The sequence below is a fragment of the Streptomyces sp. TSRI0281 genome, assembly GCF_001905125.1.
GTDB lineage: Bacteria > Actinomycetota > Actinomycetes > Streptomycetales > Streptomycetaceae > Streptomyces.
Genome location: NZ_LWLE01000002.1, coordinates 167,261 through 281,941, shown reverse-complemented (window position 1 = coordinate 281,941; position 114,681 = coordinate 167,261). Strand labels below are relative to the sequence as shown.

General features: G+C 71.2%; 99 protein-coding genes and 2 pseudogenes (1 of these 101 running past the window's edge). 49 read left to right on the top strand and 52 right to left on the bottom strand.

The window, feature by feature from the left end:
- Positions 1-576, top strand: the 3' portion of a protein-coding gene (locus A6A29_RS07820) for a response regulator transcription factor (RefSeq protein ID WP_073719237.1). It extends 267 nt beyond the left edge of the window; 576 of the gene's 843 nt are visible here — the last part of the coding sequence; its start codon lies off the left edge, out of view; the stop codon is at positions 574-576.
- A gap of 30 nt (positions 577-606) precedes the next feature.
- Here A6A29_RS07820 and A6A29_RS07815 read toward each other — a convergent pair whose 3' ends face one another.
- From A6A29_RS07815 to A6A29_RS07805, 3 genes are all read right to left on the bottom strand, one after another.
- The gene (locus tag A6A29_RS07815; RefSeq protein ID WP_073719236.1) at positions 607-1,740 is read right to left on the bottom strand and encodes a winged helix DNA-binding domain-containing protein; all 1,134 of its coding nucleotides are present in this window, start codon (positions 1,738-1,740) and stop codon (positions 607-609) included.
- A gap of 160 nt (positions 1,741-1,900) precedes the next feature.
- Complete coding sequence (locus A6A29_RS07810; protein ID WP_073719235.1) at positions 1,901-2,932, bottom strand: glutathione S-transferase family protein; 1,032 nt, start codon at positions 2,930-2,932, stop codon at positions 1,901-1,903.
- Positions 2,929-4,437: an MFS transporter gene (locus tag A6A29_RS07805; protein ID WP_073719234.1), complete on the bottom strand. Its 1,509-nt coding sequence runs from the start codon at positions 4,435-4,437 to the stop codon at positions 2,929-2,931. Before A6A29_RS07805 ends, A6A29_RS07810 begins: the two co-directional genes overlap by 4 nt.
- A gap of 177 nt (positions 4,438-4,614) precedes the next feature.
- On the opposite strand from A6A29_RS07805, the gene A6A29_RS07800 reads away from it, so the two are divergent.
- The gene (locus A6A29_RS07800; RefSeq protein WP_073719233.1) at positions 4,615-5,700 is read left to right on the top strand and encodes a glycoside hydrolase family 5 protein; all 1,086 of its coding nucleotides are present in this window, start codon (positions 4,615-4,617) and stop codon (positions 5,698-5,700) included.
- 3 nt (positions 5,701-5,703) lie between these two features.
- On the opposite strand, the gene A6A29_RS07795 is transcribed toward A6A29_RS07800, so the two are convergent.
- The 3 genes from A6A29_RS07795 to A6A29_RS07785 form a co-directional block, all read right to left on the bottom strand.
- Positions 5,704-6,069, bottom strand: coding sequence for a DUF4180 domain-containing protein (locus A6A29_RS07795; RefSeq protein WP_073719232.1), 366 nt, complete (start codon positions 6,067-6,069; stop codon positions 5,704-5,706).
- Complete coding sequence (locus A6A29_RS07790) at positions 6,062-6,550, bottom strand: helix-turn-helix domain-containing protein (RefSeq protein WP_073719361.1); 489 nt, start codon at positions 6,548-6,550, stop codon at positions 6,062-6,064. The genes A6A29_RS07795 and A6A29_RS07790 overlap by 8 nt, the downstream gene beginning before the upstream one ends.
- A gap of 94 nt (positions 6,551-6,644) precedes the next feature.
- Positions 6,645-7,157 carry an SRPBCC family protein gene (locus A6A29_RS07785; RefSeq protein WP_073719231.1) on the bottom strand — a complete coding sequence of 171 codons (513 nt, stop codon included), beginning with the start codon at positions 7,155-7,157 and terminating at the stop codon, positions 6,645-6,647.
- 188 nt (positions 7,158-7,345) lie between these two features.
- Here A6A29_RS07785 and A6A29_RS07780 point away from each other — a divergent pair, with 188 nt between their 5' ends.
- Complete coding sequence (locus A6A29_RS07780; protein WP_073719230.1) at positions 7,346-9,784, top strand: endonuclease/exonuclease/phosphatase family protein; 2,439 nt, start codon at positions 7,346-7,348, stop codon at positions 9,782-9,784.
- 109 nt (positions 9,785-9,893) lie between these two features.
- On the opposite strand, the gene A6A29_RS07775 is transcribed toward A6A29_RS07780, so the two are convergent.
- Positions 9,894-11,123, bottom strand: coding sequence for a beta-ketoacyl-[acyl-carrier-protein] synthase family protein (locus A6A29_RS07775; protein WP_241838383.1), 1,230 nt, complete (start codon positions 11,121-11,123; stop codon positions 9,894-9,896).
- Between the two features lie 62 nt (positions 11,124-11,185).
- The gene (locus tag A6A29_RS07770; RefSeq protein WP_073719228.1) at positions 11,186-11,419 is read right to left on the bottom strand and encodes an acyl carrier protein; all 234 of its coding nucleotides are present in this window, start codon (positions 11,417-11,419) and stop codon (positions 11,186-11,188) included.
- A gap of 234 nt (positions 11,420-11,653) precedes the next feature.
- Here A6A29_RS07770 and A6A29_RS07765 point away from each other — a divergent pair, with 234 nt between their 5' ends.
- The 12 genes from A6A29_RS07765 to A6A29_RS07710 all read left to right on the top strand — a co-directional run bounded on the left by A6A29_RS07765 (position 11,654) and on the right by A6A29_RS07710 (position 25,493).
- Entirely contained in the window at positions 11,654-12,100 is a 447-nt protein-coding gene (locus tag A6A29_RS07765) for a nitroreductase family deazaflavin-dependent oxidoreductase (protein ID WP_073719227.1), read from the top strand.
- A gap of 45 nt (positions 12,101-12,145) precedes the next feature.
- Positions 12,146-12,877, top strand: coding sequence for a nitroreductase family protein (locus A6A29_RS07760; RefSeq protein WP_073719226.1), 732 nt, complete (start codon positions 12,146-12,148; stop codon positions 12,875-12,877).
- Between the two features lie 201 nt (positions 12,878-13,078).
- Positions 13,079-14,671: a peptidoglycan-binding protein gene (locus tag A6A29_RS07755; protein ID WP_073719225.1), complete on the top strand. Its 1,593-nt coding sequence runs from the start codon at positions 13,079-13,081 to the stop codon at positions 14,669-14,671.
- 364 nt (positions 14,672-15,035) lie between these two features.
- On the top strand, positions 15,036-16,490 hold the full coding sequence (locus A6A29_RS07750) for an MFS transporter (RefSeq protein WP_073719224.1): 1,455 nt from the start codon (positions 15,036-15,038) through the stop codon (positions 16,488-16,490).
- Between the two features lie 124 nt (positions 16,491-16,614).
- Positions 16,615-18,174, top strand: a complete 1,560-nt coding sequence (locus A6A29_RS07745; protein ID WP_073719223.1) for an FGGY family carbohydrate kinase — start codon at positions 16,615-16,617, stop codon at positions 18,172-18,174.
- Positions 18,175-18,266: 92 nt separating this feature from the next.
- Positions 18,267-19,940, top strand: coding sequence for a glycerol-3-phosphate dehydrogenase/oxidase (locus A6A29_RS07740; RefSeq protein WP_073719222.1), 1,674 nt, complete (start codon positions 18,267-18,269; stop codon positions 19,938-19,940).
- Positions 19,937-21,490 (top strand): FAD-binding oxidoreductase, encoded by a 1,554-nt coding sequence (locus A6A29_RS07735; RefSeq protein ID WP_073719221.1) that lies wholly within the window; start codon positions 19,937-19,939, stop codon positions 21,488-21,490. Before A6A29_RS07740 ends, A6A29_RS07735 begins: the two co-directional genes overlap by 4 nt.
- Before the next feature lie 72 nt (positions 21,491-21,562).
- Positions 21,563-22,222 carry a glycerol-3-phosphate responsive antiterminator gene (locus tag A6A29_RS07730; RefSeq protein ID WP_073719220.1) on the top strand — a complete coding sequence of 220 codons (660 nt, stop codon included), beginning with the start codon at positions 21,563-21,565 and terminating at the stop codon, positions 22,220-22,222.
- 5 nt (positions 22,223-22,227) lie between these two features.
- On the top strand, positions 22,228-22,530 hold the full coding sequence (locus A6A29_RS07725) for a putative quinol monooxygenase (protein WP_073719219.1): 303 nt from the start codon (positions 22,228-22,230) through the stop codon (positions 22,528-22,530).
- On the top strand, positions 22,527-23,666 hold the full coding sequence (locus tag A6A29_RS07720) for a zinc-binding dehydrogenase (RefSeq protein WP_073719218.1): 1,140 nt from the start codon (positions 22,527-22,529) through the stop codon (positions 23,664-23,666). The genes A6A29_RS07725 and A6A29_RS07720 overlap by 4 nt, the downstream gene beginning before the upstream one ends.
- Positions 23,667-23,890: 224 nt before the next feature.
- A complete protein-coding gene (locus tag A6A29_RS07715) occupies positions 23,891-24,034 on the top strand; it encodes a hypothetical protein (protein ID WP_241838371.1) in 144 nt (47 codons plus the stop codon).
- A gap of 229 nt (positions 24,035-24,263) precedes the next feature.
- Positions 24,264-25,493 (top strand): MFS transporter, encoded by a 1,230-nt coding sequence (locus tag A6A29_RS07710; RefSeq protein WP_073719217.1) that lies wholly within the window; start codon positions 24,264-24,266, stop codon positions 25,491-25,493.
- Here A6A29_RS07710 and A6A29_RS07705 read toward each other — a convergent pair.
- The 13 genes from A6A29_RS07705 to A6A29_RS07645 all read right to left on the bottom strand — a co-directional run bounded on the left by A6A29_RS07705 (position 25,460) and on the right by A6A29_RS07645 (position 41,745).
- A complete protein-coding gene (locus A6A29_RS07705) occupies positions 25,460-26,140 on the bottom strand; it encodes a hypothetical protein (protein WP_073719216.1) in 681 nt (226 codons plus the stop codon). The genes A6A29_RS07710 and A6A29_RS07705 overlap by 34 nt on opposite strands.
- Positions 26,141-26,276: 136 nt before the next feature.
- A complete protein-coding gene (locus A6A29_RS07700) occupies positions 26,277-27,029 on the bottom strand; it encodes an urease accessory protein UreD (protein ID WP_073719215.1) in 753 nt (250 codons plus the stop codon).
- Positions 27,026-27,790 (bottom strand): urease accessory protein UreG, encoded by a 765-nt coding sequence (ureG, locus tag A6A29_RS07695; protein ID WP_385729921.1) that lies wholly within the window; start codon positions 27,788-27,790, stop codon positions 27,026-27,028. Before ureG ends, A6A29_RS07700 begins: the two co-directional genes overlap by 4 nt.
- Positions 27,783-28,448, bottom strand: a complete 666-nt coding sequence (locus tag A6A29_RS07690) for an urease accessory protein UreF (protein WP_073719214.1) — start codon at positions 28,446-28,448, stop codon at positions 27,783-27,785. Before A6A29_RS07690 ends, ureG begins: the two co-directional genes overlap by 8 nt.
- Positions 28,448-30,151 (bottom strand): urease subunit alpha, encoded by a 1,704-nt coding sequence (locus A6A29_RS07685; RefSeq protein ID WP_073719213.1) that lies wholly within the window; start codon positions 30,149-30,151, stop codon positions 28,448-28,450. The genes A6A29_RS07690 and A6A29_RS07685 overlap by 1 nt, the downstream gene beginning before the upstream one ends.
- 1 nt (position 30,152) lies before the next feature.
- Entirely contained in the window at positions 30,153-30,488 is a 336-nt protein-coding gene (ureB, locus tag A6A29_RS07680; protein WP_073719212.1) for an urease subunit beta, read from the bottom strand.
- Positions 30,485-30,787, bottom strand: a complete 303-nt coding sequence (locus tag A6A29_RS07675) for an urease subunit gamma (RefSeq protein ID WP_073719211.1) — start codon at positions 30,785-30,787, stop codon at positions 30,485-30,487. Before A6A29_RS07675 ends, ureB begins: the two co-directional genes overlap by 4 nt.
- Positions 30,788-31,030: 243 nt before the next feature.
- Positions 31,031-34,786 (bottom strand): S8 family serine peptidase, encoded by a 3,756-nt coding sequence (locus A6A29_RS07670; RefSeq protein ID WP_079182626.1) that lies wholly within the window; start codon positions 34,784-34,786, stop codon positions 31,031-31,033.
- 174 nt (positions 34,787-34,960) lie between these two features.
- Positions 34,961-36,100, bottom strand: coding sequence for an XdhC family protein (locus A6A29_RS07665; protein ID WP_073719209.1), 1,140 nt, complete (start codon positions 36,098-36,100; stop codon positions 34,961-34,963).
- 37 nt (positions 36,101-36,137) lie between these two features.
- A complete protein-coding gene (locus A6A29_RS07660) occupies positions 36,138-37,583 on the bottom strand; it encodes an NCS2 family permease (protein ID WP_073719208.1) in 1,446 nt (481 codons plus the stop codon).
- Positions 37,584-37,835: 252 nt separating this feature from the next.
- Positions 37,836-40,253: a xanthine dehydrogenase family protein molybdopterin-binding subunit gene (locus A6A29_RS07655; protein ID WP_073719207.1), complete on the bottom strand. Its 2,418-nt coding sequence runs from the start codon at positions 40,251-40,253 to the stop codon at positions 37,836-37,838.
- Positions 40,254-40,255: 2 nt separating this feature from the next.
- Positions 40,256-40,852, bottom strand: a complete 597-nt coding sequence (locus tag A6A29_RS07650; RefSeq protein ID WP_073719206.1) for a (2Fe-2S)-binding protein — start codon at positions 40,850-40,852, stop codon at positions 40,256-40,258.
- A 2-nt stretch (positions 40,853-40,854) separates the two neighbouring features.
- Positions 40,855-41,745, bottom strand: a complete 891-nt coding sequence (locus A6A29_RS07645) for an FAD binding domain-containing protein (protein ID WP_073719205.1) — start codon at positions 41,743-41,745, stop codon at positions 40,855-40,857.
- Positions 41,746-42,151: 406 nt separating this feature from the next.
- Between A6A29_RS07645 and A6A29_RS07640 the strand changes: the two genes are divergently transcribed.
- Both A6A29_RS07640 and A6A29_RS07635 read left to right on the top strand, forming a co-directional pair.
- Complete coding sequence (locus tag A6A29_RS07640) at positions 42,152-43,936, top strand: PucR family transcriptional regulator ligand-binding domain-containing protein (RefSeq protein ID WP_073719204.1); 1,785 nt, start codon at positions 42,152-42,154, stop codon at positions 43,934-43,936.
- A 163-nt stretch (positions 43,937-44,099) separates the two neighbouring features.
- Positions 44,100-44,882 (top strand): hypothetical protein, encoded by a 783-nt coding sequence (locus A6A29_RS07635; protein ID WP_073719358.1) that lies wholly within the window; start codon positions 44,100-44,102, stop codon positions 44,880-44,882.
- Between the two features lie 159 nt (positions 44,883-45,041).
- Here A6A29_RS07635 and A6A29_RS07630 read toward each other — a convergent pair whose 3' ends face one another.
- Positions 45,042-45,800, bottom strand: coding sequence for a GntR family transcriptional regulator (locus A6A29_RS07630; protein WP_073719203.1), 759 nt, complete (start codon positions 45,798-45,800; stop codon positions 45,042-45,044).
- A gap of 146 nt (positions 45,801-45,946) precedes the next feature.
- Here A6A29_RS07630 and A6A29_RS07625 point away from each other — a divergent pair, with 146 nt between their 5' ends.
- Both A6A29_RS07625 and A6A29_RS07620 read left to right on the top strand, forming a co-directional pair.
- A complete protein-coding gene (locus A6A29_RS07625) occupies positions 45,947-46,795 on the top strand; it encodes a (2Fe-2S)-binding protein (protein ID WP_073719202.1) in 849 nt (282 codons plus the stop codon).
- 191 nt (positions 46,796-46,986) lie between these two features.
- Positions 46,987-48,090 (top strand): DUF2637 domain-containing protein, encoded by a 1,104-nt coding sequence (locus tag A6A29_RS07620; RefSeq protein ID WP_073719201.1) that lies wholly within the window; start codon positions 46,987-46,989, stop codon positions 48,088-48,090.
- Positions 48,091-48,224: 134 nt separating this feature from the next.
- Here the strand turns inward: A6A29_RS07620 and A6A29_RS07615 are convergent, their stop codons facing one another.
- Positions 48,225-48,587: an ATP-binding protein gene (locus A6A29_RS07615; protein WP_073719357.1), complete on the bottom strand. Its 363-nt coding sequence runs from the start codon at positions 48,585-48,587 to the stop codon at positions 48,225-48,227.
- Positions 48,588-48,971: 384 nt separating this feature from the next.
- On the opposite strand from A6A29_RS07615, the gene A6A29_RS07610 reads away from it, so the two are divergent.
- Entirely contained in the window at positions 48,972-49,439 is a 468-nt protein-coding gene (locus tag A6A29_RS07610) for a ribonuclease domain-containing protein (protein ID WP_073719356.1), read from the top strand.
- A gap of 284 nt (positions 49,440-49,723) precedes the next feature.
- Here the strand turns inward: A6A29_RS07610 and A6A29_RS07600 are convergent, their stop codons facing one another.
- The gene (locus A6A29_RS07600) at positions 49,724-52,048 is read right to left on the bottom strand and encodes a M9 family metallopeptidase (RefSeq protein WP_073719199.1); all 2,325 of its coding nucleotides are present in this window, start codon (positions 52,046-52,048) and stop codon (positions 49,724-49,726) included.
- A 761-nt stretch (positions 52,049-52,809) separates the two neighbouring features.
- On the opposite strand from A6A29_RS07600, the gene A6A29_RS07595 reads away from it, so the two are divergent.
- Entirely contained in the window at positions 52,810-53,190 is a 381-nt protein-coding gene (locus A6A29_RS07595) for a VOC family protein (RefSeq protein WP_073719198.1), read from the top strand.
- Positions 53,191-53,259: 69 nt separating this feature from the next.
- On the opposite strand, the gene A6A29_RS07590 is transcribed toward A6A29_RS07595, so the two are convergent.
- The 6 genes from A6A29_RS07590 to A6A29_RS07565 all read right to left on the bottom strand — a co-directional run bounded on the left by A6A29_RS07590 (position 53,260) and on the right by A6A29_RS07565 (position 59,340).
- Positions 53,260-53,994, bottom strand: coding sequence for a GntR family transcriptional regulator (locus tag A6A29_RS07590; protein ID WP_073719197.1), 735 nt, complete (start codon positions 53,992-53,994; stop codon positions 53,260-53,262).
- A 111-nt stretch (positions 53,995-54,105) separates the two neighbouring features.
- Positions 54,106-55,107: a proline racemase family protein gene (locus tag A6A29_RS07585; RefSeq protein WP_073719196.1), complete on the bottom strand. Its 1,002-nt coding sequence runs from the start codon at positions 55,105-55,107 to the stop codon at positions 54,106-54,108.
- 64 nt (positions 55,108-55,171) lie between these two features.
- The gene (locus A6A29_RS07580; RefSeq protein WP_073719195.1) at positions 55,172-56,089 is read right to left on the bottom strand and encodes a dihydrodipicolinate synthase family protein; all 918 of its coding nucleotides are present in this window, start codon (positions 56,087-56,089) and stop codon (positions 55,172-55,174) included.
- A gap of 98 nt (positions 56,090-56,187) precedes the next feature.
- Positions 56,188-57,837, bottom strand: coding sequence for an FAD/NAD(P)-dependent oxidoreductase (locus tag A6A29_RS07575; RefSeq protein ID WP_079182625.1), 1,650 nt, complete (start codon positions 57,835-57,837; stop codon positions 56,188-56,190).
- Positions 57,815-58,159 (bottom strand): (2Fe-2S)-binding protein, encoded by a 345-nt coding sequence (locus A6A29_RS07570; protein WP_073719194.1) that lies wholly within the window; start codon positions 58,157-58,159, stop codon positions 57,815-57,817. The genes A6A29_RS07575 and A6A29_RS07570 overlap by 23 nt, the downstream gene beginning before the upstream one ends.
- Positions 58,156-59,340: an NAD(P)/FAD-dependent oxidoreductase gene (locus A6A29_RS07565; RefSeq protein WP_073719193.1), complete on the bottom strand. Its 1,185-nt coding sequence runs from the start codon at positions 59,338-59,340 to the stop codon at positions 58,156-58,158. The genes A6A29_RS07570 and A6A29_RS07565 overlap by 4 nt, the downstream gene beginning before the upstream one ends.
- 136 nt (positions 59,341-59,476) lie before the next feature.
- Between A6A29_RS07565 and A6A29_RS07560 the strand changes: the two genes are divergently transcribed.
- Positions 59,477-62,680 carry an alpha-mannosidase gene (locus tag A6A29_RS07560; RefSeq protein ID WP_073719192.1) on the top strand — a complete coding sequence of 1,068 codons (3,204 nt, stop codon included), beginning with the start codon at positions 59,477-59,479 and terminating at the stop codon, positions 62,678-62,680.
- A gap of 88 nt (positions 62,681-62,768) precedes the next feature.
- Here the strand turns inward: A6A29_RS07560 and A6A29_RS07555 are convergent, their stop codons facing one another.
- The 3 genes from A6A29_RS07555 to A6A29_RS07545 form a co-directional block, all read right to left on the bottom strand.
- A complete protein-coding gene (locus A6A29_RS07555; RefSeq protein WP_073719191.1) occupies positions 62,769-64,511 on the bottom strand; it encodes a pyruvate dehydrogenase in 1,743 nt (580 codons plus the stop codon).
- 111 nt (positions 64,512-64,622) lie between these two features.
- The gene (locus A6A29_RS07550) at positions 64,623-66,341 is read right to left on the bottom strand and encodes a protein phosphatase 2C domain-containing protein (RefSeq protein WP_079182624.1); all 1,719 of its coding nucleotides are present in this window, start codon (positions 66,339-66,341) and stop codon (positions 64,623-64,625) included.
- 276 nt (positions 66,342-66,617) lie between these two features.
- Positions 66,618-70,382, bottom strand: coding sequence for a S8 family peptidase (locus A6A29_RS07545; RefSeq protein WP_073719189.1), 3,765 nt, complete (start codon positions 70,380-70,382; stop codon positions 66,618-66,620).
- Positions 70,383-70,591: 209 nt separating this feature from the next.
- On the opposite strand from A6A29_RS07545, the gene A6A29_RS07540 reads away from it, so the two are divergent.
- From A6A29_RS07540 to A6A29_RS07525, 4 genes and pseudogenes are all read left to right on the top strand, one after another.
- Positions 70,592-71,581, top strand: coding sequence for a helix-turn-helix transcriptional regulator (locus A6A29_RS07540; RefSeq protein WP_073719188.1), 990 nt, complete (start codon positions 70,592-70,594; stop codon positions 71,579-71,581).
- Between the two features lie 220 nt (positions 71,582-71,801).
- Positions 71,802-72,284 (top strand): DUF456 domain-containing protein, encoded by a 483-nt coding sequence (locus tag A6A29_RS07535; protein WP_073719187.1) that lies wholly within the window; start codon positions 71,802-71,804, stop codon positions 72,282-72,284.
- A 250-nt stretch (positions 72,285-72,534) separates the two neighbouring features.
- Positions 72,535-74,877 (top strand): glycosyl hydrolase family 95 catalytic domain-containing protein, encoded by a 2,343-nt coding sequence (locus tag A6A29_RS07530; RefSeq protein ID WP_073719186.1) that lies wholly within the window; start codon positions 72,535-72,537, stop codon positions 74,875-74,877.
- An 83-nt stretch (positions 74,878-74,960) separates the two neighbouring features.
- Positions 74,961-75,331: pseudogene (locus A6A29_RS07525) on the top strand (PPOX class F420-dependent oxidoreductase).
- 36 nt (positions 75,332-75,367) lie between these two features.
- Here the strand turns inward: A6A29_RS07525 and A6A29_RS07520 are convergent.
- Both A6A29_RS07520 and rsgA read right to left on the bottom strand, forming a co-directional pair.
- Positions 75,368-76,753 (bottom strand): DNA-3-methyladenine glycosylase 2 family protein, encoded by a 1,386-nt coding sequence (locus A6A29_RS07520; protein ID WP_073719185.1) that lies wholly within the window; start codon positions 76,751-76,753, stop codon positions 75,368-75,370.
- A gap of 72 nt (positions 76,754-76,825) precedes the next feature.
- The gene (gene rsgA / locus A6A29_RS07515) at positions 76,826-77,980 is read right to left on the bottom strand and encodes a ribosome small subunit-dependent GTPase A (protein WP_073719184.1); all 1,155 of its coding nucleotides are present in this window, start codon (positions 77,978-77,980) and stop codon (positions 76,826-76,828) included.
- A 361-nt stretch (positions 77,981-78,341) separates the two neighbouring features.
- On the opposite strand from rsgA, the gene A6A29_RS07510 reads away from it, so the two are divergent.
- On the top strand, positions 78,342-78,842 hold the full coding sequence (locus tag A6A29_RS07510) for a DUF5949 family protein (protein ID WP_073719183.1): 501 nt from the start codon (positions 78,342-78,344) through the stop codon (positions 78,840-78,842).
- A gap of 136 nt (positions 78,843-78,978) precedes the next feature.
- On the opposite strand, the gene A6A29_RS07505 is transcribed toward A6A29_RS07510, so the two are convergent.
- The 6 genes from A6A29_RS07505 to A6A29_RS07480 form a co-directional block, all read right to left on the bottom strand.
- Complete coding sequence (locus A6A29_RS07505) at positions 78,979-79,386, bottom strand: rodlin (RefSeq protein WP_073719182.1); 408 nt, start codon at positions 79,384-79,386, stop codon at positions 78,979-78,981.
- A gap of 119 nt (positions 79,387-79,505) precedes the next feature.
- Positions 79,506-79,706 carry a hypothetical protein gene (locus A6A29_RS07500; RefSeq protein ID WP_073719181.1) on the bottom strand — a complete coding sequence of 67 codons (201 nt, stop codon included), beginning with the start codon at positions 79,704-79,706 and terminating at the stop codon, positions 79,506-79,508.
- A 228-nt stretch (positions 79,707-79,934) separates the two neighbouring features.
- Positions 79,935-80,345 carry a rodlin gene (locus A6A29_RS07495; RefSeq protein WP_073719180.1) on the bottom strand — a complete coding sequence of 137 codons (411 nt, stop codon included), beginning with the start codon at positions 80,343-80,345 and terminating at the stop codon, positions 79,935-79,937.
- 185 nt (positions 80,346-80,530) lie between these two features.
- Entirely contained in the window at positions 80,531-80,818 is a 288-nt protein-coding gene (locus tag A6A29_RS07490; protein ID WP_073719179.1) for a hypothetical protein, read from the bottom strand.
- Between the two features lie 277 nt (positions 80,819-81,095).
- Entirely contained in the window at positions 81,096-81,329 is a 234-nt protein-coding gene (locus A6A29_RS07485; protein WP_073719178.1) for a chaplin, read from the bottom strand.
- Positions 81,330-81,621: 292 nt separating this feature from the next.
- Positions 81,622-82,023, bottom strand: coding sequence for a rodlin (locus tag A6A29_RS07480; protein WP_073719177.1), 402 nt, complete (start codon positions 82,021-82,023; stop codon positions 81,622-81,624).
- Positions 82,024-82,649: 626 nt separating this feature from the next.
- On the opposite strand from A6A29_RS07480, the gene A6A29_RS07475 reads away from it, so the two are divergent.
- The 3 genes from A6A29_RS07475 (at position 82,650) to A6A29_RS07465 (ending at position 84,898) form a co-directional block, all read left to right on the top strand.
- A complete protein-coding gene (locus A6A29_RS07475; RefSeq protein ID WP_073719176.1) occupies positions 82,650-83,369 on the top strand; it encodes a chaplin in 720 nt (239 codons plus the stop codon).
- Positions 83,370-83,549: 180 nt separating this feature from the next.
- Positions 83,550-84,281, top strand: coding sequence for a FadR/GntR family transcriptional regulator (locus A6A29_RS07470; RefSeq protein WP_073719175.1), 732 nt, complete (start codon positions 83,550-83,552; stop codon positions 84,279-84,281).
- Positions 84,282-84,403: 122 nt separating this feature from the next.
- Positions 84,404-84,898: a hypothetical protein gene (locus tag A6A29_RS07465; protein ID WP_241838370.1), complete on the top strand. Its 495-nt coding sequence runs from the start codon at positions 84,404-84,406 to the stop codon at positions 84,896-84,898.
- Positions 84,899-85,058: 160 nt separating this feature from the next.
- Here A6A29_RS07465 and A6A29_RS07460 read toward each other — a convergent pair whose 3' ends face one another.
- A complete protein-coding gene (locus A6A29_RS07460) occupies positions 85,059-86,285 on the bottom strand; it encodes an acetyl-CoA C-acetyltransferase (protein ID WP_073719174.1) in 1,227 nt (408 codons plus the stop codon).
- A 115-nt stretch (positions 86,286-86,400) separates the two neighbouring features.
- The gene (locus A6A29_RS07455) at positions 86,401-87,318 is read right to left on the bottom strand and encodes a LysR substrate-binding domain-containing protein (protein WP_073719173.1); all 918 of its coding nucleotides are present in this window, start codon (positions 87,316-87,318) and stop codon (positions 86,401-86,403) included.
- A 217-nt stretch (positions 87,319-87,535) separates the two neighbouring features.
- Between A6A29_RS07455 and A6A29_RS07450 the strand changes: the two genes are divergently transcribed.
- Genes A6A29_RS07450 through A6A29_RS07440 form a run of 3 tightly spaced genes read left to right on the top strand, consistent with a single transcriptional unit; the run spans position 87,536 to position 90,892 of the window.
- The gene (locus tag A6A29_RS07450; RefSeq protein WP_073719354.1) at positions 87,536-88,453 is read left to right on the top strand and encodes a CoA transferase subunit A; all 918 of its coding nucleotides are present in this window, start codon (positions 87,536-87,538) and stop codon (positions 88,451-88,453) included.
- 26 nt (positions 88,454-88,479) lie between these two features.
- A complete protein-coding gene (locus tag A6A29_RS07445; RefSeq protein WP_241838369.1) occupies positions 88,480-89,340 on the top strand; it encodes a CoA-transferase subunit beta in 861 nt (286 codons plus the stop codon).
- Between the two features lie 16 nt (positions 89,341-89,356).
- Positions 89,357-90,892 (top strand): 3-hydroxyacyl-CoA dehydrogenase, encoded by a 1,536-nt coding sequence (locus tag A6A29_RS07440; RefSeq protein ID WP_073719172.1) that lies wholly within the window; start codon positions 89,357-89,359, stop codon positions 90,890-90,892.
- A gap of 222 nt (positions 90,893-91,114) precedes the next feature.
- Here A6A29_RS07440 and A6A29_RS07435 read toward each other — a convergent pair whose 3' ends face one another.
- Positions 91,115-91,414 carry a hypothetical protein gene (locus A6A29_RS07435; protein WP_073719171.1) on the bottom strand — a complete coding sequence of 100 codons (300 nt, stop codon included), beginning with the start codon at positions 91,412-91,414 and terminating at the stop codon, positions 91,115-91,117.
- 172 nt (positions 91,415-91,586) lie between these two features.
- Here A6A29_RS07435 and A6A29_RS07430 point away from each other — a divergent pair, with 172 nt between their 5' ends.
- A complete protein-coding gene (locus A6A29_RS07430) occupies positions 91,587-91,979 on the top strand; it encodes a VOC family protein (protein WP_079182639.1) in 393 nt (130 codons plus the stop codon).
- Here A6A29_RS07430 and A6A29_RS07425 read toward each other — a convergent pair.
- Together A6A29_RS07425 and A6A29_RS07420 are read right to left on the bottom strand one after the other, a co-directional pair.
- On the bottom strand, positions 91,919-92,671 hold the full coding sequence (locus A6A29_RS07425) for a DUF6597 domain-containing transcriptional factor (RefSeq protein WP_198953019.1): 753 nt from the start codon (positions 92,669-92,671) through the stop codon (positions 91,919-91,921). The two genes, A6A29_RS07430 and A6A29_RS07425, sit on opposite strands and share 61 nt — an antisense overlap.
- Before the next feature lie 37 nt (positions 92,672-92,708).
- On the bottom strand, positions 92,709-93,947 hold the full coding sequence (locus A6A29_RS07420) for a YihY/virulence factor BrkB family protein (protein ID WP_198953018.1): 1,239 nt from the start codon (positions 93,945-93,947) through the stop codon (positions 92,709-92,711).
- Positions 93,948-93,964: 17 nt separating this feature from the next.
- On the opposite strand from A6A29_RS07420, the gene A6A29_RS07415 reads away from it, so the two are divergent.
- From A6A29_RS07415 to A6A29_RS07350, 15 genes are all read left to right on the top strand, one after another.
- Positions 93,965-95,602, top strand: a complete 1,638-nt coding sequence (locus A6A29_RS07415) for an acyl-CoA dehydrogenase family protein (RefSeq protein ID WP_073719167.1) — start codon at positions 93,965-93,967, stop codon at positions 95,600-95,602.
- Between the two features lie 249 nt (positions 95,603-95,851).
- Positions 95,852-97,150, top strand: coding sequence for a GAF domain-containing protein (locus A6A29_RS07410; protein ID WP_079182621.1), 1,299 nt, complete (start codon positions 95,852-95,854; stop codon positions 97,148-97,150).
- Between the two features lie 197 nt (positions 97,151-97,347).
- On the top strand, positions 97,348-97,944 hold the full coding sequence (locus A6A29_RS07405) for a GNAT family N-acetyltransferase (RefSeq protein ID WP_073719165.1): 597 nt from the start codon (positions 97,348-97,350) through the stop codon (positions 97,942-97,944).
- Positions 97,945-98,044: 100 nt separating this feature from the next.
- Positions 98,045-98,128: a putative leader peptide gene (locus A6A29_RS47765; RefSeq protein WP_323137987.1), complete on the top strand. Its 84-nt coding sequence runs from the start codon at positions 98,045-98,047 to the stop codon at positions 98,126-98,128.
- A gap of 115 nt (positions 98,129-98,243) precedes the next feature.
- The gene (locus A6A29_RS07400) at positions 98,244-99,941 is read left to right on the top strand and encodes a nitrite/sulfite reductase (protein ID WP_073719164.1); all 1,698 of its coding nucleotides are present in this window, start codon (positions 98,244-98,246) and stop codon (positions 99,939-99,941) included.
- Positions 99,938-100,117 (top strand): hypothetical protein, encoded by a 180-nt coding sequence (locus A6A29_RS07395; protein WP_073719163.1) that lies wholly within the window; start codon positions 99,938-99,940, stop codon positions 100,115-100,117. Before A6A29_RS07400 ends, A6A29_RS07395 begins: the two co-directional genes overlap by 4 nt.
- The gene (locus tag A6A29_RS07390) at positions 100,114-100,830 is read left to right on the top strand and encodes a phosphoadenylyl-sulfate reductase (protein WP_073719162.1); all 717 of its coding nucleotides are present in this window, start codon (positions 100,114-100,116) and stop codon (positions 100,828-100,830) included. Before A6A29_RS07395 ends, A6A29_RS07390 begins: the two co-directional genes overlap by 4 nt.
- Positions 100,830-101,399, top strand: coding sequence for an adenylyl-sulfate kinase (cysC, locus tag A6A29_RS07385; protein WP_073719161.1), 570 nt, complete (start codon positions 100,830-100,832; stop codon positions 101,397-101,399). Before A6A29_RS07390 ends, cysC begins: the two co-directional genes overlap by 1 nt.
- Positions 101,396-102,331, top strand: a complete 936-nt coding sequence (gene cysD / locus A6A29_RS07380) for a sulfate adenylyltransferase subunit CysD (RefSeq protein ID WP_073719160.1) — start codon at positions 101,396-101,398, stop codon at positions 102,329-102,331. The genes cysC and cysD overlap by 4 nt, the downstream gene beginning before the upstream one ends.
- A gap of 9 nt (positions 102,332-102,340) precedes the next feature.
- Positions 102,341-103,684, top strand: coding sequence for a sulfate adenylyltransferase subunit 1 (locus A6A29_RS07375; RefSeq protein ID WP_073719352.1), 1,344 nt, complete (start codon positions 102,341-102,343; stop codon positions 103,682-103,684).
- Positions 103,685-103,936: 252 nt separating this feature from the next.
- Positions 103,937-105,052 carry an aliphatic sulfonate ABC transporter substrate-binding protein gene (locus A6A29_RS07370; RefSeq protein WP_073719159.1) on the top strand — a complete coding sequence of 372 codons (1,116 nt, stop codon included), beginning with the start codon at positions 103,937-103,939 and terminating at the stop codon, positions 105,050-105,052.
- Between the two features lie 61 nt (positions 105,053-105,113).
- On the top strand, positions 105,114-105,905 hold the full coding sequence (locus tag A6A29_RS07365) for an ABC transporter ATP-binding protein (RefSeq protein WP_073719158.1): 792 nt from the start codon (positions 105,114-105,116) through the stop codon (positions 105,903-105,905).
- Complete coding sequence (locus A6A29_RS07360; RefSeq protein ID WP_073719157.1) at positions 105,892-106,818, top strand: ABC transporter permease; 927 nt, start codon at positions 105,892-105,894, stop codon at positions 106,816-106,818. The genes A6A29_RS07365 and A6A29_RS07360 overlap by 14 nt, the downstream gene beginning before the upstream one ends.
- A 45-nt stretch (positions 106,819-106,863) precedes the next feature.
- Positions 106,864-107,625 (top strand): sirohydrochlorin chelatase, encoded by a 762-nt coding sequence (locus tag A6A29_RS07355; protein WP_073719156.1) that lies wholly within the window; start codon positions 106,864-106,866, stop codon positions 107,623-107,625.
- Between the two features lie 361 nt (positions 107,626-107,986).
- A complete protein-coding gene (locus A6A29_RS07350; RefSeq protein ID WP_198953024.1) occupies positions 107,987-108,784 on the top strand; it encodes an ABC transporter ATP-binding protein in 798 nt (265 codons plus the stop codon).
- 4 nt (positions 108,785-108,788) lie between these two features.
- Here A6A29_RS07350 and A6A29_RS07345 read toward each other — a convergent pair whose 3' ends face one another.
- From A6A29_RS07345 to A6A29_RS46305, 6 genes and pseudogenes are all read right to left on the bottom strand, one after another.
- Positions 108,789-109,172 carry a nuclear transport factor 2 family protein gene (locus A6A29_RS07345; protein WP_073719155.1) on the bottom strand — a complete coding sequence of 128 codons (384 nt, stop codon included), beginning with the start codon at positions 109,170-109,172 and terminating at the stop codon, positions 108,789-108,791.
- The gene (locus A6A29_RS07340) at positions 109,165-109,713 is read right to left on the bottom strand and encodes a DUF1697 domain-containing protein (protein WP_073719154.1); all 549 of its coding nucleotides are present in this window, start codon (positions 109,711-109,713) and stop codon (positions 109,165-109,167) included. The genes A6A29_RS07345 and A6A29_RS07340 overlap by 8 nt, the downstream gene beginning before the upstream one ends.
- A 136-nt stretch (positions 109,714-109,849) precedes the next feature.
- On the bottom strand, positions 109,850-111,052 hold the full coding sequence (locus tag A6A29_RS07335) for a S8 family peptidase (RefSeq protein ID WP_073719153.1): 1,203 nt from the start codon (positions 111,050-111,052) through the stop codon (positions 109,850-109,852).
- A 622-nt stretch (positions 111,053-111,674) separates the two neighbouring features.
- Positions 111,675-112,917: pseudogene (gene mgt / locus A6A29_RS07330) on the bottom strand (macrolide-inactivating glycosyltransferase).
- A gap of 13 nt (positions 112,918-112,930) precedes the next feature.
- The gene (locus A6A29_RS07325) at positions 112,931-114,226 is read right to left on the bottom strand and encodes an ABC transporter substrate-binding protein (RefSeq protein ID WP_073719151.1); all 1,296 of its coding nucleotides are present in this window, start codon (positions 114,224-114,226) and stop codon (positions 112,931-112,933) included.
- Positions 114,226-114,681 (bottom strand): carbohydrate ABC transporter permease (locus A6A29_RS46305; protein WP_241838367.1); only part of this gene is annotated, 456 nt, incomplete at its 5' end. The genes A6A29_RS07325 and A6A29_RS46305, both read right to left, overlap by 1 nt.

The following is a 114,681-nucleotide window of genomic DNA, read 5'->3' as shown; positions in this document are numbered from 1 at the left end:
GCCGTCGCGGCGGAGGGCCTGCGCTCGGTGGTCGCGGTGCCCGTGGTCGTACGCCGGAAGGTGCGGGGCCTGCTGTACGGGGCGCTGCGGAATCCGATCACCCTCGGGGACCGTACGTTCGACGCCGCCGTCGCCGCGGCCCGCGATGTGGAACAGGCGCTCGCGGTACGGGACGAGGTGCAGCAGCTTCTGGCGGCCACCCTGGAGCAGGTGACCGATCCGCACACGGGTCCGGGCGCCTGGGAGGACGTGCGCGAGGCGCATCGCGAACTGCGGGCGCTCGCCCCGAAGATCGTCGACCCGGACCTCCGGGAGGAGCTGCTCACGGTGTGCGGGCGCCTCGCCTCGGCGTCCGGGGCGGCGGGACCCACGGCCGGGACGGTGCGGCTGGCGCCGCGCGAGGTGGATGTCATCGCCTGTGTGGCGGCGGGGGCGACGAACGCCACGGCGGCGGACCGGCTGGGGCTGCGGCCGGAGACCGTGAAGGGGTATCTGCGTTCCGCGATGCGCAAGCTGGGGGCGCACACCCGGCTCGAAGCGGTGGTGGCGGCGCGCAGGGCGGGTCTGCTGCCCTGACCGCCCCGCCCGCCCGGGTTCCGGTCTCTCTCAGTCCCCGAAGTCGATGAAGGCGGCGAACCGGATGTCGTACGCGGTCGCCTCCGACATCACCGACAGCATCCGTACGGCCTCCTCGGTGACCGCGTCGCGCTCGGCGCGGCCGAGCCGGCCGAGCGGCTGCACCGTGAGGTTCGCGGTGTCCCCGGTCCGGTCGGCCCGCCAGACGGCCGCGAAGAATCCGTCGACGAGGACGGTGCCGTAGGACTGGTTGCCCACCCCGTTGCGCCCCTTGTTCGCGGGCGGGATGACGCGGGAGCGGTCGGCGTGGCCGAGCAGGACGTTGTCGAACTCGGGCAGGAAGCGCGGCGGCGCCGGGGTGTCGGGGTCGGGGCGCGGGGCGTCGGGGAGGTCGAAGAGTTCGACCCCGTTCTCGTCGCGGAACGTGCGCAGTTGTGGCCGCAGCCGTTCGAAGACCTCCCGCAGCCGGGTCAGCCCCGCCCAGGTCTGCATGTCCTTCACGGACGCGGGTCCGAAGGCGCCGAGGTAGCGCAGGACGGTGCCGTCGGGTGCGGGGGCGGGGTGCGAGGGCCGGCCGAGCCAGTGCTCGACGGTGGTCAGTTCGACCTGGCCGCTCCGGTCCCAGAGTCCTCGCGGGGTGACCTGGACCAGGGGCAGGCCGCACCGGGCGGCCACCGAGAGGGCCTGCGGGTCGGCGTCCGGCCACTCGGCGAGGAGCTCCGCGCGCAGATCCTTGTTGGTGCGGGGCCGTTCCTCGACGAGCTTCCGGCTGATCGCCGAGAGCCGGTCGAGGTCCACGCCGACGAGGCCCCGGCGGAAGGTCTTCAGCTCCCGGTCGCGCGCCGCCTGGACCAGCGGGCGCAGGGTGAGGGCGTCCTGGGCGGTGTGGGTGTGGATGGTGGAGCGGAGGGTGACCATCCGGACCACCTCACGCGACTCCATCAGGGCGGAGAGCTCGGCGGGTTCGAAGCCTTCGAGCCGGGCGAAGAGCTGGAAGTACGGCGGCCTGGTGTTCTGCGCCTGGAGTCCGACGAGGTGCTCCACGGCGTCCTCGGCGGACATGTCCGCCCGGTGCAGCAGGAGTTGGCGCTCCAGGGTGGCGCGGTTGAGCGCGCGCGTGGAGAGCACCTGGGGGCGGTCGGGCGGATTCGTCTTCGCGGCCATGTGCGCACGTTACGCGGGCCACCGTCCGCGCCACGGCGGACGGCCGCCTTCCGCGCCGGGGCATCCGCGACGCACCGTACGGGCAACCTCCCTGCCGCCCACGACGCACCGTACGGTCTCTTCCCGGCCGCCCTCGACGCACCGTACGGCCGTCCTCCGCTCAGGGCCGTCCGCGCGCCGGGACTTCCTCGCCGGGCGGTACGGGTCCCGGGGGTGTTCCGTCGCCGAACGGACGGCCGCCCAGCTCGTCCCGGTGGTGCGGGGTCAGCCAGCCGGACAGGTCGGGGCCGAGCGGCACGATGCCGGTGGGGTTGATGCCGGTGTGCACCCGGTAGTAGTGCTGCTTGATGTGGTCGAAGTCGACCGTGTCGCCGAAGCCGGGCGTCTGGTAGAGGTCGCGGGAGTACGCCCACAGGACGGGGTCCTCGGTGATCTTCGTACGGTTGCACTTGAAGTGCCCGTGGTAGACGGCGTCGAAGCGCACCAGGGTGGTGAACAGCCGGATGTCCGCCTCCGTGATCGTGTCGCCGACCAGGTAGCGGCGGTCGGCCAGGCGCGCGGAGACGAGGTCGAGGCGGCGGAACACATCGGTGTACGCGGCGTCGTAGGCGTCCTGGCTGTCGGCGAAACCGGCCCGGTAGACGCCGTTGTTGACGTCGCGGTAGATCCCTTCCATCACCTCGTCGATCTCGTCGCGGAGGGGCTCCGGGTAGAGGTCGGGGGCGCCGGGGCGGTGCAGGGCGCTCCATTCGGTGGCGAGGTCCAGGGTGATCCGCTGGTAGTCGTTGGTGACGAGCTCGCCGCTCGGTACGTCCACGACGGCGGGCACGCTGACCCCGCCGGGGTAGCCGCGCTCACGTGCGTCGTACGCCTCGCTCAGATACCGGATGCCCAGCACCGGGTCCCGGCCGTCCTCGTCGAGGGTGAAGCGCCAGCTGCGGTCGTCCTGGATGGGGTCGGTGATGCCGAGCGAGAGGGCGCTCTCCAGGCCGAGGAGGCGTCGTGAGACGAGGGCCCTGCTCGCCCACGGGCAGGCGCGGCTGACGACGAGCCGGTAGCGGCCCGCCTCGACCGGCCAGCCGTCGCGGCCGTCGGCGGTGATGCGGTCGGCGAAGTGGCTGCGGGAGCGTTTGAAGGGCTTGTGGCCGTACGAGGTGTTCGAGTCCCCGTCCGTTTCGTGGCCGTCGTTCATACCGCACTCCTCGCTGGGTTCGTGGCTTTTTCCGTACGGCGCGCGTCCCGTCGTCCGGCCAGGACGTCGGCCAGCGCCACGATCAGGGCGGCGAGGACGAACGCGACCGAGACGACGAGCCCGTGGTCGTACGCGGTGGCCCAGCCCTTGGGGCTCACCTGGGCGAAGAAGACCGAGCCGACGGCGGCGATGCCGATCGCGGAGCCGACGCGCTGGCCCGTCTGGAGGCTGCCCCCGGCGCTTCCGGCGTTGGCCACCGGCACTTCGGACAGGGTCAGCGTCTGGTTCGGGGCGATGACCAGGCCGCTGCCGAGACCGGCGAACAGCAGCGGGGCCGCCATCGCCCAGCCCACGGACCGCCCCGGCACCAGATGGACGGCGAGCGCGGTGGCCGCGAGCCCCACCGCGACCATCACGAGGCCGACGACGATGAGGGGCCGGCCGAAGCGGCCGACCAGCCGGCCGCCGACCGAAGCGGCCACCGCCGCGCCGAGCGCGAACGGGGTGATGGCGAGCCCGGCCTGAAGGGCGGTGTAGTCCAGTCCGGACTGGAGGTAGAGGGTCGTGATGAAGAAGATCGAGGTGAATCCCGCGAAGTACAGCAGGATCATCAGGCAGCCCAGCCAGTAGGACCGCAGCCGGAACAGCGAGAGGTCCAGGACCGGTTGGACGGAGCGGCCCGCGCACCGTGACTCCCAGCCGATGAACGCCGCCAGCAGCACGGCGGCCAGGAGCACGAACAGCCATTTGGTGTTGCCGGGCCACTGCTGGGCCTGCACGAACGGCAGCAGCAGGGCCAGCACACCCGCGCCGAGGAGCACGACGCCCACCGGGTCGAGGTCGCGCGGCCGTACCCGGGTCGCCGACGGGGTGTCCGGGAGCAGCCGCCGGGCCAGCACGAAGCAGACGACACCGAGCGGGAGGTTGACGTAGAACACCCAGCGCCAGCCGTCGGCCGGCCCGGCCATCTGGATCAGCAGTCCGCCGAGCAGGGGGCCGACGGCGGTGGAGATCCCGACGACGGTGCCGAACATGCCGAAGGCCCGGCCCCGCTCCCGGCCGGAGAACATCTGCTGGATCAGCGCGGAGATCTGCGGGGAGATCAAACCGCCCGCCATGCCCTGGACCAGTCGGGCGATCACCAGCCAGAGGCTGGACTGGGCGGCGCCGCAGGCGGCCGACGCCAGGGTGAAGAGCGCGAGCCCGGCCAGGAACACCGCGCGGCGCCCGCGTGCGTCGCCCAGGCGTCCGGCGGGGATCAGCAGGAGCCCGAAGGCGAGGGCGTAACCGGAGAGCACCCATTGGAGGTCGGACTCGGGGGTGTGCAGCCCTTCCCTGATCGACGGCAGGGCGACATTGACGATGGACACGTCCAGCAGCGTCATGAAGCCCGCCACCAGGCAGACGGCGAGGGCTCGCCAGCGCCGTGGGTCGGGGCCGCCGGAATCGGGGACGGGGCCCGCACCGCGCCCCGTCGGCCCGGGGTGCGCCGCACTCTCTGCCATGGTTCGCACCCTAGGGCGCGGCTCGCTTTTCCTCCATACGGGGCGACCGGATCGATGCACTCCGGTTAATCGTTAGGAAAGTTTCCCAACACTGTTGACGAGAATCGGAAGGGACCTTTACTTTCAGTTTGCCGACATGGCGCCTCCCCTCCACCAACCCCCGACGGGAGCACCACCATGCACCAGCGCACCAATCTCCCCACCGAGCAGCCGACCGGGTCCCGACGCCGGGTCCGGGCCCGGACAGCCCTTCTCGCCTCGGCCGCCCTCGCACTCGGCGGCGCCCTGCTGTCGCCGGTCCAGGCGGGAGCCTCCCCGGCCCCCGCCGCCGCCACCCCGGCCGCCGCGACGCCGCTCGCCGCGAACGGCCAGCTCAAGGTCTGCGGCCTCCAGCTCTGCAACGCCTCGGGCCAGGCGGTCCAGCTCAACGGCATGAGCACGCACGGCACCCAGTGGTACGCCCAGTGCGTCACCAACGGCTCGCTCGACGCCCTGGCCACGGACTGGCGCGCCGATGTGCTGCGGGTCTCCACGTACGTACAGGAGGACGGGTACGAGACCGACCCTCAGGGCTTCACCGCCCGTGCGCAGAAGTTCGTCGACGCGGCCCACGCGCGGGGCATGTACGCGGTGATCGACTGGCACATGCTCGACCCCGGCGACCCCAACTTCAACCTCAGCCGGGCGAAGACCTTCTTCACGGCGATGGCGAAGAAGTACAAGGACAACCCGGGTGTGCTCTACGAGATCGCCAACGAGCCCTCCGGGGTGAGCTGGTCGACGATCAAGTCGTACGCCGAGAAGATCATCCCGGTCATCCGGGCGCAGGACCCCGACGCGGTGGTCCTGGTCGGCACGCGCGCCTGGTCCTCGTTCGGCGTCTCCGAAGGGGCGGACGAGCAGGAGGTCGTCAACAATCCGGTCAACGCCTCGAACATCATGTACACGTTCCACTTCTACGCGGCCTCGCACCGGGACGAGTACCTGAACACCCTGGACCGGGCATCGAACAAACTGCCTGTGTTCGTCACGGAGTTCGGCACGCAGAACTACGCGGGCGAGGGCGCGGACGACTTCACGATGTCGCAGCGCTACCTCGACCTGATGAAGCGCAAGAAGATCTCGTGGACCAACTGGAACTACTCCGACGACCACCGTTCCGGTGCGGTCTTCAAGACCGGTACCTGCGACGGCACCCAGTGGACCGGCACATCGGTGCTGAAGCCCGCCGGTGTCTGGATCCGTGAGCGCATCCGCCAGTGACGCCTACGGCCTGAGGCGGGCGGCGAGGTCATCGAGGTCGGCCACGAACCAGACGTGCCGGCCTCGATCGGCCTCCCGGATCAGGGCGGGCAGCGCCGAACCGCCCCTCAGATGGCGTGAGATGTCCCCGACGATCGCCAGGCGCAGCCGGTAGTTCGCGAACTTCTGGAAGATCTCACCGGCGAAGCCCGTACTGAGGTCGAAGAAGCGGTCGTCGAAGCGGTCCGCCGGAACGGCGACCACCTCCGCACCCTGGAAGGCGGCACCGACCAGGCGGTCCAGCGCGTCCTGCACCGTGGCGATCGGCGCACCGTCCGCGTCGTAGACGAGCACCGGTACGCCGTGGTGCTCCACGAAGAGGTCAGGCATGGTGCGCCGCCCCCTCGTCGCCGGACAGGAACATGTCGTTGCCGGGCCCCATCACCCCGTCGACCAGACGCAGCAGGTCGGCGGTGGCGGTGGCGTTGCCGAGGATCACGATCTTCATGCGGGCGCGCTCCTTGTCGTAGACCGTCTGGACGCGCAGCGGCTCCGGTGCGTCCCGCCCGGACTGCGCGGCGGCCGTGACCAGAGTGCTCAACCGGCTCGCCGCGTCCGCGCCGATCGAGTCGATCTGCACGATGCCCGACACCTCCACCTGCCCGCGCGGGGCGGCGGCCCGAGGGGGCGCCGGATCCGCCGGGAGGCTGGTCAGCGCCGCCAGGTCCGCCCGGCTGATCCGGTACTGCTTGCCGATCCGCACGGCCTTCAGCCGGCCCTCACGGACATAGCTCCGGACGGTCCGCACATGCAACCCCAGCAGCTCGGCGACCTCACCGACCGAATACAGCTCGCGCTCAACACTCTCCATGCGGTCGGACACTACCCTGAACAACCCTACTGAGGGTGCGATAGGGAAGAATACGGTAGGCCGAGGCGCCCCCCCGGCGCCGTTCGCGGTTCCCTTAACCCCGCTCAGATTTCCCCTCGGAGACGAGCCCGCCGCCCTCCACCTGGGTCTTGAGCGTCGAGAGGATCATGGCCCAGCCGTCGCGGACGCCCTCCAGCATCTTGCTGTCCGGGCTGTCGAAGCCGTCATGGGTGAGGGTCAGCCTGACGCCCATCGCGGGATCCTCGGCGGGCTCGATGTCGAAGGTGACCTTCGACCGCTCCCGGACCGCCTCCTCCCACTCCTCGTCCGACGCGAAGTCGAACATCTCCCGGTGCATGGGCTGGAGCCTGTGCCAGGTGTACGAGAGCCGCTTGCCGGGTTCCGCCCCCAGCACCCGCTGGCCGACCTCCTCGAACTCACCCTCCGGATCCATCTTCCAGCGGACCGGAGCGCCGGCCTCCCAGGTCGAATCGGGGCCGTGACCGCCCATGTGGACCTTGATGAGCTCCGGGTCGGTCAGCGCCCGGTAGAGCTGCTCGGGGGTGGTGCGGATGTACGTGACATAGACGAACTCGGGCTTGGTCATGGCCGGTCCTTCCAGGGGGTGCTCGTCGCCTCCCATTCAAGCAACCGTATGGTTGCCTGTCGCGTCGACGGACCCCTTCGCATCGGCTCCACATCGGCGCGATGCGTGGAATTAACCTCTGATGCCTTGTCATGCCCGATCTACGCGCATAGTTTTCAGCCCTCACTACACAGTTGGGGGCAGCTCACGTGCGTATATCCAGACCCGGTTCCGTCCTGCTGACCGGCGCCGTCGCCGTCGCTCTTTCGGTGACCGCCCTGCCCGCCGCCTTCGCGGCACCGTCCTCGTCCGCCGTGATCTCCGAGGTGTACGGCGGCGGCGGCAATGCGGGAGCGACGCTCACCCGGGACTTCATCGAGCTGGCCAATGCCGGTTCCGCGCCGTTCGGCCTCGGCGGCTTCAGCGTCCAGTACCTGCCGGGCAGCCCGTCCGCCGGTTCGCTGTGGCAGGTGTCCGCGCTGACCGGCGCGATCGCCCCCGGCGGCCGCTACCTCGTCGCCCAGGCCGCGGGGACCGGCGGCACGGTGGCCCTGCCCACCGCCGACGCCACCGGTGCGGTCCCGATGTCCGCGGCGAGCGGCACCGTCGCCCTGGTCTCCGGCACCACCCCGCTCACCTGCAGGACGGCGGCCGACTGCGCGGCCGACACCAGGATCGTGGACCTCGTCGGCTACGGCTCCGCGGTCGTGCGGGAGGGCGGCGGACCCGTGACCGGCGCCTCCGCCACCGCGTCCGTCGCCCGCGCCGCCTCGCTCGCCGACACCGACGACAACGCCGCCGACCTCGCCGCGGGCGCCCCGACCCCGGTGAACGCGGCCGGTGAGACCTCCGGCGGCACCGGCCCCGGGGACCCCGGCGGCCCGACCGAGCCCGGCACCGTGCGGGTGCACGACATCCAGGGCACCACACGGCTCTCGCCGCTCGCCGGCCGGTCGGTCGAGGGTGTCCCGGGCGTCGTCACCGGCGTACGGGCCACGGGCTCGCGCGGCTTCTGGATCCAGGACACCGCACCGGACGACGACGTCCGCACCGGCGAGGGCCTGTTCGTCTACACGGGCTCCGCCGCACCGGCCGTGGCCGTGGGCGACTCGGTCCTCGTCAGCGGCAAGGTCGCCGAGTACTACCCGTCCGCGACCGCCCAGTCGCTCACCCAGCTCACCGCGCCCAGGACCACCGTCCTGTCCTCCGGCAACGCCCTGCCGGCGCCGGTCGTGCTGGACGCCGCCTCGGTGCCCGGCGCCTACGCGCCCACCGCCGGTGGCGGTCCGATCGACGCGCTCACCCTCGACCCGGCGACGTACGCCCTCGACCTGTACGAGGCGCTCGAAGGCACCCGTGTCCGCATCGCCGACACCCGCGTCACCGGGGCCACGACCGCGTACGACGAGATCTGGGTCACCGTCAAACCGCGCGAGAAGCCGACCGCGCGGGGCGGCACGCTCTACGCCTCGTACAACGACCAGAACACCGGCCGCCTCAAGGTGATGTCGCTCGACGCCGCCTCCCCGGTCCCCGTGGCCGACGTGGGCGACGTGCTGTCCGGCACCACCACCGGCGTCCTGGACTACGCGTCCTTCGGCGGCTACAACCTCCAGGCCACCGAGCTGGGCACCCTCACCGGCAAGGGGCTCAAGCGCGAGGTCACCCGCAAGCAGAAGCGCAAGGAACTGGCCGTCGCCACGTACAACGTGGAGAACCTGGACGCGCTCGACGAGCAGGCCAAGTTCGACACGCTGGCCGAGGGGGTCGCGGTCAACCTCGCCTCGCCCGACGTCGTGTCGCTGGAGGAGATCCAGGACGACAACGGCGCGAAGAACGACGGCACGGTCGGCTCCGAGGCGACGCTGAAGCGGTTCACCGACGCGATCGTCGCCGCGGGCGGCCCGCGCTACGCCTGGCGCTACATCGCTCCCGAGAACAACAAGGACGGCGGCGAGCCCGGCGGCAACATCCGTAACGTCTTCCTCTTCAACCCCGGGCGCGTGACGTTCGTGGACCGCGCGGGCGGCGACGCCACCACCCCCGTGAGCGCCGTGGACACCCGCAAGGGCGTCAAGCTCTCCGTCTCCCCCGGCCGGATCAACCCGGCGAGCGCCGCCTGGGACGACAGCCGCAAGCCGCTGGTGGGCGAATTCCGCTTCCGCGGGAAGCCGGTCTTCGTCATCGGCAACCACTTCGCCTCCAAGGGCGGCGACCAGCCGCTGCACGGCCGCTACCAGGAGCCGGCGCGCGGTTCGGAGACGAAGCGGATACAGCAGGCGGCGGAGGTCAACACCTTCGTCACCTCGGTGCTGAAGGCGGACAAGTCGGCCCGGGTCATCACGCTCGGGGACCTCAACGACTTCGCGTTCTCACCGACGATGGACGCGCTGACCCGCGGCAGGGTCCTCAAGCCGCTGATCAGCACGCTGCCCGCGAAGGAGCGGTACAGCTACGTCTACGACGGCAACTCGCAGACGCTCGACCACATCCTGACGAGCCCCGGCATCCGTCGGTTCGACTACGACGTGGTGCACATCAACGCGGAGTTCGCCGACCAGGCGAGCGACCACGACCCGCAGGTGGTGCGCGTGGAGGTGAGCACCGGAGACAAGGGCCACGGGCACGGCCACGGGCACGGCCGCTGAGGTCCGCTCCCGGTCCGGGCGGGCCCGCTCGTTCGGGCCCGCCCGGCCGGGGTGGTGACCGTCGTCCGGCCGCTGCCCCCGGCGGCCGGACGGCGGACTCCTCCGCCGGTCAGGCCCTGGTGAGCACGAGCGCCGCGTTGTGGCCGCCGAAGCCGAGCGAGGTCTTGACCGCGCAGTCGAAGACGGCCGCCCTGGCCTCCTTGCTCACCACGTCGACGGGGATCGCGGGGTCGGGCGCGTCGAGATTGACGGTGGGCGGCACCCGTTGGTGCTGGAGGGCGAGGACGGTCAGCGCGGTCTCGATCCCGCCCGCGGCACCGAGGGTGTGGCCGGTCATCGCCTTGGTCGAGGTGACCAGCGGCCCCTCGCCGAGCACCCGGTGCAGCATGGTCGCCTCGATCAGGTCGTTGGCGACGGTCGAGGTGCCGTGGGCGTTGACGTGGCCCACGTCCGAGGGCGACAGCCCGGCGTCCGCGAGGGCGGCGCGCAGGGCACGTTCGATGCCGAGGCCGTCGGGGTCCGGGGCGACCGTGGAGTGGGCGTCGCTGGAGGCGCCGTAGCCGTCGACATGGGCGCGGACGGTGGCCCCGCGGGCGCGGGCGTGGTCCGGGTGCTCCAGGACGAGAAGGCCCGCGCCCTCGCCGACGACGAAGCCGTCGCGGTGGGTGTCGAAGGGCCGGCAGGCGGCCTCCGGGTCCTCGCGGCGGGTGGAGACGGCCTTCATCTGGCAGGCGCTGGCGAGCAGCAGCCGGGTGCAGGACGATTCGGCGCCGCCCGCGACGACGATGTCGCACGCTCCGGTGCGCAGCATCTGGTGGGCGGTGCCGATGGCGACGGTGCCCGAGGAGCAGGCGGTGGAGACCGCCTGGCTGGGCCCGTGGATACCGAGGTCGAGGGTGACGCTGCTGGCGGCGCCGTTGACCACGGTGAGCGGGGCGAGCTTCGGGGAGACGCGCCGGGCGCCGCGCCCGGCGAGGGCGAGGTGCTGCTCGTCGTAGAAGGGGAGCCCGCCGTGCGCCGAGCCGATGACGACGCCGACCCGGCCGCTGTCCCAGACCGAGGGGTCGAGCCCGGCGTCGGCGACGGCCTCCCGGGCGGCGATGACGGCGAGCTGTGCGAAGCGGTCCATCAGCCGCTGGGCGGCCACGCCGAGCACGGCCTTCGTGTCGAGGCCGGTGATCGTGTAGAAGAAGTCGCAGGGCAGATCGACGAGTTCGGGCCGCCGGACGACGGAGGGCGCGGAGGCGGCCCCGCAGACTCCGCTCCAGGCGGCCCCGGCACCGACTCCGGCCGCGGTGACCAGACCGATGCCGGTGACAGCGGCGCGGAACGGCTCGATGCGCGGACGGGAGAACGGCGTCGTGGACCGGCCGGGCGACGGTTCGGTGCGCGGGCGGGTGCTCACGCGGACGCCTTGTCGTGCACGGCCGCCACCAGGCGGCCCACGGTGTCCCGCGAGGTCAGCGTGATGTCTTCCATGTCGATGTCCAGCCGGTCCTCGATGAGCAGCCGCAGCTCCTCCAGCGCGAGGGAGTCCAGGCGCAGCTGATGGAGCGGCACCTCGGGACGAATGGCCAGGGGGTCGGTACCGAAGTTCGCGACCAGCAGGGCGCTGATCTCTTCCGAGGTGCTCATTGAGGCGCTCCTCCGCTCAGGGACGCGGTGACGCCTGCCGCGTGGGGGTTGAGGTGGCCATCGGGGGACGCCGGCTGCTCCGGAGGGACCCTTTATACGCCTTCGCGGCCCGCTCCCCGGCCCCCGTTCCCCCGTGCGGTGGGGAGGTCGTCCAGGTGTACGAATCCGCCGGTCCGGCCGGGTTGCTGCCAGGATGGGCGGGCAAACGCACCGCACGAGAGAGGGAGAGCCCATATGACGGCGGAGCAGGACGGCGACGCGGCGGTACGGATCAGCCCGGCCACCTGGGTGGCCCGGCAGGCCGAGCTGTACGAGTCCTCCGGCGGAACCAAGGGCACCACGCAACTCGGGGTGCCGTGTCTGCTGATGGACTATGTCGGGCGGCGCAGCGGGGCCGTGCGGCGCACGGTGCTGATGTACGGGCGGGACGGCGAGGACTATCTGATCGTGGCGTCCAACGGCGGCTCGGACCGCCCTCCGCTCTGGTACCTGAACCTCCTGGCCCATCCCGAGGTCGAACTCCGGGTGGGGACCGAGCGGTTCGGGGCGATCGCCGAGACGCTGCCGGACGAGGAGAAGGCCCGGGTGTGGCCGCGTCTGGTCGAGCTCTTCCCGCGGTACGCGCAGTACCGGGCGGGCACCGACCGTGACATCCCCGTCGTTCGGCTCACAAGGCGCTGACCGGGACCTTTTGGTGCGTCGGCCGGGACCGTACACTCCGCGATCATGACGATCGAAACGGTTCGAGCCGACGCGTCCGCCCTCGACGGACCCGCCCTCTTCTCGACGATGTCCACCATGCGCGCCATGCGCCGCCTCAAGCCGGACGCCGTCCCGGACGAGACGATGGAGCAGCTGATCCAGGCGGCCGTGTGGGGACCCAGCGGCGGCAACATGCAGTGCTACGAGTACGTCGTGGTCACCGACCGCGAGGTGATGGCACGGCTCGCCCCGCTGTGGAAGCGGTGTGTGGACGCCTATCTGGCGACGACCGGGAAGCACGCGCCGGCGGGCATGGACGACGCCGCGTACGGGCGGATGGTGGCCGCGATCGAGTACCAGCGCGATCACTTCGCCGAGACCCCGGTGCTGGTCGTCCCGTGCTACCGGTTCCCGGAGCCGCGTGTCGACGAGGAGGGGCTGCTGGCCTCCGCGCGGGCGCTCGGCCCGGCCGGGGCCGAGCAGCTGATGAACACCCAGACCCGCTTCCAGGCGCTCGCCGAGGGTTCCTGCGTCTACCCGGGGGTGCAGAACCTGCTGCTGGCCGCGCGGGCGCTGGGGCTCGCGGCGAACATCACCATCTGGCATCTGATGCTGGAGCAGGAGTGGAAGGAGGCGCTGGGCATCCCGGAGGACATGCGGACCTTCGCCGCCGTTCCGGTGGGGTGGCCGCAGGGCAACTTCGGCCCGGTGAGGCGCCGCCAAGTGGCCGATGTCATTCACCGTAACGGTTGGTAATTCTCCAGCAACTCCCTTGACATATAGAGGAGTTGAAAGCACCGGCGCGACACACCGGGATGTCATTGTCATGCTCTATTCATCTCGATAGCCTGTGCGGGCTCAACGGCCCTCGGCCCACCCCACCCGGGCCCGAGGGCCTTTTCTCTCCCCCACAGGCCCCACCGGGCACTTGAGACCCATAGAGCAGGGAGCACCCCCATGCCCCGACCCACCGCCGCGCGCACCAGAGGCCGCGCATCCGTTCTGGCGGCCCTCACCGTCACCGCTCTCGTCGCGACGGGCCACCCGGCCGTCGCGGCCGACCCCGACGCCGCCTCCGCCGACTCCCCCGCAGCGTCGGCCGTCGCCTCCGACCCGATGAACCGGGCCTTCGCGCGGGCCGCCGAGGAGTTCGGCGTACCGCGCGACCTGCTCGCCGCCGTCGGCTACGGCGAGACACATCTGGACGGACACGCCGGAGCACCCAGCCAGGCGAACGGCTACGGCGTGATGCACCTGGTGAGCAACCCCGCCAACCGCTCGCTGGAGAAGGCCGCGGCGCTGACCGGCGAGCCGTTCTCGCGGCTGCGCCGGGACACCGAGACCAACATCCGGGGCGGTGCGGCCGTGCTGCGCGCCCACGCCGACGCCCTGGGCCTCGACCGTGCCGAGCGCCGCGACCTCGACAGCTGGTACCCGGCCGTCGCCCGGTACAGCGGTGCCCGGGACACCGCCGCCACCCTCTACGCGGACGCGGTCTACACCTTCCTGGCCGAGGGGCTGCGGACGACGGTGCCCGGTGGCGAGGAGGTCACGGTCACCTCCCGTCCGGTCGCCCCGCGCAAGGGCGCCCTGTCCTCGGCGGACGTGACCACGCAGAGCCCGGACTACCCCTCGGCGCTGTGGGTGCCCGCCCACGCGAACAACTTCGCCTCCGGGCGGTCGGCGACGGTCGACAAGGTGGTCGTCCATGTCACCCAGGGTTCGTACGCGGGTTCCATCAGCTGGTTCCAGAACGCGACGTCCAAGGTCAGCTCCCACTACGTGATCCGCTCCTCGGACGGCCAGGTCACCCAGATGGTGCGCGACAGCGACACCGCGTACCACGCCAAGAGCGCCAACGCCTCGTCACTCGGTATCGAGCACGAGGGCTATGTCGACGACCCGTCGTGGTTCACCGACTCGATGTACCGCTCCTCGGCCGCGCTGACCGGTTACCTGTGCGACCGGTACGGAATCCCGAAGGACCGGTCGCACATCATCGGGCACAGCGAGGCCCCCGGCAACGACCACACGGACCCGGGCGTCAACTGGAACTGGACCTCCTACATGCAGCTCGTCGGCGGCTCCCCCGGCGGCGGCACCGGCAGCGACGCGCTGGACTTCACCTCGTACGCGACCCAGCAGCAGGGTTCGACGGGCGCGCAGGTCACGGCCGTCCAGAAGCTGCTGAAGGAGCAGGGGTACGAGCCGGGCGCCGTGGACGGGAACTTCGGCCCCGCCACGAAGAGCGCCGTCCAGGCGTTCCAGGGCGCCCGGAAGCTCACCGCCGACGGCGCGGTCGGCCCGAGGACCTGGACCGCCCTGCTGTCGGCCGGGACCACCCCGACGCTCACCCGGGGCGGCTCCGGGGACGCGGTGAAGCGGCTCCAGCGGAGTCTGACGGCGGCGCTCGGCTCCACGGTGGGTATCGACGGGAGCTTCGGACCCACCACCGACACGGCGGTGCGCGGCTACCAGAGCGCCCGGAAGCTCTCGTCCGACGGGAGTGTCGGGCCCGCCACCTGGGCGGCGCTGCAAGCGGGGCTCTGACCGGCAGGGGCGTTCCGGCGGCCGGTCCGCCGCCGGAACGCCCCGGCACACGCGGGGCACGCGGGGCACGCGGGGCACGCGGGGAAGCCCCTGCTCACGCGGCACGCGAAGAACACGCGTCACGTTTCGGTAACCTGCCGGAAACCCTTGACGTTTGTCCTGACGCGTTCTTAACCTCACTGCGTAGTCCCGAGTCCTTCGTGACTCGGCAGTTCGCCAGATCGGCAGTTCAGCAGTTCACGTGCTGCGGCGCTTTCCGCAGTGTTTTGACAGGCACAGACATAGACCACCTGTCGGTGGTTTCGTCATGCCTGTTTTCCTGTGCTCCCCGTGCCGCCGATGGGTCTTCCTCGAAGGCGGATTCATGGCACAACGTCCGAGCGTCAAAGGCGTCGCCGATGTCGTTGCGCTCATCGATGGGCTGGGAAAGATCACCGGCCGGGCGCAAGTCATCTGGTTCCTCGTGTTCGGCGGGCTGTTCCTCGACGCCTATTCGAATGCCGCGCTGAGCGCGGGTCTGGGACCGATGACGTCCCAGATGGAGCTGACCAGCACGCAGGTCTCGATCCTCACGGCCACCGCTCCGGCCCTGGCGATCCTCTTCAACCCGATCGGCGGCTGGCTCGCCACCCGCTTCGGCCGGGTGCCCCCGCTGCTGCTGGCCAAGGTCTTCGCCATCGCGGGCGCCCTGACCGCCGCGTTCGCCGACGACTTCGGGATCGTCTGGGTGGGCCGGGTCATGGTGGGCATCGCCTACGGCATCGACTTCGCCGTCGCCATGGCGCTGCTCGCCGAGTACACCCCCGCCAAGCTCGGCGGCCGGCTCAACCTGTGGCAGGCCGTCTGGTACGTCGCCACCACCAGCAACCTCGCCCTGGCGCTGCTCTTCTTCAACATGGACGTCGGCGCGGACATCTGGCGCTGGTCGGTCGGCTCCGCCGCCGTCGTGGCCATCGCCCTGCTCATCGGCCAGTGGCTGATGCTCAAGGAGAGCCCCACCTGGCTGGCCAGCAAGGGGCGCCTGGACGAAGCGGTCGGCAATCTGGACCGGATCTACGGGATCAAGGCCGTCGCCGGACAGCCCGACGCGGCCACCCGGGCCGCCACCGCGGCCCCCGCCGTCGGATTCCGCCAGGCCGGAGTGCTCTTCAAGGGCGAGTACCTGCCCCGCACCATCCTGTCCTCGGTGATCTCGCTCGGGCAGTCGATGCAGTACTTCGCGGTCGGCTGGTACCTCCCGCTGATCAGCCTGACGATCTTCGGCGAGAGCTTCGAGAAGGCCACCATCGGCTCGATGGTGTTCAACGCCTTCGGTATCGCGGGCGGTCTGCTCTCCGCCTACTTCGGCCGCCGCCTCGGCCTGCGGCTCAGCTCCGCGGCCGGTTTCGCCGGGGTGTTCGTCGCGCTGCTGGCGATGGGCCTGACCTTCGAGAAGGTCCCCACGGCCGTGGCGTTCCTGCTGCCCGTGCTGTTCATCCTCTGCCACTCCGCGGGTCCCGGCGCCAACGGCAAGTCCATCGCCGCGCTCTCGTACAGCAGTGACATCCGCGCGCTCGGCACCGGTGTCACCGGCATGGTCGGCAGCTTCGGCAGTGTCGCCGGGCTGTACCTCTTCCCGCAGATCAAGGAATCCCTCGGCCTCGCCGACACCTTCCTGGTGCTCTCCGTCGTACCGCTGCTCGGCATGATCACCTGCCTGGCGATCAAGTGGGACCCGATGAAGGCCGGCCAGTCCCCGGACGGGGCCGCCGCGGACCTCTCCGCCGTCGGCCCGCAGGGCGATTCCCCCGAATCCGTGAAGGCCACGACCGCGCGCTGACCGTCCGCCGTGCCCGCCGCGTCACACGATGGTCCCCCTCCCCCTCCGTACCGCCGGCTCCGTACGTCCCGCTCCGCAGGACCGGCTCCGTACAGCTCGCGATGCTCGCAATGAAAGGGCTGCAATGACGCAGACGCTCCCCGGCGCCGCCCCACGGCGCGGTGTGCTGGCCATCGACGAGGGCACCACGGGTACCCGGGCCGGAGTCGTCCTCGACTCCGGCGCCGCCCACGAGGTGTTCTACCGGCCGATCAAGGTCAGCCACCCGGACGACCTCTCGGTCGAGCAGGACCCGATGGAGATCTGGACCGCCACCCTGGAGGTGGCGCGCCGCGCCGTCGGCCGGGCCCGCGAGGACGGCATCGAGGTCACCGCGGTGGCGCTCTCCACCCAGCGCGCCACCGCGATGCTCTGGGACCGGGTCACCGGGCGGCCGCTGCTGCCCGCGGTGGTGTGGCAGGACCGGCGGTACGCCGCCGAGCTCACCTCGTACGAGGCGGAGTGGGACACCGCCCTGCTGGCCCGCCAGGGCCGGCCGGTCGGCGCCCGCGCCCCGTTCCTCTGGGCCGCGCGGCAGATCGCCGCGCACCCGGAGGTGGCCGCCGCGCACCGCGCGGGGCGGCTGCTGTTCGGCACCGTCGACACCTGGCTGATCTGGCGGCTCACCGGTGGCGCCGTGCACGCCACGACGCCCACCAACGCCGCGTCCAGCGGCGGCTACCTGCTGGAGCGGCACGCCTGGGACGAGGAGTGGATCGGCCGGCTCGGCTTCCCGCTCGACCTGCTGCCCGAGCTCCGCTCCGACGACGCCGGATTCGGGCACACCGACCCGGCCGCCCTCGGGATCGCCGTACCGCTGGCCGCCTCCATGGGCGACCAGCACGCGGCCCTGCTCGCGCTCGGCGGACTCACCGCCGGCCAGGGCATGATCATGTACGGGACCGGCGCCTTCGTGGACGCCGCGACCGGCACCGTGCCCGCCCTGCCCCGGCCGGACATCTCCGGGGTGCTCGCCCAGCCCGGCCGGCGGCAGGGCGACATCAGCCACTACAGCCTGGAGGCCTACACCTCCACGGCGGGTTCGGCGCTGCGCTGGCTCTGTGACGATCTGGGCCTGTTCGCCTCGCCGAAGGAGCTCGGTGAGGAGGCGGGCCGGGTCCCCACCCGGCCGGGCCGCACCCCGCGTTTCGTCCCGGCGCTCGCCGGAGTGCGTACGCCGGTCTGGCACCCGGAGGCCACCGCCTCCCTCACCGGGCTCACCCTCGCCACCACCCGCGCCGACCTCGCCCGCGCCGTCCTCGACGGGATCGCGCACTCGGTGTGCGACCTGATCGACGGGGTCGCCGACACCATGGGCGCGCCCTTCACCCGGCTGCGGGTGGGCGGCGGGGTCTCCGGCAGCGACCCGCTCATGCAGATCCAGGCCGATCTGACCGGCCTGCCGCTGGAGCGGGTCGCCGACTCGGCCACCGCGAGCCTGCGGGGCACCGCGTATCTCGCCGGGGTCGCCCGGGGGCTGTGGGGCTCGCTGGAGGAGGTCGTCGAGGCCCAGCCGGGCGGCAGGGTCTTCGCCCCCGCGATCCCGGCGGCCGGGCGCACCGCGCAGCGTGCCGCCTGGCGCGACGTCCTGATCGGCCACCTCAAGGACCCGGCGCTGCGCCCCCTGGAGGCGCCCGAACCGTAACCGCACACCCCCCACCGACGGCACCCTCACCGTCACCCCGGCGGACCGCCCGACCACGCGGCCGCCGTACCGAAACACCAGGAGTTGATGTTGTGATCACCTTGCCCGCCCGGAAACCGCGGCGCAGCGCCGCGGCGACCCGCCGAACGCCGCTGCATCTCGACCGCGCCGCAATCAAGCGCCGGCTGGCCGACGACACCTATGACGTCGTCGTCATCGGCGGCGGGATCACCGGGGCGTACGCGGTGCTGGACGCGGCCTCGCGCGGGCTGCGCGCGGCGCTGGTCGAGAAGGACGACTTCGCCTCCGGTACGTCGTCGAAGTCCTCGAAGATGGTCCACGGCGGCCTGCGTTACATCGAGCAGGGCAACGTCAATCTCGTGCGCCACTCGCTCCTGGAGCGCCACCGCTTCCGCAAGAACGCCCCGCACCTGGTGCACCGGCTGCCGTTCCTCTTCCCGATCCTGGAGAAGGAGGGCATCTTCGACGCCCGCCTGGCCAAGGGCTTCGAGGGTCTGCTGTGGACGTACGACCTGGTGGGCGGCTGGCGGATCGGCAAGCTGCACCAGCGGCTCAGTGTCCCGGAGGTCCTCGCGCAGGCGCCGACCCTGCGCGCGGAGAACCTGAAGGGCGGGCTGATGTACTTCGACGCCCGCACCGATGACGCCCGGCTCGTGCTGACCATCGTCCGCACCGCGGCGGCGCTCGGCGCGAGCGTCCTCAACGGGGCGAAGGCCGAGGGGCTGCTGACGCAGAGGGGCAAGGTGGCCGGCGCCCGGGTCTCCGTGGACGGCGACACCATCGACATCCGCGCGGGGGCCGTCGTCAACGCCACCGGGGTGTGGACCGACGAGCTGGACGCGAAGGCCGACGACGGTCACAAGCCGCAGGTCCGCCCGGCCAAGGGCGTCCACATCGTGGTGCCGTGGGAGAAGGTGCGGATCAACTGCACGGTGACCGTGCCGATCCCCGGCCGGGCCCGCCGCGCGACCTGCACCCGCTGGGGCAACAGCGTGGTGCTGGGCACCACCGACGAGGACTACCAGGGCTCCCCGGACGATGTGCACTGCACGCGCGAGGAGATGGGCTTCCTGCTGGAGGGCGCGAACACCGCGTTCGAGGGGAAGCTCACCCCGGACGACGTGGTCGGCTCCATCGGCGGTCTGCGTCCGCTGGTCGGCGGCAAGGAGGGCGCGACGCTCGACATGCGCCGTGACCACCACATCACGATCGGCCGCACCGGCATGGTGACGGTGACCGGTGGGAAGCTCACCACCAGCCGGCACATGGGCGAGCTGGTCATCGACAAGGTGATGACGGTGCTGGGCCGCAAGGGTGCCGGCCGCACCGCGAACCTTCCGCTGCTGGGCGGCGCCGGTTACGACGCCGAGGCGGTCGCCGCATCCGGTGGCATCGCCGCGCACCTGGGCGAGCGTTTCGGCACCGAGGCGCGCTTCGTCGGCGACCTGATCCAGGACGACCCGACGCTGGCCGAGCCGATCGTCGCCGGGCTCCCGTACACCGGGGCCGAGGTCGTGTACGCGGCCCGCGCCGAGCTGGCCCGCTCCGTCGACGACGTCCTCTCCCGCCGTATGCGGGCCCGGCTGTTCGCCCGGGACGCCTCCGCGGACGCCGCGGCCGCGGTCGGCGCGATCCTCGGCCGGGAACTGAATCTCACCCAGGCCGAGGTGGAACGTTCGGTCTCCGACTACCTCGCAGCCGTCCGTCACGAAAAGTCCGTACTCCTCGAAGGGGCAGCAGCATGATCAGCCGTCAGACCATCACCCACCCGTTCAACCGGGGCAACTACACGATCGGCGCCCCCAGCTTCGCCAAGTGGGCGCAGAACACCCCCATCGGGGACGGCGAGGCCGCGCTCCAGACCGATCCGGTCGAGGTCCCCGAGAGCGTGGTCGAGGCGCTGCGCGAGGCCGCGCACGCCGTGCACACCTCCCGCGACGAGGTCGTCACCCGGACCCGTGACTGGTGGGCCGGTTCGATGATCGGCGAGACCGAGGGCCGTCCCGCGACGCCGGACGCCGTGGTCGTCGAGGCGGCGGACGCGGACCAGATCGCGGCCGTGCTGCGGATCTGCCACGCGGCCGGCATCCCGGTCACCCCGTCCGCGGGCCGCTCCAATGTCACCGGTGCGGCGCTCCCCGTCTTCGGCGGGGTCGTGCTGGACGTCTGCGCGCTGAACCGGATCACCGGTTTCGACGCCGAGTCGAACGTGGTGGACGTCGAGGCCGGCATGTTCGGTGACCTCTTCGAGAAGCAGCTCCAGGAGGAGTACGGCGTGACGACGGGCCACTGGCCCTCCGCGTTCGCCGTCTCCACGGTCGGCGGCTGGATCGCCTGCCGCGGCGCCGGTCAGCTCTCCACCCGGTACGGCAAGATCGAGGACATGGTCGTCGGGGTGGACGTCATCCACGCGGACGGCACCCGTGCCACGTACGGCGACTACGCCCGCGCGGCGGTCGGGCCGGACCTGCGTCAGCTGTTCATCGGCTCGGAGGGCACCCTCGGAGTCATCGTCTCGGCCCGGCTGCGCGTCCACCCGCTGCCCGAGTACGCCAAGGCCGTCGCGTTCGGTTTCTCGACCTTCGCCGAGGGGCTGGACGCCTGCCGCTCGATCATGCAGCGCGGTGCGACCCCGGCCGTCCTGCGGCTGTACGACACCCTGGAGTCGGGCACCCACTTCGGCCACCCCGGGACCAACCTGCTGCTCATCGCCGACGAGGGCGACCCGGCGATCGTCGACGCGTCGATCAAGGTCGCGACCGAGGTCTGCGCCGCGTACGGCCCCGAGCTGGACAGCGAGGCGGTCTTCGAGCGCTGGCTGGACGAGCGGATGCTGGTCGGCAAGTCGGCGGACGGCTTCACGCCCGGCCCCGGCTTCGTCGCCGACACCCTGGAGATGGCCGCTTCCTGGGCCGACCTCCCGGTGATCTACGACGAGGTGGTCGCCGCGATCCAGTCGGTGGAGGGCACTCTGGCGGCCTCCGCCCATCAGTCGCACGCGTACACCGACGGCGCCTGTGTCTACTTCTCGCTGCGCGGCGAGGTGGCGCCCGAGTCGCGCCGTGACTGGTACCGCTCGGTGTGGGACGCGGCCAACGCCGTACTCGTCGAGCACCGGGCGGCGCTCAGCCACCACCACGGCTGCGGTCTGCTGCGCGGCCCCTACCTGGAGGATTCCCTCGGGGCGGGCTTCGCGACCCTCGTCGCGGTGAAGGCGGCCCTGGACCCGGCCGGGATTCTCAACCCTGGCAAACTGGGCCTTCCCAGCCGATTCGGTACGTCTCCGCTGAACTGACCCCAGCAGCCGCGAGGACCGGCCGGCCCCAGGTGCCGGCCGGTCCGACCCCTTCCCAGGCAGGCTCTTGCCATGACCCCCTCCCCGTCCCGGTTCAGCGCACCGCTCGACCCCCGGCTCGTCTCGGCCTTCGCCGAGGTGCCGGTGATCGCGTCGGTCATCGGCACCCAGCCGCTGCGGCAGTTCCTGACCGCACCGGCCAGGGTGTGCATCCTCGCGTCGTTCGCGGTGGGGCAGCTGCCCCAGGTCGTGCCGGCGCTGGGCCGGGCGGGGAAGACCGTGTTCGTGAACGTGGACAGCAGCCCCGGTCTGGCGCAGGACCGGGGCGCGCTGGAGTTCATCAAGAACATGGGGGCGCACGGCGTGGTGAGCACCCGGCTCTCGCTGATCGAGAAGGGCCGCCCGCTCGGCCTGCTGACCATGATGAAGGTGTTCGTCACCGACCGGTCCAACCTGCGCCGTTCCACGGACGCGATCTCCCGCGGAGCGCCGGACCTGGTCGAGATCATGCCCGCCCCGATCATCGGCCGGATGACCGCGCAGGCACAGCGCGCGATGTCCCCGTCGGTCGCCGCGGGCTTCGTGGAAACCCCCGCGGACGTGGCGCTCGCCCTGGCCTTCGGGTCGGCCGCGGCCGCCACGTCCGACCCCCGCCTCTGGCATCTGCGCCGGGACCAGCTGCCACCGGTCCCGCCGTCCGCCCTCAAGAGGCCCGCCGCACCACAGGAGTAGTCCCCGTGAGTTACGTAGTCGTCGCCCGATACCGCACCAGGTCCGGCGAGGAGAACACCGTCCTGACCCTGCTCGACTCGATGGCCGCCGCCTCCCGCGAGGAACCCGGCAACCTCGGCTACCGGGTCCACCAGGGCATCGAGGACCCCCGCGCGATCGTGCTCTACGAGGAGTACGCCACCGAGGCCGACTTCACCGCGCACTGCGCGACCCCGCACTTCCGGGAGATCGTGCTCGGCAGGGTGCTCCCGCTGCTGGAGAGCCGCGACGTGCTGCGCTGCGCGCCGCGCGAGCAGGTGGGGGCATGAAGACCCGTGCAGTGGTGCTGCGCGGGACGTCGACGTCCCGCCCCTACTCCCACAGCCGCCCGGTCGAGGTGGAGGAGCTGACCCTCGGCGCTCCGCGCGAGGGCGAGGTGCTGGTCCGGATCGCGGCCGCGTCGCTGTGCCACTCGGACCTCTCCGTGGTCAACGGCGACCGGGTCCGCCCGCTGCCGATGGCGCTGGGCCACGAGGCGGTGGGGGTGGTCCAGGAGACCGGTCCCGGTGTGCACCGCTTCTCCCCCGGTGACCATGTGGCCCTGGTCTTCGTCCCGAGCTGCGGCTTCTGCGAGGACTGTGCGGCGGGCCGCCCGGCCCTGTGCGCGCGGGCCGCCGCCGCGAACGGATCGGGTGGCCTGCTGCACGGCCCCCCGCTCCTCACGGACTCCTCCGGCCGGCCGGTCCACCACCAGCTGGGCGTCTCCGCGTTCTCCGAGCACGCGGTACTGGCCCAGGAGTCGCTGGTGCCGATCCCCGACGACATACCGTTCGCCGTGGCCTCGATGTTCGGCTGCGCGGTCCTGACCGGCGCGGGCGCGGTCATCAACACGGCCGCCCTGCGCCCCGGCCAGTCCGCCCTGGTGTACGGGCTCGGCGGTGTCGGCCTCTCGGCGGTCCTGGGCGCCCGCGCGGCCGGGGCATACCCGGTCATCGCGGTCGACCCGGTCCGGGAGAAGCGCGAGCTGGCCCTGCGCCTCGGCGCGACCCATGCGTACGCCCCCGAGGAGGCGATGGCTGCCGTTCGTGAACTGACGGGCGGGGGCGCCGAGTTGGCAGTGGAGGCGGTGGGCAGCCCGAAGGTGATGGCCGACGCGCTGGCGGCCGTCGCCCGCGGCGGCAGGGTCGTCTCGGTGGGCCTCCCGGCCCCGGACCGCGTCCTGGAGGTCCCGGCCCTGGCCTTCGCGGGCGAGGGCAAGTCCCTGCTCGGCTCGTACATGGGCGACGCGGTCCCCCGCCGGGACATCCCGCGGTTCCTGGACCTGTGGCGGGCGGGCCTGATGCCGGTGGAACGGATGCACACGGGAACGCTGCCTCTGACGGACATCAACGACGCGATGGAGGAGCTGGCTTCGGGCCGGGCGATCCGCCAGGTGATCGACACCTCGGGCCTGCTGGCCGGCTGAACGCGCCGGGGCGCTCCTGGTGGGTGCGGGGCGTGCGGGTGCCGTGGGGGGCGGTTCCGCCGGAGTGTGAGGCGGGTGCGCCCGGACTGCCGCGGAAGCGACCTCCGTACGCCTGTCGCCCGTCTGCCGAGCCGGGCGATTCTGAGCGGGTCCGGCATATGTCGACCCAGCTCAGGGGGCGGTTCAGCATGGCTCGTACTCAGTCCATCTGCGGAGCACCGACGATGAGGGGGACCCGGTGCCGACGGCTGGCGATGCTGGGTGCCTCCCGGTGCGACCGCCACCGGGGCGACTGGTCGAAGTACACCGTCGAGCGCCGCAAGGCGATGGAGAAGCGGGCCAAGTCCCGCCGGGAGCGCAGGAAGTAGCGGCCGGGGCCGGGCGGATCTGCGGGTACGCCCCGGCCCTCCGCGGGTCCGGAGGGAAAGTACGTTTACGGCCCGTACGCCTGTCCGAGCCCCGCTACAGTGGCGCCCATGTTCCTCCTCCGTGCGTAGGACGCCGCGCCGACCGCACCCGCTTCGCGGGTCCGGTAGTTCCGTGTCCCCGTACGTTTCGGCGCCCGGACCGCGCGCCGCCTCTCCGAGGAACGCCCTCATGTCATCGTCTCCCCCTTCCTACGCCGGCGTCCTGCGCACCCGCCACGCACCGAGCGCCTTCGGTGCGGCGCTGCTGGGGCGGCTCAGCTACGGAATGGTGCCCCTCGCGCTGCTGCTGGCGGTCAAGAACACCACCGGCTCCTATTCCGTCGCAGGGCTCGTGATGGCCCTGTTCGGCGCCGCGAGCGTGCTGCTCTCGCCCGCCCGTGCCGCGCTCATCGACCGCTACGGTCCGCGCAGGGCGCTGCCCTGGATGGCCGGCGCGTACGCGTCGGTGCTGGTCCTGCTGGCCCAGGCCACCTGGCAGCCCGGCGCGTCCGGGCTGCGACTGGGGGCGCTGGCGCTGGCCGCCGGGCTCTGCACGCCGCCGCTCGGGCCCGTCATGCGTACCGTGTGGAGCATCCTCGTACCGGATCGCGAGCTGCTGCGCCGCGCCTACAGCCTGGACGCCGTGGCGGAGGAACTGCTGCTCGTCGGCGGGCCGTTGCTGGTCGGGCTGCTGGTCGAGTTCGCCACGCCCGCGGCGGGCGTGGCCATCAGCTCCGGGCTGGTGCTGACCGGGACGCTCGCACTGGCGTACTGCCCGGCCGTCCGGGACATCGGCGCGCGCCCGCCCGGACCCGATTCCGCCGCCGTGCCGGGCGACGGCCGGACCCTCCTGAGCCGCGTGGGCGGGCTGCGGCACGCCGTGCTGATGATGGGCGGGGTGGGGCTGTGCCTCGGTGCGCTGGATCTGCTCGTGGTGGCGTTCACCGAGCAGCGCCACCAGGGCTCGGCGGTGGCCTGGGTGCTGGCCGCTCTCTCGACGGGCAGTGCGTTCGGCGGCCTCGTCCACGGCGCCGTCCCGTGGCGCCTGTCCAACCGGGTGCGGCTGGGGGTGTTCAGCGGTGCGCTGGGGGCGGCGCTGATCGCCGCGGGGCTCTCGCCGAGCGTTCCGGTGCTGGTGGGGATGGTCGCGGTGGCCGGGCTGTTCGTGGCCCCGGCCCTGACCACCGCCTATCTGCTCGCGGACGAGTCCGTCGGGAGCGACAGCCGGACCCGGGCCGGTGCCTGGGTCAACACCGCGCTCAACGCGGGGATCTCGGCGGGCACGGCCGGGGCGGGGCTGCTGGTGGGCCGCCTGCCCCTGGCCGTGTGCTTCACCCTCTCGGCGGTCCCCGTCCTGATCGGTGCGACGGTTCTCGCCCGCCGGTCTCAGGCCCGCAGGCCGGTGGAGGTGACCGGGTAGCCGATGTCCTTGATGTCCTCGGCCAGGTCCTCGGGCAGCCGCTCGGGGTTCAGGGCGAGGACGATATCGTCGGTCAGCGGGCGCAGTGCGAAGACATGGCGTACCGCGTCGAGGTCCACCGTCGTCTCGAAGTAGTCCTCGGCCCACTCCCGGTAGCTCTCCGGGCTTCCCGCGACGAGGAGTTGGAAGAGCCAGTCCGCGCCGTCGGACTCCTCGCCGTCCTCCGGGAAGTCGATGGCGCCCGCACGCCACCGGTCGTCGCCCTGCTGCCGCCAGAGGCACGCGGTGACGACGGGCATACCGTGCTCGTCCGTGAACGAGGGCTCGTCGACGTACCGCCGGAAGACCGGCGGGACGTCGTCGAGCACTCCGGGCCAGGGTGCGTCGTCGACGTAGGGGCTCATCGGTGATTCGTGGTCGAACCCGCGGAGGTAGGCACCGGCGGGCGCGAGCACGAGGGAGTACTCGTTGCCCGACCCGTCCCGCATGGAGGCCATGGCCTCCGACGCGGACCACCGCGCGTCGTAGCTGTGCCACCGGTGGTCCCATTCCGGGCACAGGACGGCGTCCAGCATCGCCATCGAGCGGCAGAGGTCGGTGAGGACGGGTATGTCCGGCAGCCTGCGGGCCACGTCATGAACGCTCATGCGGCCATCCAACCGCACCGGTCCTCCCGCCCCGTCGGGCGGTACCCCCGGTTCCACTTCGACGGCCCGGGTCACGGTCGGGGCACCGGGCCGGGTCCGGGGCGGGCCGGGGTCCGCGCGCCCGCGCCCGGGGTCTTCACCCGTCCCCGGGCGGTGCGGCCCGCCATGCCTCCCAGACCGCCGTCAGTTCGGCCTCCACCGCCGGGGCCACCGTGTCCAGCAGCCGCACCTGCGATCCGGGGCCCGCCAGGTCCGTGCGGTAGGGGTGCGGCGGCGCCTCGGGGACGGTGCCGAGGGCGGTGACGGAGCCGATGACGCGGTTCGGGCCGAGGAGACCGGGCAGTTCGCGGATCTCCGCGTCCCGCAGATCCAGGTCCTCGACCAGCAGTTCCCGGCCGTCGTACGTGGCGTGGGTCCGCGCGCGCAGGCTTCCGCCGCGTTCGCCGGTGCGGCCCAGCACCAGGGTCTCGCGCCACAGCATCCGGGCTCCGGCGGCCAGGGTCACGTCCATGGAGCGCTCCACGTCCGCCCCGGCCGAGATCACGAACGGCCGGGCGTCCCAGTGCAGTTCACCGCCCTCCGCGATCTCGATCCGGGCCCGCCACGTCGATGTGCCGCCGCGATGGTCGTACGCGACGAGGCCGGACGGTTCGACGAGGCGCAGCCTGGCCCCCGGGCCGACCGTGATGTGCAGCGCGAGGTCGTCGCCCGCGAGGAGGCCGGCCCGGGTGCCGACGAGGGCGATGTGCAGGGCGTCCGGGTCCGGGAGGAGCGGGCGGGGAGCCAGGAAGGCGCCGGGTGTGAGGTCCCGGGCGAGGTGGCGGCCCGCGTCGTCGCGCTCGACGGTGAGCACCGTCGGCTCGGCGGCGCCCCCCGTCCGGTGGTTCACGGGTGGGCGTGGCTGTGCGGTGCCATCGGGCCCGGGTCGGTGGGGATGTGGGTGCCCGAGCGGTGCCGGGCGAGCAACGCGCGTACCCAGTCGGCCAGTTCGGCGACCGAGACCGGGTCCTTCTTGGACAGGGCCAGCACGGGGAGGCCGTCGCGGGCCGCCTCGGCGTCGGCGACCATGGCGGCCACGTCGACCTCCACGTACGGGGCGAGGTCGGTCTTGTTGATGATCAGGAGGTCCGCGCCGGTGATTCCGGGGCCGCCCTTGCGGGCCACGTCGCCGCCGCCCGCGACATCGATGCAGAAGAGCTGCGCGTCGGCCAGGGCGGGGCTGAAGGTGGCCGTCAGGTTGTCACCGCCGCTCTCCACGAGGACCAGGTCGAGCGGCCCGTACGCCTCCTCCAGGTCCTCGACGGCGTCGAGGTTGGCGCTGACGTCGTCGCGGATCGCGGTGTGCGGGCACGCCCCGGTCTCGACGGCGCGGATGCGTTCGGTGGGCAGGACGCCCGCCGAGCGGAGGAAACGGGCGTCCTCGTCGGTGTAGATGTCGTTGGTGACGACGGCCATGGACAGTTCCCCGGCGAGTTCGCGGCAGAGCGTGGCCAGGATGGAGCTCTTGCCGGTGCCGACCGGGCCGGCCACGCCGAGCCGCAGGGCGCGGGGCTGGTTCAGGGGCTCGTGGAAGTGGGGGTTGGGCCGGTCGTCGTGGTCGCCGGTGGGGGCGTGGGTCGGAGCGTGGGCGTGGGCGTGGTTGTCAGGCAAGGAAAAGTCTCCGTTCGCGTCGGTCGTGTTCGAGTGCCCACTGTTCGGTGAGCAGGGCCGTGGGGGCGGGCAGTTCGCCCGGGGTCCGTACGGCGAGGGCGGCGGCCACCGCGGCGGCGGCGTCCGGCTCGGCGGCGAGGATCCAGGCGACCGGGTCGAGCGGGTCGCCGGGCAGCAGTTTGAGGGCGGCCGAGGTGATGGTCTGGAGTTCGTCGTAGACGACCGCCTGGGCCAGTTCGTCCTCGGACACCGTCATGACGGCGCCCAGTGCGCCGAGCGTGACGGGCCGCAGCGGGCGTGGCCGGACCGTGGACAGGGCGGTGACCGCCGGGTGGTCCGGGGCCAGCCGCCGCGCGAGGCGGTGCACGCCCCGGCCGAGCGTGGCGGACGCCGCGCGCAGCGGTGCGACCGGGGTGCGGGCCACGAGCGCGTGCTGTACGGGCCCGTAGTCCACCGGGTCCTGCCGGGCGGCGCGCAGGGCGAGGACGGCGGCGGCCGCTTCGGTGACCGCTGTGGTGTGCAGCCGGGCCCGCAGGAGTGCGGGAAGGCGGTCGCGGGTGAGTCCCGCGGCGACGGCCGGTTCGAGGCCCGCGCTGTAGGTGTAGGCGCCGACCGGGAGCCGTCCGTCGGCCAGCAGGAGCCGGGCGAGCGCACCCATCAGAACATGCTGTACCGCTGGGTCAGCGGCAGTTCGGCGGCGGGGGCGGGCTCGACGAGCTCCCCGTCGATGCGGATGGCGAAGGTCTCCGGGTCCACGTCGATGGCCGGGAGCGCCGTGTTGTTCGGCAGGTCCGCCTTGGTGAGGTGGCGGGTGGGACGTACGGCGACCAGTTCCCGTTCCAGGCCGAGGCGTTCGGCGAGCCCGTCCTCCAGCGCGGCGGGGGCGACGAAGCTGACCGACAGATGCGGGGCGGCGCCGGCCGCCGCGGTGGCGCGGAGCAGCACCGGCTGGGTGGTGGGGATGGCCGCGTTGGCGTCGCCGAGGGGGGCGTACACCACCATGCCGCCCTTGATCACGGCCGCCGGGCGGATGCCGAAGAAGGCGGGGTCCCAGAGCACGAGGTCGGCGAGCTTGCCCGGTTCCACGGAGCCGACGACATGGTCGATGCCGTGGGCGACAGCGGGGCAGATCGTGTACTTGGCGACGTAGCGGCGGGCGCGCTCGTTGTCGGCGGGGAGTGCGGAGCCCCGGTCGCCGAAGCGCTGCTTCATCACATGGGCGACCTGCCAGGTGCGGCAGACGACTTCCCCGATGCGGCCCATGGCCTGGGCGTCGGAGGAGGTGATGGAGAGGGCGCCGATGTCGTGGAGGACGTCCTCGGCGGCGATGGTGGTGGCGCGGATGCGGGACTCGGCGAAGGCCAGGTCCTCGGGGACGCGCGGGTTGAGGTGGTGGCAGACCATCAGCATGTCGAGGTGTTCGGCGACGGTGTTGACGGTGTGCGGGAGCGTCGGATTGGTGGACGCGGGAAGCACGTTGGGGTGCGAGGCGACGGTGATGATGTCGGGTGCGTGGCCGCCGCCCGCGCCTTCGGCGTGGAAGACGTGGATGCCCCGTCCGGCGATAGCGTCGAGGGTTCCCTCGACGTAGCCGACCTCGTTGAGGCTGTCGGCGTGCAGGGCGACCTGGAGGCCGTAGGCGTCGGCCGCCTTCAGCGCGGCGTCGATCGCGGCGGGGGTGGCGCCCCAGTCCTCGTGGACCTTGTAACCTCCGGCGCCGCCGAGGGCGGCCTCGCGCAGGGCGTCCTCGCCGACGGTGGAACCCTTGCCGAACAGCATGATGTTGAGCGGGACGCGGTCCAGGGACCGGTGCATCATCGCGAGGTTCCACGCGCCGGGGGTGACGGTGGTGGCCTTGGACGCCTCGGTGGCTCCGGTGCCGCCGCCGATCACGGTGGTGGTGCCGGTGGCGAGGGCCTCCTGGAGGGTTTCCGGCATCAGGAAGTGGACGTGGGTGTCGACGGCTCCGGCGGTGAGGACACGCCCCTCACCGGAGACCACGTCGGTGCCGGGGCCGATGACCAGGTCGGGGTGGACACCGTCGCTGATGTCGGGGTTGCCCGAGCGGCCCAGGGCGACGATCCGGCCGGCCCGGACGCCGATGTCGGTCTTGACGATGCCCCAGTGGTCGAGGACGACGACGTTGGTGATGACGAGGTCGAGGGCGCCCTCGGCGCGTGAGGTGGTGGCCTGGGCCATCGATTCACGGATGGACTTGCCGCCGCCGAACACGGCCTCGTCGCCGCCGAAGCAGCGGTCCTCCTCCACCTCGATCCACAGATCGGTGTCGGCGAGCCGGACGCGGTCCCCGGTGGTGGGTCCGTAGAGCGCCGCGTAGGCGGCGCGGGTCATCTGTGCCATGTCACACGGTCTCCGTCTGTGCGGTTCGGGTGCCGGGGACGCGGGTGCCGGGCACCACGATGCCGGGCACGTGTCGGCGGCCGCCGAGTTCGACGAGGGTGACGTCGGCGCCGACCCCGGGTTCGAAACGCAGCGATGTACCTGACGGAATATCGAGGCGGAATCCCTCGGCCGTACCGCGGTCGAAGGAAAGCGCCGGATTCGCGTCGGAGAAATACAGGTGCGAACCGACCTGAATGGGCCGGTCACCGTCATTTACTACGGTGAGCTGCAATTTGGTAAGCGTGTCGTTGATTTTCAGTACACCGGATCCGGTCCGGATCTCGCCGGGGATCACGGGATCGGCGAGGTGATCGTGACGAGCTTGCGCCCGTCGGGGAAGGTCGCCTCGACCTGGACGTCGTGCAGCATCTCGGGGACGCCTTCGAGCACGTCAGCGCGGGTCAGGACGGTGCGGCCCGCGGTCATGAGGTCGCTGACGGGGGCGCCTTCGCGGGCTCGTTCCATGGCCCAGCAGGCGAGCAGGGCGACGGCCTCGGGGTAGTTGAGGCGGACGCCGCGCTCACGCCGGTCCCGGGCGACCATTCCGGCGACGCTCAGCAGCAATTTCTCCGTGTCGGACGGAGTGAGAAACATGGGAAACCTCCATGGCGGCAGTCCCCGGAATTCCCGGAATCGCCTCGGCCACGTTCCTCTTATAAGCCTCCGAGCAGGCCCGTGGCAACTCGCTCCGCACCGCAAAAAGTCCCTTTCTGGGGTTATCGACCGCCATATACGGGCAAAGTAGACAAATTTCAATCTTCAAGAAAACGTAAAGAGAGGTGGCCCCGCGGCCCCCGCCGGGGCCGCGGAACCACCTCACATGGTTCTCTCAGCAGGTCACTTCAGGCCGAACGCCTTGATGATCTCCTGGTCGACGGCCAGACCGCCGGGGCCCTCGGCGCGCACCTTGAGCGAAACCGAGGCGGCACCCTTCCCGGGCGTCCTGAACTTCGCGGTCCATGTGCCCGACGAGCCCTTGCGCAGCTCTGCCGCGCTCCAGGACCTGCCCTCGTCATAGCTGACGGACAGCGAGGCCTTCGTCGCCTTCACCGCGCCGTCCAGCCACGCCTGGGTACCGGCCTCCAGACCGACCTCGGTCCACTTGCCGGCCTTGACGTCACCGGCCAGGTCGGTGTCCACGGCGTAGTCCAGCTGGAGCAGCGGGATGTCGGCCTGATACGGGCCGTTCTCGTCCAGGGCACCCGAGACGAAGTTCCACTCGGTGTGCGTACGGGTCGAGGTCTTCCAGGTCTCCGCGTCCCGGACGGAGTCGATGACCAGGCGGTACGGCAGCTTCTCCGCCGACAGGTCCCAGGCGTATCCGGCCCGGCCCGCGCCCTTCTTGATCAGTGTGTCGCCCTGGTAGAAGCCGTACGAGGTGGTGTCGTACTCGTCCTCCGGCATCGAGCCGGAGTGGCCCTCGCCCGAGTCGGTCCACGGCGTGATGTTGAACTGGACGTCGTTGCGGGCGGTGCGGAAGGGACCCCAGTAGCCGGTGCCGAGACGGGGGCCGACCACCGGCGCGAACCAGTCGTCGCGGTAGGTCCTGCCCGCCTTGTAGTCCAGCTCCGCGCTGCGCATCTCGTGTCCCGTACCGGAGGCGTCGGCGTTGAGCACCGCGTGGTTCTCGTACCAGAAGGAGTCGCCCGGCAGCGGGTTGACCCACTCGGTGCGGGTGCCCGGGAACTTCTCGTACTCCTCGAAGCCGAGACCGGGGCCGTAGTCCGGGATGTCGTAGCGGTATCCGGCGCCGAGCGCCGCCTTGTGGCCGTAGAAGGTGTTCTCCACCTTCGCCAGCTGACGGACCGACGGGGCGAAGGCCAGCGAGCGGTCGGGGATCGTGCCGTCGTGACGGTCGACCAGGTCGTAGACGTAGCTCGCGAACTTCTTCTGGTCGACGGAGAGCTTCTTGCCGCGCTGCGCCGCCTTGATCAGCGTCCCGCCCGCGGTCTTCTGCACCGAGGCGACCGGGATGGTGGTCTGCTCGCCGTACGGGACGTAGGACTCCATCGCGACCCCGCGGCCGTCGTTGACGACGAAGAGCGCCTTGGCGCCCGCCGCCAGCGCGCCCGCCAGCCGCTCGGCGGGGGTGACCGCGTCGCTGCGGTTGACCACGACGGCCTTGCCCTTGGCGTTGACGCCCCGGTAGTCGGCCGCGGCGCCGTTGCCGGCGAAGACACCGGTCAGCTTCTGCTCGCTGTCCTCGGCGACGGCGGAGCCGCCCTGCACGAAGACGGGGACGTCATGGCCGTCGGCCGTCAGGTCGATCAGTTCCTCGCTCTGGCGCCAGCGGGTCAGGAAGCTGAAACTGCCCTGGGTGACCTTCTTGGTCGGGCTCGCCCACAACTGGTCGTAGATCAGCGGGATCTGGTACGCGTCGCGCTGGACGGTGCCGTCCGGGGCGGTGCGTGCCATGTCATAGCGCAGCTGGCGGGTCTCGGTCTCCTTCGGCGTCCGCACACTGACCTTGCGGGCCTTCGAGGCGTCGAGGGTGACGGTGGTGGACTTGTCCAGGATCGTCTCGGGGGCCGCGAGGAACGCGATGCCCTTCGAGTCGGCCCGGTCGCCGTCGATCTCCGCGGTGCTCCAGGCGGTGTAGTTGCCCGGGGGCAGCCGCAGGGTCGTGTCACCGGGGACGTTGACGACGCCCAGCTGCGGGTCGCCTAGCGCGGCGAGGACGACCTGTCCGTCCATCGGCTTGCCCGCGCGGTCGCGGAGCTTCAGGGTCAGGTCGTAGAGCTCCTGCTCCTTGTTGAGGGCGAAGCCGGTGTGCGCGACGACCGTGCCCGCCGCGTCCTTGGCGAGGACCTGGCCGGAGAACTGGGTGTTGTTCGCGACCTCGGAGGGGTCCAGCGACAGCACGGCCTCGGCGGTGGAGCCCGCCGGGACGGTCAGCGTGGAGGTGGAGAGGGTGTACGCGGCCGCGTCCGTGTCGGTGGCCAGGCCGAGCGTGACGTCCTTGTCACCCGTGTTGCGGTAGGTGATGGTCCGCTCGGTGACCGGGTCGGAGGGGCTGTGCGGCCAGTTGTACGAGGCGACCTCGACGGAGCCGGTGGCCTCGATCGTCGTGTCGATCGCCGCCTTCACATCCAGCCGGCCGGTGCCCTGCTCGTACGGGGTGTAGTCGGGCAGCGCCTCGGACGAGCTCATCAGCGCGTCCTTGATGCGCTGGCCGGACCAGTCGGGGTGACGCTGCTTCAGGATCGCCGCGGCGCCCGCGACATGCGGGGTGGCCATCGACGTACCGGACATCGACTGGTACATGCCCTCGATGCCGGGGACCGACTGCGAGGCCGCCGCGTTGATGTCGACGCCGGGGGCGGACAGGTCGGGCTTGAGACCGTGGCTGTTGACCAGCGGGCCCATGGAGGAGAAGTCCGCCCGGTTGTCCTGCTTGTCGACGGCCGCGATGGTGAGGGCCTTCTGCGCCGAGCCGGGCGAGCCGATGGTGCCCGCGCCGTACGCGTTGCCCGCGGCGATCACGAACAGCGGACCACCGTCGGCCGACAGGGCGTCGACGGCCTGCGACATCGGGTCGGAGCCGTCGTCCGGAACCGGGGAGCCGAGGCTCATGGAGACGACGTCGGCGCCTTCCGCCTTCGCCCACTCCATGGCTTCGATGATGCCGGAATCTGCGCCGGAGCCCTCGTCGCTGAGGACCTTGCCGACGAGGAGGTCCGCGGCCGGCGCGACGCCCTTGTTGTCGCCCTGGGAGGCGGCACCCGAACCGGCGATGGTGGACGCGACATGCGTACCGTGGCCGTTCTTGTCGTCCACCTCCTCGCCCGGCACGAAGCTCCGGGACTCCAGGATCCGGTCCTTGACGTCCGGGTGGCCGGCGTCGATCCCGGTGTCCAGGACCGCGACCTTGGTGCCCTTGCCGTCGAAGCCCGCGGCCCACGCCTGCGGGGCGTTGACCTGCGGCACCGACTCCTTGAGCAGGGCCTCGGAGCGGCCGTCGAGCCACAGCCTCGCAATGCCGTTGTCCAGCGAACGGGCCTTCTCCGTACGCGCGATGTCGCTCCAGAAGGCGCGGGCGTCGTCCTTGTCGGCCTTCAGCGCCGCGCCGTGGATGGAGCCGAGCGTCCGGACCTTCTTGGCTCCGCGCGGGGCCGCGGGCAGTGCCTTGGCCTTGCTCACCGCATAGGTGGCGATCAGCGGAATGCCGCCCGTGGCCGCGTCGTCGTACCCCATCCGCACCAGGGCCGGGACATTGAACAGCCGCCGGTCGAGCTTCCCGGCCGCGAGCAGCGCGGTGGCCTCGTCGGGCAGGACGAAGAGGTCGTCGCCCGCCTGCTGGACGTGGACGCCGCCGTTCGCGCCCTCGGGGCGGTCCACGGTGACGGTGTCCTGGTTGCCGGGGCCGTCCACGTAGTGCACGACGTCCCCGGTGATCAGGGTGATGTCGTGGCTCTGGACCCGGGCCTCGTGGCGGCTCTCGGCGGAGCGCGGTGCGGAGGCGGCGGTGGCGGAGCCCGCGGCGGGGAGCACGGCGCCGCTCACGAGTGCGACGGAGGTCGCTATGAGCAGCGCCCTGCGTCCTGTACGAGCGGGTCTCGCCCGGCCGGAAACGGAGGAGGGGGAAAATGTCATGCAGCTGATCTACCGGTAAATGAGCGACTACGGTTCGGTTCCTGGCTGGCAGGAATGCGCCGTGGCGGTAATCCGCCCGGCGGCGAACGGCGCGGCGGGGCCGGTTTCGGTCCGGAGACGAGGCCGGAGACGGCGCCTGGGACGGGCCGGAGTCAGGACCGGTTTCCCTCGGCTTCAGGCCACCGAGGCGAGCGGGGAGCCGCCTTCGTGATGGATCGGGGTGTGGGCGCCGGTGAGCGGTACGCCGCTGCCGCCGCGCCGGACGGCGACGATCTCGGCGGCGATCGACAGGGCCGTCTCCTCCGGCGTACGGGCACCGAGGTCGAGGCCGATCGGCGAGTGCAGCGCGGCCAGTTCGCGCTCGGTGACTCCGGCCTCGCGGAGCCGATCGTTGCGTTCCAGGTGGGTGCGGCGCGAGCCCATCGCCCCGACGTACGCGACCGGCAGCTTCAACGCCGCGGTCAGCAGGGGCACATCGAACTTGGCGTCGTGCGTGAGGACACAGAGCACCGTGCGCGCGTCCACCTCGGTGGCGGCGAGGTAGCGGTGCGGCCAGTCGACCACGATCTCGTCGGCGTCCGGGAAACGGGCCCGGGTCGCGAAGACCGGCCGGGCGTCGCAGACGGTGACCCGGTAGCCGAGGAAGGAACCGGCCCGCACCAGGGCGGCGGCGAAGTCGATGGCCCCGAACACGATCATGCGGGGCGGCGGAACGCTGGACTCCACGAGCAGTTGGACGGGCCGGCCGCAGCGGGAGCCCTCCGCGCCGATGGTGAGCGGGCCGGTGCGGCCCGCGTCCAGCATCGCCCTGGTCTCGGCCGCCGCCGTGCGGTCCAGTGCGCGATGGCCGCCGAGCCCGCCCTCGTACGACCCGTCAGGGTGGACGAGGAGCGGGCGGCCGAGGAGTTCGGCGGGGCCGTCGGTGATCCTGGCGACCGCGGCCGCCGCCCCCTCCGCGGCTGCCGCGAGCGCCGCCGCGAACACCGGGCGTGCGGGGTCGTCCGCACGCACCGGTGTGACCAGGATGTCGATGACGCCGCCGCAGGTCAGACCGACCGCGAAGGCATCGTCGTCGCTGTAGCCGAACTGCTCCCGGACGGTTGTGCCGTCCTTGAGGGCCTGTTGGCACAGCTCGTACACCGCGCCCTCCACACATCCGCCGGAGACCGACCCGATGGCCGAGCCGTCGCGGTCGACGGCGAGTGCGGCTCCCGGCTGCCGGGGGGCGCTGCCGCCGACCGCCACCACGGTGGCGACGGCGAACTCGCGTCCCTGCCCGACCCACCGGTGCAGCTCTTCGGCGATGTCCAGCATGTCGTGTCTCCTTGGGCGGTGTGGGGAGGGGCGGGTGTCAGTGGACGCCCAGCCAGCTCTCGATCGGATTGAGGGCGAAGTACACGATGAAGATGACCGTCAGGCCCCACATGAAGGCCCCGACCTCGCGGGCCCGGCCCTGGGCGAGCTTGATGGCGGCGTACGAGATGACACCCGCGGCGACACCGGTGGTGATCGTGTACGTGAAGGGCATCAGGACCACGGTGAGGAAGACCGGGATGGCGACGGAACGGTCGCCCCAGTCCACGTGCCGGGCGTTCTGCATCATCATGGCGCCGATGACGACGAGGGCGGCCGAGGCCACCTCGGTCGGCACGATCGCGGTGAGCGGGGTGAAGAACAGGCAGGCGGCGAAGAAGAGTCCGGTGATGACGGCGGCGAACCCGGTCCGGGCCCCCTCGCCGACACCGGTGGCCGACTCGACGAACACGGTCTGGCCGGAGCCTCCGGCGACTCCGCCGATGGCACCGCCCGCACCGTCGATGAACAGCGCCTTGGACAGGCCCGGCATACGGCCCTTGTCGTCGGCGAGCTTGGCCTCCGTACCGACACCGATGATGGTGGCCATGGCGTCGAAGAAGCCGGCCAGCACCAGGGTGAAGACGATCATCACTCCGACGTCGCCCCAGCCGCCGAACTCCACATGTCCGAAGAGCGAGAAGTCGGGTGCGGAGACCGCGCTGCCGTTGAGCTCCGGCGGGCCGCTGCTCCAGGACTTGGCGTCGACGTCGGCGATCGCGTTGACGGCGATGGCGATCACGGTGCCGACGACGATGCCGATCAGGATCGCGCCGGGGATGTCGCGGGCCTGCAGCATGAAGATCAGCAACAGGGTCACGCAGAAGATCAGGACGGGCCAGCCGGAGAGTTCACCGGCCGGGCCGAGCGACACCGGGGTCGCCTTGCCCTGGTGGACGAAGCCGGCCTTGTAGAGGCCGATGAGGGCGATGAAGAGCCCGATCCCCATGGTGATGCCGTGCTTGAGCGCGAGCGGGATCGCGTTCATGATCATTTCGCGCAGGCCGGTGACCACCAGGAGGCAGATCACCACACCGTAGATCACACACATGCCCATGGCCTGCGGCCAGGTCATAGCGGGTGCGACCTGCGAGGACAGCACGCCGGAGACGCTGAGTCCGGCGGCGAGCGCCAGCGGGACCTTGCCGACGAAACCCATCAGGAGGGTGGTCGCGGCTGCCGCGAGGGCGGTCGCGGTGATCAGTCCGGGCTGGCTGAGGAGGTTGCCGTCGACGTCCTTGCCGCCGAGGATCAGCGGGTTGAGCAGGAGGATGTACGCCATGGCCATGAAGGTCGTGACGCCGCCGCGCACCTCACGCGCGACCGTGGATCCTCGTTCGGATATGTGGAAGTGCCGGTCGAGCCAAGATCTTCCGGCGGGGACGCGCGAGCCGGAGCCCGCGTCCTCCGCACCGGTCTTCGGCTCCACTGACTGCTGGGTCATGATGCCTGACTCCCAAGGTTCACAGGGGCACCCGCGTGGAGAGTACTGATTGCGGGATTTGGGATGACTGCGCTGGGCGGCACGACCCGGGGGACGGCCCGAGGCGAACGGTTCATGCAGGTACGGATGTACTGAGGCAGTGCGAAGGACCGCGAGCGGTGCGGTACTCGGTGTCTCCGGGCGGTGCGGTACGCGGGGAAGTGTGACGTTCACGGCAGGCCGCACCGCCCGGAGAGTTCAGGAGGGAGCGGCTCAGGTGCCGGTGAGGTGCTCGGGGCGCACCGGCGTCCTGTTGAGCTCCAGGCCCGTCGCGTTCCGGATCGCCGCGAGGACGGCCGGGGTGGACGAGAGGGTCGGGGCCTCGCCGACGCCGCGGAGCCCGTACGGGGCGTGCTCGTCGGCCAGTTCGAGCACGTCGACCGGGATGGTCGGGGTGTCGAGGATGGTGGGCAGCAGATAGTCCGTGAAGGACGGGTTGCGCACCTTCGCGGTCTTCGGGTCGACGATGATCTCCTCCATGATGGCGACGCCCATGCCCTGGAGGGAGCCGCCCTGGATCTGGCCGATCACGGAGAGCGGGTTGAGGGCCTTGCCGACGTCCTGGGCACAGGCCAGTTCGATGACCTTGACCAGGCCCAGCTCGGTGTCGACCTCGACGACGGCGCGGTGTGCGGCGAAGGAGTACTGGACGTGGCCGTTGCCCTGGCCGGTGCGCAGGTCGAACGCCTCGGTGGGCCGGTGACGCCACTCCAGCTCGACGTCGATCGCCTCGTCCCGGAGCACATCGGCCACATCGGCGAGCACCTCGCCGCCGTCGGTGACGACCTTGCCGCCCTCCAGGAGCAGTTCGGCGGTGGCCCAGGCCGGGTGGTACGTGCCGAACCTGCGCCGTCCGAGCTCCAGGACCTGTTCGCGTACGGCCTCGCAGGAGTTCTTCACGGCGCCGCCGGTGACGTACGTCTGGCGGGAGGCGGAGGTGGAGCCGGCCGAGCCGACCTGGGTGTCGGCCGGGTGGATGGTGACCTGGCTGACGCCGAGTTCGGTACGGGCGATCTGGGCGTGCACGGTGACGCCGCCCTGGCCGACCTCGGCCATCGCGGTGTGCACGGTGGCGACCGGTTCGCCGTTGATGACCTCCATCCGGACCCGTGCGGTGGAGTAGTCGTCGAAGCCCTCGGAGAAGCCGACGTTCTTCAGCCCCACCGCGTAGCCGACACCGCGGACGACGCCTTCACCGTGTGTGGTGTTGGAGAGGCCGCCGGGCAGGTCGCGGACATCGACGGAGCTGCCCGCCGCGTCGACGGACAGCCACTGCCGCTCGGGCGGCAGCGGCCGGGACTTGACCCGGCGCAGGAGTTCGGCGACCGGGGCGGGCGAGTCGCAGGGCTGGCCGGTCGGCAGCAGGGTGCCCTGCTCCATGGCGTTGCGCTGCCGGAACTCGACCGGGTCCAGGCCCAGTTCGGCCGCCAGCTTGTCCATCTGCGCCTCGTAGGCGAAGCACGCCTGGACCGCGCCGAAGCCGCGCATGGCGCCGCAGGGCGGGTTGTTGGTGTAGAGCGCAATCGCCTCGATGTCGACGTCCTCGACGGCGTACGGGCCGACCGCGAGCGAGGAGGCGTTGCCGACGACCGCCGGGGAGGCCGACGCGTAGGCGCCGCCGTCCAGGACGATCCTGCACTTCATGTGCGTGAGTTTGCCGTCCTTGGTGGCGCCGTGCTCGTAGTGGAGCTTCGCCGGGTGCCGGTGGACGTGCCCGAAGAAGGACTCGAACCGGTTGTAGACGATCTTGACGGGCTTGCCGGTGCGCAGCGCCAGCAGGCAGGCGTGGATCTGCATCGACAGGTCCTCGCGACCACCGAAGGCACCGCCGACGCCGGAGAGCGTCATGCGGACCTTGTCCTCGGGCAGACCGAGGACGGGGGCGATCTGCCGGAGGTCGGAGTGCAGCCACTGGGTGGCGACGTACAGCTCGACGCCGCCGTCCTCGGAGGGCACGGCGAGCCCGGACTCCGGGCCGAGGAACGCCTGGTCCTGCATGCCGAAGGTGTAGTCGCCGGTGACGATGACGTCGGCCCGTGCGGCGGCCGCGTCGGCGTCGCCGCGGATGATCGGCTGGCGGTGCACGATGTTGGGGTGCGGCACATGGCCGATGTGGTGGTCGTCGCGGCCCTCGTGGATCAGGATCGCGCCGGGTGCGGTCGCGGACGCCTCGTCCGTGATGACCGGCAGTTCGGCGTAGTCGATCTTGATCTTGGCCGCGGCGCGGCGGGCGGTCTCCGGGTGGTCGGCGGCGACCAGCGCCACCGGCTCACCGTGGTGGCGGACCTTGCCGTGCGCCAGCACCGGGGTGTCCTGGATCTCCAGGCCGTAGTTCTTCATCGCGGCGGGCAGGTCGTCGTAGGTCAGCACGGCGTAGACGCCGGGCGTCGCGACGGCTTCGCCGATGTCGATGGACCTGATCTCCGCGTGCGCGACGGTGGAGCGGAGCGTGTGGCCCCACAGCATGTCCTCGTGCCACATGTCGGAGGAGTACGCGAACTCTCCGGTGACCTTCAGGATGCCGTCGGGGCGCAGTGTGGACTCACCGATGCCGCCCTTGGTGGGCGAACCCTGGGTGATCTTGGTGGGCGTGCCGGCCGGGACGGTGGCGGCTCGTGGATGCAGCGCCATGGCTATCGGACCGCCTCTTCCTGACGGGCGGCCGCGAGGCGGACCGCGTCGAGGATCTTCTCGTAACCGGTGCAACGGCACAGGTTCCCGGAGAGCGCCTCGCGGATGTCCTGGTCGGACGGGGAGGGGTGTGCTTCCAGCAGTTCATCGGCCGCGACAAGCAGGCCGGGGGTGCAGAAGCCGCACTGGACGGCTCCGGCGTCGATGAACGCCTGCTGGATGGGGGCCAGTTCGACGGCTTCGCCGCTCTGCCCGTCGGCGGGCCCGGCCTGCCATCGCTGGGCGGCGTCGAGCGTCGTGCCGCAGGAACCGGAGGCGCAGCCGCCGCCGGGGTGGGCGTCCTCGCGGTGCTTGGCGTAGTCGGCGAGCCCCTCGACGGTGACGACCTCGCGGCCCTCGACCTGACCGGCGGCGACCAGACAGGAACAGACCGGCACACCGTCGAGGCGGACCGTGCAGGAGCCGCATTCGCCCTGCTCGCAGGCGTTCTTGGAACCGGGAAGACCCATGCGCTCGCGCAGGACGTACAGGAGGGACTCCCCCTCCCAGACGTCGTCGGCTTCCTGCTGACGGCCGTTGACCGTGAAATTCACTCGCATGGTTATGCAGCTCCCTCAAGGGTGCGGCCCGCGCCGCGGTACTGCTCCCAGGTCCAGCCGAGCGTGCGGCGGGCCATGATGCCGACCGCGTGCCTGCGGTACTTCGCGGTGCCCCGCACGTCGTCGATCGGGTTGCAGGCGCCGGAGGCGAGGTCGGCGAACTGCTTGGCGATCGACGGGGTGATGATCCTGCCGCTCTCCCAGAACCCGCCCTCTTCGAGCGCGGCGTTCAGGAACTCCTCCGCCTCCTTGGCCCGGACCGGGGTCGGGGCGGCGGAGCCGATGCCGGTGCGGACCGTGCGGGTCCCGGGGTGCAGGGCGAGGCCGAAGGCGCAGACGGCGATGACCATCGCGTTGCGGGTGCCGACCTTGGAGTACTGCTGCGGCCCGTCGGCCTTCTTGATGTGTACGGCCCGGATCAGCTCGTCCGGGGCCAGTGCGTTGCGCTTGACGCCGGTGTAGAAGGCGTCGATGGGGATCATCCGGACGCCGCGTACGGACTCGGCCTCGACCTCGGCGCCCGCGGCGAGGAGGGCGGGGTGGGCGTCACCGGCGGGCGACGCGGTGCCGAGGTTGCCGCCGACGCCGCCGCGGTTGCGGATCTGCGGGGAGGCGACGGTGTGCGAGGCGAGCGCCAGGCCGGGCAGCTCGGCCCGCAGGTGCTCCATGATGTCGCTGTACGGCACGGAGGCGCCGAGCCGTACGTTCTCCTGGCCCACCTCCCACTCGGACAGCTCACCGATGCGGTTCAGGTCCAGGAGATACTCGGGCCGCCGGTGGTCGAAGTTGATCTCGACCATCACATCGGTGCCGCCCGCGATGGGAACAGCCGTGGGGTGCTCGGCCTTGGCGGCGAGCGCCTCCTCCCAGCTGGCGGGGCGAAGGAAGTCCATGAGTGGCTCTCTTCTTCTCAATCGGTCGTTCGCTGGGGCTGGGGACGGCCGGCCCTCGACTGGTTCGTTCCTATGGTGTTCACGCGGTGTGTGGCCCAGTACACAAGCCCAGCTCCTGCCGGTGCAGTCACGGAAACACTGAAGGAGTTGGCTGGTCTCCTTCCTCGTCTTGTAGATTCGAACGAATGGCGGGAATCAGTAACCTCTCCGCAATTCACAGGTATCCCCGGTATCCCTCGTCCCACCCACACGGCGCCCCGTCCTCCCACCCGACCGGCCGGTTCCTCCCTTCGGCCGGTCCGTACCTCCCTCCGGCCGATCCACTCCCCCCTCAAGCGATCCCTCACTCCCCTCTCCCTCAACCGAACTTCCCCTCTCCCTCAACCGAAAGAACGGCGGCAACGAGATGCGGCTGCGCGCACTGCTGGACACCGACGCGCTGGGCCTGCGGCTGCTCGGCGGCGAGGCCGAACTGGACCGCAAGGTCCGGGGCGTCATGACCACCGACCTGCGCGACCCCAGCCGCTACCTCTCGGGAGGCGAGCTGGTCCTCACCGGTCTCGCCTGGCGCCGTGACGCGGCGGACTCGGAGCCGTTCGTCCGGATTCTGGCGGGGGCCCAGGTCGCCGGACTCGCGGCGGGCGAGGCGGAACTCGGCGACATCCCGGGCGATCTGGTCGAGGCGTGCCGGCACCACCGCCTCCCCCTCTTCGCCGTGAACGAGACCGTGGCATTTGCAACGATCACCGAGCATGTGGTGCGCCAGGTGTCGGGCGAGCGGGCCGGGGACCTGGCGGCTGTCGTCGACCGGCACCGCAGGCTGATGACCTCGGGCCCGGCGGGCGGCGGCCCCGAGGTGGTCCTCGACCTCCTCACCTCCGACCTGGATCTTCGGGCCTGGGTGCTCTCGCCCACCGGCCGGCAGATCGCAGGGGCCGGCGAGCCGCTGACCCCCGGGGTCGGGGCCGAGCTGGCCGGACGGCATCTGGCCGCGACCCGCACCGGACGACGGGGACCGCACCGGACGACGGTGGGCGACAGGACGTATTCACTGTTCCCGATCCGGAACACCGGCCGGGGCGCCCTGCCCGCCTCCCGCGATGTGCGCGAGTCGGTGCTCTCCGACTGGCTGCTCGCCGTCGAGGCCGACGCGAGCGACTGGCCGGCGGCCCGGCTCGATCTGCTCCAGGGCGTCACCCAGTTGATCGCCGTCGAACGCGACCGGCGCGACGCGGCCCGTACGGTACGCCGCCGGCTCGCCCAGGAGGTCCTGGAGCTGGTCCAGGCGGGCGCCGCCCCGGCCGAGATCGCGGCCAGACTGCGGGTCGCCGCGCCGGTCCTGCTGCCGGGGCTCGGAACCGCGCCGCACTGGCAGGTCGTCGTGGCCCGGGTCGACTGGACCGCCGAGGGCGCACCGGCCGGACCGGGGTCCGCCGGTTCCGCCCCGGACATCGCGGGCGGTCCCGTCGCCCAGGCGCTGCTGGAGGAGATCCTGGTGGACCCGGCCGTCAGCGGCCCGGACTCCGCCGACCGGATCGCCGTCGCGCACACGGGCGACGAGGCGATCGCCCTCGTACCGCTGTCCTCCACCGTCCCCGCCGGGGCTGCCGGAAGCCCCGTGACCGCGGGTGCCGGGAGCGCCGGGGCGGACCCGGACGCGGCTTCCGACGAGGACGCACCGGCCGGGGGCGACCCCGCGCTCCATGCCGACGTGCTGCTGGCCACCGTCCGCGAGCCGCTCTCCGCCGGACTCGCGGACGACGGCCGCCTGACACTGGGTGTCAGCGCGGCGGTGCATTCCGCCGAGGGGTTGCGCGGCGCCCTGGAGGAGGCCCGGCACGCCCGCCGGGTGGCGGCGGCCCGTCCGGGCCGGGTCTGCGCGGCCGGGCACCACGAGCTGGCCTCGCACGTCCTGCTGCTGCCCTTCGTGCCCGACGACGTCCGCCGGGCCTTCACCGCCCGGCTGCTGGACCCGCTGCGCGACTACGACCGGCGCCACCGCGCCGAGCTGATCGAGACGCTGGAGACATTCCTGGACTGCGACGGTTCCTGGACCCGCTGCGCGGCCCGGCTGCACCTCCACGTCAACACGCTGCGCTACCGCGTCGGCCGCATCGAGCAGTTGACGGGACGTGACCTTTCCCGGCTGGAGGACAAGCTCGACTTCTTCCTCGCGCTGCGTATGAGCTGACCTCGCGGGCCCGCCGGAGCACCGACGAGGTCCGGCCGATTGTGAATTCTTTCACCTGACATCGGCCGGACCTCTTGGCCCGGCGTGCCAATCCGTGCTGAGATGCGCCCACACTCAACAGCTCAATGGCGCGCTCGGGGAGGGCAATGTGGCGTATACCGCCATGTCTGGTTCCGGAACGACAGCCGATGACGATCCGCCGCTCCAGACAGCGGTATGGCGGCTGCGGTCACGCGCCTGCTGGACGGATGCGGCCGCTCTGCTCGAACCGCACGCGGCGACCGACCCGGCAGCCGCCCTCCAGCGGACGTCCTTGCTGACCGAGCGATGTCTCTACACCGGGCAGGGCTGGACCGACGCCGAGGACGCGCTGCGCACCGCCGAGGCCCTGGCGCACGACGACGCCGAGCGCGGTGCCGCGGCCTGTGAACGCGGCTATCTCGCCTACGCGTCGACACTCCTCGGGACGCGCGACAGGGCCGACGAGGCCAGCGTGGCGCTGAGCAGGGCGGCGGCCCTGCTCGCTCCCGCCGCTCCGGGTCGGCCGCTGCTGGACTTCCGCCGGGGGCTGATCGCCCAGAACATCGCCGACTCCCCGCAGTCCGCGCGGGCCGCGTACCGCAGGGCGCACGCCGGTGCCACGGCCCAGGGGGACGAACTGCTGCTCTCGTTCACCTGGCGGCACCTGGCCTCGCTCGCGCTGCGGGAGGGCGAGGTGGCCGAGGCCCGGCACGGCTTCTCGGAGTCCCTGCGGATAAGGGAGGAGCTGGGCTATCTCGTGGGTACGGCCCCGGCGCTCATCTCCCTCGCGGACGCCGAGCCGGAGCCGGAGGCGGCACGGCTGCGCGCCGAGGCGGGCAGGCTCTTCCGGCTGCTCGGCGGCGTACCGACCTGGCTGGCCCCACGCCTGGAACCCCCGTCGCCGGAGACGGCCGAGGCGAACTGAGCCGGGCCGGGCGGGCGTGAGGGGCCGGTGGCCGGGCGGGCGTGAAGTAAGCGGTGGCCGGGCGGGCGTGAAGTGACCGGTGGCCGGAGGGCCGCACGGTCGCGGCGGTGACGCAAGGGTGCCGCGCGGGCAGGTCCGCGCGGCACCCCCGCTGCCGGATCAGCCGTCCGCACCCGTGAAGTGCTCGCGTACGAGGGACTGCACGACGGCGAGGTCCTGGGCGATGAGGGCGTCGAGCAGCGCCATGTGTTCGGCGGCGTCGGCGAGCAGGTCGGCCTGGCGAGTGGCCGGGTGGCTGACCAGCGGCCACTGGGAACGGCGGTGCAGATCGTCCGCGACCATCACCAGCTGTTCGTTGCCGGAGAGCGCGAGAACCGCGCGGTGGAAGGCCCGGTCGGACTCCGCGTAGCTCGCCCGGTCGCCCACCGCGGCGGCCGCGACGGTGGCATCGGCCAGGGGGCGCAGCACGCCCCAACAGGCGGCCGGAACGGTGCGGGCCAGCCGCAGCATCACCGGGACCTCGATCAGGGCGCGCACCTCGGCCAGCTCCGCCAGTTCGCGCGGTCCGCGCTCACTGACCCGGAAGCCGCGGTTCGGCACGACCTCGACGGCACCCTCGACGGCCAGCTGCTGCATCGCCTCGCGCACCGGCGTCGCGGAGACACCGAACCGGGCGCCGAGCGCCGGGGCCGAGTAGACCTGTCCGGGCACCAGTTCACCGTCGACGAGGGCGGCGCGCAGGGCGTCCAGGATCTGGCCGCGCACCGAGTGCCGCTGCACGACGCGGGGGGCGGGCGGCTCGCTGTGGGTGTGCTCGCCGCGTGCCTGTTCGGGCACCCGGACGGCCGGTGGCGTGCCCGCGTACGCGTCAAGGACGTACGGCGGCCGTACGTCCTCGCGCGCCCTGCCCTGCTCCACCCGGACCTCCTCGGCCAGCCGCGGGCCCGGCTCGCGTACGCCATGCCCTTTGTGCACGATAGGCCGAGGAGGCCCCAGTTCACACATCGATCATTTCGGGTAAGGTAAGGCTTACCTGCCAACAATCCCGATGTGGTGGTCCCCGCATGACCGTCTCCGCTCTGTTCACCAGTACCGCGGCGTCCCCCGTGACGGCCTCGTACGCGCGCCTGGCCGAGGTCTTCCCCGGGCTGCGCGCCGAGGTGCTCGCGGAGGGCGAGGCGACCCCCTCCGGGGTCGGCTGGGTGGGCGCGGCCGAGCTCGCCGGAGGCGGGGCGGCCCTCGACGCCTTCCTCGCCTGGGACAACGCGCAGGTGCTGCGGGACTACGGGCAGCAGGCCCGTCCCGACGTGGTGGCCAGCTTCGGACTGCACCGCTACTCCTGGCCGGCCTGCCTGCTCGTGACGGTGCCCTGGTTCCTGCACCGGCGGGTGCCCCGGATTCCCTTGGAGGACATCTCGTTCCAGCGGGCGCTGGGCCATCTCACCGTCCGCGTACGGGAGTTCGCCTGCCTGCCCGACGATCCGGCGGCCACGCTGCCCGGCGCCCGGGTGGTCCCGGACGAGGCCGCGCTGCGGGCCGAGGTGCTGGACGCCGTGGCCGAGCACATCGGTCCGGTGCTGGAAGGTTTCCAGCCCCGGATGCGGCGCGGAAAGCGGGCGCTGTGGGGCATGGCGACGGACGAGATCGTCGAGGGCCTCTGGTACATCGCCCATCTGCTCGGCGAGGAGCGCCGCGCGATGGCCGAACTGGAACTGCTGCTTCCGGGCACCACCAAGCCGTACGTCGGCACGGCCGGCTTCCGTGAACTGACCGGCCCCAACGGCGAATCGCTGCCGACCCGCGACCGGGCCAGCTGCTGCCTCTTCTACACCCTGCGCCCCGAGGACACCTGCGTCACCTGCCCGCGCACCTGCGATGACGACCGGGTGAGGAAGCTGACACCCGCTCTCTGATCCACACCGCCCGTCCGGGTGACGCAACCCGAACGCACCTCTATCGCCTCGCATATGCGTTCGTCCAGATTCCGCCCATAGGTATCCCCAGCCACCCCAATGGCGTGCTCTTGTCCCGAAACCCCCTGAGCGGGGCGGAATTTCCGTCACGATGGCGCCCGAAACGCCCTACGTGACGCAAGGGACCGCGCATGAGACTGACCGACATATCGCTTGACTGGCTGCTTCCGGGCGCCGTACTGCTCGTGGGGGTCATGGCGGCGGTCACGGTGGTCGCGCGCGGTAAGCGCGCCGCTGGCAAGGCCGCGGCCGACGACAACTGGGAACGCAGCGAGGACCGCCGCAGGCGCAAGGAAGCGCTGTACGCCTCCGCCTCCTACGTCCTGCTCTTCTGCTGCGCGGCGGTCGCCGCCGCGCTCTCCTTCCACGGGCTCGTCGGCTTCGGCCGGCAGAACCTGAGCCTCTCCGGGGGCTGGGAATACCTCGTCCCGTTCGGCCTCGACGGGGCCGCGATGTTCTGCTCGGTGCTGGCGGTCCGCGAGGCCAGCCACGGCGACGCGGCGCTCGGCTCCCGGCTGCTGGTGTGGACGTTCGCCGGTGCCGCCGCCTGGTTCAACTGGGTGCACGCGCCGCGCGGCATGGACCACGCGGGCGCCCCGCACTTCTTCGCGGGAATGTCGCTCTCGGCGGCGGTGCTCTTCGACCGTGCGCTGAAACAGACCCGTCGGGCCGCGCTGCGCGAACAGGGCCTGGTGCCACGGCCGTTGCCGCAGATCCGGATCGTCCGGTGGCTGCGGGCGCCCCGTGAGACCTTCGGCGCCTGGTCGTTGATGCTCCTCGAAGGCGTGCGCACGCTCGACGAGGCGGTCGACGAGGTCCGGGAGGACCGGCGGGAGAAGGAGCAGCACCGGCTCCGCAGAAAGGACCAGGAGAAGCTGGACCGGGCCCGCATCAAGGCCCTGAACCGGCAGAACCGTGCCTGGGGGCGCGGTGGCCGCGAGGGCGGCCAGACGGACGTCCCGGCCATCGCACCCGCCTCGGGCGCCTCGCAGTCCGTCGCGGAGCCTGCCATAGCAGAGCCGGGTCAGCTGCCTTTGCGACCCCGGCCATCCCTGCAAGCCGTACACGGCTCGAAGCCGACCGCGAACGGCTCGAACTCGAAGAGTCCCGAGGCCCGGCGCCCTGGGGGTGAGCCCCGGACCGTCGACCTCACCGCCGAGGACGACACCCAGTCGCTTCCCCGGCTCGACTCGCTGGAACAGAAACTCAAGGATCTGGAGCAGCAGTTCGGCTGAGCACGCCTGGGCGCTCAGGCGTGAGGGCGCTCAGGGTCCTGGGGAATCCGGGAACCCTGTGAGGGCGCTCAGGGTCCCGGGAATCCAGGAGCCCCTGCGAGGGCGCTCAGGATTCCGGGAATCCGGGAGCCCGGTCAGGGCTTCCCGATGTCCAACTCGAACCACACCACCTTGCCCAGCACCTGAGTCTCCACCCCCCAGGTGTCGGCGAGGCTCCGCACCAGGATGAGGCCCCTGCCGTGCGTACCGTCGTCGGCGTTCGGTACGTACGGTCCGGGCAGTCCCGACATGAAGTCCCGCACCTCCACCCGCAGCCTCCCGGGGTACACGGTGGCCGTGACCACCGCTCCATGACGGGTATGGATCAACGCGTTGGTCACCAGCTCGCTCAGCAGGAGCTCAGCCTCTTCGATCCGCTCCTGTGCGGAGCGATGACCGAGGAACTCACGCAGCTCGCGGCGCGCCTCGCCCACCGCCGACCTGTCCGTATGGCCGATTCTGCGGCGTATACGGTCGGGCCGGGTGGTCGCCCCTGTGCCCAGGTCTCCTGTTCTCCGGTCCGCGGTATCTCGGCTTCCGCCCTGGCGCTTCGTCATTTCCCCCGCCCGCACAGTGAACCGACCTCCCCTTGTCCCGTAACTTCTCGAACACCTTCACGGGATGCATGCCCCGCACGAGCGCTGTCACTCTTGTCGACTCATCAATAGGCAAATAGGGCTGGTACGGGCACCTTGCCGAAACTCCGACATCGAGGCGCGCCCCTCGCATGACCCCCGCTGGGAAACACGTTCGTCACACGGACGTATCTCCGGTTAACTTCCGCAGAATTCACACGAGTTGGCGTTGACGAAAGGGGATCTACGCGCGTCATCATGGTGGGTATGCGAATCCCCCCACGGATCACCATGCTCGGCGGCACCGCCGCCCTCCTGTCCGTCCTCTTCGCCTCGGGTTCGGTGACGGCGAGCGCCGCCACCCCCCTCGCCCCCACTGCCCCGCTCTCCAGCTCCTCGTTCTCCACCCCCCTCGCCGCCTCCTTCGCCTCTCCCTTCACCGTCGCCTCGGTCGGGAGCATCTGCTACTCGGACCTGCCGTCCCAGGCGCACCACACCCTCGACCTCATCGACGCGGGCGGCCCGTTCCCGTACGACCAGGACGGCACCGTCTTCCAGAATCGCGAAGGCGTCCTGCCGAGCCGGAGCACCGGGTACTACCACGAGTACACGGTCATCACCCCCGGCTCCCCGAACCGTGGCGCGCGGCGGATCGTGACCGGTGAGGAAGTCCAGGAGGACTACTACACCGGCGACCACTACGAGTCCTTCGACCTGGTCGACCACGACTGCTGATCCCGCACCCACCGGACCGGTCCGCGCCGTCGCTCCCCCACCGGCGGCGCGGACCATCGGACCGGAGGACCCGGAGGAGCCGGAGGACCCGGAGGAGCCGGAGGACCCGGAGGAGCCGGAGGACCCGGAGGAGCCGGAGGACCAGAGAACCCGGCGAGCGGGGCGGCGGCCGGTCCTGCAGCCACCTCCCCGCCCTCGTACGACCACCGTTCCTCCCGCCCGCGGGATCACTTCCCACGGAGCGTCGGGTCAGCGGCCCTCAGCCATCGGCCGTCGGCCGCCCGTCAGAAGCGCGTCGAGACGGCGACTCCGCCGAACCCCTTGACCGCGTGCAGGCTGATGTAGTGTGCACCGGCCTTCGGGTTCTGGACGGTCAGGGTGTGCTCATTGCCGGTGCCGGTGGCCCGGGTGGTGTAGCCACCGGTCGTCGCCCAACCGGCGGCGCTGTAATAGAGGTCGGCGTCGCCCGTGCCTCCCGCCGTCGTGATCTTCAGCTGCGTGGTGCCGGCCGGGATGTAGACGTAGAGATAGGCGTAGTCACCCGTGACGGCCGACAGGCTGCTGCGCTTGCAGTCCTTCGCCAGCTGCCTGACGTCATTGGCGGTGCACTCGGGTCCGAGGTCCACCGGCGGCTCGGTGAGGGTGCCGCAGTTACCGGCGGCGCAGGCCGTCAGCCAGGTGTTCCAGTCGGCGTCGTACCGACTGCCGATGGTCGAGGTGAGCAGCGTGCGGGCGCCGTTCCAGTCGCCACTGCGGTAGAGGCCCAGCAGCCGGTCGACATCCGCGCGGTGCGACTGGAGCATGTAGCGGGCGGCCAGGTAGCCCCAGTTGTAGACCCGGGTCTGGTCGGCGTTCTCATAGGTGCTGTCGAACAGCGTGCGCAGGGTGTAGGTGTGGTTCCCCGCCTGGGTGATCGCGCTGTCATAGGTGACCTTGCGGTACGAGTAGGAGACGTACTCCGCGAAGCCCTCCACCCACCAGATGGTCGGCGTCGCGACTCCCGCTCCGAAGTCACCGTGCATGTTGAACCGGCCGTCGAGGTAGTGCGTGTACTCGTGGTTCAGGTTCCAGATCTGGAACTCCGGCCGGACCCATTCCGCCTCGTAGGCGATGAACCGGGGCTGGTTGCCCACCGCGGCCGGGTCGCCCTCCAGGTACATCCCTCCGTTGTTCGTGTCGATTCCGTAGATCGCGCCGGCATAGGTCTGGTAGTCGGTGCTGGAGTCGAAGACCACGACCTCGATGGTGCTGTTGCGGTCGTCGGCGACCGGCCCGCTGTCCCGTGCGATGCCGTGGAAGTAGGCGTCCTGGTTGCGCAGGCTGGTGCAGCTGGCCGCCAGGTCGGTGGTGGACATCTGCTGGGCCAGGATCTTGATGCTGTCACTACAGGTGTGCTTGACCGGCAGAACGGCGGTCTTGAGGCGGGCGGCGAGGTCGCAGGTGTCGTAGGAGGAGCAGTTGGCCCGGTCGTAGTAGTCCGTCATCTCCGCCACGCCGACCCAGAGCGCGGCGGTGGGTCCGGTGATGGAGCTCTTCTTCAGCAGTGAGGCGGCCAGCGGGCTCGCCTTGCCCCGCAGAGACGCCTCCTGGAGGAAGCGGCCCAGCTCACGACCGGCGTTGGAGGCCAGGTAGGACTGCTCGGTGCCCAGGAGGTCCAGATGGGTCGCGGCGAAGTCGTGCAGCGCGCCCAGCAGGCTGGAATCCGCCTCGACAGCGGCGACGAAGGCGGGCAGCTGATGTCCGCGGAATGTCACCGTGTACACATTGTTGACGGCATTGAGCATGTACCAGGAGCTGTTGTACGAGGAGTTGTAGCTCGCGAGCAGGCGCTTGACGACATGCAGATAGCGGTCGTTCTGCTCGGCACTGTCGATCAGGATGACCGCTTCGGAAAGGGTCTCCCCGTTCGCGTCGGTGACGTCCGAGGAGTGCGAGGAGGCGAAGAAGCCGTCCAGGGCGCCCTGAATCGCGGTGCGGAGCGCCGGACCGTAGCTGCCGACCGTCGACGGGTCGTAGTACTGCACGTAGTAGCCGGCCCGGAGGAAGAGAACCAACTGCGGCATCCCGGTGCTGCTGTCGCCGGGATAGGCCGCTGTGCGCGCACGCATGGCATCGGCGATGGTGACCATCTGCGCCTCGCGGAAGGCGAGATAGCCGTCCTGGCCCTTGACGCCGAACAGCGTGTTGACGCACTCGGTGGTGGTCGAGGTCACCTGCTGGACCAGTGCGTCGCCGGTACGGCTGGTGAAGTCACTGACATTGCACGCCGCGGGAGCGGCGAGTCCGCGCGCCTTGGCGGCAAGCCTGGCCTTGGCCGACATCGAGGGTGCGCGGCGGCTGGGTTCGGCGGCCCGGGAATCGTCGTAGTCGCGCTTGAGCACGTCCTTGGACGCGGACTGCGGGGCCCGGTCCGCCGGCTTGAGCGGCGTGGCGCCGAGGTGCTCGGGGTCCTCGGCGGGCTGGGTCGCGGGCGCCGCCGCAGGACCGTTCGGGTCCGGGACGACGGGGGTTGCCGCGTCGGACGGGGCGGCGGTGGCGGTGGTGGACCGCGTCGGCGCGGACTGGGCCGGGGCCGCGAGCAGCCCTACTCCCAGGCAGGCCGCCAGCATCACGGTGGATATCCCGGTGGATATGCGGGCTGATGCCGATGTCCGGGTGGATACGCCGGTGGATGTGCCGGTAAATCTTGGTCGAACCGATCGGTTCTTCACGTGCCGCCTCCCAGCGGAGTGGTCGCCGCGCCGGGGAGCGCGGCTGTGGAGGGTTTAACAGGGGCTGGCAGTAACGGAGTTGACGGTGGCTCCGTGTGACATGAGCACGACCTCACACCCTGCGATCAGTACAATGGCACATGTCACATGTTCTTTGGAAGATGCCGTGCCCACATTCATCTGCGCGCCAACTCGGTTGCCCAGCAGGCGATTCGTGAGCCCCCGGCAGCGGCTGTCGCCGATGATCGCTCCCGTCGGGCACGAGGCCCGCACGACAGGAACGGCGAGCAGGTACGCCGACGCGGCGGGGCGCACGGGGTCCGCGCTCCGACTCCCGCGCGGGCCCGGCTCCGGAGGCCGACAACGCGACGCACGGCCACCCAATGGGGCAGGGCGAGATCCGACAGAACGCGCCCTGAGGCGACTGGTCCGCCGAGTCACATCTCTAGGGGCTGCCCCGTGGGCCGTCCCTCACAGCCCGCACCCCTCCCGCATGGCCGGCGGCCCGGCCCGGCTGCCCGGACAGGGGCGGCCTCGAAATCACTTCGCCCCCGCTCACCCCGTCCGGTACGGTCGCGGGATTGTTTTCCTTGCCGGGAGTCCATGGGTTTCGCGTGTGGCTTCCCCGGCGATTCCCAGGCTGAGAGCAGGTTTCATCCATGGCATGTCGTATCAGTGAGCTCGTGCTCGGTTGCCACGACCCTGAGGCGCTGGCACGGTTCTGGTGCGAGGTTCTGGACTTCGTCGTGCTCGATCGCGAGGACGGCGAAATGGTGGAGATCGGGCCGCGCGAAGGGTTCGGTGGTCCGCAGCCGACGATCATCCTCAGTCGCCGGGACGAGCCGGAGAAGGGGAAGTCCCGGCTGCACATCGACGTCAACGCCACTGACCGCGATCAGGACGCCGAGCTCGAACGCCTGCTGAAGCTCGGTGCGCGCCCGGCCGACATCGGCCAGACGGGGGAGGAGCAGTGGCACGTCCTGACCGACCCCGAAGGCAATGAGTTCTGTCTGCTCAAGGCCCGCCTCAACCCGATCTGACACTCGTCGGCGGTGGGCCGGGTGAGCGCTCTCGGGTGCCCCCACCCCAAAGGGCGGAGGCACACTCGCTCAGGCCCCCGCCGTCCCCCGGCCCACCCGTCGATGAGTGATGCGCTCGACACCCTCGCCCTCGCCCACTTCTCCACCATCGGCCCAGAGCGACCGGACATGTGACATATGAGCGAGCATGCACGCCTCGGCGCGTTTCGCGTCTCCCGCGACGATCAGGTCGAGCAGTTCGATGTGCTCCTCGGCCGATGCGATCAACTGGCCTGATTCCGCAAGCCTGTTGAGACCGAAGAGCCGTGAGCGCTTGCGCAGATTGCTGACCTCTTCGACCAGCCGCCGGTTCCCGGCCAGGCCGAGCAGCTCAAGGTGGAAGCGCCGGTCGGCCTCCAGGTAGGCCAGGATGTCGTGCCGGCGTGCCGCGTGGACGATCTCCAGCGCCAGGGGCCGCAGGGCCTCCAACTGCCGGGACTTGCCGAGCCCGGCGATCCTGCCGACAGTGGGAACCTCGATCATCGCCCGGAGTTCGGTGAAGTCGTCGAGGTCCTGGTCGGTCAACTCGGTGATCCGGAAACCCTTGTTGCGTACGGCCTCGACCAGGCCCTCGCGGACCAGGTCGAGCATGGCCTCACGTACCGGGGTCGCGGAGACTCCGAACTCCGAGGCCAGTGCGGGTGCGGAGTAGATCGTGCCCGGACGCAGGTCACCGGCGATCAGTGCCGCCCTCAGCGCGTGGGCCACCCGGTCCCTCAGATGCTCCTGGGCCGAGATGGTGTTGAGGGATGAGAGGCGGGTCATATGTATTCCTCCAGCACCGAGCGGGGCCTCAGAATACAATGTCACGTTGCTCATTCGCCCCCCGCCGACAAGCGCTCGCCACCGGACCGTACGGCCCGTCCCCCGGCACTCTCACAGCAGGAAGCCTTCGGGGAAGGGATCGGTCGGATCCAGGAAGAACTGCGCGGTGCCGGTGATCCAGGCCCGGCCCGTCACCGTGGGAACGACGGCCGGGGTGCCGGCGACACTGGTCTCCTCGACAAGCCTCCCCCTGAACGAGGTACCGATGAACGATTCGTTGACGAAGTCGGTGTTCAGCGGCAGTTGGCCGCGGGCGTGCAGCTGCGCCATGCGTGCGGAGGTACCCGTCCCGCAGGGTGAGCGGTCGAACCAGCCGGGGTGGATGGCCATGGCATGACGGGAGTGCGCGGCGTCCGAGCCCGGGGCGAGGAGCTGAACATGCTTGAGGCCACGGATATCGGGGTCCGCCGGGTGGACCGGGGGGTCGGTGGCGTTGATCGCGTCCATCACCGCGAGTCCGGCCGCCAGAATGTCGTCCTTGCGTGCGCGGTCGAAGGGAAGCCCGAGGTCGGCCAGCGGGAGTATGGCGTAGAAGTTGCCGCCGAAGGCCAGGTCGTAATGCACGATTCCGTGGCCGGGGACGTCGACCTTGCGGTCGAGACCGGCGCTGAAGGCGGGCACGTTGGTGAAGGTGACCGCCGTCGCCGCCCCGTCCTCGACCTGGACGTCGACGCTGACCAGTCCGGCGGGGGTGTCCAGCCGGACGGTGGTGACCGGTTCGGTGACGGCCACCATGCCGGTCTCCACCAGCACGGTGGCCACACCGATGGTGCCGTGCCCGCACATCGGCAGCGCTCCGGACACCTCGATGTACAGGACGCCGAAGTCCGCGTCCGGCCGGGTGGGCGGCTGGAGTATGGCGCCGCTCATGGCGGCGTGTCCGCGCGGTTCGTACATCAGCAGCGTGCGCACCGCGTCCTGGTGCTCCAGGAAGTACCGGCGCCGCTCGGCCATGGTCGCACCGGGAATGGTGCCGACCCCACCGGTGATCACCCGCGTGGGCATTCCCTCGGTGTGCGAGTCGACGGCGTGGAAGATACGACGTGTACGCAAGGGCCCCCCTTGAACGGCCCCGCCGGTGCGGGGAGATGACGGACACGAGGCAGACGGGAGGGCGTCAGTTCAGGCCCTCGGCGAGCGCCTTCTCGGTGGCTGCCCGCACGGCGGCGGCGGAGGCTTCGGGCAGCGGGAACCGCGGCGGCCTGGAGGGGCCGCCGTGCCACCCCACCAGATCCATCGACGCCTTGATCGCCTGGACGAACTCCGGCTTGGAGTCCCAGCGCAGCAGCGGGTGCAGCTGCCGGTAGAGCGGCAGTGCGGTGCCCAGGTCTCCGGCCACGGCGGCGCGGTACAACGTGACACAGCTCGCGGGCAGCATGTTGGGACAGCCCGCGATCCAGCCGACGGCTCCGGCCAGCGCGAGTTCGAGCAGGACGTCGTCCGCACCGATGAGGACATCGAGGCCGGGGGCCTCCTCGGCGATCTCGTACGCGCGACGGACGTCACCGCTGAACTCCTTGACCGCCACGATGCTGCCCTCCTGATGGAGACGGGCCAGCAGCCGGGGGGTGAGATCCACCTTGGTGTCGTACGGGTTGTTGTAGGCGACGACCGGCAGCCCGACCTCGGCGACCGCCGCGTAGTGGGCACGGATCGCGGTGTCGTCGCAGCGGTATCCGTTGGGAGGCAGGAGCAGAACGGATCCCGCGCCCGCGTCGGCGGCCTGCTCGGTCCAGCGCCGTGACTCGTCGCTGCCGTAGGCGGAGACTCCGGGCATGACCCGGGCACCGTCGCCCGCCGCCGCCACGGCCACGCGGACCAGCCGGTCGCGTTCGTCGTCGGTGAGCGTCTGGTACTCCCCCAGCGAACCGTTGGGGACCACCCCGTCGCACCCTGCCTCGACGAGGCGGCCGACGTGTTCGGCGAACGCGTCGAAGTCGACGGAGCGGTCCTCCTTCAGCGGCAGCGGCGTGGCGACCATGACACCGCGCCACGGACGGGTTCGGGGGGACGTCCGGGTGTCGTTCGTCTGCATCGAAACTCCTTGGGAGATGTGACATGTCACTGATGGCCGCGGTGCGCGGTCACCGAGCACAAGGGTGTACGTATAGGTGTCGGCCGGGCCCGTGGACCTCAGCCCGTCCCGCCGGAACCGCCTGTTGCGCCCGCCCCACCTGCGGTTTCGGCCGCGTCGGAGTCGCCCGCCGCGCCGGTGGCGGGCGGATGACCGGCGAGTACGGACACGAGGACCGGGCACGCGAGGGCCTGCCTTCCGGGGCCCGCCCCGGACGCCGCCGGGCCGATGAGCTCACGGACCGCGAACCCGCAGGTCTGCCCCTGGCACCAGCCCATACCGGCCCGTGTGAGGAGCTTGACCGTACGGGCATCCCCGGCACCCAGTTCCGAGACCGAGGTCAGGATCCGGTCGGCGGTGACCTCTTCGCAGCGGCAGACCTCGGTGTCACCGGACAGCCACTGTCGCCAGCCGGGACGCGGCCGGTGCGCGGCACCCATGACCTCGGCGAAGGCACGCATCCGAGTCCGGGAGCGATGCAGCGCGACCGCCCTCCGGGGCAACCCGCCGTCGCTGTGGCGCGTCGCCTCCGCACGGGTCAGGCGGACCACTGACAGCGCGGCCAGTTCACCTTCCACCAGGGCCAGTTGGACACCTCCGATACCACCGGTCTCCCCTGCGGCCCAGATGCCGGGCACGGTGGTCCGCAACTGCGCGTCCACGACCACCCCATGTGTGCCGTCGGCACGCTCGCGGGTGGCGCAGCCCAGGGACGTGGCCAGCCCGGTGCGTGGCTCCAGCCCGTGGCCGAGGGCGACGGCGTCGCAGTCGTGGCGGCGACCGGTGCCCGGCACCGGACGCCAGTCACGGTCCAGACGGCTGACCGTGACGCCTTCCACCCGGTGACGGCCGTGCACGGCGGTCACCGCACTGTGCGTCCGCATGCGTACTTTGTGCCGCAGCAACTGGGCCGCGTTGCGGGCTCCTTCCGCCAGCTTGGCCGGGTTGGTGGCCAGCGTGGTGGGCGCTCGCGCGTAGAACTCGTACCCTCCGGCCTCGACGAGCAGCGGCACCTCGGCCCCGGACCTGGCCAGGGAGACGGCGACCGCCTGGAGCAGCGGGCCGCTGCCCGCGACGACGATGCGCCGGCCCGGCAGGACCAGGCCGGATTTGAGCATGGCCTGCGCCCCGGCGGCGCTCACGACGCCCGGTGTGGTCCAGCCCGGCAACGGCAGCTGCCGCTCGTGTGATCCGGTGGCGATGAGCAGGTTCTGTGCGTCGACCACCGTCCCGATGTCCTCTTCGGTACCGGTGACCGCGTGCAACCGCCAGCATCCACCGGTCCGTTCACCGCCCGCTCCGGAGTCCCGGCCGGAGTCCCGTTCAACGGACTGTTCACCGGACCGTTCAGTCGCCCGTTCGACCGCCCACACCTGGTGCCGTGCGAGGTGGCTGATCCGTCCGGAACGCACATGCCGGTCGAACCTGGCGGCGAGCGCGGTGAACGCGTCCCAGCCGTGGTGCAGGGCCTCCGGCCGGGTGGCGCCGAGGCCGGGCGCCGGTGCGCGGTAGAACTGTCCGCCCGGCCGGGCCGCCGCGTCCAGCACGGTGACCGGGATGCCGTGATCGGCCGCGGTCACCGCCGCTGCCATTCCGGCGGGCCCCGCGCCCACCACCGCGAGCCCTGCCTCCGGGCGGGACGTCACGGGCGGAGCCGGGAATACCTCCGGTGCGGGTATGCGCTGTTCACCTCGTGAGTCCCGTCCCATGGCCGTCCCCTTCCTGTGTGGTGATCTCGTCGCCGGGCGCGGCGGGCAGCAGGCAAGCCCGCTGATTGGGGCGGCCGTTGACGGTGGCCAGGCATTCGAAGCACGACCCGATGCCGCAGAAGGCGCCGCGCGGAAGGCCGTTCACGCGGGATGTCCGCCAGCTCAGGATGCCCGCCCCCCACAGGGCGGCGGCGACGGTCTGGCCGGGCAGTGCGGGAATCGGGCGGGAGTCGATGACGATCGTGAACTCCGGGTCGGGCACCGCACCGGCCAGTTCGGCGGGGGTGCGGGCGGCCGGGCGTCGGCGGCGCAGGCGCTTCACGAGGGCTCCGATCGACTGGGAGATGGCTCAGGGGCGCCGAACCGGTCAGGGCTGAACGGGCTCGGGTCGAGGGCGGGTTCCTCGCCACGGATCGCCGCGACGACCAGCTTTCCGGTGGCAGGGGCGAGACCGATCCCCGCGCCCTCGTGGCCGCAGGCGTGGTACAGGCCGGGTGCGCGGGAGTCGTGGCCGATGGCGGGCAGGTGGTCGGGCAGATAGGGCCGGAAGCCGTGGTAGGCGCGCAGTACCCGGACATCGGCCAGGAAGGGGAAGAGGGCGGCGGCCTGAGCGGCCAGCCGGCTGATCACCGGGACGGACAACGACCGGTCGAAACCCACGCGTTCCCTGCTGGCGCCGATGAGTACCGGCCCGGAGGGGGTTCCCTCGACCACGGCGGAGGTCTGGAGTGCTGCCGACCCGCTGGACACGTCGGACACGTACTCCGCCGCGTACACCTTGTGCCGGATCAGCTGCGGCAGCGGCTCGGTGACCAGGACGAACCCGCGTCGTGGCAGGACCGGCAGCCGGACCCCGGCCAGGGCGGCCAGTTCGCCGCCCCAGGTCCCGGCGGCGTTGACGACCGCGGGGGCGTGCAGCTCGCGCCTTCTGGTCCGTACCCCGCGTACCGCGCCGCCCGGTCCGGTGAGTACGGCGGTCACCTCCTCACCGGTGTACAGCCGCGCCCCTTCGGCGCGAGCAGCGCCGATCAAATGAGCTGCGGCCAGGGCGGGTTGGACCTGTGCGTCCTGCGGGTAGTGGAATCCGCCGGCCATCCCGGAGGCCAGGTGGGGTTCGAGCTCGGCCATCTCCCCCGCGGTGACCGGGCGCGCGTCGACGCCGGCCGCTCGCTGGCCGCGCGCCGTTCCGGTCAGCTGCGCCAAGGATTCCTCACCGGCCGCCACCACCAGACCGCCCTTGCTCTCGTACTCGATCTCCGGCGGTAAGGAGTCGGCCAGTTCTCGCCAGAGCGCGGCGGACAGGAGTGCGAGATCCAGCTCCGCGCCGGGCACCTTGTCGGAGACCAGGAGGTTTCCCTCACCGGCTCCGGTGGTTCCTCCGGCGACCGGCCCCCGGTCGACGACAGCGACGGAAAGACCGGATCGGGCCGCGTAGTAAGCACAGGCGGAACCGACTATGCCGGCGCCGACGATGATGACGTCCAGGGGCTGTCTCGTGAACACGGCAGTAATATGTCACATTGCGCAGAGGGTGCCAAGAGAGCGTGCAGCAGGGAGATTTCGGGATGCGCGGGCTATCGGAAGTCCTCACCGGGCATGTGAACGCGTGACGTTCCGCGCACAGATCCGGAGGCATCCGATGCACGACGACCGCACGCTGGTGGAGGGCCGCCTCGAACGCGCGCTCCACCAGTTCATCCGCCCCGCCCAGTACGCGGCCCGTACCCCGCTCTCCCTGTCCGTCTGGCACGCCCCGGGCGAACCCGTGCCCGTGACCGAGGCCCTCGACCGGACGTACGAACCTTTCAGCGCCGGTACGGAGTGGGGCAGGCCCTGGTCCACCAGCTGGTTCCGGCTCGAAGGGTCGGTGCCCGGCGAGTGGGCGGGGCGCCGGGTCGAGGTGGTTGTCGACCCCGGGTTCTCCGGCGAGGGTCCCGGGTTCCAGGCGGAGGGCATGCTGTACGACCTTGCGGGTGTCCCTCTCAAGGGCATCCACCCGCGCAATCGCCACCTCACGGTGGCCCCGTCGGCGGCGGGCGGTGAACCGGTGGCGCTGCTCCTGGAGGCGGCGTCCAATCCGTCCGTGCTGGAGCACGGCTTCGCACCGAATCCGCTCGGTGACGTACTGACGGCCGGGGACCGGCCCCTGTACCGGTTCGCCTCGGCGGACCTCGCCGTACTCGACGAGGAGGTCTGGCATCTCGTCCTGGACATCGAGGTCCTGTCCGAGCTGATGCGGGAGCTGCCCGCCGACCGCTCCAGGCGACACGAGATCCTGCGGGCGCTGGAGCGGATGCTCGACGCCCTCGATCTGCACGATGTGGCGGGTACGGCGGCGGCGGGCCGTGCCGAACTGGCCGAGGCGCTGTCCCGGCCCGCGTCGGCGAGCGCGCACCGTGTCTCGGCCGCCGGGCACGCGCACATCGATTCGGCGTGGCTGTGGCCGCTGCGCGAGACGGTACGCAAGGCGTCCCGCACCTTCGCCAATGTCACGGCACTCGCCCAGGACTACCCGGAGCTCGTCTTCGCCTGTTCGCAGGCGCAGCAGTACGCCTGGGTGAAGGAGCACCAGCCGCTCATCTGGGAGCGGATCAAGCAGGCCGTGGCGGACGGCCAGTGGTCGCCGGTCGGCTCGATGTGGGTGGAGTCCGACGCCAACATGCCCGGCGGCGAGGCACTGGCCCGCCAACTCGTGCACGGAAAAAGGTTCTTCGAGGAGGAACTGGGCATCGAGACGGAGGAGATCTGGCTGCCGGACTCCTTCGGCTACACGGCGGCCTTCCCTCAGCTGGCCCGGCTGGCCGGGGTGCGGTGGTTCCTCACGCAGAAGCTGTCGTGGAACCAGCACAACAAGATGCCGCACCACACCTTCTGGTGGGAGGGCATCGACGGCACACGTGTGTTCACCCACTTCCCACCGGTCGACACCTACAACGCCCAGTTCCATGCGAGTGAACTCGCGCACGCCGAGCGGAACTTCGCCGACAAGGGGCGCGCCACCCGCTCCCTGGTGCCGTTCGGGTGGGGCGACGGAGGCGGCGGTCCGACCCGCGAGATGCTGGAGAAGGCTCGCAGGCTCCGGGACCTGGAGGGCTCACCCCGGGTGTCGATCGAGAAGCCTTCGGTCTTCTTCGCGGCGGCCGAGGAGGAGTACGGGGCACAGGCGCCGGTCTGGTCGGGCGAGCTGTACCTGGAGTTGCACCGGGCCACGTACACCACCCAGGCCAAGACCAAGCAGGGCAACCGGCGGAGCGAACACCTCCTGCGCGAGGCCGAGTTGTGGGCCACGGCGGCGGCCCTGCGCACGCCCGGCTACCGCTACCCGTACGAGACGCTGGACCGGGTGTGGAAGACCGTGCTGCTGCATCAGTTCCATGACATCCTGCCCGGCTCGTCGATCGCCTGGGTGCACCGCGAGGCCCGTGACACCTATGAGGAGGTCCGCTCCGAGCTGGCGGACCTGGTGGCCGAGGCCGTGACCTCGCTCGGTGCGGCCGAGGGTCTGGTGGCGCTCAACTCCTCTCCGTACGAACGGTGTCAGGTGATCGAGCTGGACGCGGAGGCGGCCGGGGTGCTGCCGTCCGGTGCCCATGTACAGGACCTGGGCGAAGGGCGCGCGGCGGTGCTGTCCCGGACGCCGGGGCTGGGTGCGGGGCTGCTGGACGGCTCGGCCGTCCCGGATCACCCGGTCACGGCGGTCACAGCGGTCACGGCAGTCACGAGCGGCTCGATCGACGCGGGAATCACGACCGACACGACGATCACGGCCGACACGGGAATCACGACCGACACGACGGCGGACGACGGGATCGTGCTGGACAACGGGCTGCTGCGGATCACCGTCGACCGGGACGGGCTGGTCGCCTCGGTGCGCGATCTGGTGGCGGGGCGTGAGGTCCTGGCCCCCGGCCTGCGCGCCAACCTCCTCCAGCTGCACCCGGACCACCCCAACCAGTGGGACGCCTGGGACATCGACCGGCACTACCGGCACAGCCGTACCGATCTGACCGGCGCCGACTCCGTCTCCCTGATCGATGAGGGGCCGTTGCGGGCCGCGGTCCGCGTGGTGCGTTCGTTCGGGAAGTCCACGATCGTTCAGGAGCTGCGGCTGACCGCGGGAAGCCGGCAGCTCGACATCGAGACCGAGGTGGACTGGCAGGAGTCCGAGAAGGTGCTCAAGGCGGCCTTCCCGTTGGATGTCCACGCCGACCGTTCCACGGCCGAGATCCAGTTCGGCCATGTCCATCGCGCGACGCATGACAACACGGGCTGGGACGCGGCCCGTTTCGAGATCTGCGCCCACCGCTGGCTCCGGGTCGCCGAGCCGGGTTACGGCATCGCGCTGCTCAACGACTCGACCTACGGCCACGACGTGACGAGGACGCCCCACGAGTCCGGGCTCGGCACGACCGTACGGCTGACACTGCTGCGCGCTCCGCACAGTCCGGACCCGGCAACAGACCTCGGCACGCACCGGTTCCGGTACGCGCTGGCCCCCGGCGCCGAGGTCACCGATGCGGTACGGGAGGGCCTCGCGCTCAATCTGCCGCTTCGCGCGGCCGTGGCACCGGCCGTTCCGTCGCTCGTGGACACCGAGCACCCGGCGGTGACCGTGGAGTCCGTGAAGCTGGCCGAGGACCGCAGCGGGGACGTGATCGTGCGGCTCTACGAGTCGGCCGGCGGCCGGGCCGAGACTCGTCTCAGGGTCGGATTCCCCGTCGTAGGGGCCCGGATCACCGATCTGCTGGAGCGGCCACTGCACCCGGCGGACACGGACGAGGACGGTCTCGTCCTGGCGCTGCGGCCGTTCCAGATCCTGACGGTGCGGCTGACCCCGGCGTAGGCGCGCCCCTCATCACGGCCGCGCCCGGCCCGTGCGTCGCCCGGCTCCCGCTCCTGCCTCGCCCCCGCCCCGGCCCCTCACCGCGAGGTCAGGGGCGGGGGACGTTGCGCAGATTGGAGCGGGCCAACTGGAGCATCCGGCCCACTCCCCCGTCCAGCACGATCTTGCTGGCGGAGAGCGCGAAGCCGGTCACCATGTCCGCGCTGATCTTCGGCGGGATGGACAGGGCGTTCGGGTCGGTGACCACGTCGACCAGTGCGGGGCCCTTGTGCTTGAAGGCGTCCTTGAGGGCGCCTTCAAGCTGTTTGGGCTTCTCCACCCGCACCCCGTACGCCCCGGCGGCGCGGGCGACGGCGGCGAAGTCCGGATTCTTGTTCGTCGTACCGAACGACGGCAGACCCGCCACCAGCATCTCCAACTCCACCATGCCCAGAGAGGAGTTGTTGAAGAGGACGATCTTCACCGGCAGGTCGTACTGGACCAGGGTGAGGAAGTCGCCCATGAGCATGGTGAATCCGCCGTCGCCGGACATCGACACGACCTGCCGGTTCCGGTCGACGAACTGGGCGCCGATCGCCTGCGGCAGCGCGTTGGCCATCGAACCGTGACTGAACGAACCGATCACCCGCCGCTTGCCGTTGGGCGAGAGATAGCGGGCCGCCCATACATTGCACATCCCGGTATCGACGGTGAACACCGCATCGTCGTCCGCGAGTTCGTCCAGTACCGAAGCGACGTACTCCGGGTGGATCGGCACATGCTTGTCGACCTTGCGGGTGTACGCCTTGACCACGCCCTCCAGCGCGTCGGCGTGCTTCTTCAGCATCCGGTCGAGGAACTTGCGGTCGGTCTTGGCCTTCACCCTCGGCGTCAGACAGCGCAGTGTCTCGCGCACATCTCCCCAGACCGCCAGATCGAGCTTGGAACGCCGGCCCAGGTGTTCGGGACGCACATCGACCTGGACGATCTTCACATCGTCCGGGAGGAAGGCGTTGTACGGGAAGTCGGTGCCGAGCAGGATGAGCAGGTCGCACTCGTTGGTCGCCTCGTAGGCGGCACCGTAGCCGAGCAGCCCGCTCATGCCGACGTCGTACGGGTTGTCGTACTGGATCCACTCCTTGCCACGCAGTGCGTGGCCGACCGGGGACTTCACCCGCTCCGCGAACTCCATCACCTCGGCGTGCGCGCCAGCGGTTCCGCTGCCGCAGAACAGGGTCACCCGTTTGGCCTCGTCGACCATCCGGCAGAGCTTCTCGATCTCCTCGTCCCCGGGCCGTACCGACGGGCGTGAGGTGACCAGGGCGTGTTCGATCGACTTCTCGGGGGCGGGCTGCGAGGCAATGTCACCCGGCATCGAGACGACGCTGACCCCGCCGCGGCCGATCGCGTGCTGGATGGCCGTCTGGAGAAGGCGCGGCATCTGCTGCGGGTTGGAGATCATCTCGTTGTAGTGGCTGCACTCCTGGAAGAGCAGCTCCGGATGGGTCTCCTGGAAGTAGCCGAGCCCGATCTCGCTGGAGGGGATGTGCGAGGCCAGGGCGAGCACCGGGGCCATGGAGCGGTGGGCGTCGTAGAGCCCGTTGATGAGGTGCAGATTGCCGGGGCCGCACGATCCCGCGCAGGCGGCCAGGCTGCCGGTGATCTGCGCTTCCGCACCGGCCGCGAAGGCGGCTACCTCCTCGTGCCTGACCTGGATCCAGTCGATGGCCGCGTTACGCCGGATGGCGTCGACCACCGGATTCAGGCTGTCGCCGACCACGCCGTACATGCGCTTGACGCCCGCCCTGACGAGGATGTCGACGAACTGCTCCGACACGTTCTGCTTGGCCATGGGTGCGCACCCTCTCTACCTGTGCTCCGTGCACTGTCGGCTGTCCGGACTCCGGAGCCCGAAACCTCGGCCGGACGGTCTCCGGAGTCCATCAACCCACGGCCCGCGGGGTTACGCCTCCCAGACGGCCGCGCTCGTACGGTCGTCGGCGTACCCCTTGACCCGGAGCTGGGTGTCCACGAGGAAGGCGGGCAGCCCCGGTGGCACGGGGTCCGCCCAGCGCTCCGCGAGCTCCGCGGCGAGCGCGGGCTCACCGCGCATCGGTTCGGCGAGCCCGTCGCTGCACAGCAGGAGCGTGTCCCGGGGGCGGGCCACGGACGCCCGGAACCGGAAACGCTCGGAGCGCGGCGACGGGGGGACCCCGGCATACGGGGACACGGACGGGGACGGGGGTGTCGTGGTCCGGAGGTCCATGGTCAGCCGGTTGCCGTCCCGGCCCTCCTCGCCCACCGTACGGTCCCCCGCCGCACCGTCCCCCGCCGTCCTGGTCCCCGGCCCGGTCCCGGTGGCCGCCGCAGCTCCCGCCCTCGGGTCTTCAGCGGTTCCGGTGGCCAGTGCGGTTCTCGGGTCCTTCGCGGTTCCGGGGTCCTTCGCGGTTCGGGTGGCCACCGCCTCCCCGACAACGGGTTCGAGGTCGTGCCAGAGGCCGTCGCGCAGCCGGAAGAGCCCGCCGCTGCCGACGCCGAAGAAGACCCGGGTGCGGCATTCGGGGTCGGCCGGGAGCAGCAGGCAGCGCAGCCCCGCGGTGTACTCGTCCGGTTCGAGGCCCAGTTCGGCGGCACGGGCGCGCAGCTTTCCGTAGGTGCGGTCGGTGAGCCGGTGGAGTCCGGACTTCAGATCGCCCCGGCGCCCGGCCCTTATGTCCTCGGCGAGCCGTGCGTGGCTGCGGCCGACCGCGCCGCCGATCCAGCGGCAGGCATCGGCCGCCGCGAGATGCACCCCTTCGGCGGCACGGGCGCCGCTGGCCATCGCGACGAGGACGAGGGCGCTCTCGGCGGTCCCGAAGCGGGCGGTCAGCAGGGCGTCACGCCGTGGTTCGCCGCGGAAGCGCGCCGAGTCCCCTCGCACGGAGGCGGCGCGCAGGGTGTACGTGCCGTACCGGGCGCCGTCGAGCACGGTGTCGGGGACGAGCCCGTCCAGGGTGAGCGACGTGGAGACGGGCAGGGTGGCGGGTTCGGCGTCGTAGGTGGGCGGCCGGTCTCCGAGATACCCGACGACGGGGCGAGGGGCGGGGGCGGCGGCCGGGGCCCGCTCGCCGGCGTCCGCGTCCGCGACGGCGTCGGGTGCCCGGCGCGGTTGCGGTGGCTCGGGCGGTGGTGAGGGTGGGGTTGGCGGGACGGGAGCGGCGAAGGTACGCGGCTCCGGCGGCCCGGACCGCGGCTCCCAGGGCGCACGAAAGGAGACGGTGGCGGGCGGCGGGGACGGCACGGGGGACGGAGACACGGGCGGCGGAGGCGACGTCGGCGGCACGTCCGGGGCCGGGGCCGACTCAGGGGCCGACTCCGACTGCGGGCCCGGCACCGGCCCCAAGCCCGGCTCCGGCCCCGCCTCCGCATTCTGCTCAGGCCCCCTCTCCGGAGTCTGCTCGGGCCCCACCTCCGGACTCTGCTCCGGCTCCGGCGGCAGGCCCCGGGGCCGGTGGGCTTCCGCCCCGGGGGCGCCGTGGCCCCCGCGTACCACCGCTGAGGTCACCGTGTCCGACACGGAGTCGAAGCGGTCGTCGAGACTGTCGGCCGTGCTGCTCGGGCCGGTGTCCGGCGCCGCCTCGTCGTACAGCTCGCGCCACCAGTCGTCCTCGTGGGCGGCGGGCGTCTCCCCCTGCTGACTCATGCCCATATTGTCCACCGCGAGGGGCGCACGAAAACGGGTCATCCGGAAAATGTGGCCCGTAAAAGAGGTCCGCCGGGCGGCCCCACCCCCCACGGGAAGGACGCCCGGCGGACCGGTCGGTGCGATGCGGTCAGTGCGATGCGCGGTCGGCGCGACGTGCCGACGTCACATGGCGGTGTCACATGGCCGGTGTCACATGGCCGATGCCACTTAGCCGATGTGACGTGCCACTGTGACATGGCGCTGTGACATGTCAGCGGTGACTCACCGATGTGATCAACGCACTGTATAGGCGTCCTTCACGGTCTGCACGACGGAGTTGCCATTGGCGTCCGTCAGTTCGGTCTTCAGGGTGACCGTCTTGCCCGCCGCGCCCTTGTGGTTCACGGTCGCGGTCCAACGGCCGCCCTGCTGGCCGGTGGTGGCCGGGGACCAGGTCTCGCCACCGTCGTACGAGAAGGAGACCTTGGCACCGGTCAGCTTGCCGGGTGTGTAGCCGGCGTGGCCGGTGACACCGAGGCCGATCTTCTGGCTGTCCGTGGCGGGCAGGGTCTTCATCCCGTCCGACGGGACGTCGTAGCGGGGGAAGAGCAGCGGGATGCCCTGCGAATAGACGTCCGCCTGCCGCTCGGAGCGGAACTTCCACGTGGTCTCCGTCGCCGTGGAGCGCTTCCACACCGCCGCCGGCTGGCCGATCTTCGTGGTCGACAGGGTGAGTTCGTACGCGCGGTCCTCCGCCGGGACGGTGAACGCGCCGAACGGGTAGCCGCTGCTGCCGATCTCCTCGCCGCCGCTGGTGAGCCGCATGCTGCCGAGGTCACCGAACGAGCCCTGCTCCCCGACGTGTTCGGTGTCGGTCACGAATCCGGGGGCGACCCCGATCACGTTGTCCTGCCGTTCGGCGGCGAGGGCTTCCTTTCCGGCGGCGTCGCGCGGGGCGCCCGGCGTCAGGAGACCCCGGTACCACTCCTCGGTGCGCTGGTGTCCCGCCCGGTAGGTACGCGTCCGGTCGGTCATGAACTCGCCCCAGGGGAAGCTGGAGGAGAGCATCTTCTGCCAGCCGCTGTCGCCCGCCGAGTAGTACTCGGTGCGCTTGCCGGGGGTGGCGAGCGTGTCGAAGCCGGAGGCGGCGAAGGTGCCGCCGTACGGCCGGGTGACCAGCAGCGTGTCGACGAAGTCGGCGGCCACGCCCATCGAGTCGTGCGTGGCGGTGACCGAACCGAGCTTCTTGTCGCGGACCTTGTACGTACGGTCCGACGTGATCCGACCCGTCTCGGGGAAGGCCAGGTTGTAGACGAACGGGCTGACCGCCGTCGCCTTCCAGGACACCTCGGCCGGGCCCTTGGCCAGCGCGGCGGTCAGGACGGCGGCCTCGTCGGACGTGAGTCCGAGGACCGGCAGCGGAGCGGTGCCGTAGCCGATGCCCGGCTGCCAGTCACCCGCGGAGGGGCGGTGCACGATGAGTGCCTTGGCGCCCGCGGTCCGGGCGGCGCTCGCCTGGGAGGTGACGCCGGCGCCGTCGGCGACCTTCACCAGCGCGATCCTGTCCTTGACCCCGGCGGCCGCCAGCTCGGCGGGGGTGCCGGTGCCCGCGTCGACGACCTCGGCCCGGCCGGCGCCGTCCAGGTTGACGGAGCCCGTACCCGCGGGTCGGGGATGCAGGGCCGGTCCGCCGACCAGGGAGAACTTCTCGATCTGCGGGGCGTAGGCGCGCCAGAAGCTGTCGAACTCGAAGTCGCCGTCACGGGCCGTGCCCTGGACGTCGACCAGATAGTTCTTGACGATTCGGTTGCCGGATATGGAGCCGGAGTGCAGCCAGGCCCCGTCCCACGAGCGCCCGAACGCAAGGGTGGTGGTGCGGGTCTCGGTGGCCCGGTCCTCGGTCTTCACCGTGAGCTTGTGCGCCTTGCGGGCGTCCAGCACCACGGTGGTGTCCTTGGTGACGTTCAGCTGCGGCCTGGCGAGGTAGCCGACGGACTCGACGAGCTGCCCGGTGGCGTCCTTCGGGTCGGGCGAGCCGATGAAGCTGGAAACGAAGTACGCGCCGGGGCGTACCTGGTACGTCTGGTCGGCCGCGCCCTCGTTGAAGCGCCGTTCGCCGGACGCCGTGTCGGTGCCGATGACATCGAGCGAGGAGACGCCGTCGGCGGGCTTTCCGGTGCGGTCGATGAGCTTGACGCGCAGGGTGACGGTCTCGGGGGCCACGTACAGGGAGAACGGGGTGGCGGCCTTGACGCCGTCGGCGGTGGCCAGGACGCGTCCGGTGACATCGCCGTACTGGCTGCTGTCCAGGCGTGCGTCCGGGTCCAGTTCCAGGGGGACCCGGACCGTGGCGCCGGCCGGGACGGTGACGGACGTGCGGCCGAGTTCGGCGATCTTGGAGCGGACGGCCGAGCCGTCGTTCCCGGTGACGCCCGCGACCTTCAGCGACAGCTTGACCGGCGTCTTGCCCAGGTTGGTGTAGGGCACGTCGACGGTGGTGCGGTCGCTCCTGTCCTGCGGCCAGTTGAACGTGCCGCCCTGGACGGCCGGGGATCCGACGACGGCCGTGTCGATGGCACGCGCGACATCGAGTCGCCCGGCCCCGGTCTCGCGTACATCACCGGGGACGGCGCTCTTCGCGGAGGAGACCAGGGCTGCCTTGACCTGCTGGGCGGTCCAGTCGGGGTGGCGCTGCTTCACGATCGCGGCGGCGCCCGCGACATGCGGGGTGGCCATCGACGTACCGGACATCGACCGGTAGGCGTACGGTCCGCGGCCACCCGCCGCGGCGGCCGAGATGGCGACGCCGGGGGCGGCGATCTCGGGCTTGAGGGTGTGCGAGCCGATCGCCGGGCCTCGGCTGGAGAAGTTCGCGGTGGAGTCGTCGCGGTCGACGGCGCCGACGGTCAGCACGCTGGGGGCGCAGCCGGGCGAGGAGACGGTGTTCAGCGTCGGGCCGATGTTGCCCGCCGCGACCACGAACAGGGTGTCCTTGCTGTGGCCGAGTTCCTCGGCGGCCAGGCTCATCGGGTCGGTGCAGTCGGTGGGGGCCGCGCTGCCGAGGCTCATCGAGACGACATCGGCCTTGTTGTCGACGGCCCACTGCATTCCGGCGATGATCCAGGAGGCGGCGCCGGACCCGCTGTCGTTGAGGACCTTGCCGACGAGGAGGTCGGCGCCGGGCGCGACGCCCTTCTTCTTCCCGTCGCTCGCCGCGCCGGAGCCGCCGACCGTGGACAGCGTGTGGGTGCCGTGGCCCTGGCGGTCGTCGGTGGAGTCGGAGTCGGTGAAGTTCTCCGAGGCGGTGATGCGGCCCTTGAGGTCCGGGTGTTCGGCGTCGGCGCCGGTGTCGAGTACGGCGACCTTGGTGCCCTTGCCGTCGTAGCCCGCCGCCCAGGCGAGGTCGGCTCCGACCTGCTTGGTCGACTTGTCGAGATTGGCTTCGACCTTGCGGTCGAGCCAGAGCTTCTTGAGCCCGGCGGCGGAGCGCGACCGGGGTGCGGTGAGGTCCGCCCAGAAGGCGTCGGTCCGCTTCTTGTCGGCCCGGAGCGCGACGCCGTCGATGACATCGAGGACCGCTCCGCGCTCGGCTCCGCGCGGGGTGGGCGGCGCGCTGCGTGCGGTGTCCGCCCGGTAGGTGGCGATCAGCGGCACGGTCGTGGAGTGCGCGTCGTCGTAACCCTGGCGGATCAGGCCGGTGACGTTGAAGAGTTCTTCGTCGACCGTGCCCGCGGCGAGCGCCTCGACGGCGGTGTCCGGGTAGACGTACAGGTCCTTGCCGGACTGCCGGGTCTGCACGAGGGGTACGGTGCCGTCCTCGCGGGGCAGCGCGGCGGCGGACGCGGCGCCCGAACTGTCCGTGCTCACCCGCACCTTGTCGCCCGTGACCAGGGTCACGGTGACCGGCTTCCCGTCCTTCGCGGCGGCGGCCGCGCTGCCGGTCAGCGGTCTCTTCGCGGTCACGTCGTCCGGTGGCGCCGCCACGGACGGTGCGATCGCGGTGACGGCGAGGACGGCTGCGGTCGCCGCTCCCAGTGCCGTACGCGATATCGGGCGCATCGCTCTCCCCAGGTCAATCCGGAATGAACCAGCCCAAGGGGCGACATTCCAGAGGTTGTTGGTACTGCGGTGGCGCCACATTGACAGAGGGGCCACCGGTACGGGGGATGATGTGTACGGCGGGTTTACGCCGTGGCCTTTTCCCGCCATGGCCGGTCGGCCGGAGCAGGCGCGGCGGCGCGCGATCACGACGCCCGGGAGGGCCGGAGATGCTGGGTGCGATAGGTCTCGACGAGCGACAGGAAGCGGCGTACCGCGCACTCGTCGCGGCGGGGGCCGCGGAGCTCTCCGACCTCGCGCACCGGCTGGCGCTGCCCGAAGCGGACACCGAACGGGCGCTGCGCAGGCTGGAGCAGCAGGGCCTGGCGGCCCAGTCCTCGGCGCGGCCCAGCCGCTGGGTGGCGGCGCCTCCGGGGGTGGCGCTGGGGGCCCTGCTGATCCAGCAGCGGCACGAACTGGAGCAGGCGGAGCTGGCGTCGGCGCTGCTCGCGGAGGAGTACCGGGCGGAGGCGAGCGAGCCGGCGGTGCACGATCTGGTGGAGGTCGTGACCGGGGCGAGTGCGGTGGCGCACCGTTTCCATCAGTTGCAGCTGGGGGCGACCTCGGAGGTCTGCGCGCTGGTCACCGGCAATCCGATCGCGGTGAGCGGCATGGACAACGAGTCCGAGGAGCGGGCGGCGACGCGGGGGGTGTCCTTCCGGGTGGTCGTGGAGCGCGAGGTGCTGTCGCTGCCGTCCGGGATCCTGGAGCTGTCGGCCGCGCTGAGCCGTGACGAGCAGTGCCGGGTGGTGGACCGGGTGCCGACGAAGCTGGTCGTCGCCGACGCGGGCCTGGCGATGGTGCCGCTGACGGGGCGCGGTGCGGAACCGGCCGCTCTGGTCGTCCATGCCAGCGGGCTGCTGGAGTCGCTGATGGGGCTGTTCGAAGCGGTGTGGCGGGAGGCCATGCCGCTGCGGCTGGGCGAGTCCGGGTGGGTACGGGAGGACGAGGTCGGGCCCGATCCGACGGATCTGGAGATCCTGTCGCTGCTGCTGGCCGGGCTGACTGACGCGAGCGTGGCGAAGCAGCTGGACCTGGGGCTGCGGACCGTACAGCGGCGGGTGAAGGGGCTGATGGAGCTGACGGGGGTCTCGACGCGGCTCCAGCTGGGCTGGCACGCGTACGAACGGGGCTGGGTGTCCCGCACCCCGCGCGCCTGAGACCGCCTCGGCCCGCGGATTCCTGTTCCGGGCCCGCGAAGCGGCTCCCGAAGCGGCTCCCGAGTGCTTACTCCCCGAGGCGGCCCCCGAGGCGGCCGCTCAGGCCGCTCCCCGTCCCGCCCCGAAGCGGCTCCCGAACAGGAGTCCACCCAGGAGTCCGCGCAGGTGGCCGGGGCTGCGCTGACGGGCGTAACGCGGTGGTCTCCGGCAGGCTGGTCAGATGAGTGTGTGGCAGCTCGTCGCCGTCGGCCTGGTCATGCTGCTCGGACTGGTCGGCGTGCTGGTGCCGGGCGTGCCGGGTCAGGCGATCGTGTGGGCCGCGGTGCTGTGGTGGGCGCTGACGGACCAGGGACCGGCCGCCTGGGGCGTACTGATCGGCGCAACCGTCGTACTGCTGCTCAACCAGGCCCTGAAACCGCTGCTGCCACCCCGCCGCCCCGCCGAGTCGGGGGCGCCCCGCAAGAGCTTGATGATCGGCGGGGTGGCGGCGATCGTGGGGTTCTTCGTGCTGCCGGTGGTGGGCGGGATCGTGGGGTACGTCGGTGCGATCTACGGTGCCGAGCGGCTGCGGCTCGGCAGCCGGGGGGCGGGCTGGGCCTCGGTCCGCTCGGTGATGCGGGCCACCGGCTACTCGGTGCTGGTGGAGCTGTTCGCCTGTCTGCTGGTGGCGGGCGCCTGGCTGGGCGCGGTGATCCTGGGCTGAGCCGCGCCACTCCGCGTACCGGCCTGGACTCATGACTGAACGCTGTCCAGAGCCACGGATACACATCGGATCTCTGCACACCTATTGACGCACAGACCCCACCTGCCTACCTTCCCTGGAGAAATAGCTCGGATGAATTGATGTGCTCACGCCTGCGTACGAGCCGCCAGGAGACGCCTTGCCCACAGCACCGGAACCGTCCGCCGCCGTTGCCGCTCAGCCGGAGCCCCGTCCCTCCGCCGATGCCCCCGTGCCCTCCTCCCCCTCCCGAAGGGCCGTTCTCGCCACCGGCACCGCACTCGGCGGCGCGCTGGTGGCAGGAACTGCCACCGCCCCGGCCGGCGCCGCCCCGCCGTCCCCCTCCACGACCGCGCACGCCCCCGCCCCGGTGCACGCCCCCGCCGACAGTTGGCGCACCGTCCTGGACGACGCCGACCTGCTCTGGCGGAAGCTGCCGAAGACCTGGTACGAGGGCCCGTATCTCGGTAACGGCCGCCTCGGCTCGGGGATCTACGCCGAACCGGGCGCGCAGAGCAACGCCATCCGCTTCAACGTCCAGCACTCCGAGGTCCAGGACCACCGCCCGGAGTTCGGTTCGCTCTTCGGTCTCGCCCGGCTCCCGATCGGCCATTTCACCCTGGAGCCGGTCGGCACGATCACCGGTGTCGAGTGGTGGATGCGGCTGCGCACCGCCGAGCTCGAAGGCACCGTCACCACCACCGAGGGCACCCTGAAACTCCGCGCCTTCGTGCACTCCTCCAGCGATGTACTCGCCGTCGAGGTCACCCCCGACGCGGGTGAGCAGGGGTTCGGCTGGGTCTTCCACCCCGCGGAAGCGATCAGTCCGCGGGCCGCGTTCAAGCCGCTCCCGGAGGGGTACACCGGCAATCCGCCGGCCGTCGTCGAACGGCACGGCGAGGTGTCCGCGGCCGTCCAGCCGCTGCTCGCGGGCGGGCAGCACGTCACCGCCTGGCGGGACCACGCCCGCGGCGATGTGCGCACGCTGTACGTCACGGTCGCGCACTCCCACCCGCGGACCACGGCCCGCGACCGGGCGCTGCGTACGGTGCGGACCGCGTCGGCCCTCCCGTACGCGCTGCTGGCGCGGCCCCACCGGGCGTGGTGGGACCGGTTCTACCGGAAGAGCTTCCTCTCGCTGCCCGATGCCCGGCTGCAGCGCTTCTACTGGATCCAGCTGTACAAGACCGCTTCGGCGGCCCGCAGGGACGCCCCGGTGATGGCCACCTCGGGCCCCTGGCTGGAGCCCACCCCTTGGCCCAACACCTGGTGGAACCTCAACGTCCAGCTGGAGTACTGGCTGATCCACGGCTCCAACCACCTCGAACTCGACGCCGTCACCCGCGCCCTGAGCGAATTCCGCGACCAGCTCTCCCGCGAGGTGTCCACGCCCTACCGCGCGGACTCCGCGGGCATCCCCCGTACCACCGACCCCCAACTGGTCAACGGCGCGGCGGTGGCCGAGGGCGGCTACGGCGTCGGCATCCCCGGCCAGGACTCGCCCACCCCCGAGGTCGGCAATCTGACCTGGGCGCTGCACAACGTCTGGCTGTCCTACCGGCACACCATGGACCGGTCGATCCTGCGCGACACGCTCTTCCCGCTGCTGCGCAAGGCGGTCAACTACTACCTCCACTTCCTCACGCCGGGCGCGGACGGGAAGCTGCATCTCCCGGCCACGTTCTCGCCCGAGTACGGCGTCAACGCGCCGGACTGCAACTACGACCTGATGCTGCTCCGCTGGGGCTGCCGCACCCTGATCGCATCCGCGCGGGAACTCGGCGTGCGCGACCCGCTGACCGCCCGCTGGCAGGAGGTCCTGGCCAGGCTCGCCCCGTACCCGGTCGACGGCGACGGCTTCATGATCGGTGCCGGAGTGCCGTTCGCGAAGTCCCACCGCCACTACTCGCACATGCTCGCGGTCTACCCGCTGTACGAGATCACCGGCGCCACCGCCGGGGAACGCGCCCTGATCGAGAAGTCCCTCGCCCACTGGGTCGGCTTCGAAGGCGCGCTCCAGGGCTACACCTTCACCGGCGCCGCGTCGATGTCCGCGCTGCTGGGCAAGGGCGAGGACGCGCTGAAGTACCTCGGTGAGCTGATGAGCCGGTTCATCCAGGCGAACACCATGTACAAGGAGTCGGGCCCGGTCATCGAGACCCCGCTCTCCGCCGCCCAGTCTCTGCACGACATGGTGTGCCAGTCCTGGGGTGACGTCATCAGGGTGTTCCCCGCGCTGCCCGCCGCCTGGCAGGACCTGACCGTGCACGACTTCCGCACCCAGGGGGCGTTCCTCCTCAGCGCGGTACGGGAGGCGGGCCGGACCCGCTGGCTCCGGCTGACCAGCGAGGCGGGCGCGCCCTGCGTCGTACGTCACGGCATCGAGGGGCGCGTCGAGATCCGCGACCGGCGCGGACGGCCGCTGCGTCAGGCGGAGGTCGCGCCCGGCACCGTACGGATCGAGCTGCGCAAGGGTGAATCCGCGCTGATCACGGCACGGGGCGACCGCCCGGACCTGACGATCCGCCCGGTCGCGTCCGACGGGGAGGCACCGCGCTGGGGCCTGCCCGTCTGAGCACGCCGGACGGCGGGCTTGCGTCCCGGGGCGCGGGTCCCTGCGCCGAGGCAGGGGTGCCGTACGCGTGTGAGGCTGATCCCATGACCGAATGCAGCGAGGCCGAGCGCGCGTACCTCACCTCCCAGCGGCTGGGACGGATGGCGACCGTCGATCCGGCGGGCCGGCCGCAGGCCAATCCGGTCGGCATCCATCCGCAGCCGGACGGCACGATCCTGATCGGCGGATTCGCCCTCGCGACGACGAAGAAGTGGCGCAACCTCCGGACCAACCCGAAGGTGGCCCTCGTCGTCGACGACATCGTGAGCCACCGTGGACGGTGCGGGGCGTCGACATCAGGGCCGATGCCGAACTGCTCGTCGGACCGCACGACCTCGGCCCGCACTTCAGCGAGGAGCTGATCCGCATCCACCCGAGGAAGGTGCACAGCTGGGGCCTGGACGAGCCGGCCTGAGCGCGCGCGGACGCGCCGCCACGGACCCGCGTGCCATCACTGCGGCGACGACGTCAGGGCCGCGTCCAGCTCCAGATGACGCACGGCGTACGACCGCCACGGCCGCCAGGACTGCCGCGTCCCGGCGCCACGCGCCGCGTCCGGGTCCACATCGGGATCACCGAGCGCCCGCATCCGGATGAGCGCCGCGGTCCGCGGGTCCATCCCCGGCAGCCGGAGCAGCGCCCACTCCGCCTCGTCCCGGTCCGCCCCGGCGTCCAGCCGTACGTCCCCGTCGGCCAGCGCGGCCGCCAGGGCCACCAGCGCGGGTTCCTCCACGGCACCGGCCAGCACTCCGGGCTCGGGAAACACATGGGTGAGCCCGCCGCACGGCACGTCCAGCACCTTCCCGTACCGCTCCACCAACTCCTCGGCCCGCGCCCGCCCCACCAGCGTCCGTACGGCGAACTCCTCCGGGTCCGCGGTGCCCGGCGAGCGCAGCCCCGGCCGCGCGGCGACGAGCGGCGCGAGCCGGGGGTGGGCACCGAGCGCCTCGTCGACGGCGTACGGATCGGCGTCCAGGTCGAGGAGCCGGCGCAGCCGCTGTACGGCGGTGGTGAGGTCGCGCAGGTCCGTCAGCTGGATCCGGGCCTCCAGCCAGGACCCCGGGGACGCCTCGTCGACGGCGACGATGCCCGCGCCGTACGGCAGCCGCAGCGTGCGCCGGTAGGTCCGGCGGCCGGGCGGCCCGCTGATCTCCTCGATCCTTGCCACGGTCGCGGTACCGAGCAGATCGAACACCTGCCGGGCGGCGTACGGGCCGCGGTGGGCGAGCCGCAGGGGGATTCCGGCCCGGCGGCCCTCCCGCGCCCCCGCTCCCAGGCCCGTTCCGGCCTCGGTCCGCAGGGAGCTGGGCGTACGGGCGTAGATCTGGCGGATCGTGTCGTTGAACTGGCGCACGCTGGCGAATCCGGCCGCGAAGGCGATCTCGGTGACCGGCAGATCCGTGGTCTGGAGCAGGACCCGGGCGGTGTGCGAGCGCTGGGCACGGGCGAGCGCGACGGGGCCGGCGCCCAGTTCGGCGTTCAGCTGGCGCTGGACCTGCCGGGGGCTGTAGCCGAGGCGGCCGGCGAGACCGGGAACGCCTTCCCGGTCCACCACCCCGTCGCCGATCATCCGCATGGCCCGGCCGACCACATCGGCGCGTACGTTCCACTCCGCGGAGCCGGGCACGGCGTCCGGGCGGCAGCGTCTGCACGCCCGGAAGCCGTTGCCCTGGGCGGCGGCCGCGGTCGGGTAGAACCGTACGTTCGCGCGCTTGGGGGTGACGGCGGGGCAGCTCGGCCGGCAGTAGATGCCGGTGGTCACGACGGCGAAGAAGAACTCTCCGTCGAACCGTGCGTCGCGGCTGCTCACCGCCTCGTAACTGGTCTCTTCGTCCATCACACCGTCCAGTGTGCGGCAGCCGCCGCTGCCGCACTCGCGGTTTTCGGACGTCGAACCGGCCGGTGGTGACTAGCGCACCCGGCCGCGCTTGGCCTGCATCGCCGCCCTCCCCTCGGCGCCCTTGCGCTTCCAGTCCCGCAGCATCTCGGAGCGCACCCGGGCGTCGGTCTTGGCGACGATGCGCTGGTTCTCGCGCAGCAGCTTGCGGTAGCTGTCGAGGCGCCGCTCGGACAGCGACCCGTCCTCGGTGGCGCCGAGGACCGCGCAGCCGGGCTCCGCCTCATGGGCGCAGTCGTGGAAGCGGCAGTGCCGCGCCAGGTCCTCGATCTCCGAGAAGACCTGGCCGACCCCGGCCTCCGCGTCCCACAGTCCGACCCCGCGCAGCCCGGGGGTGTCGATGAGGACGCCCCCGTGCGGCAGGACGAGGAGGTTGCGGGTCGTGGTGGTGTGCCGGCCCTTCCCGTCGACGTCGCGGGCGGCCTGCACCTCCATCACGTCCTCGCCGAGCAGCGTGTTGGCGAGGGTCGACTTGCCCGCGCCGGAGAGCCCGAGCAGCACGCTCGTACTGCCGGAGACCACGGCGGCGAACACGTCGAGCCCTTCGCCGGTGGCAGAGCTGACCGGCAGTACCTGCACTCCGGGTGCGACGGCCTCGATGTCCTGGACGAGGTGGGACAGGGTGGTCACGTCCGGCACCAGGTCGGCCTTGGTGAGCAGCACGATCGGCTGCGGATCGGTCCGCCGGGCCGCGGTGCCGTCCCCCAGCAGCGCGTCACCGCTGGAGCTGGACATGGCGAGCGCGAGGAAGCGCTCCAGTCGCCCGAGGTCGAGCTCGACCGCGAGCGAGACGCAGATGGCGATGTGATCGATGTTGGTGGCGAGCACCTGCCCTTCGGAACGCTGCGAGGACGTCGAGCGGACGAAGGCGGTACGCCGCGGCAGCAGCGTCCGTACGAACCGGGGGTCGCCGTCGGGGTCGAGGGCGACCCAGTCCCCGGTGCAGACGATCCGCATCGGGTCGCGGGGCACCACGAACGCGGTGTCCGCACGGAGTGTGCCGTCGGGGGTGACCACGTCGCACTGACCGCGGTCCACCCGCACCACGCGGCCGGGCAGGAGTCCCCGCTCGGCGTACGGGGCGAAAGCGGTCGCCCAGTCGTCGTCCCAGCCGTAAGGAGCCAGCGGGTGCGACGAGGACGGAACCGGAAGAATCGGGAAAGACAAGGGAAACCCTTCACAAGGGCGGCCCCGGCACCGCGCTCTCGGCGCGGGAAAGTTCAGGAGAAGGTCAGCCGGTGGCCACAGGGGTGAGAACGATGCTCTTCTGGTTGTGGGCAGCGCCCATCGCAACGACAGTCATCAATGTCCTCACCTCCTGGTTCCTTGCGGTATGTCGCCCCGCTGCGCGGAACGTTGCACACCATAGCCCGCCCCCGCCCGGCAGCGTCAACAGGTTTTCCACCGGCACCCGATGGGGCCCTCGCGGGGGCCGCGGCAAGGTATTCGTCGGAGATACCCGCAGATCTCCCTCGATCAGGTGAAACGGGTGCACAACGTCCGGTCTCGGGCCGTTAGGGTGCCGAGCATGACCTCACCCCAGACCGCCACCGGCACGTTCACACAAGCCCAGTTGGGCACCCAGATCCTCATCGGCTGGAGCGGCGGACACCCCGACCAGGAGCACGATGTCGCCTTCCTTCTCACCTACTCGCTGGGCGACGGGCAGGACGGCCCGGAGGTCGGCGAGGCCGCTCTGCGCACGGCCCTGACGCGCGCGGGCCTCCAGGTCGGCGGTGGCGTCCAGGACGCCACCGAGACGCCGGGACTCCAGGTGAAGCTGCTCGTCCAGGCCGGACAGGCCGTCCTGACGATGCCGCACCTCAAGGCGCAGTACACCGTCCCCGCGGAGTGGCTGGCCGCCGCCGAGTCCCAGGGCCAGGTGTACGGGATGTTCGCCACCCGGCCGTGGCCCGAGGCGGTGCCGGGACAGCCGGTCAGCGAGGAGCAGTTGCGGGCCTTCGCGGCGAACGAGGACGTGGTGCGGACTTCCGCCCACTGCCTCCTGCCCGTACGCGCCCTGGCCTGATCCCTGGCCGCTCCGCCCGGTCGCGACGATGCCCACCACCCCCCGTGGAGTGGTGGGCATCGTCATGAGCGGTGCCGTGGTGACACACACGGGCGGCCCGGAGGAAGAACCTCCGGGCCGCCCGCACTCAGTGGTGTCAGTTGTTGCCGACGCCGTTGCCCGAGAGGACCGGGATACCGTCCAGGACGTGCGACAGCGGCTCGTCGCCCTTGGCCTGGGTGGAGTTGTCGGCGCACTGCTGGTTCTGCGGGTTGGACAGGACGTTGACGTCCTGGACCGTGATCGGCACGAGGCCGATGAGCGAACCGACGTTGACCTTGGCAGGCAGCCCGATGCAGAGCTTGTTCAGCGTGCCCTGGACGAGCTGGTTCTGCGGGCTCCAGTCACCCTTGGTCACGCTGTTGCCGAAGGCCTGCGAGGCGCCATTGCCGTTGAGCGTCGTGGTGCCACCGTCATTGCCGATCGCCATGGCCGTGGGAGCCGCGGCCGCGGACAGACCGATCAGGGACACAGCCACTGCCGCGCCGGCCATCATCTTCTTCATCAAGCTTCACCTTTCGGAGCGTCCCGTTGTGGAACGTACTGAACAACCGCCGCCGACGAGATCGGTTGCGCAGTACCACTCAAATGGGTGTGATCCGGCGCAAGGTCGACGCCGCGCGTTCATGTCCCGGCGGCCTCGTCCGAGGTACGCGCCGCGGGGACGAAGCCGCCGCCGCGGCACCCCGCGGGCTCGTGGGGCGCGGCCGCTCCGGGGCTCCGCCCCGCCGCCCGCCACTCGGCGACGAGCCGGTCGTAGATCGGTGTGCTGTCCTGCGCGGGCTGCGGCCCGCTCCGCGGTTGACGTCTGTCGTACTGATCCATGAAGAGGCCCTACCCGAACCGGGAGGGAACGTCAGCCGGTACTGCGGCATCCGGACCAATCACCCGCCGCGGGCACGACGAAGGACCAGCACATCCGGGCTGCCGAAGAACGGTCGCCGTACGGATGGACTGGCCCCACGCGTGATCAGGCACTGTGGACAGGCGGATTCCCGGCCGCTCCCCGTAAGCCCGGGGAACTCAGCGCCGGGGGTCCGGAGTTACGCGGCCTCAGTTGTTGCCGACACCGTTGCCCGAGAGGATCGGGATGTTGTCCAGGATGTGCGACAGAGCCTCGTCACCCTTGGCCTGGGTGGAGTTCTCGGTGCACTGCTGGTTCTGCGGCGAGGACAGGACATTGAGGTCCTGGACCGTGATCGGCACGAGGCCGATGAGCGAGCCGAGGTTGGCCTTGGCCGGCAGGGCGATGCAGGGCTTGTTGAGCGAACCCTGGATGAGGGCGAACTGCGGGCTCCAGTCACCATGGGTGGCGGAGTTGCCGTAGGCCTGCGAGGCGCCGTTGCCGTTGATCGAGGTCGTGCCGCCGTCGTTGCCGATGGCCATGGCGGAGGGGGCCGCAGCAGCGGAGACACCGACGACCGAAGCAGCGACCGCTGCCGAGGCCAGAATCTTCTTGATCATGAAAAAGCCCTTCGTGGGATAATCTTTTGCCCGCCTATCCGGAGCGTCCTGATCAACTCTGTCCGGCGGGGATTGGTTGTGCTCATTCACTCGAACGATGCTTATCTCTTCCGTGAATCCGAAGAATTCACGGAAGCGGGCACCGGAGAGAAGGTGAAGCGGTGGAGAACTGCGCCGTACGACGGTCAGCCGCCGAGGGGCACCCCGCCGAGCAGCGGAGCGGCGGTCTCGGCCACGCCGGTGGCCCCGTTCGCCAGCTTGCCGACGGTGCCCTCCTTGTGTACCGCCTCGGCGGCTCCGCCGACCGTGTCGATCAGCGGGTCCACCGCCTGCGGGGCACTGGCCATCACCTGGTTCAGGCCGCTGTCGAGGCTGAAGTTGGGGGCCGTGTCCGTCACGGCGAAAGCGGGAGCAGCCGTTCCGAGGGCGACCATGGAACCGGCAACGAGCGCGGCAGTCTTCGCGTACTTCACTTCTGGTTCCCTTCTGCGCGGCATCTGTTTCGGCCACGTTCCCGTGCCGCACACAAGGTCTCTTTACCTGTGACTTCTGCCGCTTTGCCGTGAATAACGATCCGGCCATGAACGGGAAACTGTGCGGCCGCAGATTTTTCCCGCCTCCAGAGGTTGGACAATGGGGCCGGAACGAAGCCTGCACGAGAGGCGCACGGGGAAAATGGGAAGGCCCCGGATCGACGTGCGCCGATCCGGGGCCGACCACGGTTGGGCCATCGGCTCAACCAGTCACCATTCAGGCGTTGATACAGGTGTTGCCGAAGCTCGGGTTCAGCAGACCGATGACGTTCACGGTGTTGCCGCAGGCGTTGATCGGAATGTGGACCGGGATCTGCACGACGTTGCCGGACAGCACGCCCGGGGAGCCCACGGCGATGCCCTCGGCGCCCGCGTCGGCCATGGCCGGAGCGGCGAAGCCCAGCGCCATGAGGGTTCCGGCGGCGACGGCGGCAATCTTGGTGTACTTCACTTTCGTCCCTTTCTGCGGGGGAGTCCGGAGCGATACGACTTTCGTACCGCCCGAGCGTGATGCTGAGTGCTCGCGACTCCGACGCTGTAATTCGTAACGATTAACGGCCGAGATCGAAACTCTTCCGTGAGCAGATTCTCGGGAACCGCCCGAATGACGCAACTATCAGTCGATCCACGCCATGGAGAGGCTCATATGACGAACAGACATACACATGCCCGCGAGTACAGCAGCAGGCCCGGTCCGCTCGGTGGAGGAACGCCGGCGGTCCGGGCCTGGTCGGTGCGGCTGATCAGCCGTTGTGGGCACCGTTGCCGGAGAGGATCGGGATGCTGGACAGGATGTGCGACAGAGCCTCGTCACCCTTGGCCTGGGTGGAGTTCTCGGTGCACTGCTGGTTCTGCGGCGAGGACAGGACGTTGATGTCCTGAACCGAGATCGGCACCAGGCCGATGAGCGAACCGGCGTTGGCCTTCAGCGGCAGACCGATGCAGGGCTTGTTGAGCGAGCCCTGGATGAGACCGAACTGCGGGCTCCAGTCACCGTGGGTCTCGGCGTTGCCGTACGCCTGCGAGGCGCCGTTGCCGTTGATCGAGGTCGTGCCGCCGTTGTCGCCGATCGCCATGGCCTGCGACGCGCCGAGACCGAGGATGGAGGCGGCGACAGCGCCCGTAGCCAGAACCTTCTTGATCACGATGAACCCTTCTCGTATCCGGTTGCCCCGTACCGGAGCCCCCTGACCAACTCACGACCCGGCAATTGGTTCTCTGCATTCACTCGAATGCCTGGCGCTCGGGGCGCATTGACCTGAGGCACGCCCGATGTCCACCCCGTCCGGGTGATCCCTTGGCCGCGCGTGCGACGAATCCCCGCCCGGCCCGGCCCTATCGGCAGGGACAATCACCGTGAAGGCGATTCGTGAAGGAATTGCGACCCTTCGACGGAGCCTTCACGGCCGAACGTGTGAGAAGTGGACGCCCCCACCCACCCTCGATGCGGACGCCCTTGGAGAACCAATCCCCCGAATACCTTTGATCCTTCTACCAATTCCCTCACCATCCAGGCAGGGACACGAACGCCTGTGCGTCATCCGTTCGGATGATTACAGAATTTCCACTGACTTCCAAGTTTCCCCCACAACTCTCGGTCGTTATGGGTGACGTCCAGCGCGCACTTGGTTAACAGCTTTCGGAATGACTTCCGCCGGGGCACACGGCCCCGACGGAGGAAGCGGTACCGCCCGACGATTCCGCGGGCGAATCGCCCATGCGAAGTGTCCTAAGGAAGGGCAAATTAATGCGACAGGTCTTGAATAAAAGTATGATCGTTATGGCCGCGGCGTCGGGCATCCTGTCCGCGGCGGGTGGCTATGCGCACGCCGATGCCTCGGCCGGGGGTGCCGCTGTCGGCTCGCCGGGGGTCGGCTCCGGCAACGCCGTCCAGGTGCCGGTGCACATCCCGGTCAACGCCTGCGGCAACACGGTCAATGTGATCGCCCTGCTGAACCCCGCGTTCGGCAACGCCTGCAAGAACGTGGACTCCGGCGGCCACGGGAACCAGAGCGGAGCCGGCGCCGAAGGTGTGGCGGCCCACTCCCCGGGCGTCCTGTCGGGGAACCTGGTCCAGGCACCCGTGGATGTCCCGGTCAACGCCTGCGGCAACGGCGTCAACGTCGTCGGGCTGCTCAACCCCACCTTCGGCAACGAGTGCGCGAACGTGAGCGGCCCGGACCACCACCACCCTCCGACCGAAGAGCCGCCCACGGAGGAGCCTCCGGTCGACGAGCCGCCGGTCGACGAGCCGCCGGTCGATGAGCCGCCCGTCGACGAGCCTCCGGTCGACGAGCCGCCGACGAACGAGCCGCCCGCCAACGAGCCCCCGGCCCACACGCCGCCGAGCGACACCCCCCGGCCGAACCAGCCGGGCGCGCACCTCGCCGAGACCGGTTCCGCCGGCCTCGGCCTGGCCGCCGGTGCCAGCGCCGGGCTGCTGCTCGGCGGGGCGATCCTGATGCGCCGCACCCGCGGTTCGCGGGGCTGAGACCGGCCCGTCCGGTCAACGAGGGGTCCGGCAGGACAGCTGATGCTGTTCTGCCGGACCCTTCGCGTGCGACCGGCGACACCGAGGTTCTCGATCAACGGATGTCTGATATCTGCTGCCTTGATAGCGTGGCGCCGTAGTTCGATGATCGAACGGGTTCACGAGGCGGGGAGTTCACCTATGTCCGGCACCCGGTCCGGCCGGACGCTGCTACGGCAGGAAGTCGTCGACGGCATCAAGCGCTACATCCTCGACGAGCGGCTGCGCCCCGGCGATCCGCTGCCCACCGAGCCGGCCCTGTGCGAGGCGCTCGGCGCCAGCCGCTCCAGTATCCGCGAGGCGGTCAAGATCCTCGCCGCGCTCGACATCGTCGAGGTGCGCCACGGACACGGCACGTACGTGGGGCGGCTGAGCCTGTCCGCCCTGGTGGAGAGCCTGACCTTCCGCGGGCTGCTCTCCCCCGGCGACGACGTCCAGGTGCTGGCCGACCTCGTCGACGTACGCGAACTGTTCGAGCGCGGCACGGCCGATCGGATCGTGTCGCTGCTGGAACCGGAGCAACTCGACGGACTGGACGCCCTGGTCGCGACGATGCGCGAGACCGGGGCGGGCGAGGGGACCGGCTTCGTGGAGGCGGACCGCGCCTTCCACGCCCTGCTCGTCGCCCCGCTCGGCAACGATCTGATCGGCCGGCTCTCGATGGCCTTCTGGGATGTGTACGCGATCGTCGCGCCCCACCTGGACGGCTTCACGCACGCCGACGAGACGGAAACGATCACCGCCCACCAGAACATCGTGGACGCTGCACGGGCGGGCGACATCCCCGGCTTCATCACCTCACTGGGCGAGCACTACGCCCCGGTCAGACGCCGGATCTCCGAAGCCCGCGCCCGTAACGGCATCGAGGTCTGAGACCCGGCGCCTCGCCGCAGGCACCCGGACGATGTCCTCGGCGGGCCGCGCGACCGGCCGTCGAGTGGGACGATGCGCGGGTCCAGCATCTCCCAGGGCGAGCCGGCGAAGGTGGTAGCGGCGTGGCGACAACAGCCCTGCGGATCGGGGTGGTCGTCGGCAGCATCGCCGGTTGCGCGATGGCCGTCGCGGGGATCCGGGCCGGTGCGGACGTCACCGTGTACGAGCGCAGCGACGGCGAACTCCAGGACCGGGGGTTCGGGATCGTGATCCCGCCTCCCCTGCACGAGGAACTGGTCGCGGCCGGATATCTGGACGCGGCCATGCCGACCGCCCCGGTGGCGTCCCGGATCTGGGTCACCGCAGCCGGGGCAGCACTCCGGGCGGGAGTTCGCACGGCAGGCCTCCGCGGTGACCCTGTGCAACTGGGGCCTGTTGTGGCGGTCGTTGCGCGCGAACACGGGCGGGGCCCGTTACCTGCGGGGGCAGCCCGTGACCGAGGTCGGGCACGCGCCGTCCGGGCAGGCGGTGATCCGTACCGCGGACGGGGAGGAGTCGTACGACATCGTCGTGGGAGCCGACGGGCACGAATCGCCGACCCGTCAGGAGAAGGGTGAGGGGGGAAGAGGTGAGGGGGGAGGGGGAAGAGCGCGGGGATGGGGTGCAATGTGACATGTCGTTGCGTGGCAGCGTGACATGTCACAGCGCAGGACGCGGCATCACGCGCCACCACGCCCTGCGGTGTGACATGTCACCGCGGCGACCCGGCCCGGTGTGTCAGGGCGCGATGCGCTCGAAGACGGCTGCCAGGCCCTGGCCGCCGCCGATGCACATCGTCTCCAGCCCGTAGCGGGACTCACGGCGGTGCATTTCGCGGGTGAGCGTGGCGAGGAGGCGGACGCCGGTGGCGCCGACCGGGTGGCCGAGGGAGATTCCGGATCCGTTGACGTTGATCCGCTGCTCGTGATCGATGTCGCCGAGACCCAATTCCCTGGTACAGGCGAGCACTTGTGCGGCGAACGCCTCGTTGAGCTCGATCAGGTCGAGGTCGGCCAGGGTGAGTCCGGCGCGGGCGAGCGCCGCCCGGGTGGCCGGGACGGGGCCGATGCCCATGGTCGCGGCGGGCACTCCCGCCCGCGCGAACGAGACCAGCCGGACGAGCGGGGTCAGTCCCAGGCGTTCGGCGGTGGCCGCGCCCGTCACCAGGCAGGCGGCGGCCGCGTCGTTCTGACCGCTCGCGTTGCCCGCGGTGACGGTCGCCTCGGGGTCGGACTTGCCCATGATCGGGCGGAGCCCCGCGAGTTGCTCGGCAGTGGTGTCGGGGCGGGGGTGTTCGTCCGCGGTGACCGACGTCTCGCCCTTGCGGGTCCGTACGGTGACGGGGACGGTCTCCGCCTCGTACCGGCCCTCGGCCGCCGCACGAGCGGAGCGCCGCTGCGAGCGCAGCGCCAGCGCGTCCTGGTCGGCGCGGCTGATCCCGTACTCCCGGCGCAGGTTCTCCGCGGTCTCGATCATGCCGCCGGGGACGGGGTGGTTGACGCCGCCCGCGGTGACCCGGCCCCGGGCCAGCGCGTCGTGGAGCTGGAGACCGGGGCCCTTGATGCCCCAGCGCCCGTCGTGCGTGTAGTAGGGGGCGGCGCTCATCACGTCGACGCCGCCCGCGATGACGACCTCGCTGAAGCCGGCCCGGATCTGCATCGCCGCGTCGAGGACGGCCTGGAGGCCGGAGCCGCAGCGCCGGTCGATCTGGGCGCCGGTGACGGTCGCGGGGAGGCCCGCGTCCAGGGCGGCGACCCGGCCGATGGCCGGCGCCTCGGCGGACGGGTAGGCGTGCCCGAGGATCACCTCGTCGACCCGGTCCGGATCGATACCGGTACGGGCGACGACCTCGGCGATGACACGCGCGGCGAGCGAGGCCGGTGTCTGCTGCGCGAACACTCCGCCGAAACGGCCGATGGGGGTGCGCAGCGGTTCGCAGATGACGACATCGAGCGGGTCGGGCACGGCAGGGCCTTTCGCGAGGGGCGGCGGGGACGGTGCGGGTATGTGGGCGACCATCGCATCCGGCGACTGAGTCGGTCCACTATCGAATTCACCCTGGTTCGAGACGTGACCCGTCTCAATGGGGCCCTCGCCCCGTTCGGCGCGACGGTGTCGGCAGGGCCTCCTCGGCGACGGCGAGCACGGCGCGCAGCGCGGCGGAGGGGTTGTCGGCACGCCAGGCCAGGGCCGCCTGACGGCGGATGGGCGGTCCGGCGAGGGGACGGTAGACGAGCCCGTTCTGCTGGATGTGCTGGCAGGAGGTGACCGTGAGGGTGACACCGACTCCGGCGGCGACCAGCGCCAGGATCGTGTACGAGTCGGGGGCCTCCTGGACCACCCGCGGGTTGAACCCGGCGCCCTCGCACGCCTCGACCATCGCGTCGCGCACGGTGGAGCCGGTGTTGGCCGGGAACGAGACGAACGATTCCTCGGCCAGGACCCCGATCGGCACCGTCTCCCGCTGGGCGAGCGGGTGGTCGGAGGGCAGGGCGCACAGCAGCTCCTCCTCGTCGATCACCCGGTACGCCACTCCCGGCTGGGTCACCGGCAGCCGGACGAACCCGAGGTCGAGCGTGCCGTCGGCGACCCGGGACAGCGCGACGTTGGCGTACGTCTGGCCGGTCATGACGAGTTCGAGGCCGGGGTGGGCGGCGCGCACGGCGCGGGTGAGCTGGGGCAGCGTCTCGTGGCTGGAGGCACCGGCAAATCCGATGGTGACCCGGCCGTACTCGCCCCGGCCCGCCGACCGGGCTGCCCGTACCGCGGTGTCGAGGTCGTCCAGAACCGTCCGTACCGGTTCCAGGAACGACTCCCCCGCGCTGGTGAGCCGTACCGAGCGGGTGTTGCGCCGGAAGAGCTGGACGCCGAGCTCCTTCTCCAACTGCCGGATCTGCTGGCTGAGCGGGGGCTGGGCCATCTGGAGCCGCTTGGCGGCCCGGCCGAAGTGCAGCTCCTCGGCCACGGCGACGAACGCGTTCAGATGACGTAGCTCCATACCGGCGCCCCCTCCCCTCCATTCATAGCTCACACGTCTTGATCCGACCCTAATTCGGTATTGGACAGCAATCAATGGCCGCTGACACCGTGGGGCGATCTGCACGCCTATGCCGAGGAGCACCGTGGACCGGACGGACAGGACGGACAGGACCGACGCGACGGACGGAACCGGCGGAGTCGACAGGACCGACGAAGTCGACGGGACGGACAAGGTCATGTCGATGAAAGCGGCCGTCGGCGCCTTCGTCCATGACGGGGGCACCATCAGTCTCGAAGGCTTCACCCATCTCATCCCGACCGCCGCCGGGCACGAGATCATCCGCCAGGGCCGCCGGGACCTCACCGTCGTCCGGATGACGGCGGACATCGTGGTGGACCAGATGCTCGCGGCGGGCTGTGTCTCGCGGCTGGTCTCCTCCTTCGTGGGCAACTCCTCCGCCGGTTCGCTGGGCGAGCTGCGCAGGCGGATCGAGAACGCCGACCCGGAGCCGCTGGTGTTCGAGGAGTACAGCCACTACGGGATGATCTGCCGGTATCTCGCCGGTTCGCAGCGGCTCCCCTTCTATCCGCTGCGTTCCTACGGCGGGAGCGATCTGCCGTCGGTCAATCCCGGTCTGCGCAAGGTCACCTCGCCCTATCCCGGTCCGGACGGCGAACCGGAGCAGATCTATGTCGTCCCGCCGGTCAATCCGGACGTGACGATCATCCACGCCCAGCGCGCCGACCGCCGGGGCAACACCCAGATGTGGGGGCTGACCGGCATCCAGGCCGAGGCGGTGTACGCGGCGGACAAGGCGATCGTCGTCGTGGAGGAGCTCGTCGATGACGAGGTGATCCGCTCGGACCCGAACCGCACCCTGGTGCCCGCCCACGCGGTCGACGCCGTCGTGGTCTGCCCGCGCGGCGCCCACCCCTCCTTCGCGCAGGGGTACTACGACCGGGACAACTCCTTCTACCGGGCCTGGTCGCGGATCAGCAAGGACCCGGTCCGGCTCCAGGAGTGGCTGGACGAGTGGGTGCGCGGGACGGCCGACCACGCCGCGTACGTGGACAGGCTCGGCGAGGAGTTCTGGGCGGGGCTCGCGGTCGGCGAGGCGCTGAGCGAGCCGGTGAACTACGGACGCCGGCTGTGAGCGCGGGACACGAGAAGGAGCCGATCATGACCATGAGCAGCACGAGCAGCACGAGCAGCACAGGCACGGCAGGCACCACGAAGACCACAAACAGCGCGAGCACCACAAGCACCACGAGCACCGCTGCGGCGCCCGTCACCTCCTCCGAACTGCTCGCCGTCGTCGCCTCCCGCGAACTGGCCGCACGGCGCACGGTGTTCGCCGGAATCGGTCTGCCGACCCTCGCGACCGAGCTGGCGCATCTGACCGTCGCGCCGGAGATCGAGGTCGTGTACGAGTCCGGGGTCTGCGGCGCGCATCCCTCGCATCTGCCGGAGACCATCGCCGACGCGGTCCTGATCACGGGGGCCGAGGCGGTGCTGTCGATGCCCGCCCTGTTCGGCTGCGTCCTCCAGGGCGGCCATATCGACGTCGGGTTCCTGGGTGCCGCCCAGATCGACCGCTGGGGCAATCTCAACACCTCCGTGATCGGGGACTGGGACAGCCCGTCGGTGCGGCTGCCCGGCTCCGGCGGCGGCGTCGAGGTGATGGCCAACTCCCGCGAGGTGTTCGTGGTGATGCGCCGCCACAGCCCGCGCTCCTTCACCGACACCCTCGACTTCTGCACCACGCCGGGGCCCGACCGGGCGCTCGCCGAGGGCATCCGGCCGCTCGGCATCGGCGTCACCCGGGTCATCACCGAACTGGGCATCCTGGCCCGTGCGGGCATCGGCGAGGAGCTGCGGCTGGTCGCCGTCCACCCGGACGTCACCGTCGAACAGATCCGGGCCGCGACCGGCTGGGACCTCAGCGTGGCCGATACGGTCACGACGGTGCCGTCCCCCACGGCCGCGGAGCTGCGGCTCCTGCGCGACGATGTCGACCCCGACCGTGTCTACCTCCGCTGAAAGGGCCTCAACTGCCATGCGTATCAGGATTGTCGGCGCCGGAGCCATGGGCCGCGGTATCGCCCAGTGGGCGGCGAGTGCCGGACACACCGTCGAACTGAGCGATGTCCGGGCACAGGCGGTGACGGACGCCCTGGACTTCGTCACGTCGATGCTGGAGCGTGCCGTGGCCAAGGGCCGGATGTCCGCGCAGGACCGTGCCGCCGCCGTGGCGCGCCTCGTCCCGCTGGACGACCCCTGGGCGGCCGGGGAGGACGTCGAGCTGGTCATCGAGGCGGTACGGGAGGATCTGGCGACCAAGGCCGAGGTGTTCGGCAAGCTGGAGCGCGCGCTGCCCGCCTCGGCGGTCTTCGCGACCAACACCTCGTCGCTGTCGGTCACCCGGATCGCCGCGACGCTCCAGGATCCCTCGCGCCTCGCGGGGCTGCACTTCTTCAATCCGGTCCCGCTGATGAAAATCGTGGAGGTGGTGCCGGGCGCCGCCACCCGCCCCGAGATCCCGCCCGCGCTCACCGCGCTGGTCGAGAGCTGCGGACACCGGGCGGTCACGGTGGCGGACACCCCGGGCTTCCTGGTCAACCACGCCGGGCGCGGCCTGGTGACCGAGGCGCTCGCGCTGCTGGAGGGGTCGGTCGCCGACCCGGCCGGTATCGACCGGATCGCCCGTGACGTACTGGGCCTGCGGATGGGCCCGTTCGAGCTGATGGACCTCACCGGCCTCGATGTGACGGCCGCGGTGATCGACTCGATCTGGCAGGGCTTCCGCTACGAGGACCGGCTCCGCCCCTCGTACCTCACGCCGAACCGGGTGGCCGCCGGGCTGCACGGCCGCAAGACGGGACAGGGCTGGTTCGCGTACGGACCCGGCGTGCCCGCCCCGGCCCCCGAGGCGCCGGTCACGGGTGAGGCCGGCCGGCCGGTGTACATCGTCGGCGCGTGCGAGCGGGCCACGGCGCTGCGGGCGGCGCTGACGGCGGCGGGAGCGGTCGTCGAGGCGGGTCCGGAGCCGTCGGCGGACGCCGTGGTGCTGGTGCCGGTCTGGGGGACGACGGTGGCGGGGGCGGTGGCCGCGCACGCGCTGCCGGCCGCCCGTACCTTCGGCGTGGACCCGCTGCCTCCGGTGGGCCGCCGCCGGGTGCTCGCGGTGACCGCCGCGTCCGATCCGGCCGCCGCACGGGACGCCCGCGCGGTGCTGGCGCGGGCCGCCGACGGCGCGGAGCCGTACGCCGTCTCGGTCGTGCGGGACACCGCCGGTTCCGTAGCCCAGCGGCTGCTGGCCTCGGTCGTGTCCGTCGCCGCGTCGATCGCGGAGCGCGGGCTGGCCACCCCGGCCGATATCGATCTGGCCGTGACGACGGGGCTCGGCTATCCCGTCGGGCCGCTGGCCTGGGGCGAGCGGATCGGCGCCGGGCGGATGCTGGAACTGTCCCGGTCGCTGTACGCCACGACCGGCGACCCGCGCCACCGCCCGACCCGGTGGGTGACGGAACGCGCGCAGCTGGGGCTGGCGTTGACGGACCCGGGCACCTCGCCCGACGCCTGCCTCGACTGACCGGAGCGGGACCGGCGGGCCGCCCCGGAGAAGGGCCGGCCCGCGGTCGGGCGGAGGGCGAAGCCCGAGAGGGTCACGCGGGAGGTCAGGTCGACGGCGACCAGCACGAGCACCGTGAGGTTCGGCCCGACCAGCATCAGCTGGCGGGGCCGTCGAGCGCCCCGTGGACCAGGGCGGTCAGCGCCCCGCCGGTGATCACGGCGGCGAGCACGGCGCGCGGATTCACAGCCTCCCCTTCCGCGGGGACGACACCCGGGAACTCGTCGCGTCGCCGGGGTGTTCGAGGTCGTACAGCACGAACGCCGTGCGGCCCGACAGCAGGCTCAGCGCCACCACGGCGGCGGCGCCCATCATCGGCGCGCCGCCCGCCGGCTCGTCGGTGCCGCAACTGCTGACGTCACAGCTCCAGGTCACCCGCGCGCCCTCGGCCGCGGCGACTTGGAAGAGCAGCCACACCTGCCAGGCCATGAGCGCGCAGGCCACCGCGAGCGGCAGCTGCGCGACGATTCTTCCCCGTGCCATCCGTACCGATTCCCTCGTTCCCCTCTTCCCCCCTGCTCGTCCCTGGTCCGGCCCGAATCCATGCCACCGGATTCACGGTGTGTGAGGGAGGTCGGGGCAGGACGAGCAGGTCGGGGCACCCATGACCGTTTCGTACAAGACGCCCGTGAGCCGTCGCGCCTACGGTCGGTGCATGACTCCACGACTCGACGCGATCGGCATCATCACCGCGGATCTGGCCGCATCGCTCGCCTTCTACCGCCGGCTCGGGCTCGACATCCCGGCCGAGGCGGATTCCGCACCCCATGTCGAGGTTTCCCTGCCCGGCGGGCAGCGCCTGCTGTGGGACACCGAGGAGGTCATCCGCTCGTTCGACCCGGACTGGCAGCGGCCGGCGGGCGGGGAGCGCCTGGGTCTCGCGTTCCTGTGCGACAGTCCCGAGGAGGTGGACGCGGTGTACGCCGATCTGACCGGCGCCGGGTACCAGGGGCATCTGAAGCCCTGGGACGCCGTCTGGGGGCAGCGTTACGCGGTCGTGCTGGACCCGGACGGCTGCGGGGTGTCGCTGTTCGCGGGCGCCTCGTAGCCGGTACGGGCGAGATACCCGCCGAGCGTCGTACCGGCCAGGTCCCGCACCTCCCTCGCGAGGTGCGCCTGGTCGGTGCAGCCCGCGAGGTGCGCGGCCTCGGCGTACGGCGTTCCCGCCCGTACGAGAGCCAGCGCCCGCTGGAGCCGCAGTACCCGGGCCAGCGTCTTGGGCCCGTATCCGAACGCCGCGAGGGAGCGGCGGTGCAGCTGGCGGGCGCCCAGCCCGACCGACCGCGCGGTGGCGGCGACGGATCGCCCGCGGCCCAGCTGTGCGGCGACGGACACCGTCAGTGGGTCGGGCGGTCCGCTGTCGGCGGCCCGGCGCAGGGCGAGGCGTTCCAGCGCGGCCGCGGGGTCGGGGTCCTGGTCGAGGTGTTCGGTGAGCCTGCGGACCTCGGCGCCGGGCCAGAGGTCGGCGAGGGCGACGCGGCGGTCGCGCAGCTCGTCGGCCGGTACGCCGAGCAGCGCGGGTGCCGTGCCGGGGGCGAAGCGGATCGCCGCGCACCGTCCGCGTTCCGCCGCAGTCACCTCGAACGCGTGGGTGTCGGGTCCCGCGACGCGCAGCCGTCCGGGCGTCCAGATCAGGTCCATGCAGCCGTCCGGGAGGACCGGGCGGGCGGGTCCTGCGGGCCCGCCCCAGGTCCAGACGACCGCGCCGTCGAATTCCGACGCCCACTCCTTGTACGCCATGTTCACGACGCTAGCCCGCCCCGCCGGGAGCGCATCCTCACAGGGTGCGGGGCCCGTGGTTCTCCCCGGTGTCCCTGGGGTCCTCGGGGTCCTTCGGGGTCTCGGCGCGGTCGGGGTCCTCGGGGTCCTTGGGGGCCTTCGTTCCCTTGGGCTCCTTCTCCCTGGTCGCGTGCAGCCGGGACTTCACGTCGTCGGGCGGCAGGAAGCGTGACCAGCGCTCCGGGAACTCCGACGGCATGTACGCGTCGTCGTCATCGTCGTCGTCCCCCTGGTCGTCCCAGAAGGTGGAGCGGGTACGGGCCACGAACTCGGCGGCCTGCGCGGCCCGGACCAGTTCGTTGGCCTCGCGGGCGGCGGCGGTCGCGAGCGAGGGCCACACCCGGTCGATCGCGGCGTTGACCGCGGCACCCACCAGTACCGCGAACGCCGAGATGCCTATCCACAGCAGGACGGCGATGGGTGCGGCCAACGAGCCGTAGATCGTGGGCCCTTCGACCGTGCTGGTCAGGTAGATCCGCAGGAGGAAGCTGCCGACCACCCACATCCCGAGCGCCACGAGCGCTCCGGGTACGTCCTCGATCCATGGCGAACGCACGGGTACGGACACGTGGTAGAGCGTGGTGAGGAAGGCGATCGTCAGCAGGATGACGAGCGGCCAGTACAGGACGGCGATGACCTCGGTGCCCCAGGGGACGAACTCCACCACCCGGTCGGGGCCGACCACCAGCAGCGGCAGCACCACCGCGCCGAGCAGCAGCGCGACGACGTACAGGAGGAAGGCGAGCAGTCGGGTCTTGACGATGCCGCGCTCACCGTCGAGTCCGTACATGACGGTGATGGTGTCGATGAAGACGTTCACCGCCCGGGAGCCGGACCACAGGGCGATGGCGAAGCCGATGGAGATCACGTCGGGGCGGGCGCCCGTCGTGACGTCGTCCAGGAGGGGTTTGGCGAAGTCGTTGACTCCCCGCTCGGACAGGACGGTCTGGGCGGCGCCGAGGATGTTGCGCTCGATGGAGGCGACCGTGGTGGTGGTCGTCCACTCGTCGACGTATCCGAGCAGTCCGATCAGTCCGAGCAGCAGCGGGGGCAGGGAAAGCAGGGTGAAGAACGCCGCCTCGGCCGCGAGTCCGAGGATGCGGTACTCGATGCATGAGTTGACGGTGTCCTTGAGCAAGTGCCACGCCATCTGCCGCTTGGATACGTTGCGGTAGAGGACTCGGGCCCGGTGGAGTCGACCCGGTGGCCGCTCGGGTGTTTCATTTGCTGCCTGCACCTCCTTACCGTATCGGCATGGCAGCCACCACCCACACAGTGACCAATCAGGTTCCGCCGCTGGTCGGCTATGACGTCTTCGCCGCCGACCGCGCCCTCACCGAGGCCGTTGAGCGGCATGTCGCGCCCGAAGTCCTTCCCGAGGCACGGGAGGAACTGGAAGCGCTCGGCCGGTCCGCCGGCTCCGCACAGGCCCAGGAATGGGGTGCGCAGGCGAACGAGAATCCGCCGGAACTGCGTACCCATGACCGTTACGGGCACCGTATCGACGAAGTGGAGTTCCATCCGTCCTGGCACCACCTCCTGGGCCACGCGGTCGCGGGCGGCCTCACCGACGCCTGGGGCAGGCCGGCCGGTCATGTCCGGCGCGCGGCCGGGTTCCTGGTCTGGACGCAGGCCGAGGCGGGCCACGGCTGCCCGCTGTCGATGACGCACGCGGCGGTGCCCGCGCTGCGGACCGACCCGGTACTGGCCGCCGAGTGGGAGCCGCGGCTGACCTCGCACGTGTACGAGCAGGGGCTGCGGCCCGCCGCGGAGAAGTCCGGTGTGCTCTTCGGGATGGGCATGACGGAGAAGCAGGGCGGCACGGACGTGCGGTCCAACACCACGCGGGCCGAGCCGTTGGCGGGTGAGGGCGAGTATCTACTCACCGGCCACAAGTGGTTCTGTTCGGCGCCGATGGCGGACGGTTTCCTGGTGCTGGCGCAGGCACCGGGCGGGCTGAGCTGCTTCCTCGTACCGCGCGTCCTGCCGGACGGAACCCGAAATGTGTTCGCCATCCAGCGCCTCAAGGACAAACTGGGCAATAAGTCCAATGCGTCCAGCGAGGTGGAGTTCGACGGGACGTGGGCGCGCCGGGTCGGCGAGGAGGGCCGCGGGGTGCGCACCATCATCGAGATGGTGGCGGCCACCCGGCTGGACTGCGTGGTCGGTTCGGCCGCGCTGATGCGGCAGGCGGTGGCGCAGGCGATCCACCACACCGCGTACCGCAGCGCGTTCGGCGGGCTGCTGATCGAGAAGCCGCTGATGCGCAACGTCCTGGCCGACCTGGCCCTGGAGTCGGAGGCGGCGACGGTCCTCGCGGTACGGCTGGCCGCCGCCTACGACGCGGACACCGAGGAGGAGCGGGCCTTCCTGCGGCTCGCGGTGCCCGCCGCCAAGTACTGGGTGACCAAGCGCTGCACGGCGGTGGTCGGCGAGGCCCTGGAGTGCCTGGGCGGTAATGGGTACGTCGAGGAGTCGGGCATGCCGCGGCTGTTGCGCGAGGCTCCGCTCAACTCGATCTGGGAGGGTTCGGGCAATGTGCAGGCCCTCGACGTCCTGCGGGCCCTCCAGCGCGAGCCGCAGGCCCTCAACGCGTTCCTCCAGGAGGTCGGCAGGGCGCGTGGCGCCGACCACCGGCTGGACGCGGCGATCAAGGACCTGCTGACCGAGCTGGCCGATCTGGAGGCGGTGGAGGCGCGGGCCCGGCGGATCGTCGAACGGATCGCGCTGGTGCTCCAGGGTTCGCTGCTGGTGCGCTGGGCGCCGCCGGAGGTCTCGGACGCGTTCTGCGCCTCACGGCTGGGCGGGGACTGGGGCACGGCCTTCGGGACGCTGCCGCACAGTCTGGATCTGGCCTCGGTGGTGGCGCGGGCCCGCCCCGTCGCCCCGTAGCACCCGGGAAAAGCTACGGAGGGTGGTGCTGCGCCGACACGGCACCACCCTCCATGCTTGTGCAACACCGGACAACGGGAAACAGGCCCCGTCCCACGGTGTTCTGTCACTCTCGTACGGGCCTGCGGCACATCACCAGAGTTGCAAAGGGTTGCAACCATTGTGTGGAGTGCGAAGCAACAGGGACCCCGACGGCGTCGGAATGGGGTTCCCTGGGCCTCGGCTTCGGCTTTATTTGGGGGGACACCCATGAGGGACACAGAGCCTGTCGAGGTGGCGCGGCTGACCGCCCAGGACGCCAAGCGGGCCGCCCGGCTGCTGCACGCCGCGCGGGAGGCCCGGCTGGCGGGCGATCGTTCCGCGGTCGCGCCGCGTGCGGAGATCGACGCCTCGTGGGACCGGGTGGTGCGCAGCGGGATAGATCCGGCGCAGTCGCCGGAGAGCGAGCTGCTGGAGGCGGACGAGATCGAGCACCGGCGCCGGGGGACGGTGCTCAGCGAGGTGATGCCGGTGCTGCGCGAAGGGCTGGGCTCGCTCGCCGAGGCGCAGCAGATCATGGTCGTCACCGATGCCGAGGGCCGGGTGCTGTGGCGCCAGGGTCACAGCGGGGTGATGCGCCGGGCCCATGACATCTGTCTGGAGGAGGGCGCCGCCTGGGCGGAGGCGTCGACCGGGACGAACGCGATCGGTACGGCACTCGCCGCCCGCGCGCCCCTCCAGGTCCACTCGGCCGAGCACTTCATCCGTGCTCTGCACTCGTGGACCTGTGCGGCGGCCCCGGTCCGTGATCCGCGGGATGGCCGGATCGCGGGGATCGTCGACATCAGCGGCCCGGCGTCCACGTTCCATCCGACGACGCTCGCCCTGGTCGGCTCGGTGGCCAGGCTCGCCGAGGGGGAGATCCGCACCCGGCATCTGGTGGCCATAGAACGGCTGCGCGCGGTGGCGGCGCCGATCCTGTGCCGGCTGGGCGGCCGGGCTCTGGTGGTGGACATCCATGGCTGGCTGGCGGCGGTCACCGGGATGCCGCCGGTGGACCGGCTGCCGCTGCCGAAGTCGTTGCGGCCGGGCCGGGTGTGGCTGCCGTCGCTGGGGATGTGCCGGGTGGAGCCGCTGCCCGGTGGCTGGCTGGTGCAGGTGGCGGACGGGACCTCGGACGGGCCGCCGCGCCGGGTGGTGCTCGATCTGAGCCGGCCGCGGGGGCTCACGATCCATGTGGTCAGCCCCGTGGGGACCTGGACGCAGCGGCTCTCACCGCGGCACGCGGAACTGCTGTACGCGCTGGCGCTGCACCGGGAGGGGCGTACCGCTTCGGAGCTGGCGCTGGACATCTTCGGCGACCCGACCCGGACGGTGACGGTGCGGGCCGAGATCTCCCGGATGCGGCGGCATCTGGCGGAGGTGCTGGCGCACCGCCCGTACCGCTTCGGCGAGGACGTCGAGGTGGAGGTGGTCCACCCGGAGCATCCGGCCGATCTGCTGCCGCGCTCGAAGGCTCCCCTGGTGGTGGCGGCGCGGCGGTCGGCCGAGCCGGTCGAGGCGGTCTGAGCCGGTCGAGGCGGTCTGAGGCGGTCTGAGCGGCGGTACCCCCCTGGGACCGGTCCGGCGTCCGGTCCGCGCGGCCCCCGGCGTCCGGTCGTACGTCCGGTTCGCGCGGCTTCCGGCGACCGGTCCGCGCACCCCCGGGCGTCCGGGTCGTGGGCCCGTTTTGGGCCGGAACCGCCCGTCGTGGTTTTCTGGCGGCCATGAGCAACGCCACGCACCCCGATGCCCCCACCGGCGAAGTGACCGTCTGGTCGCTGGAGCAGACCTCGCCCGACGACCTGCGGCCCGCCGTCGTACCGGAGGGTGATCTGCGGATCGTACGGGCGGCGGTGCCGCTGCCCGAGTTCAGCCGCTTCCTCTATACCGCGGTCGGCGGTGACATCCAGTGGACCGACCGGCTCGGGATGACGTACGCGCAGTGGCAGCAGGCCCTGGACCGTCCCGGGGCCGAGACCTGGGTGGCGTACGAGAACGGGACCCCGGCCGGGTACATCGAGCTGGACCCGCAGGACGACGGCGTCGTCGAGGTCATGTACTTCGGGCTGATCCCGGCGTTCCGGGGCCGTCGCATCGGCGGCCATCTGCTCGCGTACGGGGTGGCCCGCGCCTGGGACCTCGCCGAGCGGTGGCCGGAGCGGACGGCGACGAAGCGGGTGTGGCTGCACACCTGTTCCAAGGACGGTCCGCACGCGATGGACAACTATCTGCGGCGCGGCTTCCGGCTGTTCGACACGAAGACCGAGCAGGAGCCGGAGGTGGCGTCGCCGGGTCCGTGGCCGGGGGCGCACGCTTCCTGAAACCGTGACGCCCGACACGACATCTCACCCATCGGGACCATCTCGTCCACATGATGGATAGTGGTGGACTGGCCCGAGATACGCGTGACACGCTTCCGCCATGTCTGGATCTGGGATTGCCTTGGTGAGTCGACGTCACGTCGATCTCTGCCGCATGTCCAGCGCCATCTGTCCGGCGGGCTGAGAGTCCCAGCACCGCCGCGATTCCCTTACCTCTGCACCCCCCTGCGCACCGCCGCGCCTCAGCGCGAGTGTGCCGTTCAGAGCCGCCCTCCTGCAGTCCCGAAGGACGTATTGTCATGGCCGCCACCCCTGAACAGCCTGCGACCACCACGCCCCGCCGCAAGGCCGGACGCCACCGTGGCGAAGGCCAGTGGGCGATGGGTCACCACACCCCGCTCAATGGGAACGAGCAGTTCAAGAAGGACGACGACAGTCTCAATGTGCGGACACGTATTGAGACGATCTACTCCAAGCGCGGCTTCGACTCGATCGACCCGAACGACCTTCGTGGACGTATGCGCTGGTGGGGGCTCTACACCCAGCGCAAGCCCGGAATCGACGGCGGCAAGACCGCCATCCTGGAGCCGGAGGAGCTGGACGACCGCTACTTCATGATGCGCGTCCGCATCGACGGCGGCCGGCTCACCACCGCGCAGCTGCGCGCCATCGGCGAGATCTCGCAGGACTACGCACGCGGCACCGCCGATATCACCGACCGGCAGAACATCCAGCTGCACTGGATCCGCATCGAGGACGTCCCGGCGATCTGGGAGAAGCTGGAGGCCGTCGGGCTCTCCACCACCGAGGCGTGCGGCGACTGCCCCCGCGTGATCATCGGCTCCCCGGTGGCGGGCATCGCCGCCGACGAGATCATCGACGGTACGCCCGCGGTCGACGAGATCCACGAGCGCTACATCGGCAGCAAGGAATTCTCCAACCTGCCCCGCAAGTTCAAGACCGCGATCTCCGGTTCGCCGGTGCAGGACGTGGTGCACGAGATCAACGACATCGCGTTCGTCGGCGTCGACCACCCGGAGCACGGCCCCGGCTTCGACGTCTGGGTCGGCGGCGGGCTCTCCACCAACCCGCGGTTCGCCGAACGTCTCGGCGCCTGGGTGCCGCTGGACGAGGTGCCCGATGTCTGGGCCGGTGTCATCGGGATCTTCCGCGACTACGGCTACCGGCGGCTGCGCACCCGAGCCCGGCTGAAGTTCCTGATGGCCGACTGGGGACCCGCCAAGTTCCGTCAGGTGCTGGAGGACGAGTACCTCAAGCGCCCGCTGATCGACGGCCCCGCGCCCGAACAGCCCAGCTCCCGCTGGCGCGACCACATCGGGGTGCACCAGCAGCGGGACGGCCGTTTCTACGTCGGTTTCGCCCCCCGGGTCGGCCGGGTGGACGGTTCCACGCTGGCCAAGATCGCCGATCTGGCCGCCGCCCACGGCTCGGACCGGCTGCGAACCACCGTCGAGCAGAAGATGATCATCCTCGATGTGGAGCAGGACCGGATCGAGTCGCTGACCGCCGGTCTGGAGGCCCTGGACTTCCAGGTGAAGCCCTCCCCGTTCCGGCGCGGCACGATGGCCTGCACCGGGATCGAGTTCTGCAAGCTGGCGATCGTGGAGACGAAGGCGCGCGGTGCCTCGCTCATCGACGAACTGGAGCGCCGCCTGCCGGAGTTCGAGGAGCCGCTCACCATCAACATCAACGGCTGCCCCAACGCCTGCGCCCGCATCCAGACCGCGGACATCGGTCTCAAGGGCCAGTTGATGCTCGACAGCACGGGCAACCAGGTGGAGGGCTACCAGGTGCACCTCGGCGGTGCGCTCGGACTGGAGGCCGGGTTCGGCCGCAAGGTCCGCGGCCTGAAGGTGACTTCGGCCGAACTGCCCGACTACGTCGAGCGGGTGCTCGGCCGTTTCCAGGAGGAGCGCGAGGACGGCGAGCGCTTCGCGACCTGGGCGGCACGCGCCAGTGCGGAGTCGCTGTCATGAGCGAGCGAGCCGCGCCGTTCTACTGCCCGTACTGCGGCGACGAGGATCTGCGCCCGCACGAGACCGGGCACGGCGCCTGGGAATGTGCCTCCTGCAATCGCGCGTTCCAGCTCAAGTTCCTGGGTCTGCTCACCCGCGGACTTCAGCGCAACGACGGGGAAGGGGACGGGATATGACGGGCACTCTGCTGACCGGCGAACTCACCGACCAGGCACTCGGGGAGCTGGCCGGGCGAGCCGGCCGTGAGCTGGAGGACGCCTCCGCGTCCGACATCCTGAAGTGGGCCACCGACACCTTCGGCACACGTTTTTGCGTCACGTCCTCCATGGAGGACGCGGTCGTCGCGCACCTCGCCTCCCGGGTACTGCCCGGTGTCGACGTGGTGTTCCTCGACACCGGTTACCACTTCCCCGAGACCATCGGCACCCGGGACGCCGTTCAGGCGGTGATGGACGTCAACGTCATCACGCTGACCCCGCGGCGGAGCGTGGCCGAGCAGGACGCCGAGCACGGGCCGAAGCTGCACGACCGCGACCCCGACCTGTGCTGCGCCCTGCGCAAGGTCAAGCCACTCGATGACGGTCTGAGGTCGTACACCGCCTGGGCGACCGGGCTGCGCCGCGACGAGTCCCCCACCCGGGCGAACACCCCGGTCGTCGGCTGGGACGAGAAGCGCCGCAAGGTCAAGGTGTCGCCGATCGCGCGCTGGACCCAGGACGACGTGGACGCGTACGTGGCGGAACACGGTGTGCTCACCAACCCGCTGCTGATGGACGGATACGCCTCCGTCGGCTGCGAGCCCTGCACCCGCCGGGTGCTGGAGGGCGAGGACGCGCGGGCCGGCCGCTGGGCCGGGCGGGGCAAGACCGAGTGCGGGCTGCACGGCTGATGACGACTGATCAGGAGACTTCGATGAGCGTGACGGAGACGGGAGCCACCATCTGGCTGACCGGTCTGCCGAGCGCGGGCAAGACCACCATCGCGTACGAACTGGCGGGCCGGCTCAGGAGTGAGGGCCACCGGGTCGAGGTGCTCGACGGCGACGAGATCCGGGAGTTCCTCTCTGCGGGGCTCGGCTTCTCCCGCGAGGACCGGCACACCAACGTCCAGCGGATCGGCTTCGTCGCCGAGCTGCTGGCGGCCAACGGTGTGAAGGTGCTGGTCCCGGTCATCGCGCCCTTCGCGGACAGCCGGGAGGCGGTACGCAAGCGGCACGGGAGCGAGGGCACCACGTACCTGGAGGTGCATGTCGCCACTCCCGTCGAGGTGTGCTCCGTACGGGATGTGAAGGGGCTGTACGCCAAGCAGGCGGCGGGCGAGATCAGTGGGCTCACCGGGGTGGACGACCCCTACGAGGCACCCGAGTCGCCGGATCTGCGGATCGAATCGCACCAGCAGACCGTGCAGGAGTCCGCAGCGGCGCTCCGCGCGCTGCTCACCGAGAGGGGACTGGCGTGAGCACCGTCGCCACCGTGCCGGAAGGCACTGTCAATCCGTACGCGCTCAGCCACCTGGACTCCCTGGAGTCCGAGGCGGTGCACATCTTCCGTGAGGTGGCGGGAGAGTTCGAACGGCCGGTGATCCTGTTCTCCGGCGGCAAGGACTCGATCCTGATGCTGCACCTGGCGCTCAAGGCGTTCGCGCCCGCGCCGGTGCCGTTCACGCTGCTGCACGTGGACACCGGGCACAACTTCCCCGAGGTCCTCGCGTACCGCGACCGCACCGTCGAGAAGTACGGACTGCGGCTGCACGTGGCCTCCGTACAGGAGTACATAGACGCCGGGAAGCTCCGCGAGCGACCCGACGGGACCCGCAACCCGCTCCAGACCGTGCCGCTGACCGAGGCGATCCAGCAGCACCGCTTCGACGCCGTGTTCGGCGGCGGCCGCCGCGACGAGGAGAAGGCGCGCGCCAAGGAGCGGGTCTTCTCGCTGCGCGACGAGTTCTCCCAGTGGGACCCGCGCCGCCAGCGCCCCGAACTGTGGCAGCTCTACAACGGCCGGCACGCCGCCGGTGAGCACGTCCGGGTCTTCCCGATCTCCAACTGGACCGAGCTGGACGTCTGGCAGTACATCGAGCGCGAGTCCATCGAGCTCCCGGAGATCTATTTCGCCCATGAGCGCGAGGTCTTCAACCGCGACGGCATGTGGCTGACGGCGGGTGGGTGGGGCGGTCCGAAGGAGCACGAGCGGACCGAGACCCGGCTGGTGCGCTATCGCACGGTCGGCGACATGTCCTGCACCGGTGCCGTCGACTCCGACGCCACCACGCTGGACTCGGTGATCACCGAGATCGCCGCGTCCCGGCTCACCGAGCGGGGCGCGACCCGCGCCGACGACAAGATGTCCGAGGCCGCGATGGAGGACCGTAAGCGCGAGGGGTACTTCTAAATGACCGGCATCAGCACCACCACCGAGCAGTTGTCGGCCACCACCCTGCTGCGGTTCGCCACCGCCGGGTCCGTCGACGACGGCAAGTCCACCCTCGTGGGGCGTCTTCTGCACGACTCCAAGTCGGTCCTCACCGACCAGCTGGAGGCCGTCGCGCACGCGTCGCGCAACCGGGGTCAGGAGACGCCGGACCTGGCGCTGCTGACCGACGGGCTGCGGGCCGAGCGCGAGCAGGGCATCACCATCGATGTCGCCTACCGCTACTTCGCCACCACCCGGCGCCGCTTCATCCTCGCCGACACCCCGGGCCATGTGCAGTACACCCGCAACATGGTGACGGGCGCCTCGACCGCCGAGCTGGCCGTCGTCCTGGTCGACGCGCGCAACGGTGTCGTCGAGCAGACCCGCAGGCACGCCGCCGTCGCCGCGCTGCTGCGCGTCCCGCATGTGGTGCTCGCCGTCAACAAGATGGACCTGGTCGAGTACGCGGAGCCGGTGTTCGCCGCGATCGCCGAGGAGTTCACCGCGTACGCCGCCTCGCTCGGCGTCCCGGAGATCACCGCGATCCCGATCTCCGCCCTGGCCGGGGACAACGTGGTGGAGCCCTCGGCCAACATGGACTGGTACGGCGGCCCGACCGTGCTGGAGCACCTGGAGACCGTGCCGGTCAGCCACGACCTCACCGCATGCCACGCCCGCTTCCCGGTGCAGTACGTCATCCGGCCGCAGACGGCGGAGCACCCCGACTACCGCGGCTACGCGGGTCAGATCGCCGCCGGTGTGTTCCGGGTCGGCGAGAGCGTCACCGTACTGCCCTCGGGGCGTACGTCGACGATCGCCGGGATCGACGCGCTCGGCGAGAGCGTGGACATCGCGTGGGCGCCCCAGTCGGTGACCATCCGGCTGGCCGACGACATCGACGTCTCGCGCGGTGATCTGCTCGCACCGGCCGACGACGCGCCGGCGGTCACGAGGGACGTCGGGGCGACCGTCTGCCATGTGGCCGACCAGCCGCTCTCGGTGGGCCAGCGGGTGCTGCTCAAGCACACCACCCGCACGGTGAAGGCGATCGTCCAGGACATCCCGTCCCGGCTGACCCTGGACGACCTCTCCCAGCACCCGGCCCCGGGCCGGCTGGTCGCCAACGACATCGGCCGCGTCGTCGTGCGCACCGCCGAGCCGCTCGCGCTCGACGCGTACGCGGACTCCCGGCGCACCGGCTCCTTCCTCCTGATCGACCCGGCGGACGGCACCACGCTCTCGGCCGGCATGGCCGGCGCCTCGTTCGCCGAGGTCGCGCTGCCCGGCGCCGGCGAGGACCCCGCGAACGACGACGCGGAAGGGGACTTCTGATGGGTATCGACGTCTTCTCCACCTTCGCGAAGGAGGGCGGCCGCGTCGGCAGCGGCGCCCTCGGTAGCGGCCAGGGCGGGGTCGGGCGATGTGCGTGATGACGTACGCGCACTGCCTGCGCGCCCGCCTGCCCCGACCGCACCGCCCGCTTGACCCGTATCGCCAGTTCAGACGAAGATCTGCCGACCTCCCGGCCGCCTCCCCGGACTTCCGAGGGACGTGAGCACCGGGCCGACGAGAGGAAAACCTCCCGTGCCTGCCGCACGTACCACCGTCTCCCGCAGCCTCGCCGCTGTCGCCGCCCTGCCGCTGCTCGCCGTGGCGCTCACCTCCTGCGGTTACGGTTCCGAGTCGAAGGACGACGACGCCGAGAAGGCGAACGTCTCCGCCGGTGGCAAGAAGCTCTCCGCGGACACCGTGAAGATCGGCTACTTCCCGAACCTCACGCACGCGACCGCCCTGGTCGGTATCCAGGAAGGCACCATCCAGAAGGAGCTCGGCGGTACGAAGGTCGTGCCCTCGACGTTCAACGCGGGCCCGTCCGAGATCGAGGCGCTCAACGCGGGATCGATCGACATCGGCTTCATCGGCCCCTCCCCCTCGATCAACGGTTACGCCAAGTCCCAGGGCAAGGGCCTGCGGATCATCGGCGGTTCGGCCTCCGGCGGAGTGAAGCTGGTCGTCAACCCGAAGAAGATCAAGACCCTGGACGACCTCAAGGGCAAGAAGATCGCCACCCCGCAGCTCGGCAACACGCAGGACGTGGCATTCCTCAACTGGATATCCGAGAAGGGCTGGAAGGTCGACGCCCAGAGCGGCAAGGGCGATGTCTCCGTGGTCCGCTCGGACAACAAGGTGACGCCGGACGCCTACAAGTCCGGTTCGCTGGACGGCGCCTGGGTGCCGGAGCCCACCGCGTCCAAGCTGGTCTCCGAGGGCGCGAAGGTCCTGCTCGACGAGTCGACGCTGTGGCCCGATAACAAGTTCGTGATCACGAACATCATCGTGTCGCAGAAGTTCCTCTCCGAGCACCCCGATGTCGTCGAGGCGGTGCTGCGCGGCTCGGTGAACACCAACAAGTGGATCAACGCCAACCCGGACCTGGCCAAGGCGTCCGCGAACAAGGCGCTGGAGTCTCTGAGCGGCAAGCCGCTGGCCCCCGAGATCCTCGACCCGGCGTGGAAGTCCATCCAGATCACCAATGACCCGCTGGCGGCGACGCTCGACGCGCAGGCGGAGCACGCGGTGAAGGCGGGTCTGCTGGAGAAGCCGGACCTCAACGGCATCTATGACCTGGGGCCGCTGAACAAGATCCTTGAGGCCGAGGGCCAGACCGCGGTCGGCGACGCCGGTCTCGGCGTCAAGTAGCCCGCCCGCCCATCCGTATCAGGACTGCCGGGATCCGCAGGATTCCCAGGAGGTGACGACCATGGCGACCACCACGCTCACCAAGGCCGAGGACCGCGCGGCGGTCGAGCACGCCGCTCGTATCGCGCACGTCTCGAAGTCCTTCGCCGGACCCACGGGTCAGCAGCTCGTCCTGGACGACATCACGCTCGATGTCGCTCCCGGTGAGTTCGTCACCCTCCTGGGGGCCTCCGGGTGCGGGAAGTCCACGCTGCTGAACCTGGTGGCCGGACTCGACCGCCCGACCGCGGGATCCATCGAGACCCCCGGCGGGCGGCCCGCCCTGATGTTCCAGGAGCACGCCCTCTTCCCGTGGCTGACCGCGGGCAAGAACATCGAACTGGCCCTGCGGCTGCGCGGGGTGCCCAAGCAGGACCGCCGCACGGAGGCGGAGCGGCTGCTCGGACTCGTACGGCTCGGCGGGGCGTACGGCAAGCGGGTGCACGAACTCTCGGGCGGTATGCGCCAGCGGGTGGCGTTGGCCCGCGCGCTCGCCCAGGACAGCCAACTCCTGCTGATGGACGAGCCGTTCGCCGCTCTCGACGCCATCACCCGCGATGTGCTGCACGACGAGCTGACCCGGATCTGGCGTGAGACGAACGCGTCGGTCCTCTTTGTCACCCACAACGTGCGCGAGGCGGTACGGCTGGCGCAGCGCGTCGTCCTGCTGTCGTCCCGGCCGGGCCGGATCGCCCGGGAGTGGACCGTCGACATCGAGCAGCCGCGCCGGATCGAGGACAAGGCGGTGGCGGAACTGTCCGTCGAGATCACCGAACAACTGCGTGGGGAGATCCGCCGACATGGCCAGCACTGACATCACGTCCGACCCGGTCCGCAAGGACGCGCCGGCCGGGCCGCCGGGCGCGGGCACGGACGACCTGGCCGGTCTGGAGGCCGGGCTCGACGCGCTGGACGCCGTCCAGGTCCGCCGGACCCCGGTGCGCGAGGTCCTGCTGCACAAGGTCCTGCCGCCCGTGCTCGCGGTGGCCCTGGTCGTGGTGATCTGGCAGTTGCTGGTCCGGGCGCAGGTCACCGAGGACTACAAGCTGCCGCCGCCGTCCGCGGTGTGGGACAGTGCGGTCGACATGTGGTTCCAGGGGACCTTGCTGGAGGTCGTCTGGACCAGTGTGTCGCGCGGTCTGCTCGGCTTCGTCCTGGCCGTGGCCATCGGTACGCCGCTGGGTCTGCTGGTCGCCCGGGTGCGGTTCGTCCGGGCCGCGATCGGCCCGATCCTGTCGGGGCTCCAGTCGCTGCCCTCGGTGGCGTGGGTGGCCCCGGCCGTCATCTGGCTCGGGCTGAACGACAAGATGATGTACGCGGTGATCCTGCTGGGCGCCGTCCCGTCGATCGCCAACGGTCTGGTCTCCGGGGTCGATCAGGTGCCGCCGCTGTTCCTGCGGGCGGGCCGCACGCTCGGCGCGACCGGGCTGCGCGGTACGTGGCACATCGTGCTGCCCGCAGCGCTGCCCGGCTATCTCGCGGGGCTGAAGCAGGGCTGGGCGTTCTCCTGGCGTTCGCTGATGGCCGCCGAGATCATCGCCTCGTCCCCCGATCTCGGCCTGGGGCTGGGCCAGTTGCTGGAGAACGGCCGCAACAACTTCGACATGCCGGGGATCTTCCTCTCGATCCTTCTCATCCTGTTCGTCGGCATCGCGATCGACCTGCTGGTCTTCAGTCCGCTGGAGCGGTGGGTGCTGCGCAGCCGCGGCCTCCTCGTCAAGAACTGACACCACGCGAAGAACCAGAGAGAACCGAGAGAACCGAGTACGCCGATGTCCACGCCCGTCCTCCTCGTCATCGCCCACGGCAGCCGCGACCCGCGGCACGCCGCGACCGTGCACGCGCTCACCGCGCGGGTCCGGGCGCTGCGGCCCGGACTGCGCGTGGAGACCGGCTTCCTGGAGTTCAACGCCCCGTCCGTGCCCAGGCTGCTGGAGCGCCTGGCCGCGGAGGGGGCGGACGAGGTCGTGGCCCTCCCCCTCCTGCTCACCCGGGCCTTCCACGCCAAGACCGACATTCCGGCGGTCCTGCGCGAGGCCCGGACCGGGCTGCCGCGGCTCGGCATCCGGCAGGCCGAGGTCCTCGGCCCGTCTCCCCTGCTGAACGCGGCCCTGGAAAATCGGCTGCACGAGGCCGGGGTCTCCCCCGGCGACAAGGGCTCGACCGGGCTCGTCCTGGCCTCGGCGGGCTCCACGGACCCGGAGGCGAGCGCAGTGATCGCTGAAATCGCGCGGGAGCTGCGGCACACCGGTTGGTGCGCCGTGCGGCCTGCGTTCGCCTCCGCCATCTCTCCGGGCCGTCCGCGCACCGAGGACGCGGTACGGGCCCTGCGCGCCGAGGGCGTGCGACGGGTGGCGGTGGCCCCGTACGTCATCGCGCCCGGCCGCCTGCCGGACCGCATCGCCGCGGGCGCGGAGCTGGCCGGGGCCGATGTGCTGGCCGATGTGCTCGGCCCGGCACCGGAGTTGGCGCGGCTGCTGGTACGGCGCTACGACGAGGCGCGGGCCCCGCGGCGGGTGGCGCTCAGCGCGTAGCGGGCGCCGGGCCGTGAAGCCGGAGCCGCTCTGCCCGCCCGTGCCCCACCCCTCACTCCGCCCCGCACCTCGCTCCGCCCCGCGCCGGGGCCGCCGGGAGCGGGCGATAGGATCGGCCCACCGGTTCGGCCACCCCCCGCCGAACGGCCCGGTGCCACCCGGGGGCGGACCGCCCCCGCCCGGTCGCCGCCCCGCACCGCTCTCCCCGCGCCCGCCCGATACGGGGCACACGTACGCCCGTCCACCGGCGGGAACCTCGGCCGACGTGAACCGCCCGGAGGCACTCGCACCCGTACGAAAGGGCCCCACCGTGACCTCCACCGTCCCCGCCCCGACCACCGCCCCGCGTCCCCCCGCACCCCTGCCGGTGCCGGTGATCCACGCCGACGACGTCACCCTCGTCCGGGACGGCAACGTCCTGCTCGACTCGGTCTCGCTGACCGTGCGCGGCGGTGAGCACTGGGCCCTGCTCGGTGCCAACGGTGCGGGGAAGAGCACGCTCCTCGGGCTGCTCGGGGCCCGCACCCATCCCACCCGCGGTTCGGTGCGGGTGCTGGGCCGCATGCTGGGGCAGGTGGATCTGCGGGAGCTGCGCACGCTGCTCGGACACGTCGATCCGCGCCATCCGCTGCGGTCGCCGCTGTCGGTGCGCGCGGTGGTGCTCACCGGGCTGACCAACTCGGTCCAGCCGGTGCCCCGGCGGTCCGTGAGCGCGGAGCAGCGGGCGGCGGCCGACCGGCTGCTGGACACGCTGGGCATGGGCGGCAAGGAGGAGGCGCGCTGGCCCTCGCTGTCCCAGGGCGAGCGGGGCCGTACGCTCATCGCCCGCGCCCTGATGCCGCGGCCCCGGCTGCTGCTCCTCGACGAGCCGGCGACCGGTCTCGACCTCGCCGCCCGTGAGCAGCTGCTGGACAGCCTGGACACGCTGCGCGAGGAGCACCCGGAGCTGGCGACGGTGCTGGTCACGCATCATCTGGAGGAGCTGCCCGCCTCGACCACGCACGCGATGTTGCTGCGCGGTGGGCGGTGCGTGGCCTCGGGGGCGGCCGACGATGTGCTGACCACGGATCAGGTGAGCGGCTGCTTCGGGCACCCGGTGCGGATCGCCCGTACGGACGGCCGGTGGACCGCACGGGCGCAGCGCGTCGGTCGCGGCTGAGGGCTCAGATCTCGGCGAACGGGTCGTCGATGAACGGGGTGGCCTGGTGGAAGTAGAGCAGCCAGCCCGCCTCGGTCAGCCGCCACAGCGAACTGCGGTGGGAGCGCAGGCCCTTGGACTCCGTGTCGAAGGTGAGATGCACCAGGTCGGCGGAGAGCTGGACCCCTCGCATCCGGGACGCGGTGAGCGGTCCGGGGCTCGGGGCGTCGTCCGCGGTGAGCGCGGCGATGATCGTTTCCCGGTTCCAGAGGCGGCCACTGGTGCCGATCTCCCGGAACTCGGGGTGCAACAGGGCGGCCAGGAGATCCTCGGAGGCCCGTACCACCGGGTCCAGGAGGCGAAGCTCGCCTTCGATGGCTGCGGCCACGGCGGGCGACGGCTCAGACACGTGTCATCTCCACGAGTTTCGCGACGGTGTTCCAGTTACGACTGGTGGCGGTGAGGCCCTTGTTCAGCGCGGGCCTCGACAGAGCGGCGGCCAGTTTGGAGCGGCCGAGTCCGTCGGGAGCGTACAGGTAGAGCGCACGGTCGCCGAGCCGGAACTCCTCGGGGAGGAATTTCTCCGCGTCCACCGGGGCGAAGCGCGCGGCGTCCACGGGCTGCCCGAAGTAGGTGACGTGCAGTTGCCTGCCGGCCAGCTCGGCGGCCGGGAACGGGCAGGCGTCGGCGACGGCTCCGAGATAGGAGCCGCTGCGGACCAGACAGCCGACGGTGAAGCCGAAGCGCCGCTCGATGGCCTGTTCCAGGGCTGCGGCGAGCGCTTCCTCGTCGTCGTTGTCGCTGCTGAAGACGGCGTTGCCGCTCTGCAGGTAGGTGGCGATGTCCCCGTGCCCCAGCTCGCCGAGCACGGTGCGCAGTTCCGCCATCGGGACCTTCTTGTGGCCGCTCACATTGATCCCGCGCAGCAGCGCCGCGTACTTCAAGGTCATGGGCACACCATAGGACGATCTTTCCATGCCGCGCGGCCGCCGCGCCCCGTGGGGGAGGGCGCGGCGGCCGCGGTACGTGCGGGTGCCGGGCGGTGGCTCGTGCGCGCCACCGCCCGGCTGCCGGTCGGGCGGGTGACTACTCGACGACCTTCAGCAGCTTGTTCGCCGTTCCCTCGGTCGCGTTGGTGATGGCGTCCGGGGTGGCTCCCTCGGTGAGCGCCGTGGCGACCTCCTCCGGGGTGGCGTCCTGGTGTCCGCCCAGGTAGACGGCGGCGGCGCCGACGACGTGCGGGGTGGCCATGGACGTACCGGAGATGGTGTTCGAGCCGTCGTCGCTGTCGTTCCAGGCGGACGTGATGTCCGAGCCCGGGGCGTAGATGTCCACGACGGAGCCGTAGTTGGAGAACGACGACTGCTCGTCGTCCACGGTGGACGAGGCGACCGTGATGGCCTCGGGGACGCGGGAGGGCGAGCCCTCGCCGGCGTCGCTGGAGTCGTTGCCCGCGGCCACCGCGAAGGTGACACCGGAGGCGATGGCCTTCTGGACGGCCGCGTCGAGGGCCTCGTCGGCGCCGCCGCCGAGGCTCATGTTGGCGACGGACGGACCCTGGTGGTTCTCGGTGACCCAGTCGATGCCGGCGACGACCTGCTCGGTGGTGCCCGAGCCCGAGTCGTCCAGGACGCGGACGGCCACGATGTCGGCCTTCTTGGCGACACCGTAGGAGGCACCGGCGATGGTACCGGCCACGTGGGTGCCGTGTCCGTTGCCGTCGTTCGCGTCGTCGTCGTTGTCCACGGCGTCGAAGCCCGAGGTGGCCCGGCCCTCGAAGTCGCTGTGGGTGACACGGACACCGGTGTCGATGACGTACGCGGTGACACCCTCGCCGGCCGCGTCCGGGTAGGTGTACGCCTTGTCGCCGGTGGTCTCGGTCTGGTCGATCCGGTCCAGGCCCCACGACGGCGGGTTGTCCTGGGTGGCGTCGATGTGGAACTTCTTGTTCTGCACCACCTTGGAGACGGCCGGGTCGGCCGCGAGCCGCTTGGCCTCGGTCAGCGAAAGGCCGCTGGCGGAGAAGCCGTTGATGGCGGAGGAGTAGTTCCGCTTGAGCTTGCCGCCGTACTCCTTGGCGAGCTCCGCCTTGTCCGTCTTCTCGTCCAGCATCACGATGTAGCTGCCGGAGACGGCGGTCGCCGCGTCAGCGCCGTAGACCGTTCCCATCGCGGGAGCCGGTGCGGCTCCGGCGAGCGAGGTGTTCAGAAGGGTGACTCCGGCCGCTGCCGCCACTGCGGTTATCGCGGCGGTCAGCTTGATCCGGCGAGTGCGCTGCTTCATGGTCATGAAGAGGGATCTCCTCGTCATTCTTTGTGGGGGGATTGGCCCTCGGCCGGAAGATCTCCGGGGGCTGGCTCGAAACCCTGACCGATTGACGCGCGCAGATCAAGACCCTTCAGCGGCTGCGACTTCCCCCATGAAGTTTTGCCATAAGAAATCAGCCACAGAGGTATGCCGGACGCGCGCCGCCCATCGGCCTGCCGGAACCGGTTCCTGCCCTGCCATCACTGGGCAGTACGCCTCTCCGACGCTGCGGGGCAGCCGCCTGGCGAGGCACGGGACGGGAAGGTCGAGATGGCTTGAAACCGACTCTCTCGCCACACCTTCCGCCCGGCCCCGAAAACGGTCGTTCACGCCTCGGGGACGGGTGAAGACACCGCCCGTTGCGCGAAGGTCCGCAAACGTCCGTGAAGGCGGGGGACGTCCGGTGAAGATCATGCGCCACTGTGTGAAGTCACCGGAACGCACGTGAAGATGCGGAAACCGGCGCCTCCGCGGTCCTTGGAGGCGCCGGTCTCCGGGGGCGGGGGCGGGGCCGGGGCCACGAGCGGCGCCGCCCCGGCTCACGCGTCGGTCGCACCGCATCGCCGTCGGCCGAACCGCATCGCCGCCGGTCGAACCGCATCGCTCAGGCGGGCAGTTCGGCCTCGATGAGGTCCGCCGCGCGCCGCGCGCCGCCCTCCCGGGCCATGCGCTCCCGTACCTCCGCGGCCTTGGCCGCCACCTCGGGGTCGTCCACCAGGGCCAGCACGGCGGCGCGCAGCGTCTGCGCGTCGGCCTCCTCCATCGGGAGGTGGCGGGCCACGCCGAGCGCCTGGAGCATGTCGGCGTTGCCGAACTGGTCGACGGCCTGCGGGACCGCGACCATCGGCGTACCGGTGGCGAGCCCCTCCTGACTGCCGCCCGCCCCCGCGTGGGTGATGAAGGCGTCCGCCTGCTTCAGCACGGCCAGCTGCGGAACCCAGGAGCGCACCTCCACATTCGCGGGTACGTCGCCGAGTTCGGCCGGGTCGACGTGGGCACCGATCTGGAGCACCACGTGCCAGCCGGGCAGATCACCGAAGGCCGTGACGCATTCCCGGTAGAAGGCGGGCTGCTTGGTGAACGCCGAGCCGAGCGAGACCAGCAGCACCTTCTCGGCACCGGCCGGGCGCCGCCACTCCCCCTGGTCGGCACGCTCGCCCTGGCACGCGCCGACGAAGGTGTACACCTCCCGGTCCACCCGGTCGGCATGGGGCTGGAGCGCCTCGGGGATCAGGACGACCGCACGGCGCGGGCGGGCCACGAAGTCGTCGGAGGAGACATCCCCGAGACCGTTCTCCGCGAGCCAGGCCGCGAAGCGGTCGTAGTACGCCCGGCCCCGCTCGGTCCGCCCGACCTCGGCGGTCATGGGCTCGCCGATCTCCTTCCCGTACCCCTCCCAGGGAACGTAGTTGGGCCAGAGGGAGACCGCGGGGACCCCCCAGCGGTGGGCCAGGACCCGGGCCGGATAGGAGGTGATGTCGTGCAGCACGAGGTCGGGCTCGTCCCCCTCGAAGGACGCGGCCAGCCGCGGGAGCGCCTGGACGGCGTCCGCGAGGAACGGTTCGAGGTGGTCGATCAGTTCGGTGCCCCAGGCGTCGGGGTCGTCGTCGGTCGGCAGGACCGAGGTGTAGAGCACCGGTGCGGCGCCGGTGGTGGCGACCTTCTCGGCGAAGGAGTCCGGGATGGCGTAACTGACGCGGTGCCCACGGGCGACGAGCTCCCGGATGACTTCGAGGCTCGGGTTCACGTGCCCGTGGGCGGCGATGGAGAACATGGCGATGTGGGCACGCGGAGATTCCGTCATGCCGGCCACCCTAGGCGAGACGAAACGTCTCGTGCAACGCGATATCCGCTCCTCGCTCAGCGCTGATAACGGGCCAGGACCCGGTTGCCGTCCTCGACCAGGCGTTTCTTCAGCTCGTCGGTGTCGATCGCCCCGCTGTAGTACTCCTGGAGCGCGGGGGTCGCCACCTTGTCCTTCCACTCGGGGTAGCCGCGTACGGACTGCGCGGGCGCCGGGCGCAGCCCCTCGGCGAGCGCGGTGCCGGTCGCCCAGCCGTTCTCGGCGGTGTGCAGGGCGGGATCGGCCAGCGCCTCGGTGCCGGTGGGAAGCATCCAGTCGCCCTTGGCCAGCCGCACCATGTTCCGCGGCTGGAGCAGGAAGTCGATGAACCGCACGGCTTCCTTCTTGTGCGGGCTGTCCTCGGCGACCGAGAGCGTCTGCGGGCTCACCCCCTGGAGCGGACCGGCGCTGCCGGCCGGGGCGGGCAGGACGGTCCACTCGAAGCCCTCGGGGGCCTGCTCCACGACCTGTTGGCGGTACGAGAACCCCAGGGGCACCATCGCGTACTTGCCGCCGAAGAATCCGGGCAGGGTGTCCGATCCCCCCATGCCGAGTGCCGTGCGGGCGGCACTGCGGTCGGTGTTGACCTGGTCATGGATGGTTCCGGGGACCACGCCGTCGCCGTCGTCGAACCGGATGGTGACCTTTCCGTCCGCGGCGCGGTGGAAGAGCCGGCCACCGGCCGAGAGTCCCAGGTTGAGGGTGACGGATACCGGTTCCTTCAGCGGCCAGGCGACACCGTAGGTGCCCTTGCCCGTCAGCTTCTCGGTGACCCGGCGGAACTCCTCCCAGCTCCATGGCTCGGCGGGGGTCGGGACCCGGACCCCGGACGCCTCGATGATCTTGGTGTTGGCGATCAGGACCTTCGGTTCCTGGAGGAACGGGACGCCGTACACGCCGCCGTCGAAGGTCGCGGTCCGCCAGGACTGTTCCGGGATGTCCGTGGTCAGCCGCTCGGGCAGCAGCGTGCGCAGATCGGCGAGATAGCCCCCGTACGCGAAGTCGGCGAGGTCGTCGGAGGCGTCGTGGATGATGTCGGGCGCCTCGCCCCCCTCGAAGGAGGTGAGCAACTGGTCGTGGACGTTGTCCCAGCTGCCCTGGACGTAGTCCACCTGAATGTCGGGGTGGGCCGCGTTCCACTCCTTCACCAGTTGCCTGTTGGCGTCGACGGACTCCTTCTGCCAGGCCAGCGACTGGAAGCTCAGCCTGATCGTGCCGTCCGCGTCCGTCCCGTCACCGTCGCCGGAGCAGCCGGTGAGGAGCAGGGCCAGGGCGGTGGCCGCGGCGGTGGCCGCCCGGCGGAGCGCGCGCATCAGCTCTTCACCGCCCCGGCCATCATGCCGCCCGTGATCCGCTTCTGGATGACCGCGAAGAGGACGAGGGAGGGGAGGGTGGCGAGGAACGCGGCGGCGGCGAGCGGTCCGAGGTCGGCCACACCCTCCGCGCCGAGGAAGTGGGTGAGTACGACCGGCAAGGTCTGCTTCTCCGGTGTCTTGAGCAGGACGAGCGCGAAGAAGAACTCGTTCCATGCGGTGATGAACGCGAAGAGTGCGGTGGCGACGATCCCGGGGGCGAGCAGCGGGGCCACGACCGAGACGAGTATCCGCAGCCTGCCCGCCCCGTCGACGGCGGCGGCCTCCTCCAGCTCGGGCGGCACGGCCCGCACATAACCGGCCAGCATCCACAGGGCGAAGGGCAGCGACCACACGACGTACACCATGATCAGCCCCCACAGGGTGTTGATCAGATGCAGGTTCTTGAGGATCAG

Excerpts from the sequence above, each read along its gene's own strand:
- A6A29_RS07815 (WP_073719236.1), bottom strand. The coding sequence starts at position 1,740 with ATGGCCGCGAAGACGAATCCGCCCGACCGCCCCCAGGTGCTCTCCACG.
- A6A29_RS07810 (WP_073719235.1), bottom strand. The coding sequence starts at position 2,932 with ATGAACGACGGCCACGAAACGGACGGGGACTCGAACACCTCGTACGGC.
- A6A29_RS07805 (WP_073719234.1), bottom strand. The coding sequence starts at position 4,437 with ATGGCAGAGAGTGCGGCGCACCCCGGGCCGACGGGGCGCGGTGCGGGC.
- A6A29_RS07800 (WP_073719233.1), top strand. The coding sequence starts at position 4,615 with ATGCACCAGCGCACCAATCTCCCCACCGAGCAGCCGACCGGGTCCCGA.
- A6A29_RS07795 (WP_073719232.1), bottom strand. The coding sequence starts at position 6,069 with ATGCCTGACCTCTTCGTGGAGCACCACGGCGTACCGGTGCTCGTCTAC.
- A6A29_RS07790 (WP_073719361.1), bottom strand. The coding sequence starts at position 6,550 with ATGGAGAGTGTTGAGCGCGAGCTGTATTCGGTCGGTGAGGTCGCCGAG.
- A6A29_RS07785 (WP_073719231.1), bottom strand. The coding sequence starts at position 7,157 with ATGACCAAGCCCGAGTTCGTCTATGTCACGTACATCCGCACCACCCCC.
- A6A29_RS07770 (WP_073719228.1), bottom strand. The coding sequence starts at position 11,419 with ATGAGCACCTCGGAAGAGATCAGCGCCCTGCTGGTCGCGAACTTCGGT.
- A6A29_RS07765 (WP_073719227.1), top strand. The coding sequence starts at position 11,654 with ATGACGGCGGAGCAGGACGGCGACGCGGCGGTACGGATCAGCCCGGCC.
- A6A29_RS07760 (WP_073719226.1), top strand. The coding sequence starts at position 12,146 with ATGACGATCGAAACGGTTCGAGCCGACGCGTCCGCCCTCGACGGACCC.
- A6A29_RS07755 (WP_073719225.1), top strand. The coding sequence starts at position 13,079 with ATGCCCCGACCCACCGCCGCGCGCACCAGAGGCCGCGCATCCGTTCTG.
- A6A29_RS07750 (WP_073719224.1), top strand. The coding sequence starts at position 15,036 with ATGGCACAACGTCCGAGCGTCAAAGGCGTCGCCGATGTCGTTGCGCTC.
- A6A29_RS07745 (WP_073719223.1), top strand. The coding sequence starts at position 16,615 with ATGACGCAGACGCTCCCCGGCGCCGCCCCACGGCGCGGTGTGCTGGCC.
- A6A29_RS07735 (WP_073719221.1), top strand. The coding sequence starts at position 19,937 with ATGATCAGCCGTCAGACCATCACCCACCCGTTCAACCGGGGCAACTAC.
- A6A29_RS07730 (WP_073719220.1), top strand. The coding sequence starts at position 21,563 with ATGACCCCCTCCCCGTCCCGGTTCAGCGCACCGCTCGACCCCCGGCTC.
- A6A29_RS07720 (WP_073719218.1), top strand. The coding sequence starts at position 22,527 with ATGAAGACCCGTGCAGTGGTGCTGCGCGGGACGTCGACGTCCCGCCCC.
- A6A29_RS07715 (WP_241838371.1), top strand. The coding sequence starts at position 23,891 with ATGAGGGGGACCCGGTGCCGACGGCTGGCGATGCTGGGTGCCTCCCGG.
- A6A29_RS07710 (WP_073719217.1), top strand. The coding sequence starts at position 24,264 with ATGTCATCGTCTCCCCCTTCCTACGCCGGCGTCCTGCGCACCCGCCAC.
- A6A29_RS07705 (WP_073719216.1), bottom strand. The coding sequence starts at position 26,140 with ATGAGCGTTCATGACGTGGCCCGCAGGCTGCCGGACATACCCGTCCTC.
- A6A29_RS07690 (WP_073719214.1), bottom strand. The coding sequence starts at position 28,448 with ATGGGTGCGCTCGCCCGGCTCCTGCTGGCCGACGGACGGCTCCCGGTC.
- A6A29_RS07685 (WP_073719213.1), bottom strand. The coding sequence starts at position 30,151 with ATGGCACAGATGACCCGCGCCGCCTACGCGGCGCTCTACGGACCCACC.
- A6A29_RS07675 (WP_073719211.1), bottom strand. The coding sequence starts at position 30,787 with ATGTTTCTCACTCCGTCCGACACGGAGAAATTGCTGCTGAGCGTCGCC.
- A6A29_RS07670 (WP_079182626.1), bottom strand. The coding sequence starts at position 34,786 with ATGACATTTTCCCCCTCCTCCGTTTCCGGCCGGGCGAGACCCGCTCGT.
- A6A29_RS07665 (WP_073719209.1), bottom strand. The coding sequence starts at position 36,100 with ATGCTGGACATCGCCGAAGAGCTGCACCGGTGGGTCGGGCAGGGACGC.
- A6A29_RS07660 (WP_073719208.1), bottom strand. The coding sequence starts at position 37,583 with ATGACCCAGCAGTCAGTGGAGCCGAAGACCGGTGCGGAGGACGCGGGC.
- A6A29_RS07655 (WP_073719207.1), bottom strand. The coding sequence starts at position 40,253 with ATGGCGCTGCATCCACGAGCCGCCACCGTCCCGGCCGGCACGCCCACC.
- A6A29_RS07650 (WP_073719206.1), bottom strand. The coding sequence starts at position 40,852 with ATGCGAGTGAATTTCACGGTCAACGGCCGTCAGCAGGAAGCCGACGAC.
- A6A29_RS07645 (WP_073719205.1), bottom strand. The coding sequence starts at position 41,745 with ATGGACTTCCTTCGCCCCGCCAGCTGGGAGGAGGCGCTCGCCGCCAAG.
- A6A29_RS07640 (WP_073719204.1), top strand. The coding sequence starts at position 42,152 with ATGCGGCTGCGCGCACTGCTGGACACCGACGCGCTGGGCCTGCGGCTG.
- A6A29_RS07635 (WP_073719358.1), top strand. The coding sequence starts at position 44,100 with ATGTCTGGTTCCGGAACGACAGCCGATGACGATCCGCCGCTCCAGACA.
- A6A29_RS07625 (WP_073719202.1), top strand. The coding sequence starts at position 45,947 with ATGACCGTCTCCGCTCTGTTCACCAGTACCGCGGCGTCCCCCGTGACG.
- A6A29_RS07620 (WP_073719201.1), top strand. The coding sequence starts at position 46,987 with ATGAGACTGACCGACATATCGCTTGACTGGCTGCTTCCGGGCGCCGTA.
- A6A29_RS07610 (WP_073719356.1), top strand. The coding sequence starts at position 48,972 with ATGCGAATCCCCCCACGGATCACCATGCTCGGCGGCACCGCCGCCCTC.
- A6A29_RS07600 (WP_073719199.1), bottom strand. The coding sequence starts at position 52,048 with ATGCTGGCGGCCTGCCTGGGAGTAGGGCTGCTCGCGGCCCCGGCCCAG.
- A6A29_RS07595 (WP_073719198.1), top strand. The coding sequence starts at position 52,810 with ATGGCATGTCGTATCAGTGAGCTCGTGCTCGGTTGCCACGACCCTGAG.
- A6A29_RS07590 (WP_073719197.1), bottom strand. The coding sequence starts at position 53,994 with ATGACCCGCCTCTCATCCCTCAACACCATCTCGGCCCAGGAGCATCTG.
- A6A29_RS07580 (WP_073719195.1), bottom strand. The coding sequence starts at position 56,089 with ATGCAGACGAACGACACCCGGACGTCCCCCCGAACCCGTCCGTGGCGC.
- A6A29_RS07575 (WP_079182625.1), bottom strand. The coding sequence starts at position 57,837 with ATGGGACGGGACTCACGAGGTGAACAGCGCATACCCGCACCGGAGGTA.
- A6A29_RS07560 (WP_073719192.1), top strand. The coding sequence starts at position 59,477 with ATGCACGACGACCGCACGCTGGTGGAGGGCCGCCTCGAACGCGCGCTC.
- A6A29_RS07555 (WP_073719191.1), bottom strand. The coding sequence starts at position 64,511 with ATGGCCAAGCAGAACGTGTCGGAGCAGTTCGTCGACATCCTCGTCAGG.
- A6A29_RS07550 (WP_079182624.1), bottom strand. The coding sequence starts at position 66,341 with ATGAGTCAGCAGGGGGAGACGCCCGCCGCCCACGAGGACGACTGGTGG.
- A6A29_RS07545 (WP_073719189.1), bottom strand. The coding sequence starts at position 70,382 with ATGCGCCCGATATCGCGTACGGCACTGGGAGCGGCGACCGCAGCCGTC.
- A6A29_RS07540 (WP_073719188.1), top strand. The coding sequence starts at position 70,592 with ATGCTGGGTGCGATAGGTCTCGACGAGCGACAGGAAGCGGCGTACCGC.
- A6A29_RS07535 (WP_073719187.1), top strand. The coding sequence starts at position 71,802 with ATGAGTGTGTGGCAGCTCGTCGCCGTCGGCCTGGTCATGCTGCTCGGA.
- A6A29_RS07520 (WP_073719185.1), bottom strand. The coding sequence starts at position 76,753 with ATGGACGAAGAGACCAGTTACGAGGCGGTGAGCAGCCGCGACGCACGG.
- A6A29_RS07510 (WP_073719183.1), top strand. The coding sequence starts at position 78,342 with ATGACCTCACCCCAGACCGCCACCGGCACGTTCACACAAGCCCAGTTG.
- A6A29_RS07505 (WP_073719182.1), bottom strand. The coding sequence starts at position 79,386 with ATGAAGAAGATGATGGCCGGCGCGGCAGTGGCTGTGTCCCTGATCGGT.
- A6A29_RS07500 (WP_073719181.1), bottom strand. The coding sequence starts at position 79,706 with ATGGATCAGTACGACAGACGTCAACCGCGGAGCGGGCCGCAGCCCGCG.
- A6A29_RS07495 (WP_073719180.1), bottom strand. The coding sequence starts at position 80,345 with ATGATCAAGAAGATTCTGGCCTCGGCAGCGGTCGCTGCTTCGGTCGTC.
- A6A29_RS07475 (WP_073719176.1), top strand. The coding sequence starts at position 82,650 with ATGATCGTTATGGCCGCGGCGTCGGGCATCCTGTCCGCGGCGGGTGGC.
- A6A29_RS07470 (WP_073719175.1), top strand. The coding sequence starts at position 83,550 with ATGTCCGGCACCCGGTCCGGCCGGACGCTGCTACGGCAGGAAGTCGTC.
- A6A29_RS07455 (WP_073719173.1), bottom strand. The coding sequence starts at position 87,318 with ATGGAGCTACGTCATCTGAACGCGTTCGTCGCCGTGGCCGAGGAGCTG.
- A6A29_RS07450 (WP_073719354.1), top strand. The coding sequence starts at position 87,536 with ATGTCGATGAAAGCGGCCGTCGGCGCCTTCGTCCATGACGGGGGCACC.
- A6A29_RS07445 (WP_241838369.1), top strand. The coding sequence starts at position 88,480 with ATGACCATGAGCAGCACGAGCAGCACGAGCAGCACAGGCACGGCAGGC.
- A6A29_RS07440 (WP_073719172.1), top strand. The coding sequence starts at position 89,357 with ATGCGTATCAGGATTGTCGGCGCCGGAGCCATGGGCCGCGGTATCGCC.
- A6A29_RS07435 (WP_073719171.1), bottom strand. The coding sequence starts at position 91,414 with ATGGCACGGGGAAGAATCGTCGCGCAGCTGCCGCTCGCGGTGGCCTGC.
- A6A29_RS07430 (WP_079182639.1), top strand. The coding sequence starts at position 91,587 with ATGACTCCACGACTCGACGCGATCGGCATCATCACCGCGGATCTGGCC.
- A6A29_RS07425 (WP_198953019.1), bottom strand. The coding sequence starts at position 92,671 with ATGGCGTACAAGGAGTGGGCGTCGGAATTCGACGGCGCGGTCGTCTGG.
- A6A29_RS07415 (WP_073719167.1), top strand. The coding sequence starts at position 93,965 with ATGGCAGCCACCACCCACACAGTGACCAATCAGGTTCCGCCGCTGGTC.
- A6A29_RS07410 (WP_079182621.1), top strand. The coding sequence starts at position 95,852 with ATGAGGGACACAGAGCCTGTCGAGGTGGCGCGGCTGACCGCCCAGGAC.
- A6A29_RS07405 (WP_073719165.1), top strand. The coding sequence starts at position 97,348 with ATGAGCAACGCCACGCACCCCGATGCCCCCACCGGCGAAGTGACCGTC.
- A6A29_RS47765 (WP_323137987.1), top strand. The coding sequence starts at position 98,045 with ATGTCTGGATCTGGGATTGCCTTGGTGAGTCGACGTCACGTCGATCTC.
- A6A29_RS07400 (WP_073719164.1), top strand. The coding sequence starts at position 98,244 with ATGGCCGCCACCCCTGAACAGCCTGCGACCACCACGCCCCGCCGCAAG.
- A6A29_RS07395 (WP_073719163.1), top strand. The coding sequence starts at position 99,938 with ATGAGCGAGCGAGCCGCGCCGTTCTACTGCCCGTACTGCGGCGACGAG.
- A6A29_RS07390 (WP_073719162.1), top strand. The coding sequence starts at position 100,114 with ATGACGGGCACTCTGCTGACCGGCGAACTCACCGACCAGGCACTCGGG.
- cysC (WP_073719161.1), top strand. The coding sequence starts at position 100,830 with ATGACGACTGATCAGGAGACTTCGATGAGCGTGACGGAGACGGGAGCC.
- A6A29_RS07365 (WP_073719158.1), top strand. The coding sequence starts at position 105,114 with ATGGCGACCACCACGCTCACCAAGGCCGAGGACCGCGCGGCGGTCGAG.
- A6A29_RS07360 (WP_073719157.1), top strand. The coding sequence starts at position 105,892 with ATGGCCAGCACTGACATCACGTCCGACCCGGTCCGCAAGGACGCGCCG.
- A6A29_RS07355 (WP_073719156.1), top strand. The coding sequence starts at position 106,864 with ATGTCCACGCCCGTCCTCCTCGTCATCGCCCACGGCAGCCGCGACCCG.
- A6A29_RS07340 (WP_073719154.1), bottom strand. The coding sequence starts at position 109,713 with ATGACCTTGAAGTACGCGGCGCTGCTGCGCGGGATCAATGTGAGCGGC.
- A6A29_RS07335 (WP_073719153.1), bottom strand. The coding sequence starts at position 111,052 with ATGACCATGAAGCAGCGCACTCGCCGGATCAAGCTGACCGCCGCGATA.
- A6A29_RS07325 (WP_073719151.1), bottom strand. The coding sequence starts at position 114,226 with ATGCGCGCGCTCCGCCGGGCGGCCACCGCCGCGGCCACCGCCCTGGCC.